Source organism: Mesorhizobium australicum (genome assembly GCF_900177325.1).
Classification (GTDB): domain Bacteria; phylum Pseudomonadota; class Alphaproteobacteria; order Rhizobiales; family Rhizobiaceae; genus Mesorhizobium_A; species Mesorhizobium_A australicum_A.
Map to the genome: position 1 here is coordinate 2,891,457 of NZ_FXBL01000004.1, position 111,675 is coordinate 3,003,131.

A 111,675-nucleotide genomic window follows, 5' to 3' on the forward strand; every position below is an offset into this window, starting at 1 on the left:
GCCAAGTGCGCGCTTCACAAGGAAACAAACGCCGCAAGAACGAGTCTATTCCGGCTCAGTTGAACAAATCGCAATCGTTGGCGAGTCCAGCGAACCTGCGGTTCGCGTACCCGGGTCCCGACCTTAGCCGCGGCTCGCAGTCACCGCACCTCGTACCCGACCTCCTCCGCCGCATGGCCCAGCGTCGTCCAGAACGACCGTGCGAAGGAGCGGAAGACGTAGAGGTCGAAGCTGTCGGCGCCGGTGCGCTGGATCTGGGTGAAGACGTCGTGATGCGTGGTCGAGCGGCCGGCGTGGAGCGGGAAGGCGGGGAGCGCGAAGTCGATCGGGTAGAGTTTCGCCAGCACCCATTCGGCCTTCGGGCCGGCGACGCGCAGAGCGGTGCGGCCGTGCGAGAGGCCGGTGACCGTGCCGAACGTGACCGGGATGGCCTTCAGCAGCTCTGCCTCGATGCCTTCGATCTGCGTCACGACCAGGAACTTGCCAGGAGCAAAGCCGAAGGCGGCCTTGTGCTCGGTGGCGATGCCACCCCCGGCGCCGTCCGGCAGCTTCAGGCCAGTGACGGAGCGGATGGCGTCGATCACCGACTTTTCCTCGCCCGGCCAGGCGGCAACCTGCACGATCGAGCCGGGCTTCGTTTCGGAAAGCGTCACGCCCGGCGCGGCCGCCACGACGTTGTGCCGGCCGGGCTTCCAGGCGGACCCGAGAGGGGAAAGCTGCTCAACCATGCATGCGTTTCCCTTCCGGATCGAACATGTGATGGCTCACGATCTCGACCGGGCCGAAGCGGTTGCGGAGCGGATCGGAGACATAGGCGCGGGTGCCGTGGCGGGACTTGCCGCCTTTCACCAGCGCCAGGCCGATATATTTGCCGAGCGAGGGCGAGAAGCAGACGGCCGTGATATGGCCGATCGAGTCGCGCAGGACGGTGGGATCGTTGTACTCGACCAGATGCGCGCCGCCGGCGAGCGGCCGGCCGTCGAGCGAGACGAGGCCGACGAGACGGATGCGGTTTTCGTCCAAAAGGCCTTCGCGGTCCATCATCGCGGAGCCGATGAACGGCTTCTTCTTCGACAGCATCCAGTCGAGATAGAGGTCGCGCGCGGTGGTACGGCCGTCGATCTCTGCGCCGGTGACATGGCCCTTCTCGATGCGCATGGCGCCGAGCGCTTCCAGCCCGTAGGGCACCATGCCGAACGGCTTTCCGGCCTCGATCAGCGCCTCCCATACCTCCCGGCCGTGACCGGCGCCGGAATAGACCTCGTAGGCCAGTTCGCCGGAGAAGGAGAGGCGGCAGATCATGACCGGGATACCCGCGACCTCGCCGCGGACGATGCCCATGAAGGGCAGGGTTTCGTTGTCGACTTCGGTGCCGGTGACGACGGAAGCGAGAATGTCGCGGGCGCGTGGGCCGGCGATCGAGGCGCCCGCCCATTCATCGGTCACGGAGGTCAGCGTCACCTTCAGGTCTGGCCAGTAGACGTCGAGGAAATATTCGAGGTTCTGCATGACCTTGCCGGCGTTGGCGGTCGTCGTGGTCATGAGAAAATCGTGTTCGGAGAGCCGCCAGGTCGTGCCATCGTCATAGGCGATACCGTCCTCGCGCAGCATCAGGCCGTAGCGGGCCTTGTTCACCGGCAGGGTGGAGAACAGGTTGGTGTAGACGCGGTCAAGGAATTCGGTGGCGTCGGGTCCCTGCACCATGATCTTGCCCAGCGTCGACACGTCGACGATGCCGGCGGCGGAGCGCGTGGCTTTGGTCTCGCGAATGTAAGCCTGCTCGACCGTTTCGCCGGGTGCGCCATAGACCGCGGGGCGGTGCCAGAGGCCGGCTGGATACATTTTCGCATCGTGCTCGACATGCCAGTCATGCATGGGCGTCAGCCGGTCGGGCTTCAAGTCGCCGATGCGCTCCGCGCCGATCGCGCCGATGGAAACCGGCGAGAACGGGGCGCGGAAGCGTGTCGTGCCCACCTCCGGGATCGGCTTGCCGCTGGCTTCGGCCATGATGGCGAGGCCGGGCACGTTGGAGGTCTTTCCCTGGTCGGTTGCCATGCCGAGCGTGGTGTAGCGCTTCAGGTGCTCGACGGCGACGAAGCCCTCGCGGTGGGCCAGCCTTACGTCGTCGGCGGTAACGTCGTGCTGGAGGTCGACGAAGGCCTTGCCGCTCGCCCGGATCTCGAAGACGGGAGCAGGTGCTATGTCGAGGCCGAAGCCGCCCGAGAAGTCGCCGGCCGCAGTGCCGACGGCGGTCCAGTCCTGAGCCGGCTTCGGCGGCAGGAAGGCCTGCAGCGCCGCGTCCCATTCGGCCTTGCCGGCGCCGGCCTGGCTGGCGAGATGGATCGCCGGCGACCAGCCGCCGGAGACCGCTAGAAGATCGGCGGAGATCACGCGCGGATCGCCGGAGAGCGTGCCGCTTGCCGCATCGAAGCGCTGGACCTTGAAGCCCGAAAGCGTCTTGCCACCTTCGGTGCCCACAACAGCGTGACCGATGAGCAGTTCGCCGCCGCACTCCGCGGCGAGACGGCGCGCCTCGTCCGAGATCGCCGCGCGCACGTCGACGATCGCGACGATCGCTGCACCCGCCTCGCGCAGCAGCGCGGCGTTGGCATAGGCGCTGTCATTGTTGGCGAAGACCGCAATCCGCTCACCGGGCAGCACGCCGAAATCGGCGGCGAAGCGCGCGGCGGCGGAGGCGAGCATGACACCCGGCCGGTCGTTGCCGGGAAACACGATCGGCCGTTCGAAGGCGCCGGTCGCGAGCACGACCGTCTTCGCGCGGATCACCCAATGGCGCTGGCGCGGTTCGCCCGTCGCCGTATCGCGCTTGTGGTCGGTGACGCGTTCGGTCGCCGCGATCGTGTTGCCGTCGTAATAGCCCCAGGCGGTGGTGCGCGGCAGGAGCCTGACGTTCGGCAGTTCGCTGAGGCCCGATATGGTCTCCTCGACCCATCCGGCGGCCTCCGTGCCTTCGATCCGGCGGCCCGACCAGCGTGCCGAGCCGCCCAGCAGCGCATCCGTCTCGATCAGGATCACGCGGCCGCCATCGCCCGCAGCGTCGCGCGCGGCCTTCAGGCCCGCAGGCCCCGAGCCGACGACGAGCACGTCGCAGAAGGCGTTCATGCGCTCGTAGCGGGCTGTATCCTTCGCTGTCCCGGCGCGACCGAGGCCCGCGGCGCGGCGGATGAAGTGCTCGCAGAACATCCAGAAGCGGGTGCCCTTGAGCGGGCCGATCACCGGACCCATGAAGGTCTTGTAATAGAAGCCCGCGCCCAGCAGCCTGCCGCCAAGCTGGTTGATCGCGCCGATGTCGAAGGAGAGCGACGGGAAGCGGTTCTGTGAGACGGCTTCGAGGCCGTCGTAAATCTCGACCTGTGTTGCCGGCAGGTTCGGCTCGCGGACGTCGCCGCGGATCAGTGTCACCAGCGCATTGGGCTCGTCGACGCCGGCGGTGAGCAGGCCGCGCGGACGGTGATATTTGAACGAGCGGCCGAAGACGGTCACGCCATCGGCCATCAACGCCGAGGCGAGCGTGTCGCCGGGATGCCCGGTGTGGATGCGGCCGTCGAAGGAGAAGCGGATCGAGCGCGAACGATCGATGCGGCCAGACGCATTGGCGCGGCGCGGGCTCATTTCGCGCCTCCCGGTTTGCGGCGGCCGACGGATTTCTTTTCGCCGTGGTCGCGGGCGAAGGTCACGGACGATATCGCGTGGGTGAGGGTGGAGCGCACAACCTTCAGATGCGCGCGGCAGCCGCCGGAGTGCTGCCAGAACTCCTGATGGTCGCCCAGCGTGTTGACGCGGTCATAGGTGTAGGCGTTCCACGCCGCCTGGTCGGTCGAGCCGAGATCGGGGCGCGTGCGGTTGGCATCACCCTGGTAGGTGAACTCGGAAAGGTCGCGCGGGCCGCAATAGGGGCAGGTGATCAGCATGGCAGCGACATCTCAATGCAGCCTTGGCGTGGAGCCCTGGCCCTTCTCGTCGATGACGAGGCCGCGGTGGAAGCGGTCAAGGGTATAGGCTGCGTTGTAGGGATGCGGCTCGTCGCGGGCGATGGTCCAGGCAAAGCACCAGCCCGATGCCGGCGTCGCCTTGAAGCCGCCGTAGCACCAGCCGGTGTTGAGATACATGCCGGGCAGCGGGCCGGCGGTGATGATCGGCGAGCCGTCCATCGACATGTCCATGATGCCGCCCCAGGAGCGCAGCAGGCGCACGCGGGACAGGCCCGGGAACATCGCGGCAAGCTCGCTCATCACGTCTTCGACGATCGGCAGATTGCCGCGCTGGGCGTAGGTGTTGTAGCCGTCGATGTCGCCGCCGAAGACCATTCCGCCCTTGTCGGACTGGGTGACGTAGAGATGGCCGGCACCGAAAGTGACGACCGTGTCCATGAACGGCTTCAGCCCTTCCGAGACAAAGGCCTGCAGCACGTGGCTCTCGATCGGCAGCCGGTCGACGCCCGCCATCTTCATCAATTGCCCGGTATGGCCGGCTACCGCGACGGCGACCTTCTTCGCGCGGATCTCGCCGCGCGTCGTCTGCACGCCGATGATCCGGTCGCCGTCGCGCAGGAAGCCGGTGACCTCGCAGTTCTCCAGCATGTCGACGCCGCGCCGATCGGCGCCCCGCGCATAACCCCAGGCGACGGCGTCGTGGCGGGCGGTGCCGGCGCGGCGCTGCATCAGGCCGCCATAGACCGGGAAGCGGCCGCCGAAGTTGAGGTCGAGCGCAGGCACGAGCGACTTGATCTCAAGCGGCGTCATCAATTCGGCGTCGATGCCGACATGGCGCATGGCGTTGCCGCGACGGGCGAAATCGTCGAGCTGTCCCGGCGAGTTGGCGAGGTTGAGGCAGCCGCGCTGCGAGAACATGACGTTGTAGTTGAGCTCGTGAGAGAGGTTCTCCCACAGCTTCATCGAATGTTCGTAGAAATGCTGGTTCTTGGGCAGGAGGTAGTTCGACCGGATCATCGTCGTGTTGCGGCCGATATTGCCCTGACCAAGCCAGCCGCGCTCCACCACCGCGACATTGGTGATGCCGTGCTCCTTGGCGAGATAGTATGCGGTCGAGAGTCCGTGCCCGCCGCCGCCGACGATCACCACGTCATATTCCGGCTTCGGATCCGGCTTGCGCCAGGCGGGCTTCCAGTCGGGCGACGCCGAAAAGGCATTCCGCAGCAGGGAAAAGACCGAATATTCCGCCATGAATGCCGACACCTCGCAGATTCCAGGACACAGTATAGAGCGGTCTTGACGACGAAGGCGAGGAAAGCGCCATCGCTTTTCGAAAGGCCGACGCGACCGCCCTCACGCCTTGCCGCGTCCGGCTGGCCTCACTATTGATGGGCGGACGAATCCGACGGCACGAGCGCGTTGAACACCGATCCCTTCCACAAACTGGCCGCTCTCCTGATTGCGCTGCTGATGGCCGTGGCGCTTGTCGCCCCGTCGTCGGCACAGGGGCCGGTGCCCGAAATCGTCGCGACACAGCAGACGGTGATCCAGGACCTGAGCCGCAAGGCCGAGGAGATCGAGAAGCGAATCGAGGCGAATGCGAATGACGATGCGCGGCTCGCCGATCTTCGGCTGGAGCTCGACGCGCTCAACAAGGATATCCTGAAGGCCGGTGTCGCGTTCCGTCCGCGCCTCAGCGAAATCAACGCCCGCCTCGAATCGCTGGGTTCGCCGCCGGCGGAAGGGCAGCCGCCGGAAGCCGAGATGGTCACCACCGAGCGACAGGCGCTGCTGAGCGAGAAGAGCCAGATCAACGTGCTGATCGGCGACGCGGAAGCGACCTCGCTGCGGGTGAACCGGCTGATGGAACAGGTCTCGCAGATGCGGCGCGACCTCTTCGCCAACACGCTGTCGAAGCGCTACGAGATCGACTACGCGCTGCTGGGCGAGGTGGCCGAGGATTTCTCCGACGAGCTGTCGCGGCTCTACATGACCGTGTCGTCCTGGCTGAAGTTCGTGGTCCAGTATAAGCTGTCCTCGGTGCTGACGGCCGCGTTGTTCGCTCTGGCCGGCGCGCTGGTGCTGAGGATCGGCGGCGGCCGCCTGTTCGGCCGGCTGATCTATGCCGATCCGACCGACCCCGACCCGCCCTATATCAGCCGCCTGTCGGTGGCGTTCTGGTCGACCTTCCTGCGCTCGGCCGCGATCGCGGTGTTCTTCCTGAGCACCTGGTTCTTCTTCGACTATTTCGACGTGCTGCGCGGCGACATCGGCGCGATGCTGCGCGCGCTGTTCATCGTGCTGGCGCTGATCCTGTTTGTGAACCGGCTTTCACATGCCGTCCTGTCGCCGAAGTTGCCGAACTGGCGGCTGCTTGAGATCGAGCCGCGCCCGGCGCGTCTGCTCGTGTGGCTGATCACCGCGATGTCGATCGCCACCGGCGCCGACTATCTTTTCAGCGAGATCTTCCGCATCCGCGGCGCGGCCCTCGCGCTCACGGTGGGAGAATCGCTGCTGGCCACGGTCATCGTCGGCATCCTGCTCATCCTGATCGCGACGGTGAGGCCCTTCGCCGACGCAGAGGGCAGGCCGAAGGCCTGGCCGATGGTGCTGCGCATCGCCTTCTATATCGTCGGCGCGGCGACGGTGCTGGCGGCGCTGCTCGGCTATATCGGAATGGCCAAGTTCGTCTCGCAGCAGATCGTCGTCACCGGTGCGATCCTCGCCATGATGTATATCGGCGTGCTCAGCGGACGCGCACTGTCGGAGGAGGGCGCTTTCGCCGGAACCGCGCTCGGCCGGCGGCTCGGCGAGAGGTGGCGGATCGAGGAGGCGACGTTCGACCAGCTCGGCCTCGCCAGCAGCATCCTCATCAACATCTTCGTCCTGTTCGTCGGCCTGCCGCTGATCCTGCTGCAATGGGGCTTCCAGTGGGGCGACATCCGCGCCTGGGCGTATTCGATCGCCACCGAAATCCGCGTTGGCACGGTGTCGTTCTCGCTGATTGGCATCTTCACCGGCATCCTGATCTTTGCGATCGGCTTCTTTGCCACGCGCTGGTTCCAGGGCTGGCTGGATGATTCCGTCATGACGCGCGGCCGCGTCGATGCGGGCGTGCGTAACTCGATCCGCACGGCCGTCGGCTATGCGGGCGTGGCGCTCGCCGGCTTGATCGGCATCTCCGCCGCCGGCATTGACCTGTCGAACCTCGCGCTCATCGCCGGCGCGCTGTCGCTCGGCATCGGCTTCGGTCTGCAGAACGTCGTCTCGAACTTCGTCTCCGGCCTGATCCTGCTTGCCGAGCGGCCGTTCAAGGTCGGCGACTGGGTGGTTGCGGGCGCGGTCCAGGGAACGGTGAAGAAGATCAGCGTGCGCGCGACCGAGATCGAGACGTTCCAGCGCCAGACGGTGATCATGCCCAATTCGGAGCTGATCAACGCTGCCGTCGGCAACTGGACGCACAGGAACAAGCTTGGCCGTATAGAGATCGGAATCGGCGTCGCCTACGGCTCGGACGCGCGCAAGGTGCACGCGCTCCTGTTGGAGATCGCGTCCGCTCACCCGATGGTCCTCAGGAATCCGGAGCCTTCCGTTGCGTTCCTGCGCTTCGGAGAGTCCTCCCTGGATTTCGAAATAAGAGTGTTCCTGTCGGATGTGACGAACGGCGTGAAGGTGCAAAACGAAATCCGTTTCGCCATTCTCGAGGCGTTTGCGGAACACTCCGTCGAGATTCCGTATCCCCATCGCACGCTGATCATCGGCCAGGACGACCTGGCCCGTGCCACCGTGCCTCCGGACGGGCTGAGTGCACCGGCGGAGGAAGGTCCGCGACCGGCGGAGGTGGCCGCGAAGCCATCCTCGTGGCGGCGGCGCCGACGTTCCCCATCTCCAGACCTCAATGCCGATGTCGACGACGAGACCTGAATGGCCTGTTCAGTTGCCGTTCAGGCTGGATTGCATATAAGCTCATTCGCAAAGGACGAGAACGTCCTCGCATTGGGCAGAAGGCGGTGGAAACACCGGTTCAGGCAATGAAGAAGTTTCTGGTGATGACCGCGGCGCTGGTTGCGCTTACCTCGCAGGGGAATGCCGCGAGCATCGTGAACAATGACAGCGAGGCGCGCACGGTCGTCGTGACCGAAGGCGGCAGCCAGCAGGAGCTTTCGCTGGCCGGCGGCGAGAGCGCCGAGTTCTGCCCGAGCGGCTGCTTCGTCTCGCTTTCGGGCGAGCGTGAGACGCTTCTCGGTACGGAGCAGGTGGAAATCTCCGGCGGCAAGATGCGCGTTCGCTAAGCATCGGCCGATCCGGTTTGGTCTCCCTGGAGGCCGGGCGTTCGCCCGGCCTTTTATGTTTTGCGGCAAGGCTCCGTTAAGAGTAATCTCGAATTCCGATCCGCACGGCCTTTTCACGGCCGGCCCGATTCAGCTTTCCGTAGCGTGCCCCGGCTATGGTCCGGTCAACCGCGCGAAGGACGCACGCGGACAGGGATGCAGGGTAAACCGATCATGGATGCCAGGACGGACAACACGGCGATACCGCTCGCCGTCGACCTTGACGGCACGCTGATTGCGACCGACCTTCTGTGGGAAGGTCTGTTCCTGCTCATCCGCAAGAACCCGCTCTATCTGTTCGCGGCGATCTATTGGGCGCTGTCGGGCGGACCGGCGCGTCTCAAATGCGAGATCGCCGAGCGGATCGATATCGATCCTGCTTCCCTGCCATACCGCCCCGAAGTGCTCGCCCGCCTGCGCGAGGAGCATGCCGCCGGCCGCCGGCTCGTGCTCGCGACCGGTACACCACGCAAGTTCGCCGACGCGATCGCCAACCATCTCGGCCTGTTTGACCTGGTCCTGGCGACAGACCGACTCGGCAACCTCACCTCGAAGCGCAAATGCGCCGCCCTGGAAGATGCCTTCGGTGACGGCGGCTTCGACTATGCCGGCAACAGCAGGCACGACCTCGCCGTATTCGACCGGGCCAGGACCGCCCTGATCGTGGCGCCCGACCGCGCGGCGGCAAGCTGGCACCGCCGCAACGGCGGCGAACTGATCGAGACGCCAAAGGCGTCGGCGAAGACCATCATCAAGATGCTGCGTGCGCATCAGTGGCTGAAGAATGTGCTGATCGCCGTTCCGATGGTGCTGAGCCACGAATACTTCAATCCGAGCATGCTGCTCGCCTGCGCGATCGCCTTCGTGTCGTTCTCGTCGGCGGCGTCGGCGATCTACATCGTCAACGACTTCTTCGACCTCGCGCTCGATCGCCGCCATGCGACGAAGCGCAACCGGCCGTTCGCGAGCGGGCTCCTGTCGATGCCCTTCGGTCTGGCCTGCGCGGCCGTGCTGCTGCTGATCAGCGTTGGCACGGCGCTGTTCCTGCCTTGGGAATTCGGCGCGGTACTCGCCGGCTATCTCGTGGCCACCACGGCCTATTCGCTGTCGCTCAAGCGCATGCTCCTGATCGACGTGATGACGCTTGCCGGCCTCTACACGATGCGCATCCTGGCGGGCGCTGCGGCGACCGGCACCGACGTGTCGTTCTGGCTGCTGGCCTTCTCCATCTTCTTCTTCCTGTCGCTGGCGCTGGTGAAGCGCTATGTCGAGCTGCGCACGACCGTGATCAAGCCGGGCGAGCGCATCGCCGGCCGCGGCTACAGGTCGGAGGATCAGGATATCGTGGCGCAGGCCGGCATGGCGTCGGCTTTCTCGTCCGCGCTCGTTCTCGCGCTCTACATCGACAGCGCGGCCGTCCGCGAACAATACACGGAGCCGGCGCTGATCTGGCCGCTGGCGCCGATCGTGCTCTACATGACGATGCGCATCTGGATCCTCGCGCGCCGCGACGAGATGCACGACGATCCGATCGTCTTCATCATCCGCGACTGGCGAAGCCAGCTCGTCGCCGCCTTCGGCGCCGTGCTGCTCTTCGCCGCGGTCCTGATCAAGTGACCGCGAAGCACCAATCCTTCGGCCGGGTCTTTCCTGCCGCAAGCGCCCTGATGGAGCCGTCGGAGGCCGCTCGCCGGCTGCGGGACGGTCGCCAGAGGGCCGGCGCGATGCTGGCCGTCGGCAATATGCGTTCCTACGGCGATTCCTGCCTCAATTCGTCGGGCACGATCGTCGACATGCGCTCGATGAACCGTCTCGTCACCTTTGACACCGAGACCGGTATCCTGGAGGCCGAGGCGGGCATCCTCTTGCCGGAGATCATCGCAACCGGCGCGCCGCACGGCTTCTTCCCGCCGGTCGTTCCAGGAACCCAGTTCATCACGCTCGGCGGCGCGATCGCCAACGACGTGCACGGCAAGAACCATCACCGCCGCGGCACGTTCGGCCGGCATGTGCTCTGGCTCGACCTGATGCAATCCGACGGCCAGGTGCGCCGGTTGAGCCCGCAGGACAACACGCCGCTGTTCGCCGCCACAGTGGGCGGCATGGGAATGACCGGCATGATCCTGCGCGCAGCGATCCGGCTGATGCCGGTGCCGTCGCTGGACGTCGCCGAGAAGATCGAGCCGTTCGGCAGTCTGGACGAATTCTTCGCCATGGCCGAAGAGGCCGATGCGAAGAACGAATATGCCGTCGCCTGGATCGACCAGCTTGCCGGCGGTCGCGGCGCGGGCAGGGGCTTACTGCTCACCGGCAACCATGCCGAGGGGGGGGTGCGTCAGGCCCTGCCGCCCGGCGGCAAGCTCGCCGTGCCGTTCCAGCCGCCGCTCAACATGCTCAACCGGCCGTTCCTCAAGGCGTTCAACATGGCGTACCGGCTGGCCAAGGGCCGCCGCCGCGACGTCGCGGTGTCGGGATACCAGGGCTTTTTCTTCCCGCTCGACGGCGTGCGCGACTGGAACCGGCTGTACGGGCCAAGCGGCCTGTTCCAGCACCAGAGCGTGGTGCCATTCGCGACGGCGCGCGAGGCGATTCCGGCGCTGTTCGACGCCGCGCGCAAGGCGGGGCAGGGCTCGTTCCTCACCGTCCTGAAGCGGTTCGGCGACCTGCCGTCGCCGGGCATGCTGTCCTTCCCGCGGCCGGGCTACACGCTGACGCTCGATTTCCCGAACCGGGGCAAGTCGACGCGCGCGCTGCTCGACCAGCTCGATCGGATCACAGTCGAGGCGGGCGGCGCGATCAATCCTTACAAGGATGCGCGGATGGGAACAGCGACGTTCGCGGCGTCCTTCCCGCGCTGGCGCGAATTCGAGGCGTTGCGCGATCCGGCGTTCGTCTCGGACTTCTGGCGCCGCACCGCATTGGCTCTCTCCGCGTCTGGCACCAGCCTTGCGTCAGCGGCGGAGTAGGCTCGGGTAGCGCGGATGTCTGTGCCATAACGGGACTTACGTGTTATTCCGGCACATTGGATAAAATTTGAAAGGGTCGTTCACCAGTTCGTTTCCATCTGTGTGGTACGTCTGGCGTAAGGACGAGGAATTCGTATGAAATACATAGGCTTCATCTTGTTCACGGTGATGACCAACGCCGCGGCGCAGCTCATGCTGAAGCAGGGCATGATGTCGCTGGGCGATATTTCATTCGCCGGCACCAACCCGGTGATCAAGATCCTGCAGATCGTGTTCAGCCCCTGGGTCTTCTTCGGCCTGTGCACCTTCGTCATCTCGATGGCGTCGCATCTCTATGTACTGTCGAAGGTCGAGCTGTCGTTCGCCTATCCGTTCCTCAGCCTGGCTTACGTGGCCGTCGCCGTGTTTGCCTACTTCGTCTTCCGCGAGGATCTCAACGGCTTCCGTATCGCCGGCATCGCGGCGATCTGCGTCGGCACGATACTGATCGCCCAGGGCGGCAGTGGCCACGCCGAGACCTCCGATCCGTCGACTCCCAAATCTGTCCAGTCCAGCGAGCTTACCCAATGAGACACATCATCTTCGGCGGCGACGGTTTCGTCGGTCGTCATCTGGCTCCGAAGCTGCAGGCCGATGGCGAAGAGGTCGTCGTCGCCGATATCGTCAAGAGCGATCTGCCGCACTACGCCAAGGTGCGCTTCGTGCGCTGCGACGTGACCAGGCCGGACGAAGTCCGCGCGGTCGGCATCAAGCCGGACGACATGGTCTACAACCTGTCGGCCAAGATGCTCTCGCCGATCCAGGTGCGGGCCAAGCGCCACGAGTTCTTCTGGCCGGTGAACTATCACGGCACAGAGAATATCATCGAAGCGATGGCCGCTGCCGGTGCGCCGAAGCTGGTGCACTTCACCACCGACATGATCTACGGCCATACCGTGTTCCATCCCATGACGGAGGACCATCCGGTCGCCCCGCTCGGTGAATACGGCCTGTCGAAGCTGAAGACCGAGGAACTTGCCGCCGTGTGGCGCGACAAGGGCATGAACATCTCGCTGTTCCGCCCCCGTCTCATCATCGGCCCCGGCCGCCTCGGCATCCTGGAGAAGCTGTTCAAGCTGATCGACCTGAACCTGCCGGTGCCGATGATCGGCTCGGGCAAGAACCCGTACCAGTTCATCTCGGTGTTCGACTGCGCAGAAGCCTGTCGCGCCGCCTGGAAGGCCGGGGTGCCGAACGAGGCCTACAATCTCGGCTCGCTCAATCCGCCTTCGGTGCGCAAGCTGCTCGGCGACCTGATCAAGCATGCCGGCTCGAAGTCGATCCTGATCCCGACGCCGGGCTGGGCGGTCAAGCGCACGCTCGACCTGCTCGACGCCATGAACATGCCGATCATGGACCCGGAACAATATCTGATCGCCGACGAGGACTGCCTGCTCGACGTGTCGAAAGGCAAGCGCGACCTCGGCTGGGTGCCGCAGTTCCGCGACGAGGACATGCTGATCGCAGCCTATCGCGAATACAGGGCCAAGAAGGACGGCAAGGCCGTCGCAGCCGCGCACTCCGTGCCGGCCGAGTGAATTGAATCAAGGGGCGGACAATGACCGTGATGACCAAGCCTGAGACGACGAACACCCGCGCGATTGTCGATGCGCCGACGTTGACGCCGAACGCCACCCGCAAGCCGAAGCTGATCTCGGTGGAGGAAGCAAAGGTCATGGACGTGGCCCGGATGACGGACCTGTTCAAGGCGCACCAGAACCCGGGCCAGCTGCATTTCATGAAGCTGCTGGGCTTCCACAAGATCAAGGTCGAGCGAGCCGAGGGGATGTATTACATCGACCAGAACGGCCGGAAGATCCTCGACTTCTTCGGCGGCTTCGGCTCGCTGGCCTTCGGCCACAACCATCCACGCCTGCTCGAGGCCCGCAAGAAGTTCCAGGACGAGAAGCGGCACGAGATCGCGATCGCCTTCATGTCGCAGTACCAGGCGGCCTTTGCGCACAACCTCGCGGCCTGCTCGCCGGGCGATCTCGACATGGTCTTCCTCGGTTCGTCCGGATCCGAGGCGATGGAGGCGGCGGTGAAGCTCGCCGAGCGCGCCGCCGGGCCGAAGCGTCCCAAGATCGTCTATGCGGAAAATTCCTTCCACGGAAAGACCAAGGGTGTGCTGGCCATCACCGATGGCCAGCTCTACCGCGGCGAATTCAAGCTGACCGGCAATACGGTCAAGGTGCCGTTCGGCGACATCGACGCGATCGAGAACGCGTTCAAGTCCGATCCGGAGATCGGCGTCATCGTGCTGGAGACGATCCAGGGCGGCGGCGGCATCGTCCAGGCGGCGCCCGAGTTCTGGACCAAGCTGCGCGCGCTCTGCGACCAGTATGGCGTGATCTGGGTCGCGGACGAAGTGCAGTGCGGTTATGGCCGCACCGGACGCTTCTACGCCTTCGAGCACTACAATGTCGTGCCGGACATCACGGCGCTGGCAAAGTCGCTGGGCGGCGGCAAGACGGCGATGGGCGCAATGATCGCCAAGCGCGACATCTTCATGAAGGCCTACGGCACGCCCAAGACGGCGATGATCCATGCGCCGGCCACCTTCGGCGGCATGGGCGAGGCCTGCGCCACTTCGATCGAAGCACTGAACGTGCTCTACGACGAGGGCCTGATCGACAATGCGGCGGATGTCGGCGACTACCTGCTCGACCGCCTCAACGCGCTGAAGGCCAAGTATCCGCAGATCATCAAGGACGTGCGCGGCCGTGGTCTGATGGTCGGCCTGGAGTTCCAGGACTTCTCGCAGACGCTGCCGATGGTGCTGCGGCCGGTGGTCGGCATGCTCGACGACAAGCTGAAGGGCTCGCTGTCCGGCTTCGTCGGCGCGCTTCTGCTGCGCGACTATGACTGCCTCGTAGCCTTCACCGAATACAACCGTAACGTCATCAGGCTGGAGCCGCCGCTGATCTGCCAGCGCGAGCATGTCGACATCTTCGTCGATGCGCTCGACAAGCTGCTCGGCCGCGGCATCATCTCGATCGTGAAGGATTTCGTGAAGAGCCAGGTGACCTGATCGGGGGCGATCGGGTCACGGGTAGGGGCAGGGGAGCGAAGGGCATGCAAGGGGCGCAGCAGGGGACGCTGATCGGCTGGGCGTTGCGGACGGGGCTGGGCGAAACCGTTGTGCGGACGGCGTCGCGTCGAGGATTGCTCGACCGGCTCGCCGCGCTCTTCATGGTGCTGTCGGTCGCCGCGATCGCCGCCTATGCGACGTTCAAGCCAGACTACAATTGGGACATGGTCGCCTATGTGGCGACCGCGCTGGAAAACCGCGTCCAGGACGCGCAGGAACTGCACCGGGAAACCTGGGCGCAGATCGACGCCGGCTCGTCGCCAGAGCAGCAGTTCAAGCTAAAGCAGTCCAACCCCTACAACCTGAATCAGTGGGAAAACCCGGCAGACTTCCAGTCGCAGCTGTCGATGTATCGCGTGAAAGTCGCCTATGTCTGGCTGTTGCGCGCTCTGGAGCCTGTGGCCGGCCTCGTCAACGCATCGATCCTGCTGAGCGTGCTGCCCAGCATCGGCTTCGGCCTGATCGGCCTGTGGTGGCTGTGGCGCGAGAACGCGTTGCAGGCGGCCTTCATTCTGGTGCCGATGTTGCTGATCGCGGACTATTCGCGCATGACGACGGCGGTGACGCCCGACATGCTGCTCGCGCTGGTGTCGGCCGCGGCACTCTATTGCCTGTGGCGGGGACGCGACGGGCTGGCCGGGGTGCTCCTGTTCGCTTCTGTATTCGTGCGGCCCGACAACATCATCCTGATCTTCGCGCTGCTGATCGCGGCCGTGCTGTTCTCCTGGCGTTGGCTGCCGATGGCGGTCACCTTCGTCGCGTCGATGATCGCGATCAGCGTGGTCTCGAAATATGGCGAGCATCCTGGCTGGTGGGCGCATTTCTACTTCTCCTGCGTCCAGATCCAGAACTCGATGGCCAACTTCCATCCGGATTTCTCGCTGGTCGCCTTTGCCAAGGGTTATGCGCGGGGCGTGGTCGTGTCGCTGCAGAACAACGACTGGCCGGCGCTGCTGGCGCTGATGACGGCCGCCTGGGCGCTGCTCAACAAATACGGCAGGATGCAGGGCGGTCGTGCCAATGCGCTGGCATTTGCGCTGGCCATCGGCACGCTTGGCAAGTTCGCCTCCTTCCCGCTGCCCGACGACCGGTTCTACTTCGTCTTCATCTCCGGCATGGCGCTGGTGCTCGCCGCCGCGTGGAAGCCGCGGTTCGAGGCGCGCTGACGGGTCTGTAGGCATGTCTTGGATCTTCATGTCGCCATCCGGACAGTGGTCACATGATGACCGGCAGGAGCTTCGCTGATCGCCAGTATTTGCCGGTGGTCGCGCCGCGTTTCGACGATGTCGCAAACAGGCTGCACTCCCGTCCGGCCGCTCTATAGTCTGCCGCGAAAATTCCATTTCGGAGCAGCAATCCCATGGCAGGGTTTCCGACCAAGGCGAAGGTCGTCATCATCGGTCTCGGCGGCATCGTCGGTGCGTCGGTCGCGCATCACCTGATCGAGCGCGGCTGGGACGACATCGTCGGCATCGACAAGTCGGGCATCCCCACCGACATCGGCTCGACCGCGCACGCGTCGGACTTCTGCTACATGACCAGCCACGATTTTCTCTCGTGCTGGACCTCGCTCTATTCGATCGATTTCTACGAGAAGCTTGGCCACTACGAGCGGATCGGCGGACTGGAGGTCGCGCGCGTCGGCGACGATGCGCGCATGGACGAGATCAGGCGCAAGATCGCCTCGGCCAAGGCGTTCGGCACGCGGGCGCGGCTGGTCGAGCCGGCCGAGATCAAGGAAAAGTTCCCGCTTATCGAGGAGAGCGTTGTGCAGGGCGGCCTGTGGGACCCCGACGCCGGCCTTGTCATCCCGCGCTCGCAGACCGTCGCGCACAAGCTGGTCGACATGGGGGAGAAGTCCGGCAAGCTGAAGGCGTTTGCCAATACGCCGGCGAAATCGCTCGTGATCGAGGATGGGCGCATCAAGGGTGTCGTCACCGACCGCGGCATGATCATGGCCGACTATGTCGTCGTCTGCACCGGCTTGTGGGGGCGGCTGATCGCGGAAATGGCGGGCGAGGACCTGCCGGTGATGCCGATCGATCATCCGCTGACCTTCTTCGGTCCGTATACGGAGTTCGCAGGCACCGGCAAGGAGATCGGCTTCCCGCTGCTGCGCGATCAGGGCAACTCCGCCTATATGCGCGATACCGGCGATCCGGTGACCGCCGAGGGCGGCATGATCGAATGGGGCTATTACGAGGAGCACAATCCGCGCCTTGTCCACCCGCGCGAGCTGCTGGAGAAGGACCAGGCGCGGTTGTCGCCCTCGCAGCGCGACCTCGACATGGAGCAGATCATCGCGCCGCTGGAGCGCGCCATCGAACTGACGCCGATCCTGGGCGAACTCGGCTATGACGAGCGCCGCTCGTTCAACGGCCTGCTACAGGTCACGGCCGACGGCGGCCCGTCGATCGGCGAGAGCCAGAAGGTGAGGGGGCTCTGGTATGCGGTGGCCATCTGGGTCAAGGACGCGCCGGGCATGGCCAAGCTCGTCGCCGACTGGATGACGGATGGGCGCACCGAGATCGACCACAACAAGATCGACTATTCGCGCTATTATCCGCATCAGCTGAAGGAGGACTTCATCGCCGGCCGCTGCGGCGAGGCGGCGCAGAAGGTCTACAACCCGGCGGTTCACCCGCGCGAGCCCTATGCGACGGGCCGCAACATCAAGCGCTCGCCCTTCTACGAGCGCGAGAAGGAACTCGGCGGCTATTTCATGGAACTCGGGGGCTGGGAGCGGGCACACGGCTACGCGGCCAACGAGCATCTGCTGGAAAAATACGGCAACCGCGTTCCCGTCCGCGAGAACGAGTGGGACAACCGGCACTTCTGGCGCGTCTCCAACGCCGAGCACCTCGCGATGAGCGAGGATTGCGGCATCGTCAACCTGTCGCATTTCCACATGGTCGACATCGAAGGACCCGACCACGTCGAACTGCTCGAATGGTTGTGCGCGGCAAAGATCGGCGGCGACGCCAACGTCGGCAAGGGCATCTACACGCACTTCCTCGACGACGAGGGCATGGTGCGCGCCGATTTCACCGTCTTCCGAATGGCCGACCGCTGCCGGCTGGTGAACGGCGCCGACGCCGGTCCGCGCGACTTCCACTACATGCGCCGCATCGCCGAGGATCGCGGCCTGGACGTGACGATCACCGACGTGTCGGAGAAATACGTCACCATCGGCATCTGGGGACCCAACGCGCGCGCGACGCTGAAGAAGGTGGTCGAGAACCCGGCCGGCCTCGACCCGGAGAATTTCGCCTTCGCCGCGATCAAGCCGATCCGGATCGGCGGCAAGGACGTCACCGCCTTCCGCATCTCCTATGTCGGCGAGCAGGGCTGGGAACTGCACATGCGCTACGAAGACGGGCTTGCCGTCTGGGACGCGCTGCGCTCGACCGGCGTGATGGCCTTCGGCGTCGAGACCTATGCCAATTCGCGCCGCATGGAGAAGAGCCTGCGCCTGCAGAACGCGGACCTGCTGACCGAATACAACCTGTTGGAAGCTGATCTTCAACGTCCGAAGGTCAAGGAGGCCGATTTCCGCGGCAAGGCGAAGCATCTCGAGCACCGTGCCCGGCCGCACCAGCCGGCAACGCTCTGCACGCTGACGCTCGAGAGCAATGTCGATTCGAAGGGCGTGGCGCGCTATCCGGTCGGCACCAGCCCGATCCTCGATCCGGCGACCGGCGAGACGCTGGTCGATTCGCTGGGCCGCCGCTCCTTCACCACCTCGATGGCCTATGGTCCCACGATCGGCAAGACGATCATGCTGGCCTACCTGCCGCACGACAAGGCGGTGAAAGGCAACGATTTCGAGATCGAGTATTTCGGCGAGCGCTATCCGGTGAAGGTCGCCGGCGTCGGCTACGAGCCGCTCTACGATCCGGAGAACCTGAAGCCGCGGACCTGACCGCCGGAAATCTCTGCCATTCGGTGGGAGTTTTCCACCTTTCCGGGCGGGCGATGACTGCCTCCTTCCATATTCCGCCGCAATCCGTGCTACAAGTCGCCCCACAAGGGACTGAATCCGCCGGATGCGGAAGAGTAAGGAGAGGGAATTCATGAAGACCAGGATCGTCGCGGCCTTCACCGTGGCGCTGTTTGCCAGCGCCTGCACCACCGACCCCTATACGGGCGAGCAAAAGATCTCGAATACGGCGGGCGGAGCGCTTCTCGGCGCCGGCGTCGGCGCGCTCGCGGGCCTCGCAGTCGGCGGTTCGCCGCGCGCGCAGCGCAACGCCGTGCTGATCGGCGCCGGCCTCGGCGCGCTGACCGGCGGCGCGATCGGCAGCTACATGGACCAGCAGGAGGCCGAGCTGCGCCGGACGCTGCAGGGCACGGGCGTCGGCGTCGTGCGCAACGGCAACAACCTGTCGCTGATCATGCCGTCGAACATCACCTTCGCCACCGATCAGGACCAGATCAACGCCGGCTTCTACCCGACGCTGAACGCGGTCTCGCTGGTGCTGAAGAAATACAACCGCACGCTCGTCGACGTGAACGGTCACACCGATTCGACCGGCGACGACAATTACAACTACCGCCTGTCCGAGCGTCGCGCGCTTTCGGTCGCGAACTACCTGACCTCGCAGGGCAACGATCCGCGCCGCTTCTCGGTGCTGGGCTTCGGCGAGACGCAGCCGATCGCGTCCAACTCCACCGAATCCGGCCGCGCGCAGAACCGCCGCGTCGAGATCCAGCTCGCGCCGATCACCTGATCGGCGTGAAGCTCAGGCGGCGAGAGCCTTAGCGATCTTCGCCGCCAGCCGGGCGTTGTTCTCGACCAGCGCGATATTGGTCTTCAGGCTCGCGCCGTCCGAGAGTTCGAGGATCTTCTGCAACAGGAACGGCGTCACGGCCTTGCCGCTGACGCCGTTTTCGTCTGCGGCGTTCTGCGCGGCATCGATATAGCCCCGCATCCGCGCGGCGGGGATCTCGTCCATCTCCGGCACAGGATTGGCGATCAGCATGCCGCCGGGAAAGCCGAGCTCTTCCCGCGTGCGCTGGAAGCGGGCGATCGCCTCGGCGCTGTCGAGCCGCAGCGGGGCGGGAAAGTCGGAATGCCGCGACCAGAAGGCCGGCATCACGTCCGCACCATAGCCGACCACCGGCACGCCGCGCGTCTCCAGCACTTCGAGCGTCTTCGGGATGTCGAGGATTGCCTTGGCGCCGGCCGAGACGACGATGACCGGCGTGCGGGCCAGTTCGTCGAGGTCGGCCGAGACGTCGAAGCTCAGCTCCGCTCCCTTGTGCACGCCGCCGATGCCGCCGGTGGCGAAGACGCGGATGCCGGCGAGATGCGCGGCGATCATGGTGGCCGCGACCGTGGTGCCGCCGGTGCGGCCCTCGGAGATGGCGAAAGGCAGGTCCGCGCGTGACAGTTTCATTGCGCCGGGCGTCGTGGCGAGAGCGGCCCGCTCGCCGTCCGACAGGCCGATCTTGAGACGGCCGCCCATGACGGCAATCGTGGCGGGCACCGCGCCCTCCTCGGCAACGATCGCCTCCACCTTGGCCGCCATGTCGTTGTTGGCGGGATAGGGCATGCCATGGGTGATGATCGTGCTTTCCAGCGCCACCACCGCGCCGCCGCGTCGCAGGGCGTGGCTCACCTCCGGATGAATGTCGATATGGGTGTCGTTCAGCATGGCTGTCTCCTTGTCCGCCTCATGCCACCCTGACGGGCGTGGGCACAAGGGCGAGCGCCTGCGCGAAGGCGGCGGTGTCGAAAGCGGGCACCGCCAGCGGCGATTCGAGCGCCAGCATCGCCGCCGCCAGGCCTTCGCGGGCGGCATCCGCGAGCGCCAGACCACGCGTCAGCGCCGCCACGGTGGCGCCCGCCAGCGCATCTCCCGCGCCGGTGACGTCGGCGATATGGCGCGGCGCGGGCGGGGCGATGGTTGCGCAGCTCTGTGCGTCGAAGATCGTCACCGCCCCTGCGCCGTCGGTGATGACTGCGCCGCGCAGGCCCTGGGCCCGCAGCGGCACGACCGGATCGGCTGCGGCGTCCGCCTCCTGCCCGAGCAGTGCGTTGGCTTCCTTGCGGTTCATGAACAGGCAGTCGACCCTGTCGAGCATGCCCGCAAGCCGCACCACTTTCGCCGGCGAGATGCCTATCGCGTGGAGCGGCTTGTTTGCAGCGGTCTCGGCGACCATCTCCAGCGCCGCCGCGGGCAGATTGGCGTCGCACAGAATGGCGTCCGCGCCCGTGATCGCGTCGCGGCACGCGGAACGACGCAGCTGGCGCGGGAAGAGATCGTAGAGCCCCATGTCGGCGAAGCCCGCGATCAGCTCGCCGTCGCGGTCGATCAGCGCCGTATAGCTCGCCGTTACGCGGTCCAGGAACACCGCGGAACGATCTTCGATGCCGGCCTCCGCGATCTCGCGCGCCACGCGCTCGCCGCCTGTGTCGCCGCCGCGCAGCGAGATGAGCGCGCAGGCCACGCCCCGGCGGCGCGCGGTGCGCAGCGCGTTGAAGACCACGCCGCCGACATCTTCGCGCATCGTTCCCGGATTGGAGGCGCCCGGCACGTAGATTCCGGAGACCTGTCCGCGCCGGTCGATATGCGCGCCGCCGATGCCGAGGAGCAGCGGGTGCCTTGAGTTTGGATTGGTCATGCGAGGCCGAGGAGCGGGTGGTTTTTCAATGCCGAGAGTAGGGCCGGGCCGGTCGCGGTTCAATGCGGCTCGCGCGTTGCCGTCACGGCATATGTCAGCACGACTGCCCAAAAAAAAAGCAAGGCCCGAAGGCCTTGCAGATTAACGCGTCCGATCTGTTTCCGGTGGCCGGCGGCAGCGGAAAATCGCGCCTAGATCGCATCCTCCCAAGACTTTGACCGCGTGAAGGGGCAAATTTGCTTCGCCCATCTGATTATGGCGGGAACCCTAGACCAAATTTCACATGCTTGTCACGAAGAATTTTGCTGTGAAACCGGCATTGATGTGGTGCGCTGCACAATGAAGTCGCATGTGCTGCTGACTAAATGATCAAAAAGGCAGGGGCTGGTTCAGGCCGGATGCGGGCGGGTTTTCATTTCGCCTTGAAATCGCTATGAAGCCCGCGCAAATCCAGCCCGGATGCCGTTCGATTCCGTCCGGGCGTCCTCCCTCACGGAATAGATGATGCGTCTGTCGCGCTACTTCCTGCCGATCCTCAAAGAAAATCCGCGCGAGGCAGAGATCGTCTCGCACCGGCTGATGCTCAGGGCGGGCATGATCCGGCAACAGGGGCAGGGCTCGTTCACCATGCTGCCGCTCGGCAAGCGTGTGCTGGACAAGGTGTGCCGCATCATCCGCGAGGAACAGGACCGCGCCGGTGCGCTCGAAATCCTGATGCCGACGATCCAGTCGGCGGAGCTGTGGAAGGAAAGCGGCCGCTACAACGACTACGGCAAGGAGATGCTGCGCATCAAGGACCGACAGGAGCGCGACCTCCTCTACGGGCCGACCAACGAGGAAATGGTGACGGAGATCTTCCGCGCCTACGTCAAGTCGTACAAGGACCTGCCGCTCAATCTTTATCATATCCAGTGGAAGTTCCGCGACGAGGTGCGCCCGCGCTTCGGCGTGATGCGCGGGCGCGAGTTCCTGATGAAGGACGCCTATTCCTTCGACATTGACTATGAAGGCGCGCGCGCAGCCTACAACCGCATGTTCGTCGCCTATCTGCGCACCTTCACCCGCATGGGCCTGAAGGCGATTCCGATGCGCGCCGACACCGGTCCGATCGGCGGCGATCTTTCGCACGAGTTCATCATCCTTGCCGAGACCGGCGAGAGCCAGGTGTTCTGCCGCAAGGAGTTCCTTGATCTCGCCGTGCCCGGCGAGACTGTCGACTTCGGCAACGACGCCGAGATCGCCGGGATCGTGAAGGACTGGACCACGCCGTACGCCGCCACCGACGAGATGCATGACGAAGCCGCCTGGGATGCGATTCCTGAGGACGAAAGGCTTTCGGCGCGCGGTATCGAGGTCGGCCACATCTTCCATTTCGGCGAGAAGTATTCCAAGCCGATGGGCGCCAAGGTGCAGGGGCCTGACGGCAAGGAACACTTCGTCTCGATGGGCTCCTACGGCATCGGCCCGACGCGCCTGATCGCGGCGATCATCGAGGCGAGCCATGACGAGGCCGGCATCATCTGGCCGGAAAGCGTGGCACCGTTCGAGGTCGTCATCATCAACATGAAGGCCGGCGATGCCGACTGCGACGCGGCCTGCGAGCGGCTCTACGCCGCCTATCAGGCTGCCGGCGTCGACGTGCTCTACGACGACACCGACCAGCGCGCAGGCGGCAAGTTCGCCACCGCCGACCTGATCGGCATCCCGAACCAAGTGATCGTCGGGCCGCGCGGCGCGGCCGCCGGCGAGGTCGAGCTCAAGCGCCGTGCGACGGGCGCGCGCGAGACGACGAAGCTCGACGACCTGCTCGCCTTCATCGGGACGGCCGCATGACGGACGCGGCGGCCGCCTCGCAGCCTGTGCGCGCCGGCAAGGCCACGCCCGCGGGCGCCGGCCCGTTCTCGCTGTTCGAGCGCATGGTCGCCTGGCGCTATCTCCGCTCGAAGCGCAAGGAGACGGTGATCTCGGTCATCGCCTCGATCTCCTTCATCGGCATCATGCTGGGCGTGGCGACGCTGATCATCGTCATGGCGGTGATGAACGGCTTCCGCACCGAACTGCTCACCCGCATCCTCGGCATCAACGGCCACCTGATCCTCCAGCCCATCGACCGGCCGCTCGACGACTATGCCGAGGTGGCCGCCCGCATCGCCGGCGTGCCGGGCGTGAAGTTTGCGATGCCGCTGGTGGAAGGCCAGGTGTTGGCGCAAGGGCGTCAGGGCACCAACGGCACGGGTGCACTGGTGAAGGGTATCCGCGAAGCCGACCTGAAGAACATCCCGCTGGTGGCCGGCAATGTGCGCCAGGGCGAGCTGAACGGCTTTGACGCGAGCGAGGGTGTCGCGATCGGCACACGCATGGCGGAGAATCTCGGCCTCGGCCTCGGCGATTCCATCACACTGGTGTCGCCCGACGGCGATGTGACGCCGCTCGGCGTCAATCCGCGGGTGAAGGCCTATCCGGTGACCGCGATCTACGAGATCGGCATGTCGGAATACGATTCGCTGATCGTCTTCATGCCGCTGGCCGAGGCGCAGCTCTTCTTCAACTCCGAAGGCGTGGCGCAGACGATCGAGATCTTCGTCGACGATCCCGACAAGGTCGACGACCTGAGGGAGCCTGTCGAGGCGGCGGCGCAGCGCCAGCTCTACCTCACCGACTGGCGCTTCCGGAACCAGACCTTCTTCTCGGCCCTGCAGGTCGAGCGCAACGTCATGTTCATGATCCTGACGCTGATCGTCCTGGTCGCCGCGCTGAACATCATCTCCGGTCTCGTGATGCTGGTGAAGGACAAGGGCCGCGACATCGCCATCCTGCGCACCATGGGCGCGACGCGCGGCGCCGTCATGCGCATCTTCATGATGACTGGGGCGGCGATCGGCATGACCGGCACGCTGGCCGGGGTCATCCTCGGGATCATCGTCTGCCTGAACGTCGAATCGATCCGGCAGTTCTTCTCCTGGGTCTCCGGCACGACGATCTTCAACCCGGAACTTTATTTCCTGTCGAAGCTGCCGGCCGAGATCAACATGAGCGAGACGGTGTCGGTGGTGGTGATGGCGCTGGCGCTGTCTTTCCTGGCGACGATCTTCCCCGCCTGGCGCGCCGCCCGCATCGATCCCGTCGAGGCGTTGCGCTACGAATGAGCACGGTTCTCGAACTCAAGGCGGTGCAGCGCCACTACGACCAGGGCGAAGAGCACCTGGCGATTCTGGCCGACGCCGATTTCTCGCTGTCGAGCGGAGAGATGGTCGCGCTGGTCGCCCCGTCCGGCGCTGGCAAGTCGACGCTCCTGCATCTGGCGGGCCTGCTCGAGCGGCCGAATGCGGGAGACGTCGTCCTCAACGGCCGCGCCTGCGGCGCCCTGGGCGATGACGAGCGCACCGCGATCCGCCGCAACGAGGTCGGCTTCGTCTACCAGTTTCATCATCTCCTGCCCGAGTTCACGGCGCTGGAGAACGTGATGATGCCGCAGATGGTGCGCGGCCTGGATCGCACGGAGGCGGCCCGCCGCGCCGCTCAGCTCCTCGACTATATGCGTGTCGGCTCCCGCGCGCAGCATCGGCCATCCGAACTTTCCGGCGGCGAGCAGCAGCGCGTCGCGATCGCGCGCGCGGTCGCCAATGCACCTTCGCTGCTGCTTGCGGACGAGCCGACCGGCAATCTCGATCCCGACACGGCGGTCTATGTCTTCGAGGCGCTGGAGGCGCTGGTGCGACAGTCGGGGCTGGCGGCGCTGATCGCGACACACAATCACGACCTCGCCGCCCGCATGGACCGCCGCGTCACGCTCTCCGGCGGCAAGATCGTCCCGCTCTGATCGGCCGCCTCATCCTCCGACATTAACCATGACGCAACGTCTGCCCGCTCCGGCGGGCTTTTTATCGTTGACGCATGAACAGAAGTGGAACAAAATAAAAACATAAACAGATTTGAGGAGAATCTTCCATGACCGACATGATCCAGGACGTCGTCGCGCTGGTTTCCGTCAGCACCTTTTTGGTCTCGCTCGCCATGTGGATCGGCGCGTTCTGATCCAAGCTTCAAAGCTGCGTGATCGCCGCCGGGGCTGCGCTCCCGCTTAAACGTTTCTTCCACATCTTGCCGTAGCGTCCCGCCGAAACAGGGATGCATTCGATGGCAGGCTGGACGGCCACGGCGCTGATCGTCGTCAATCTCGGGCTGATCTTCCTGCTGATCGCGGCGCCGCTCGGCATCCGCACGGTCAGCCGGAGCGTGCGCATCAAGGCTCCGCCCACGCGGGTGTGGAACGCGGTTTATCCGCTTGGCGATCAGGCCGGCTGGTCCGGCGAGATCGCCTCGGCCGAGGCGGTCGAGGGGCAGCCCGACCAGGTGCGCCTCGTCACCGACTGGGAGGGACGCGACGGCCAGCCGATCCACCGCGTCGAGCAGCTTTCGAACGTGGCTCCGGGCCAGGCCTTCGCGATGCGCGTCGTGGAGGACAGTTCGCTCGACGCCGGCTTCTGGGCGACGTTTTCGCAACGGGTAGTGCTCGAACCGGAAGGCGAGGGTGTTCGCCTGACGATCAGCCAGACCGATTCGTATCGGGGCGCTGCGTTCCTCGTCTTCCGCTCCTTCGCGCTGCGCCGCATGATGGCCAAGCTGAAGCGCTGGGCAGAGACGGGCGAGTATCGCCGCGGCGGCATGTTCGAGCATCCGCTGACGCAGGTCGCGATGGCGGCGGCCTCGGTGATGATCCTGTGGTCGCTGACCGGCTTCACGGTCGGCGGGTTGGCCTTCGCGGTGATGATCACCGTGGTGGTGGCGCTGCATGAACTCGGCCACATGGCCGCCTTCCGCGTCGCCGGCCACCGGCGCACGCGGATGATCTTCATTCCCCTGCTGGGCGGCATCGCGATCGGCGGCCGGCCCTATAACAGTCATTTCGAGGTCGCTTTCGTGGCGCTGATGGGCGCAGGCTTCTCCGCCTTCCTCGTGCCGCCGCTGGTGCAGGCGGGCGTGTTCGCGGCGGCGAGCGGCAATGTCCACGGCGGCAACTTCATGGCCGCGCTCGTCGGCTGCATCGCGCTGTTCAACCTCGCCAACCTCGTGCCGGTCTGGAAGTTCGACGGCGGCCAGGTGCTGCGGCAGATCTGTCCGCAGGGCCTGCCGCTTGCTGCGAGTTCATTCGCGCTGTTCGGGCTGTTTCTCGGCGTCGGCTGGCTGGCGGGGTTCTCGTCGATGATCGTGCTCATCGCGGGCGGGGTCTTCGCCGCGCTCAGCCTGATGACTTCGGGCAATGCGGTGAAGCCCCGCCATGCCCTCGTGCCACTCGACCGAAGAGGACGAGTGGCGCTCGCCGCAGCCCTCGTGGCCGTGGTCTTCATCCACGGATCGGGCGTCATCTGGGCCTTCAGCCACTTCGCCTGAACACTTATCGGTCCTTCACCGTCTCCATCGCGACATAGGTCGAGGTCTGCGCCACATGGGGCAGGGCGGAGATGCGCTCGCCCAGCACGCGCCGGTAAGCGCCGATGTCGCGGGTGCGCACCTTGAGCAGGTAGTCGAAGTTGGCCGCGATCATGTGGCACTGCTCGATCTCCGGCACGAGGCGGACGGCGCGGTTGAAGGCATCGAGCGCGTCTGAGCGGGTGTCCGACAACTTGACCTGCACGAAGGCGACATGGCCCTCGCCCATCTTCTCCCGGTCGACGATCGCTTGGTAGCCTCGGATGTAGCCGTTGTCCTCCAGTTTTCGCACCCGCGCCTGCACCGGCGTCTTCGACAAGCCGACCTTGGCGCCGAGAGCGGCCATCGACAGGCGTCCGTCCGCGGAGAGGGCCGAGATGATGTTGCGGTCGATGCGGTCCAGATGGTCTGTCGTTTCCATGCTTGCGGCTCTTTCATAGCGGGATAGGTCACAAGATCGGTGCGTTCGGCCTGCCACGTCAAGATGTTTGGACCGGCGCCGATTTTGCGCCATGCTATCCTCGCGCGACCATTCCATCCGGGGCCTGACCATCGATGCCGACGCTCGCATCCATCCGCGACACCTTGCGCGAAACCTATCTGGTCGAGGAGGACGCGGCGCTGACGGCGCTGGTGGAGGAGGCGGCACTGAGCCGGGAGCAGCGCGCGGCGATTTCCGCCCGCGCGGTCAAGCTGGTGGAGGCCGTGCGTGCCTCGGCCGACCCGAAGCTGATGGAGGTGTTCCTGTCGGAATACGGCCTCTCCACCAAGGAGGGCGTGGCGCTGATGTGCCTGGCCGAGGCGCTGCTGCGCGTGCCTGACGCCGAGACGATGGATGACCTGATCCAGGACAAGATCGCGCCGCACGACTGGTCGGCGCATTCGGGCGAATCGAGCTCGATCTTCGTCAATGCCTCGACCTGGGCGCTGGCGCTGACCGGCCGGGTGCTGGACGAGGGCGAGGGCGGCATCGAGCGCACCCTGCGCGGCATGGTGCGCCGGCTGGGCGAGCCGGTGATCCGCACCGCCGTGTCGGCGGCGATGCGCGAGATGGGCGAGCAGTTCGTGCTCGGCCGCACCATCGAGGAGGCGGTGCGGCGCGGCAAGTCCTATACAAAGAAGGGCTATCTCTATTCGTTCGACATGCTCGGCGAGGCGGCGCGGACCGAAGCCGACGCGCTGCGCTATCTTCGCGCCTATGCCGATGCGATCTCCTCGCTCAACAGCGGCTCGAGCGGCACCAACATCCGCTACAATTCCGGCATCTCGGTCAAGCTGTCGGCGCTGCATCCGCGCTACGAGCAGGCGCAGCGCCAGACAATGCTGCCGGTGATGACCGAGCGACTTTTGTCGCTGTGCATCGCCGCCCGGCACGCCCGCATGGGCCTCAACATCGACGCCGAGGAGGCGGACCGGCTCGACCTGTCGCTCGATGTCATAGAACGCGTGCTGGCCGATCCGGAGCTGACCGACTGGGACGGCTTCGGCGTCGTGGTGCAGGCTTACGGCCGTCGCGCACCGCATGTCATCGACTGGCTCTACGCGCTGTCGAAGCGGCTCGACCGGCGCATCATGGTCCGGCTGGTCAAAGGCGCCTACTGGGACACCGAGATCAAGCGGGCGCAGACGCTGGGGCTCGCCGGCTATCCGGTGTTCACCCGCAAGGCCAATACCGACGTCTCCTACATCGCCTGCGCCAAGAAGCTGATCGGTATGACCGATCGCATCTATCCGCAGTTCGCCACCCACAACGCGCACACGGTGGCCGCGATCCTGTCGATGGCGCCCGACAGGTCCGCCTTCGAGTTCCAGCGCCTGCACGGCATGGGCGAGGCACTGCACGAGGCGGTGCGCGCGAGCGAAGGCACGCGCTGCCGCATCTATGCCCCAGTCGGCGCGCACCAGGACCTGCTCGCCTATCTGGTGCGCCGCCTGCTGGAGAACGGCGCGAACTCGTCCTTCGTGCACCAGATCGTCGACGAGGAGGTGAGCGCCGAGACGATCGCGCGTGATCCGTTCGACATCGTGGAGAACCAGGGCAGGGCGCATAATCCACTCATTCCTTTCCCGTCCGAGATCTTCCTTCCTGGCCGCCGGAACTCCATCGGACACGATCTCAACGACCCGATTGCATTGTCGGCCATCCATGCCGGGCGTGGACAATTTTCCGACAAGAACCGCTGGACGGCGGGCGTGGCGGGACGCGAGCGGCCGATCGTCAACCCCGCGAAGCCGGACGACGTCGTCGGCACGGTGCGCGAGGCGGATGCAGAGGCGGTGAAGGCGGCGATCGGCCGGGCGGTCGGGGTCTTTCCGGCCTGGGCGGCGACGCCGGTGGCGGAACGGTCGGCGGCGCTGCTGCGCGCGGCCAATCTCTACGAGGCCCACGAGGCCGAGTTCCTGGCGCTCTGTGCCCGCGAGGCGGGCAAGACGCTGGCCGACGGCGTGGCTGAATTGCGCGAGGCGGTCGACTTCCTGCGCTACTACGCGGCCGAGGCCGCGAAGGCCGAGGTGGGGACGGCCGCGCGCGGCGTGATCGCCTGCATCTCGCCGTGGAACTTTCCGCTGGCGATCTTCACCGGCCAGGTCGCGGCGGCTCTCGTCACCGGCAATGCGGTGATCGCCAAGCCTGCGGAACAGACGCCGCTGATCGCGGCGCGCGCGGTTGAACTGCTGCACCAGGCGGGCGTGCCGGAAGACGCACTGCAGCTCCTGCCGGGCGATGGCCCGTCCGTCGGCGCGCCCCTGACGGCGGACCCGCGTATTGCCGGCGTCTGCTTCACCGGGTCGACGGATGTCGCCCGGATCATCGAGCGGCAGCTGGCCGAGACGGCCGCGCCCGACGCCATGCTGATCGCCGAGACCGGCGGGTTGAACGCGATGGTGGTCGACTCGACCGCGTTGCCCGAACAGGCGGTGCGCGACATCCTGGCCTCGGCCTTCCAGAGTGCCGGCCAGCGCTGCTCGGCGCTGCGCATTCTCTATGTCCAGTCGGATGTCGAGGACAAGGTGCTGGAGATGCTGACCGGCGCGATGAAGGCGCTGGTGGTCGGCGATCCGTGGCTCTATCCGACCGACGTCGGCCCGGTGATCGACGCCGAGGCGCGCGACAAGATTTCGGCCTATTGCAAGGCGATGGAGGCGAAGGGACGGCTGGTCGCCAAGCTGGAGGCGCCGGGCGAAGGGTTGTTCGTCGCACCGCACATCTTCCGCGTCGACGGCATCGCCGAAATGGAGCGCGAGGTGTTCGGGCCGGTGCTGCATGTCGCGACCTTCGAGCCGGAGGAACTCGACCTCGTGGTGGCGAACATCAACGCCAAGGGCTACGGCCTGACCTTCGGGCTGCACACCCGCATCGAGGCGCGCGTGCAGCGGGTCATCGACCGGATCCATGCCGGCAATGTCTATGTGAACCGCAACCAGATCGGCGCGGTGGTGGGCTCGCAGCCGTTCGGCGGCGAGGGCCTGTCGGGCACCGGCCCGAAGGCCGGCGGACCGCATTACCTGCGCCGCTTCCGCAGCTCGGCGGTGGCGACGGGCGATGTCGGCCAGGCCGGCGCGGTGGCGCTGCCGCGTCGCTTCCCCGATGCGCGGATGGACAACTGGTCGACCAGGGCGGACCGCATCGCGGTGCTGCGCAGGCACCTGCGCGGCAAGGCGGGCGAGGCAATCGCGGCGGCTGCCGCGATCGAGTTCGGTCCGGTCGACCTGCCGGGCCCGACGGGCGAACAGAACACGCTGACGCTGGTGCCGCGCGGAAAGGTGCTGTGCCTGGGACCAGATACCGATTCGCTCCTGGCGCAGACGGTGCAGGCGCTCGCGGCCGGCAATTTGGTGGTGGCCGTGGCGCCGAAGGCGGCGGCAGCGCTCCAGCCGCTGACCGGCAAAGGCCTGCCGCTCGACGTGCTGGACGGAACGCTGATGCAGGGGGAACTTGCGGCGACCACGGTCGACGCGGTGGCCTATTCCCGCGCCGGAGCGACCGCGCGGGAGATCAGGCGCATCCTGGCGGAGAAGCCCGGCCCGATCGTGCCGCTGATCGCCGAAACGATCCACCCGGCCGCCTATGCCCACGAGCGCTCGGTCTGCGTCGACACCACCGCCGCCGGCGGCAATGCGAGCCTGCTCGCGGCGAGCTGAGGCGTTTCCCTTCTCCCCGTTCACGGGGGTCCGAACGACGGGCGAGACAAGCGGCTCGCCCCGGCACAGGTGCTCGAAGGGCGGATGAGGGGCAGCGCGCGGTCCCGGCATGTCACCGCCGTCATTCCGGGTCCGCGCAGCGGAACCCGGAATCCAGCGCGCCAACGCTGGTGTATTAACCCGATCTGCGCTCCGGCATGGGCGCGACGGTCGGTGAACGGCCTGCCTGCCCGGCGCTCTGGGTTCCGGGTTCCGCTGCGCGGCCCCGGAATTGTTTGTCTGAATCGGGCTAGAATACGGGTGGAACTGCGGGCTCTTCGACAGCCCGCAGTTCCGGCGGCAGGCAACCGTCCCGGAATCGGGTTTGCACCCGTCGTCATCAAGGTTCCTGCCGTCTCGCGCCATCGCTTGGAGAGTTGATCGGGCCGCTGATCGCCACGCCCGCAAACAATCTCAAGCCAGCCTGGATGAGGATAGCATCAGCATGGCCCTTCTGCACCACCTTCCCCGCCGCTGCCTGGGCTTCGACGTCGCCAAGGAGACGATCGCCGTCTCCGATGGCCGCACCGTCGAGGTCATCGACAACCGCCGTCCCGCCATCCGCCGGTTTCTGCGGGCCTGCCGCGCCGATTTCGCCGTGTGCGAGCCGACCGGCGGCCACGAGACCGTCCTGCTCGACGAGTGCCTGCGCCTCGACCTGCCGGCACACCGCGCCGACACGCGCAAGCTCAAGGCCTTCATCCGTTCGCGTGGCCGGCTCGGCAAGAGCGACGCCATCGATGCGCGCGAGCTGGCCGCCTATGGCCTGGAGCGCTGGGCGAGCCTCGCCCTGTGGCAGGCCGCCGACCCCCGCCAGGAAAGGCTCAAGGCGCTGGTTCGCCGCCGCGACGACCTCGTGGCTATGAAGGTGGCCGAGCAGAACCGCTCGAAGGCGCCCGGGGCAGCCGAACTGGCCACGACCTTCCGAGCCGTGCTGGCCGTCCTGAAGCGACAGATCGCGCGCGTCGAGCAGGCAATCCGCACGCTCATGCGCAGCGGGGTGCTGAAGCACAGGAGCGCCGTCGTCACCGCCATGGCGGGCATCGGCCAAGTCACCGCCGCCGCCCTTCTCGCCGCGATGCCGGAACTCGGCACCATGGACCGAAGGCAGGCCGCCGCGCTGGCAGGCCTGGCGCCGCATCCCAACGAAAGCGGAAAGAAGGTCGGCTACCGACGCATGCGCGGCGGCCGCCCGGCCGTGCGAACCATACTCTACATGCCCGCCATGCAGGCCGCCTGCGGACGCGGCGAGTTCGCGGACTTCTACAAACGCCTGCTGGCCGCCGGAAAAAAGCCAATCCTCGCCCTCGCCGCTGTCATGCGAAAGATCATCGTGACCCTCAATGCCAGGCTAAGGGACGCTCAAATGCAGCAGAGTTGATGACGGCGCGCGCGATTGTCCTCCCCGTGTGAGGAAGGCCGATCTTATCTGCGATGACGCTGCGATAAGGGCACGACAGGCGCACCTCAGGACGTGTCGCAGAACTCGACCGGCACGGCGGCGGCGATTGCAAGTCTCTCGATGAGCGCGCCCAGGCCATGGATCGCGCCGCCCTCATTCCCGGCCTCGTCCGACGCCTGGCCACGATGCAGGAACGACAGCCGGCACAGATGCGCCGCTACCGCCCGCATGTAGAGCCCGAATGCCCTGAGCGAATCGGCAAGCTCCTCCGCATCTAAGGGATGGCTGCCGAAGGCGGCCGGCATCGGGACGGACGTCCAGGGTCTGCGGGCGAAGCTCCGGAGCGTGCCTTCGACATAGGCGCTCAGCAGCGTATTGGCCTGCCAGGCGGCCCACAGCACGCACCAGCGGACCCAGAACGAGCGGCCGGCGGCCTGTTCGGCCATGTCGGCGATCGAGAACAGGCGCATGACGATCCTCGCCTTTAACGCCTGTTGCCTCCCCGCCTTCGCCCTCCAGCCCATCGCCGGCTCCCCTTTAACCGGGCACAGTGTCGGGCATGCTGGCAGGGTGGGGATGGAAAAATTTCGGGCGCTAACAGGAACAAGGGGTTAGCAGAAAACGGATTGAAAACGATCCATCGGATGGATGGGCCAGAACTGATCGCTCGGGCTCTTCTCAATACAGCGCACACTGTCCGCGATCGTCATCCCGGCGACCGGAGGTCAGCCGGGATCGATTGACCTTGGCGGGCTGGCGCTGACTCTTTCTGCGACCGTGGGGCGTTTTCGGCGTGTAACCGGAGAGAGGAATAGATCCCGGCTGACCTCCGGTCGCCGGGATGACGTCGCGTAGGGTGGGCGTTGCGCGGGGCGGGCGAGACGGATGGCTCGCCCCGGCAAGGGACCACCGAAGGCGGTAGAGGGGCGCCGGGGCCGTGGCTGCTCGACGGGTTCAGACCGCTTACGCGCCTTCGACGATCGAGAAACCCTCGAAGGTCGGGTGGCCGAGATAGCTGGGCTTGGTCGTGCCGGCATTGCGGTGCGAGGCGCGGAACTGTTCGGACTTGGTCCAGGCGCTGAAATCGTCGAAGCTGTCCCACACCGTGTGCGAGGCGTAGAGCGTGTAGCCTTCGGCCTCGTTGACCGGCCCTTTCAGCAGATGGAACTGCTGAAAACCCTTCATCTCGTGCAGGCTGGAATCGCGTCCCTTCCAGACGTTCTCGAAATCCTCCTCGGAGCCGCGAACGACCTTGAAGCGATTCATGGCGATATACATCAACGGGTTCCTTTCAGGCTGCGGGAGTCGCGGTCGGGCAGCTTTTCCTCCGCTGCGCGGCCGACGACGCTTAGAAAGTTGCCGGGGACAAATAGGCCGGAGCGACCGGACGGGGAAGGGCCTGCCTGCTCCGGCACGCCATGGTCGGCGAGGCGCACCACCTGCGGATCGGCGTCGAGGCGCGCCCGCTCCTCGAACAGGCGGAGGAGATCGGGGTGGAGGCCGTCGCCGAAGGCGCTGGCGAGTTCGTGAAGGCACAACAGGTTCATGGTCACCTCAGCCCCAGCGGGAACGAGAAATTCCACGACTTGCGTCCGTCCGGGATCGGCGGGAAGGGCGCGGCGCGGCGCACGGCCTGAAGGGCTGCGTTGTCCAGCGCCGACGAGCCTGAGCTGCGCGTCACGCTGACGCTGGCCAGTGCGCCGCTCGTTGTGACGGTAAAGGCGACATGCACGTCGCGATCGGCGCCGCGCCGCTTGCCAGGCGATATGCTGCGCACCGCGCGCTTCAGCTTGGACACGACCTTGCCCGGATAGTTGGAGACGGCGGCGTTGCCCGCGGTCGAGCCCTTGCCCTTGCCGGCATTGTCGGCGCGGGTTCCGCTCGCCTCGCCGTCGGCGACGCCCCTCTGGCCGTCGGCCTTGTCTTTGCCGCCGCGGCCGGCAGCGACCTTTTTCTCGGCCTTCCTGGCCGGGGCGTCGGCCTTGGCGGGCTTCGTCTCCGTCGGTTTGGCCTCGGCTTTCTTCACCGGCTTTTCCGCCCTTGGCTTCTCGGCCGGCTTGGGCTGCGGCTTCGTTTCGGCCACCTTCGGTGGCGGGGTAGGCTTCTCCGGTTCCGGCGTTTCGCCCACGACCGGCGCCTCCGGCACCTCGACCACTTCGTCGGGCGGGGGAACCGCGGCCGCCTGTGGCACGACGGGGGCGACGGCCTCCTCGTCGGGGACGACCTCGGCCGTATCGACAGCCAACACCTGCTGCACGGGGGAGGGCGCGGCGGTCGCCGCATCCGCCGGCACCGGCTCCGCATGTGGCGTCTCAGCCAGCTCGGCGACCCGTTCGGTGGCGACCTCCTCGACGGGGGTCACCATCTCCTCGACCGGCTGCACCGCCTCGACGGGCCCCACCGCGGAGGCGTCGATAGTCTCGACCGGCTGTGCGGGCGTCATGGTGATGATGGCGACGTTGGCCGCGTCTTCCGGGCCCTCCAGCGTCAGGTTGGCGGCGGAGTTGCCATACATCGCGACACCCGCCTCCTGCGAGCCGGCGATCTGCACGCTCTCGTCGCCGCCGCGCAGCAGAAAGAAGCCGGCGACGGCGGCGTGGAGCGCGACCGAGGCGACGAGCAACGCCAGCCATCTGCGCTGCGCGCGGGGAGCGGCGGGCGTCGCGGCGAGCGGCGCGACCGGCAGCGGCGACAGGTCGGGATTCTCGGTCTCGATCCAGGCGGGGCGCTGAGGCTCGCGCAGGAAGACGTGGTGCGGCGCCTGGAACGTGTTCGGCGGGTCGAGGCGCGCGCGCCGCGCCACCGGCCGGAGCGCGACCGGGCGGCGGGGAAGCGTTGGTGCGGGCTGGACCGACATCGAGCTATCGTCCGAAGGAGACGCCCGAGGTGGACTGGGTTTTCAGCGCGGCGAGGCAGGCGTCGGGCGCGGTGCCGGCGCCGGTGCACTCGGTTGCGTCGTTGATCAGCACGCGGCTGACATTTGCGCAGTCCACGCCCTTGAGATCGAACCGGCTCACCTTGGTCTTGCCGGCGGGCAGCGACCTGAAGTCGAGCACGGTGAGACGGTCGACTACGCCCGCCTTGTCGAACAGCGCCATCTCGAAAGCCGCGCGGTCGACCGGGGTGGCGAGGTTGTTCGCCACCACGAAAGTCAGCCTGCAGCCGCCTTCCGACGGCTGCAGGGCGTTGAGATCAAGGGAGACATGCTGCTCCGGCGAGGCGCCTTGCGCCGCCGCCGGAGCCAGCGGCATCGCGACCAGGGAGGTCAATACGAGGAGGGATGCCGCAAGGCGCATGATCACCAGCCGATTTGCTTGGACAGGGAGAGCTTGAACGTACGACCCTTGGCCGGATCGTTCATGAGGAACTCCTTGTACGGGCGGTTGAAGACGTTATCGATGCCCGCCTGGACCTCCCAACCGCGCGCGGCACCTTCCTTCGGAGTCCAGGAGAGGAAGATGTCGTGGACATCGAAGGCAGAGGAATAGCGAGTGACGGTGGATCCGGGAGGCGGGACCTCGTAGTCGCGTGCCGAATTTAGCGGGCCGGCTACAAAACGTGCATTCCATCCAAAGCGTAGATCGTGCTGCGGGAGCTTTCCGCCGAGGGTGAGTTTCAACTCATGCGGAGCAACAGAGGTCAGATATTCTTCGGTACGATTCGAGGACAAATCGCGACCGACTGTGTATGTATAGGCCGCATTCGCGAATACATAATCAGAGTCATAGGCCGTTTCGATTTCAAATCCGTATATCTCTGCACTGCTTATGTTCTCGTATCCTTGGATATTGTTTGGTCCAGGAACAAGAAACCTATTAAACGCGATCAGGTCTGTAATGTCGTTGTAGAAGCCGGTGAACTTAAGCTGACCGGAATCGCCTGTCTGAAGCATGTCGTAGCCTGACAGGGCGAAACCGGCCTCGTAGTTGGTGGAGAGTTCCTTCTTCAGATCGAGGCTCGGCAAGAACGTTGCACTTGAGCCGCTCGTTGAGAACACCTCGTCAATCGTCGGGAAACGTTCTGTGTGAGCAATCGAACCGAAGACGGCAATCGTGTCGTTGAACTTGTAGTGCGCCGCAAGCTTCGGCGAGATCGCCGTGTCGGTGAACGAATCCGAGCCAGAGATAGCGTCTTCCGGCGTCAGCTCATGCCAGTCGAAACGGACGCCCGGGATGAGCGTGAGGCGGTCATTCCAGATGAACTCGTTCTGCACGAAGAAGCCGGCCTTAAGGTCGGTTCCCTCAGGATGGAAACTCAGGTCGATCGGATCGCCGCTGTTGTCATAGATACTTGCAACGCGGGACTGATGAGCGATCTGTGCACCGTAAGTAAGAAAATTCTCCCAGTTTGCTCCCCGCCATTCCATCGTGTTTTGGGCGTTAAACTGTAGGGTTTTGTAGGCGTAGTCGGAATCGCACAATACATTGAACGATGAGGTAGACCCACAGTAGTCGCGGAGGTCAGCGTCGCGCTGCTTGTTACTGGTGTCCGAGTATGAGAGCGCCACCTTCAGGTCGAGCATATCGTTGTCAGAAAACGGGTTCTCATATGAGGCGATCGCAGTTTGATCAACGACGTGACGGTCCACCAGGCCGAAGAACGTGGCAGTCGACGTCTGCGAGAGCTGCTGGTCGTCGAGATCGGAATCCCAACGCTGGTAGGAGAGGCGGAGCGTTCCCTCGTCGCCCACCTTGAAGGTTCCCTTCGCGAGGCCGGACCAAGCGCGGAAGTTCGTGCCGATGATCTCGCTTCCATTGCCTGATTCGTAGACGTCGGCCTGGCGCCAGTTGCCCATCAGCAGGAATTCGGCATTCTCGCCCATGCGCTGGGCAAGCGTTGCCGAGCCGAGAACGCCCTTGCCGTTGCTCTCCAGCGTGGACTTCAGCTTCAGCGCGCCGCGGTCGCCCTCGGCGATGAAGTCCGACGCATCCTTGGTGGTGAAGTTGACCACGCCGCCGAGCGCGCCGGAGCCGTAGAGCGTCGACGACGCAGGACCGCGCAGCACCTCGACACGCTTGAAGAGCTCCGGGTCGGAGAAGAACGAACCGAGGCGGTACTGCTCGTAGAATTTCTGCACGCCGTCGACATTGACGATGATGCGGCCCTGGTCGCCGGAGTTTTCCGGCGCGCCGACGCCGCGGATATTGAAGGACTGGCCGAGCACGCGGTCCGAACCGGTGACATTGACGCCCGGTATCTTGCGGATCACGTCCGCGACAGTGGACGGCTGCGCGGAGTCGATGTCTTCCTGCTCAAGAACGCTCACCGCCTGCGGCGTATCGATCGCGACCTTTTCCTGGCCGGCGCCCAGCACCAGGCGCTGGAGTTGCGTGACGCGGCCTTTCTTCTGGCTTTCGGCCGTCACCTGTTCCGTCGAGGCGTCTTCCTGCGCCTGAACCATTCCCACATTCGCGAAGATCGCGAGGGCGGTGCCGCATAGCAGCGCCCTGTTTCGTCCCACCAGCCCCATAGTCCGCTCCTGACACATTGTGATTGTGCTGGCTGGCCCTCAGAGGCTGGCTGGCGTCAAATTCGATCCCGAATTTAAACTTGACTCGTTTACTCCGGTATTGCACTCCCTAATAAAGCTGATAAGCAGTGTCAACAATCCATATCACGATGTCGCCGAGCCAGCCAAGCGAGCAAGGCGCGATGAAGGGGCCGCCGCCGTGAACACGAGATTTACCTTCGATCACTCCACAGATGCCGACCGCTCGCTGCTGCGGCGCGAAGGCCTCGCCCGACCGGTCTCTCCCGTCCCGGCGCGTCGCGTCGACAGCGCGGTCCTGTTCCGGGGCGAGCACGAAATCGGCATCGAACACCACGGTGCGCTCTACCGCCTCAAGATCACGCGGCAGGGCAAGCTGATCCTCAACAAGTAGCCACACAGACAGCCAAAGCAGGACCAGGATTATGACTGCAGACCGACCCACGCCCGACGCGATCCGCCGTGCGCGCGCCGAAAACCCCAAAATGCGCGAGCGCGACCTCGCCGGCCAACTCGGCATTTCGGAAGCCGAATTCGTCGCCGCCTGGGTGGGAGAGGGGACCCGACGCATCCGTGCGGACGTCGATGCCTTCCTGACCGGCATGGAGGCGCTGGGCGAGGTGATGGCGCTCACCCGCAACGAGAGCGCCGTGCACGAGAAGATCGGCGTCTACGACAAGGTCGTGCTCGGCGAGCACGCCGCCATGGCGCTCGGCGAGCAGATCGACCTGCGCATCTTCCCGAAGGTGTGGGCGCACGGCTATGCCGTGTCGAAGACCGACGAGGATGGCACCGTGCGGCGCAGCCTGCAGTTCTTCAACGCCAGCGGCGAGGCGGTGCACAAGGTGCATCTGCGCGCGGCCTCGAATGTCGAGGCTTACGAAAAGTTGGTCGCTACCCTGATCCATGCCGAGCAGGAGCAGACGCTGCGTGTCGTCGCGCCGGTGACCTCGATCGCGCCGGCGGTCAATCCGTCCGTCGATGTCGAGGAGCTGCGCGCGCGCTGGTCGTCGATGACCGACGTGCACCAGTTCATGTCGATCCTGCGCGACCTGAAGCTCACCCGCCAGCAGGCGGTGCACCTCGTCGGCGAGGAATATGCATGGCCGGTCGATCACGACTCGGTCGCGGCGATGATGCGGATCTCGGCGAACGAGGAGATCCCGATCATGTGCTTCGTGGGAAATCGCGGCTGCATCCAGATCCACAGCGGGCCGGTGAAGGAGATCAAGCCGATGGGCCCGTGGATCAACGTGCTCGACGAGACCTTCCACCTGCACTTGCGGCTCGACCACATCCGCGAGGTGTGGGCGGTGCGCAAGCCGGCGAGCGAAGGCCATGTCACGTCGCTGGAAGCCTATGACGCGGCGGGCCAGCTGATCATCCAGTTCTTCGGCAAGCGCAAGGAAGGCGCGTTCGAGCGCGACGACTGGCGCGGCCTGGTCGAGAACCTGCCGCGCGGCCCGCGCTCGACCGCAGCCTGAGGAGAGAATGCCCATGACCCTCTTTCTTCCCAATGCGCGGACGCGCCGTGCTGCCATGTGGGCGGCGGCCGTCGCGCTGACGCTCGCGGCGCTCGCGGCACCGACGCCGAAGGCGCATTCGGCCGAGGATGTCGCCGGCGTTGCGAAGGCGAAACGCATCGTCGCGATCGGCGGCTCGGTGACCGAGATCGTCTATGCGCTGGGCGAGGAGGGTCGGCTGATCGCGCGCGATTCGACCGGCCTCTATCCGCCGGCCGCGCTTGCCCTGCCGGACATCGGCTACATGCGGGCGATCTCGCCGGAGAACGTGCTCGGCATCAATCCGGACGGGATCCTCACCATCGAGGGTAGCGGCCCGCCCGAGGCGATTGAGGTGCTGAAGAAGGCGAGCGTTCCCTTCGCCACCGTGCCCGAGAAATTTGACGAGGCCGGTATCCTGGAGAAGATCCGCGTGGTCGGCACCGCGCTCGGCGTCGAGGACAAGGCAGCGAAACTGTCGGCCGAGGTGAAGGCCGACATCGATGCCGCGATCGCGGCGACGGCCGGAATTGTCGAGCGCAAGCGGGTGCTGTTCATCCTGTCGATGCAGGGCGGCAAGGCGCTGGCGTCGGGAACCGACACCGCGGCCGACGGCATCATCAGGATGGCCGGCGGTGTGAACGTGATCTCGGAGTTCCCGGGCTACAAGGCGCTGACCGACGAGGCGATCGTCACCGCCCAGCCCGACCTGATCCTGATGATGGACAGGGGCGGCGACCACGCGGCGGCGAATGCCGACATGAAGGCGCATCCGGCGCTGTCGCAGACGCCGGCGGTGCAGAACGACGCCATCGTGCGGATGGACGGCGCCTATCTCCTCGGCTTCGGGCCGCGGACGGCGGCCGCGGCGCGCGACCTCGCCAAGGCGCTCTACGGCGACCGCGTCCTGAACTGAGTAGGGCCGGTGCTACAGAAAGTATCAGATGTGCCGGCCGCGGTCCGGAAGCCCTCAGCCGAGGGCGACCGGCGCCAGCGGGCCCGGATCGCCATCGTCATCCTCGCCGTCGCGCTCTGCGCGGCTTTTCTTTTCAGCCTGGCCTCCGGCGCCTCGGATGCATCCGCGCTGTCGGTGCTCGGCGAGCTGCTGGGGATCGGCGCGGAGGGCGCGATGTCGGCGCGCGACCGCATCATCGTCATGGACATCCGCCTGCCGCGCGCCGTGCTCGGCGTGCTGATCGGAGCCGCACTTGCCGTGTCCGGCGCGGTGATGCAGGGCCTGTTCCGCAACCCGCTCGCCGATCCGGGCCTGGTCGGCGTGTCGGCCGGCGCCGGGCTTGGCGCGATCTCGATCATAGTGCTCGGCGGCACCGCGCTTGCGCCGTTGACCGCACTGCTCGGTATCTATTCGTTGCCGCTGGCGGCGTTCTGCGGCGGCCTGCTGACGACGCTGGTGCTCTACCGCGTCGCGACCCGGCGCGGCCAGACGTCGGTCGCGACCATGCTGCTCGCCGGCATCGCGCTCGGCGCCATGGCCGGCGCACTGTCGGGACTGCTGGTCTACATGGCCGACGACCGGCAGCTGCGCGACCTGACGTTCTGGGGGCTCGGCTCGCTCGCCGGCGCAACCTGGATCAAGATCGCGGCCGCCGGCCCGATCATCGCGGCGGCACTCGTCGCGGCGCCCTTCCTGGCGCGCGGGCTGAATGCGCTGTCGCTCGGCGAATCGACTGCCAACCATCTCGGCATCCCCGTGCAGCGGGTGAAGTCGGTGGCGATCGTCACGGTGGCCGGCGCAGTGGGCGCGTCTGTGGCGGTTTCGGGCGGCATCGGCTTCGTCGGCATCGTGGTGCCGCATCTGCTGCGGCTGGTGATCGGCCCGGACAACCGCTACCTGCTTCCGGCCGCGGCCGTGCTGGGCGCCAGCCTGCTGCTTCTGGCGGATTCGGTCAGCCGCACCATCGTGGCACCCGCCGAACTGCCGATCGGCATCGTCACGGCCGCTGTCGGCGCGCCGTTCTTCCTCTGGATCCTGCTGCGCAAGCGCGGCGTCATAGACCTGTGAGAAGCGCCATGATCGAGCTCAGCAAGGTTTCGGTCGACATCGGATCGAAGCGGATCGTCTCCGACGTGTCGTTCGCCGCGCAGGCGGGCGAGGTGACGGCGATCGTCGGGCCGAACGGCTCCGGCAAGACGACGCTCCTGAAGGCGATCTCGGGCGAATGGACCTATCACGGCTCGGTCAAGCTCGCCGGCCGTGAGCTGCGGACGATGAAATTGTGGGAAGCGGCGGGCTTCCGCGCCGTGCTGCCGCAGGCGACCACGCTGTCGTTTCCCTTCACCGTGCTCGAAATCGTCCGGCTCGGCCTGACGAGCGGCCGTTCCGGCGTGAGCGGATCGGCGCTGGAGCTGCTGGCCGAGGAGGCGCTGGAACGTGTCGACCTGGCGGGCTTCGCGGGACGGTTCTACCAGGAACTCTCGGGCGGCGAGCAGCAGCGGGTGCAGCTTGCCCGCGTGCTGTGCCAGGTCTGGCAGCCGGTGCTCGACGGCCAGGCGCGCTTCCTGCTGCTCGACGAGCCGGTGTCGAGCCTCGACATCAAGCACCAGCTGATCATCATGGGCATCGCGCGCGACTTCGCCAAAGCCGGCGGCGGCGTGATCGCCATCCTGCACGACCTCAACCTGACGGCGATGTTCGCCGACAGGATCGTGATGATGCACCGGGGCAGGGCGGAGGCGGTCGGACGGCCGGCGGAAGTGCTCGTGGACGAGCGGATCAGCCGGGTGTTCGAATGCGGCCTGCGCGTCGGCGTCACGCCCGCGGCGGGCGCGCCGTTCGTGCTGCCTCAGTCGGCGACGCTGTAGAAAAGACGTTCGTCATGCCGGAGGCCGAAGGCCATCCGGTATCCATTGGCGTGGGCGACTGGAGCGCGGCTTCTTCGCCGTGAATCCGAAACGATAAGACGTCGCAGGTGGAACCCGACCGGGGCCAGTTCTCGGAGAAGAATGGGTCCCGGATGGCCTGCGGCCTCCGGGATGACGTCTGCGGATTGAATATGCCGCCGGGCTTTTATGCCGCGGCGACGGGCTGCGCGGGCTGCGGGATGCCGAGAAGCAGGCGGACGTCGGTCCGATCCTTGACGAGATCCTCGATGGTGAAGCTCTCCAGAACCTCGAAGAAGGCGCCGAGCGCCTTGCGCAGCGCGCTGTTGAGCGCGCAGGAATCGATCAGCGGGCAGTCGACGGCGTCATTCTCAAAGCACTCCGCCATGGCAAAGTTCTCTTCCGTGACGCGCACGACGTCGAACAGGGTGATCTCGGACGCGGCGCGCGCGAGCCTGACGCCACCGTTGCGGCCACGGACGGTCTCCACCAGGCGCGCTTCGACAAGCGGCTGCAAGATCTTGAAAAGAAACAGTTCCGACACGTTGTATGCCGACGCGATCTCGGGAATCCGGCTCAGCCGACCGCTGTTGGCCGCGCAATACATCATGATGCGGACGGCATAGTTGGTCTGACGGGTAAGGCGCATTGGATCGCTTTCCTTGGACGTTCCGGATTTGCCACCGGTTAACGCCTATATGCGCCCCTTTTTGGAATTATTCCAGACTAGATTGAGATAAGCTGACAAAAAAGTTCAACTTAACCTATCTGCTGGGCGGACGCCGCCGCCTCTGCCGGTGGCCGCCTCGTAGGCGGCAGCCGCGCGCAGGACACTGGCATCGCGGCGGGGCGGGCCGACGAGCTGGAAACCCATCGGCCGACCCTGGCCGTCGAAGCCCGCGGGCAGGCTGATGGCCGGGCAGCCGGCCATGGTGGCGAGCGCCGTGACCTCCATCCAGCGATGGTAGCTGTCCATCTTCCGGCCGCCGACCTCGTCCGGCCAGTGGATGTCGACGCTGAACGGAAACACCTGCGCGGTCGGCAGAGCGAGGAAGTCGTAGCGCTCGAACAGGCGCAGCACCGCCTTGTACCATTCGGAGCGGACGACCGAGGCGGCGTGAATGGCCGGGGCCTTGAGATCGAGCGCGCCCTCGATCTCCCAGACGGCTTCGGGCTTGAGCAGCGGCCGGCGCGCCGGATCGTCATAGTGCACCTTGAGCGCACAGCCGCTGGTGGCGTGGCGCAGCGTGATGAACGCCTGCCAGATCCGCTCGAAATCGACGTCGGGGAGATGCGCCTCGACCGAAAGGCCGATCGGCTCGAAGTCGCCAAGTGCGGCCTCGCAGAGCGCCAGAACGCCGTCCTCGGTGGCGAGATGCCCGCCGAGATCGCCGAGCCAGGCGATGCGGCTGCGCTCGAGCGGGCGCGACAGCTGCGCGGTGAAATCGGTGTCGACACCGCCGAGCGACAGCGGCGCGCCCGGCTCGTAGCCCGCCTGCACGGACAGAAGCAGCGCGAGGTCGGCGACGTTGCGGGCCATCGGGCCTTCGACGCCCATCTGGCTGATGAACAGTTCGCCGCCCGGGCCGCTGGGCACAAGACCCTGCGAGGGGCGGAAGCCGTAGATGTTGTTCCAGGCGGCGGGATTGCGCAGCGAGCCGCCCATGTCGCTGCCATCGGCGAGCGGAACCATGTGCAGCGCGGTGGCCACCGCCGCGCCGCCGCTCGATCCGCCCGATGTGAGGTTCTGGTCGAAGGCGTTGCGGGTCGGGCCGAACACCTCGTTGTAGGTCTGCGAGCCGAAGCCGAATTCCGGCACGTTGGTCTTGCCGATGAAGATGGCGCCGGCGGCGCGCATGCGGGCGACGAAGAAATCGTCTTCCGCAGGCACGAAATCCGCGAAGATGCGCGAGCCGAAGGTGGTCCGCAGCCCCCTGGTGCCGGCGATGTCCTTCACTGCCATCGGCAGGCCGAAGAGCGGGCCCGCCGCGCCGCCTGCCGCCAGGTGCCTGTCGGCCGCATCGGCCTCGGCGAGGATCTCGGCGCGCGGGCGCAGCGACACGATCGCGTTGACCGCCGGATTGACCGCCTCGATGCGGTCGAGGAATGCCTCGGAGACCTGTCGGCACGAAAGGTCGCGGGCGCGGATCTTCCGGGCGAGTTCGACGGCGTCGAGGCTGCAGATCGGGCCGGGCGCGGGGAAGGGCATCGTGGTCATCATGCCGACTGGATGCGCGAACGGCAGGCCGCTTGTCAATTTCCGCTTTCGGCTCGAACCGCGAGGCTTTGTGCGACGTCCTGTTGACGGTGCGTCGCCGCGAGAAATCATGCATGGTATATATACCGACTTGAATTTTATTGTGCGCTGCACAATATCAGCGCCGACGACACGTCGATGACTCGCGGGAGGAACACCACGAGGATCGCGCCCATGATGAAGACCAGGCACTCGCACTCCAAGCTCACAGGACAGATCCGCCAGTTGCGGCCGTCCGACCTTGCGAATTTTCGCGAGCACCTGCTGCGGCTCGACCCGGAAAGCCGGCGCGACCGCTTCAACGGGATGACGGACGATGTCTTCGTCGCCTCCTATGCCGCGCGCTGCTTCTCGCAGGGCGCCACCGTGATCGGCTATGTCGAGAATGGCGAGGTGCATGGCGCTGCCGAACTGCATGAGCGCCCGGACCTCGACCCGCCGACCGGCGAGATCGCCTTCTCGGTGGAGCGGCACCTGCAGCACAAGGGCATCGGCAGCCAGCTGTTCAAGCGCCTGATCGGCCACGCGCTGGCGCTGGGCTATGAGAGCCTGCGCGTCACCACGCATCCGAACAACCAGGCGATGAAGTCGCTGGCGCGCAAGTTCGACGCGAATCTGCACTTCGAGGACGGCGAGACCGTCGGCTCGATCGACCTCACCGGCATGCACATGTCATTCACGACGCACCTGCCCACGGGCAGCGTCATCCGCGCGGTCGTCTGACGACAAGTCGCGCGGGAGCCGGCAGGTCTATCCAAATGCGCCAAAGAGGCGCCTAAAACTGAGGTTGCCTTCCGGACTGAAGCTCACCACGCGGTTGCCGGCGTCGCGGGCCCAGCGGCGCTCGACCATTTTCTCGAGCATTGCCGCTCCCAGTGCGCCGCCGAGATGGTTGCGCCGCTCGCTCCAGTCGAGGCAGGCGCGGCAGACCGGACGCCTGCCGCGCTCGAGCGCGTCCAGGTCGACACCGAACTCCGTGACGAAGGCACGGCCGGGTTCGCTCAGGCGCAGGACATCCTCCCCCTCGATGAAGCCGCGCGCCTCCATTGCCGTGAGCATCGCGACGCCGCGCTCGCCGGCGAGGTGATCGTAGCAGCGGCGCGCCTGGCGCAGCGCCGTGTCCTTCGGGCCGGTGCGCACGCGCGTCGCGCCCATGCGCGCCGCAAGTCCCGTCAGCCCCTCGATCACCTGTGCGACGTCGGCGCCCGAGAGCCGGTAATATCGATGGCGGCCCTGCTTTTCAGCCTTGAGCAGGCCTGCCGCCTCCAGTTTCGTCAGATGGCCGCTGGCGGTCGGCAGCGCGACATGCGCGGCTTCCGCCAGTTCCGACACGGTCAGCGCACGGCCGTCCATCAGCGCCGTGAGCATGTTGGCACGGGCAGGATCGCCGATCAGCGCAGCGATCGTGGAGATCACGGGACCTTCTTTCATAGTTTGATGCTAACCGAAGTATGATCGTGTCGCAACGCGTATTCTCCGGCAATCGAACCGGAGAATACACATGATGAGATCGACAGCGATGGCGGTCGCGACGGCGGCCGGCAGCGCCGGAAGGGCGCTTGCCGACATTGGCGCAAACGCCTTCGCGCTGCTGTGCCTGGCATTTGCCCGGTCACGGCAGCGCCGCGCATTGGCGGAACTGGACGAGCGCCTGCTGCGCGATATCGGCCGCACCGCAGAAGAAGCCCGACGCGAAGCGGCCAAGCCGGCCTGGCGCGGTTGACCCATGCACAAACCCCGCCGGATCGCTCCGGCGGGGTTTTTCTTGATGCGAACTGCTGTTGACGCGGGACGCTACGCTTACGCGGCCTTCTTGGTGTAGAGGGCCGAAATCTCGGACTGGATGGTCTTGGCGCCGTCGACGGCAGCCACGCGGGCGGCCTCGGCGGCTTCGCGGGCGCGCTCGAAGTTCGAGCGGGCGCTGTCGCGGACATAGTCGACCTGGATCTGCGCCGCCTCGTTGAGCGATTTGGCAGTCGCGACTTTCTCGACCGTGGCGAGCGCGTGGCGGACATTGGCGAGCGAGGCTTCGACAAGCCCGCGGGTGAAATCGGCATAGCCGCTGACGAGCGAGGTCGCGAAGGTCTCGGCGCGATGCGTGGCGCTCTTGACGTCCTCGTGCAGGTTTTCCGCGCGCTCCTGAGCGTCGGTTGCCATGCGCTTGACGAAGTCGCGCGCGGCGGCGGGAACTTCCATTTTCGACTGAACGGTTTCGACGGCTTCGGACAGCGCCGACATGGCGTCCTGGGCGACGGAAGCGGGATTGGTGGCCTTGGCCATGATATTCTCCATCCTCATAAAGGGAGCAACGGGGTCGCCTCGTTCACCATGACCCGAGGCTTAGCCGGCATATAGGTCGGCTATTGTGCATTGCAACATAAGATTTGTGTGCACTGCAAAAAATACCGTGATTGCAGCGCCCGGCGAAGGGCAGGGGTGGCGCGCATGGCCGCGGACGCCTAGATCACGACGGACCAGCCGGATCGCATTCCATGCAGGACATCGCCAGCACTTCTGCGCTCTCCGCGCCCGACGCGGCAAAACTGGCCGCGCTGCGGCGGATGAAGGCGCTCGCCACCGGCATGCTCGTGCTGTGCCTGATCGTGTTCCTCCTGGCGCGCAGCTTCGAGGCGTCGGTTCCCGCACTCGCCTTCGTGGCGGCCTTCACGGAGGCGGCGATGATCGGCGGGCTGGCGGACTGGTATGCGGTCGTGGCGCTGTTCCGGCGGCCGCTCGGCCTGCCGATCCCGCACACGGCGATCATCCCCTCGAACCAGGAGCGCATTGCCGACAATCTCGGCCATTTCATCGAGCAGAATTTCCTCGCGCCGGACCCGGTGAGCCGCAAGCTGCGCGAGGTGGATTTCGCCGCGCTGGTGGCGGACTGGCTGGCGGAACCGGAGCGCGCGCAAAGCCTGTCGCGCTTCGTGGCGCGGCTGGTGCCGCAGGCGGTAACGGCGATCGAAGGCTCGGGCCTGAGGGAGTTCGTGGCGCAGCGCGTCACCGAGCAGATCGAGAAGGTGCAGGTGGCGCCGCTGGCGGCGGAGCTTTTGACCGCCTTCGCCGACGAGCGGCGGCACCAGAGGCTGCTCGACGAGATCGTGAAAGTGCTGGCGCGCTTCCTCAACGACCAAGAGGCGCTGGACGCGCTGCGCGACAGGATCCGCGACGAACTGCCCTCGCTGGCGAAGCTGTTCCGGGCGGACGCCTATCTCCTGAAGAAGATCGTACTTGCGGCCGGCGCGCTGCTGGACGAGGTGAAGGCCGATCCGGACCATCCGATGCGGGCCGAGTTCGACCGCTTCGTCGAAGGGTTCGTCGAGAAGCTCAGGACGTCGAAGGCCTATGCGAAGCGGGCGGAGACGCTGAAGCGCGACTTCCTCGCCCGGCCGGAGCTGCGCGACCTGGCTCAGGACATGTGGCAGGGGTTCCGCACGTTCCTCGAGCAGGATGCGCGCTCGGAGACCTCGATGATCCGCACTCACATGGCGTCGCTCTTCGTCGACATCGGCCGCCAGCTCGCGGCGGACCCGGCGATCCGCGCCGACATGAACGCCGGCTTCGTGGTGGCGCTGTCCTCCTTCGTGGAGAGCCAGAAGAGCGGCGTGTCGCGCTTCATCGCCGACCAGGTGAAGGGCTGGGATCTCGGCCAGCTCACCCAACTGATCGAGATCAATGTCGGGCGCGACCTGCAGTTCATCCGCTTCAACGGCATGCTGGTGGGCGGACTGGCGGGGCTGGCGCTGCATGTCGGCGAACTGCTGATCTTCGGCAATTGACCTTCCCCGGCCATGGCCTAATCTGGTCCGGCGCGGCACGGAATGCGAGGCCGCGAGACGGGAGGACGAGATGGCGAAAAAGACCGACAACGGGTCGTTCATCGACATGTTCAAGAGCTTCGGCGAGGAGCTGAAGATGCCGAGCGTCGATGTCGACAAGATCATCGAACATCACCGCAAGAACCTCGAGACGCTGGAGAAGACCGCCAAGGCCGCGACCGCGGGTGCCTCGAGCCTGATGGACAAGCAGCGCCGCATCCTCGAGGAGACGCTGCGCGAGGTGAGCGACATGGCGCAGGATTTCCGCGCCTCCGGCGGTCCGCAGGAGCTGATGAGCAAGCAGGCGGATTTCGCCAGGCGCTCGTTCGAGACCGCGGTCAAGAACGCCAGCGAGATGGCCGACGTGGTGCGCAAATCCTCCACCGAGACGATCGAGATCCTCCGCGACCGCATCAAGGAGGCGATGGAGGAGATCCGCGAGGGGATGGAGCGGAAGAAGTAGGCCGGTCCCGATCAGGGGGAAGCCATGACTTCGCCGTCTCCCGGCCGCCTGCGCCAGATGCAGATCTACGTGCCCGGCGTGGGCGGGGCGAGGCCGCTCGTGCCGGTGGCGCCCGATGCGCTGGAGGCGAAGGCCGCCGCGGCGATGAGCCCGGACGCGGCCGCCTACATCGTCGGCGGCGCGGGCATGGAATCCACGATGCGCGCCAACCGCGCCGCCTTCGAGCGGCACCGCTTCGTGCCGCGGGTGCTGAACGACGTCTCGACGCGCGACCTGTCGGTCGAGCTGTTCGGGCGCAGGCATGCGGCACCCGTGCTGCTCGCGCCGGTCGGCGTGCTGGAAATGGTGCATCCCGAGGCCGATCTCGCCGTGGCACGCGCGGCCGCGGCCGAGGGCATCGGCTACGTCTTCTCCAATCAGGCCTCGGTGGCGATGGAGAAGACGGCGGCCGCGATGGGATCGGCGCCGCGCTGGTTCCAGCTCTACTGGTCGAGCGACGACGCCTTTGTGCAATCGCTCGTCGGCCGAGCGGAAAGCTGCGGCTGCGAGGCGATCGTGGTGACGCTCGACACGACGCTGCTCGGCTGGCGGCCGCGCGACCTCGACAAGGCCTCTCTGCCCTTCCTGAAGGGGCAGGGGCTGGCGCAATATCTCTCCGACCCGGTGTTCCGCGCCGCGATCCCGGCCAAAGCGCCCGAGACCGGCGTGAAGCCGAGGGGGCTGGGGGTGATAGAGGCGCTGCTGAGCCTGCGCCGCAAGGGCAAGGCGTTCGACCTGTCGATCGGCCAGGTGCGCGCGGCGGTCGGGCATTTCGTGGCGACCTATTCGCGACCCGATCTGACCTGGGCCGACATTGCGCGGTTGCGGGCGATGACGAAGCTGCCGATCCTGCTGAAAGGCGTGCGCCATGCCGACGATGCGAGGCTGGCGAAAGAGCACGGCGTCGACGGCCTGGTGGTTTCGAACCATGGCGGCAGGCAGGTGGACGGCGAGATCGCGACGCTCGACGCCCTGCCGGGCGTGGTGGCCGCTGCTGGCGAAATGCCGGTGCTGATGGATTCAGGCATCCGCTCCGGCGCGGACATGGCGAAGGCGCTGGCGCTGGGCGCCCGTGCCGTCCTGCTCGGGCGGCCTTACGTCTACGGCCTCGCGCTGGCGGGGGAGGCGGGCGTGGGCGAGGTGATCCGCAACGTCATTGCCGAGTTCGACCTGACGCTCGCGCTGATCGGCCGGACACGGGCGACGGAGCTTGGGCCGGAGTGTCTCGAATAGGCCGCGTCTCATTCACTGACATGAAAGAACGCCGGCCGCTTTGCAGAAGGGCCCGAGGGGTCTAGATGCCTGCGGGCTGAAAAAGCTTACAGGAGAGTCTGCATGGCGAAGGTGACATTCGACGGCCTCAAGGGCATGGTCGGGCAGGAACTCGGCGTGTCGTCCTGGGTGACGATCGACCAGAAGATGATCGACGCCTTCGCCGATACGACCAATGACCATCAGTGGATCCATGTCGACGTCGATCGCGCCCGGCGGGAGGCCCCGACGAAGTCGACCATCGCGCATGGCTACCTGACGCTGTCGCTGGTCGCCTCGCTGTTCTACGAGATCGACGCCACGCCGGACGGCACGGCGGCGGCCTTCAATTACGGGCTCGACAAGGTGCGCTTCATCAATCCGGTCAGGGCAGGTTCCCGCGTGCGCCTGCGCTCGACGCTTGTCTCCTTCGAGGAGAAGTCGCCGGGCCAGTTCCTGATGAAGGCCAGCAGCACGGTGGAGATCGAGGGCGAGCAGAAGCCGGCGCTGATCGCCGAGACGCTGGTGCTGTTCGTCAGGGACAGCGTGGCCGCAGAGGGGTGACGGGGGCCGTTGGCGGGCCTGGCGGACACACCATCACGCGTCATTCCGGGGCCGCGCAGCGGAACCCGGGATCCAGGTTGCCGCCGCCGGCCAACTTGTCCTAGTCCGACAATCCGCAATCCCCAGGTCTGTCCTCTGGATTCCGGGTTCGCTACGCGCCCCGGAATGACGGCGTAAGGTTTGGCGCCTATCGTTCGTGCTGCCGGATCACCTTCAGGAACGCGTCGCCGTAGCGCTCAAGCTTCGACTGGCCGACGCCGGAAATGCCGAGCAGCGCGTCGCGGTTCGTCGGGCGCTCGGTCGCGAAGGCGACGAGCGTCGTGTCCGGAAAGACGACATAGGGCGGGACCGCAAGTTCCTTCGCGATCGTGAGGCGCGCGGCGCGCAAGGCCTCGAAGAGCTCCATGTCGGCTTCCTCCAGCGCGGACCTCGCCGTGGTCGAGCGCGGCGACGCGCCTCGCGATGCCTTTGCCGTGGTCGGACGGTCCTTGCGGAAGCGCACCTCGCGCTCGCGCCGGAAGACGGGCCGGGCCTCCGGCTCCAGCCTCAGCGCGCCGAAGGCGCCGTGGTCGACGCTGACGAGGCCGGCCGCGAGAAGCTGGCGGTAGACCGACTGCCAGGTCTTGGCGGGAATGTCCTTGCCGGCGCCGAAGACCGGCATCTCGGCATGGCCGAAGCGGATGGTCTTCTCGTTGCGGTTGCCCATGAGAACGTCGATCAGGTGGCCCGCGCCGAAGCGCTCGCCGGTGCGGTAGATCGCGGCCATCGCCTTGATGGCGGCCTCCGTCCCGTCCCAGGTCTCGACCGGCCTGAGGCAGGTGTCGCAATTGCCGCAGCCGCCCCTGTGCGCCTCGCCGAAATGGGCGAGGATCGCCTGCCGGCGGCAGCCGGGCGTCTCGCAGATGGCGAGCAGCGCGTCGAGCTTGGCGCGCTCGACGCGCTTGACGTCGTCGCCGGCGGTTCCCTCGTCGATCATGCGGCGGCGCTGGATGACGTCGGCCATGCCGTAGGTCATCCACGCGTCGGACGGCAGCCCGTCGCGACCGGCGCGGCCGGTTTCCTGATAGTAGGCCTCGACCGAGCCCGGCAGGTCGAGATGGGCGACGTAGCGCACGTTCGGCTTGTCGATGCCCATACCGAAGGCGACGGTGGCGACCAGGCACAGGTCTTCCTGTCGGAGGAAGGCGTCCTGGTTGGCGTCGCGGACGGCGCGGTCCATGCCGGCATGGTAGGGCAGGGTCCGGATGCCCTGCGCGGAAAGCCACTCGGCCGTGTCCTCGACCTTGGCGCGCGACAGGCAGTAGACGATGCCGGAAGAACCCTTGTGGCGCGACAGGAACCGCAGCAACTGCTGGCGCGGCTGGTCGCGCTCGACGATCTCGTAGGCGATGTTCGGCCGGTCGAACGAGGTCGTGAACACCTCGGCGGAGCGCAGCTCCAGCCTGTCGATGATGTCCTCGCGGGTGTGCGGGTCGGCCGTCGCCGTCAGCGCGATGCGCGGCACGCCGGGATATTGCGCGGCGAGCTGGCCGAGTTCGCGATACTCCGGGCGGAAATCGTGCCCCCACTGCGACACGCAATGCGCCTCGTCGATGGCGAAGAGCGCGATCCGGGCGTTGCCGATCAGCTCCTTGAAGGCGGGCGTGACGATGCGCTCCGGCGTGACGTAGAGAAGGTCGAGCTCGCCCCGGGAGATCGAGCGGCGCACCTCGACATATTCGTCGCGCGTCAGCGAGGAGTTGAGCGCCGCGGCGCGGACGCCGAGCTGCTTCAAGGCTTCCACCTGGTCGCGCATCAGCGCGATCAGCGGCGACACGACGATGCCGACGCCGGGCCGGCACAGCGCCGGGATCTGGAAGCAGAGCGACTTTCCCGCGCCAGTGGGGAACAGGACGACCGCATCGCCGCCCGCCACGACGCGCTCGACGACGGCGGCCTGCTTGCCGCGGAACGAGGCATAGCCATAGACCCGCTTCAGCACGCCGAGCGGATTTTCCGTCCCTTCGCTGCCAAACAACGGATCGATACGGCCCTGGACCTGCGGCATGGAATCGCTTTCGTGAGGACCCGCTTATGGCACAGGTCCCGCCACGGTCGCGAGCTTTGGGGCGAGGAGGGCGATACCGGCGACAAGGTCGCCCAGATTCCGCACTGTCCGAAGGACAGGGCCTCGCCGTCCTGTTCCGATTGCTAGCGGCCGGACTGCCGAAGCTCCGCAAGAACGGTCTGCGCCTTGTCGAGGCGAACGTGGCCTTCGTCCTTGAGGCGGGCCACCACCTTTTCGATCTCGTCGCCATCGGCGCCGGCGGCGACGGCGATGTTGCGGGCGTGCAGCGACATGTGGCCCTTCTGAATCCCCTCGGCGGCCAAGGCGCGCAGCGCGCCGGTGTTCTGGGCGAGCCCGACGGCGACGATGATCTCGGCGAGTTCCTGGGCGCCCTTGACGCCCAGCAGCTTGACGGCCGCCTGGGCCACCGGATGGGTCTTGGTGGCGCCGCCGACCAGGCCGACGGCCATCGGAAGCTCCAGCGTGCCGACGAGATTGCCGGCGTCGTCCTTCTCGTAGTGCGACAGGGAGGTGTAGCGGCCGCCCGCCGCGGCATGGGAGTGCGCGCCGGCTTCCACCGCGCGTGTGTCGTTGCCGGTCGCCAGCACGACGGCGGTGATGCCGTTCATGATGCCCTTGTTGTGCGTCGCCGCGCGATAGGGATCGGCCGCCGCGAAGGCGTAGGCGTCGATGATGCCGTCAACGACGTCCGGCCCGCCGAGCGCCTGGCAGTCGTAGGTGGCGCGCACGCGCGCAAGCCGCAGGTCCGCCTTGTTGGACAGGATACGCAGGCGGACGCGGCCGCAGGCGATCTGCGCGACAAGCGGCGCAAGCGCCTCGGCCATGGTGTTCACCGCATTGGCCCCCATGGCGTCGCGGACGTCGACGATCAGGTGCAAAACGACATAGGTCTTGTCGGCAACATTGACGATGCGCACCTCGATGTCCTTCGCGCCGCCGCCGAGCTTCACCAGCAGCGGGTCCTGCTCGTTGGCGAGATCGAGGAGGTCCTGCCGCCGCTCGTAGAGCCTGAGGCGGGCCGCCTGGGGATCCTTCGCGCCGACCACCTGGATCTGCGAGATCATGATCGGCTGGTCGCTCGACGCCCAGAACCCGCCATGCAGGCGCGCGACGGAGGCCATGTTGCTCGCCGCCGCGACGACGGAAGGTTCTTCCGTCGCCATCGGGATCAGGTAGTCGCGTCCGTTGATGGTGAAGTTGGCGGCGACGCCGAGCGGAATCGACAGCGTGCCGACGACGTTCTCGATCATGCGGTCGGCGATCGCCAGCATCTTGCCGTCCGCCGTGACCATGCTCGCGAGCTCGCCTTCGGGCAGGCCGGACCGTTCGACGATGGCCTTGAAGCGTTCCGGCGGCGAGAGCTTGTAGAACCCCGGAATGCGGCTGTTGACGGACATGAAAACGAGTCTCCCAGTGTGCATTTTCCCGGAACCTAAGTGGGTCTCCGCGCCGGGAACAATGTGCAGCGCTTACACCTGGGGTTCGCTTCTTTGTGGCTTCGTCACAGCGACGATGCGCGGTCAGGCGGCCTGACCGAGGATATGAAGACGCAGCGCAATGTGGACCTCGAGGGTCTTCGAGGGATCGGCCCAGTCCGGGTTGATCAGCGAGATCGTGTCGAGCCGCTGGCGCATCGTGTTGACGTGGATGCCCAGCATCTCGGCGGCCTTCTGCGCACTGCGCCCGGCGTCGAGATAGGCAAGCAGGGTGGCTGCGAGCTGGCTCTTGCGCCTTTCGTCATGTTCGATCAGGGAGCCGATCGTGGAGCGCAGGAACAGGTCGACCGCGTTCTCGCCCTTGTTGTGGAACAGGAGCGCGTAGACCGACAGGGTCTTCTCGAACACCACCCGGCCGTGCTGGTTGAGGCCGCGCATCAGGCCGAAGCATCGGCGCAGGCTTTCATACTCGGCCGGCACCTTGTCCAGCGTGGCGATCGGGTCGGAAATGACGATGCTGAGCCTGTGGCCGAACGCTTCTTCCAGCTTTTCCGATATGCGGTTGGCGAGAGCGCCGGGCTCCGGGGCGTTGGTAACGATTGCGAGGTCGCCGTTGAACTCTGCGAAGATCGTGTCGCGTCCGGCGAGCGTCGAGCGCAGCGCGGAGGAGGCCTGGGCCGAGGTGATCGTGGCAAGTTCGACCAGCATCACCGTCACCGGCCACGACAGGCTGATGCCGGAAGGCAGCCGCCGCGCGCTTTCGGGCGAGAACGGATCGGTGGTGCCTCGCAGCAGCGCCGAAACAGTGTCGGCGACGTTCCGGTGCGCGATCTGCGCGATCCTGTCGAGGGAAAGCAGCACGATGCCGGTCACGATCGCGCTGCGCTCCAGCGTGCGCGTCTCGGGCGCCGATAGAGGCCTGTTGCGGGTGAAGACGAGGGCGCCGAGCCGCGCCGAGCCGCCCATGACGGCCGTGACCACCGTGACGCTGCCGTCGGCTGCCGGAAGCGAGACCGCCCGGCCGATGCGGTCGCTCTCGCGCACGGCCTTGGCGAGCGCGTCGTCCGAGAGACGATCCGCCACGGCGCCCGAAATGAGGTTCCGGCTCTCGTCGACGACGCCGGCCTGACCCTTGAGCAGGTTCGAGACCCGGTTCACCAGGTCGTCCAGCGAGCCGCCGCGCGCGATCAGTTCGGTCAGCTGCTCGTGCGCCACCGCGGCCTGCTCGATGTCGTCGGCCTTTGTCCGGAGCGCAGCATTGGCCTCCTTCGCCAGGAGGAGCGCGCGCTGCGCCTCTTCGAGCAGCCGCGCATTCTCGATCGCAAGCGCGGCGAAGGTGCCGAGGGAGGAAAGAACCGCCATTTCCTGCGGCGTGTAGGACCGGACATAGCGGTCTCCCACGAAGAGGACGCCCATGACATAGGCTTCCAGTTCGAGCGGAATGCCCAGGATGGAGACGATGCCTTCGCCGCGGATGGCCCGGTCGATTCCCGCGTCATGGTCGAAATTGTGATCGCCGGAATAGTTGCTGGAATAGAACGGCCGCCTCGTGCGGGCGACGCTGCCGCAGACGCCGATGTTGCGCGGCACGCGGATGCGGGCGAAATCCTGCGAGACGACGCCTTCCGTCGTGCGCACGAAGAAATCGCCGTGCTCCTCGTCCGCCGCCGACAGGTAAGCGATGTCGCTGCCCACGAGTTGCCTTGCCCGCTGCACGATCGCCTGCAGGATCTGGTCCGTGTCGCGCAGCGCCGACAGGTCGCGCGCCGTGGCATAGAGGGCCGAAAGCTCGATCTCGCGCTTGCGCTTCAGTTCGAAATTGTCGCGCAGACGCATGGTGATGGCGATAGCGTCGCCGATCGCTTCGGCCAGCTCTTCGCCCCAGGCGACGTTTCTCGCGTCGGCGGTCAGCTTCTCGAAGCTCGAAAGCGGCGCGTTGCCGTCGAGAAGGTCGAGCAGGCGGCGATAGTAGAGGATGGCCGCCGCGCTTCCGCTCGCCTGGGGGTCGACAGGCATGACGCCAACAGCATCGTTCATCCGCTCCTCCATCACGGCGGCCCGCCTTCTGCCGTGCGGCCTGCCTCTGCACTGACACACCGGACGGCCATAGGGAATGTAGATGTTCGACATAGACAAAGGCAATTTATGTGACAAAAAGATATTCTGCTGCCGCTGCCGTTCGACATAGTGTCGCGCAGGAATATCGGAGGAGCGGCATGCCGGAGAGTGTACGGATCGTCGAGGTCGGCCCGCGAGACGGTCTTCAGAACGAGAAGATCGCCGTTCCGGTTGCGGCAAGGATCGAACTGATCAACCGACTCGCCGCGGCGGGGCTTCGCTCGATCGAGGTCGGCAGCTTCGTCTCTCCGAAGCGCATCCCGCAGATGCTCGGCACCGACGAGGTCGTCAGGCAGCTGCCGGTGGACGGCGAGGTCCGCTATCCGGTGCTGGTACCGAATCAGCAGGGCATGGCCGCAGCACTCGACGCCGGCGCAAGGGAGGTGGCGATCTTCGCCTCGGCGTCCGAGACCTTCTCCGCAAAGAACATAAACTGCTCGATCGCCGAGAGCATCGAGCGGTTCGGCCCGGTCGTCGACATGGCAAAGGCGAATGGCGTCGCAGTACGCGGCTATGTGTCTTGTGTGCTGGGATGTCCTTACGAGGGGGCGGTGGCGACAGGGGCGGTGGTTTCGCTGTCGCGGCGACTCGCCGACCTCGGCTGCTACGAGGTCTCGCTCGGAGACACGATCGGCATCGGCACGCCGCGGCAGGCACGCCAGGTCATCCACGCCGTTGCGCAGGAGATCGGAGCCGGCGCGGTGGCGCTCCACTTCCACGACACGCGCGGCCAGGCGCTGGCCAATATTCTCGCCTGCCTCGAGGAGGGCGTGACCGTTATCGACAGCGCGGTCGCCGGGCTGGGCGGCTGCCCCTACGCGCCCGGCGCGTCCGGAAACGTTTCGACCGAGGATCTCCTGTTCATGCTGCATGGAATGGGCGTGACGACCGGCGTCGACCTCGGTGCCCTCGTCGAGGCGGGCCGCTTCATCTCGGCCGCGCTCGGTCGGGCCACCGGTTCGAAAGTGGCGCAGGCAATGATCGCAGGCGGCGCTTCAGTGCCAGCCATGTGACAAATTCACGTCCATGCCATTGTTCGGTGTGGCGATGAGACATTGTTAGCGTCAGCGTCATCGCGAAGAATTGCTCCCAGGGAGGAATATATGTCGGAAGAATTTGCAGCCGCCGGAGCCGGGATCACCGGGTCCGGTCCCCTGAAGGGCGTCACCGTACTCGACATAACGCGGGTCGTGGCCGGCCCGTTCTGCTCCATGCTTTTGGCCGATCTCGGCGCGACGGTGATCAAGGTCGAGCATCCCGACGATCCCGACTATGCGCGGACGTTCCCGCCCTTCGTCTCCGGGGATGACGAGGAATTCAGCGCCTTCTTCACGCAGTTCAACCGCAACAAGCTCGGCATTACGCTCGACATGAAGTCGGCCGAGGGCAAGACGCTGCTGCGCAAGCTGGTGCGCCGCGCCGACGTGCTGGTCGAGAATTTCCGGCCGGGGACCATGGATCGCCTCGGCCTCGGCTACGAGGTGCTGAAGAAGGAGAACCCGCGCCTGATCTACACGGCGATCAGCGGGTTCGGACGCACCGGCCCGAACGCCTCGCGCCCCTCTTACGACAACACCGGCCAGGCGGCCGGCGGCCTATGGTCGATGAACGGCTATGCCGACCGGCCGCCGGTGCGCGTCGGCACGATCATCGGCGACCTGGCGGCGTCGCTCTACGCCGCGATCGGAACGCTGGCTGCGCTGCGCGAGGCCGAGCGCGGCGGCGAGGGGCAGGTGGTCGACATCTCGCAGCAGGATTCCGTGCTGACGCTGACGGAAAACGCGGTGGTGCGCTACACGACGCAGGGAGACGTCGCGTCGCCGCTCGGCAACGATCATCCATTCGTGCGTCCCTACGGCCAGTTTCCCTGCAAGGACGGCTACGTTTTCTTCGGCGGCTACACCGACAAGTTCTGGAAGATCACCTGCGAGCTGTTCGGCGAGCCGGAGGTCGCCAACGATCCCGAAATCGATACGATGGAAAAGCGCTTCGATCGCGACGTCGCCGAGCGGCGCGTCAAGCCGATCCTGGAGCGCTGGTTCAGCAAATACACCAAGGTCGAGCTGGAGGAGCTGGCGGGCGACCGTGTCCCGCTCAGCGCGATCAAGACCATCGCGGAGGTGGTGGAGGACCCGCACATCGCGGCCCGCGACATGATCGTCAAGGTTCCGGTCGCCGGCAAGCTGGTGCGCATGTTCGGGCTGCCGATCAAGCTTTCCGGCACGCCCGGCAATGCCTGCGCCAAGGCGCCGAACCCCGGCGAGCACAACACGTTCGTCTATTCGCGGCTGGTGGGCCTGACGCCGGAGGAAGTGCGCAAGCTGTCGGACGAGGGGGTCATCTGATGGCGATCGAAGTGCACAGTTCCGGCCATGTCGCGACCATCCGTCTTGCGCGTCCCGAGAAGCTGAACGCCCTCTCGCTGGCGATGTACGAGGATCTGGGCAAGGCCTTCGTGGCTGTGCGGGACGATGACGAGATCCGAGTGGTCGTCCTGGCGGGGGCCGGCGAACGCGCATTCTGTGTCGGCGCCGACCTGACGGAATCGATCCCGGCTTTGGCGAGCGACCGTTTCGACATCAGCGCCTGGGATCCGGCCCATCTCAAGGGGCAGAAGTTCTACAAGCCGATCGTCTGCGCGGTGCGCGGCCTGTGCCTCGGCGGCGGCTTCGAGATCATGCTGGCGACCGACATCCGCATCGCCTCCACCGACGCCGTGTTCCAGCTTCCAGAACCAAGCCACGGCTTCGTGCCCGCCGGCGGCACGCTGGTGAGGCTGGTCCGCCAGATCGGCTACGCCCACGCCATGGAGATCCTGCTCTCGGCGCGGCGCTTCACGGCGGATGAAATGGTGGCGAAGGGCGTCGTCAACCAGGTCGTCGCGCCGGAGCGGGTCGAGCCGCTGGCCCTCGAGATCGCGGCCGGGATCGCCGCCCTCAGCCCGACGGCGATCCAGACCATCAAGGAAGCCGCCCTCACGCTGCAGGACCTGCCCCTGGACGAGGCCTTCGCCGAAGAAGCCAGGCTTGGGCAGCGCACTTTCACCAGCGAAGACGCCAAGCGCGGGCTGCGCGCCTTCGCCGAACGCGCGGCGGGCTCGGGCGGGAGGCAGGGATGATCGGACAGCAGACCAACACGGCGGTGTGGCCGTCGCCCGCGAGCCTTCTCCAGGGGCCGCGGTCCGCTAGCCGCTGTGTCGCTCCTCCGGTGCGGCCGAGGCACCCGTGGTCTTCCACGCCGTCGCAGCGTGGGGGCCTGTCGCCGGTCGACACATATGATCCCCGCAGATGTGTTGCCGAGACATTGAACGCCATGCGCGGCATTCCCTAGAGTGTCGAAAATACCGCGTCGCGAGGCGTGCTCGTTGTCAGTGAAACAAGCGGTTGGGGAACCGCAGCGCCGGGTGCCGCAGGCATCGCATCGGCAGCTGTTCGATCGAAGAAGGAGAAATGAAATGAATCGGCGGGAATTCAATCTGATGCTGGCGGCCACCTTCGGCTCGTCCGCCTTTATGGGGCAGGCCTTCAGCCAGGAGGCCGGCGGGACGCTGACGGCGATCATCCAGCCCGAGCCGCCGATCCTGAACCTGGGGCTGAACCAGCAGACGCCCACCGGCGTCGTGGGCGGCAAACTCTATGAGGGGCTGCTGTCCTATGCCAAGGATCTCACGCCGCAGCCGCTGCTCGCCGATTCCTGGGAAATTTCCGAGGACGGCCTGACTTACACCTTCAAGCTGGTCCAGAACGCGAAGTGGCACGACGGCCAGCCCTTTACCTCGGCGGACGTGCTCTTCTCCTGCAAGTCGCTGCTGCCCGAGACGCATCCGCGCGCGCGGGCGGTTTTCGACCGTTGCGAGAGCATCGAGGCGCCCGACGACTTCACGGTCGTCTTCAAGCTGAAGAAGCCTTTCCCGGCCTTCATCATGGCCTTCGAGACGGCGTCGGCGCCGATGCTGCCGCGCCATCTGCTGGAGGGGAAGGACTATCGCAAGGACGGCGCCGAACAGCCGCCGATCGGCACCGGCCCGTTCCGCCTCAACGAATGGGTGAAGGGGTCGCACATCCATCTGACGGCGGTCGACGACTACTACCGCCCGGACCAGCCGAAGCTGAAGGAGATCTTCTACCGCGTCATTCCCGACGCCGCCTCCCGCGCCGTGTCGCTGGAGCAGGGCGAGACGCAGCTGGCGCAATGGCAGGACATCGAGCCGTTCGACGCCGAGCGCCTGTCGGCACTCGAGCATCTCGACATGACGACCGACGGCTACGAATATTTCTCGCCCATGGTGTGGATCGAGCTCAACTGCCGCCGCCCGCCGATGGACGACAAGCGCTTCCGCCAGGCGCTGATGCACCTGATCGATCGTGAGTTCGTGCGCGACCGCATCCTGTTCGGCCTCGCCAACGCGGCCACCGGGCCGATCTCGTCGTCGATGCGCTTCTACGATGCGGACGTGAAGACCTATGAGCCGTCGGTCGAGAAAGCGGTGGCGCTGCTCGACGAGATGGGGCTGAAGCCGGGTGCCGATGGCGTGCGCGCCACGCTGAAGTTCACCATGGTGCCGGCGGGCGAAGTCTGGACGCGTATCGCCGAATATGTCCGCCAGGCGCTGGGCGCGGCCGGTATCAATGTCGAACTGCAGAGCAACGATCTTGCCGGCTGGGTCGCCGCCGTCAGCAATGGCGACTTCGATATCAGCGGCAACCAGCTCTACCAGAACGGCGACCCGGCCCTGGGCGTGGCTCGCACCTATGTCTCGTCCAACATCCGCAAGGGCGTCATGTTCTCCAACACCGCCGGCTATTCGAATCCGAAGGTGGACGAGCTGTTCGAAGCGGCGGCCATCGAGCTCGACGAGAGCAAGCGGCAGGCCTACTACACGGAAGTGCAGCAGCTGCTCGTGGAGGAAATGCCGGTGCTGTGGCTGTGCGAGCAGAGGTATCCGACGATCTACGACAACAGGCTCAGGGACGTCGTGACCTCGTCGACGGGGGTCAACGCCAACTTCGCCACGACCCACTTCGCGGCCTGATCGCCAGAAGAAGATGTCGCCGGCGCCCGCCCGGGCGCCGGCACATTGTCTTGCAGCGCGCTCGCGTCTGCGCTTCATCCGTGTAACGCGGCCGGCGGCCGCGCCGAAGGAGACTTCAAGCCGACATGATTTCGTATTTCGACGACGCGGAAATTGCCGTCCTGCAGACGTGGCGGCACAAACTGCACCAGTTTCCGGAGATTTCGGGCGAAGAGGTCGAGACCGCCCGCGAAGTGGTCTCCTTCCTGGCCGACACCGGACCCGACAAAGTCGTCACGGAACTCGGCGGTCACGGCGTCGCGCTGGTCTATGAAGGCGCGGCGGAAGGGCCGACGGTGCTGCTGCGCTGCGAGCTCGACGCGCTGCAGATCCACGAGATCTCTGACCTTCCCTATCGCTCGCGCAACGACGGCAAGGCGCATATGTGCGGCCATGACGGGCACATGACCATGATGGCCGCCGTCGCCCGCCATCTCGCCCGGCACAGGCCCGCGCGGGGGAGGGCGGTCCTGCTGTTCCAGCCGGCCGAGGAGACGGCGCACGGCGCAGAGGCCGTGCTCGCCGATCCGAAATTCGCCGAGATCACGCCGGACCACTCCTTTGCGATCCACAACATGCCCGGCCTGCCGCTCGCCCATGTCGCCGTCGCCGCCGGCCAGATCACCTGCGCCTCGATGGGGCTGCGCATCGAGCTCGTCGGCAAGACCGCGCATGCGTCCATGCCCGAATCCGGTATCTCGCCGGCGACGGCGGTCGCCCGCATCATCACGGGGCTGAAGACGCTGGAGGCGGGCGACACCGTCGCGCAGGGCTTCCGCCGGGTGACGCTGACGAACGTGCAGATGGGCAAACCCGTCTTCGGCATTACGCCTGGCTCGGCCGAGCTGCGCATGACCCTGCGCAGGCCGGAAAGCGACGGGATGCCGGCGCTGGTGGAGGAGGTGCTGGAGATGGTGCGCAGGGTCGCCGCCGACGAGCGGCTCACCGTCACTCATTCGACGCACAATTTCTTCCGGGCCTGCGTGAACGATCCAGAGGCCGCGGCGGCCTTCGAGCACGCGGCTGCGCGGATGAACCTGTCACATGTCACCGACTACGTGCCGATCAGGGGCGCGGAGGACTTCGGCCTCTTCGGATCCTGCTCGAAGTCGGCGCTTCTGTTCATCGGCTCGGGCATGGACCGGCCGATGGTGCACAACCCCGACTACGACTTTCCGGACGAGCTGATCCCCGTCGGGGCCGGCCTGTTCCTTGGCGTCCTCGACCAGCTGCTCGGATTCGAGCGGCCGGGCGAACGGTAGATTCGAAGGTCGCAGCACGTCCGATGTCGGTCATTTCCCGCCTGTTGGCCAAGCTCATCGGGATCGTCTTCACGATCCTCGTCATCGCCACGATCAACTTCGTCCTGATCCATTCGACGCCGGGCGATCCGGCGCTCGTCATCGCAGGCCAGTCGGGCGCGGCGGACGCCAAGTTCATCGCCGAAATCCGCGCCCAGTACGGCCTGGACCAGCCGTTCCTGGTGCAGCTCGGCACCTATATCGGCAAGGTGCTGCAGTTCGATCTCGGCTATTCCTACCGGCAGCGCGCCGATGTCAGCCAGCTGATCCTCGAACGACTGGGACCCACACTGCTGCTGACGCTGTCCGCCTTCTTCCTCTCCCTGATCGGCGGCGTACTGTTCGGCGCCTTCGCGGGCCAGCGCCAGGGCAAGTGGTCTGACCTCGCCATCTCGCTGCTGTCGCTGCTGCTCTATGCGACGCCCGTGTTCTGGCTCGGCCTGATGCTGGTGCTGATCTTCTCGATCCAGCTCGAATGGCTGCCGGCCTTCGGCTATGCCAGCATCCGCTCGTCGAGCTTCGGCCCGCTGGAATATGCGCTCGACGTGGCGCGCCACCTGATCCTGCCGGTCGTCACGCTGGCGGCCATTTATATGGCCGTCTACACGCGGCTGATGCGTTCCTCGCTGATCGAGGTGTCGCACGAGGACCATGTGCGCACCGCGCGCGCCAAGGGGCTGAGCGAACCGCAGATCCTATCGCGCCACATGCTGCGCAACGCCGCCGTGCCGGTGGTGACCTTCGCCGGCATGCAGGCGGGCGCGCTGATCGGCGGCGCCGTGGTCGTCGAGACCGTGTTCTCCTGGCCGGGGCTCGGCCGGCTAACCTACGACGCCGTCACGGCGCGGGACTATCCCGTGCTTCTCGGCCTCTTCCTCATCATGTCCGTGCTGGTGATCGCCACCAACCTGCTGAGCGACTTCCTGCACCGGCTCATCGATCCGCGCATCAAAGGCCGATAGGAGAAACGCAATGCGGGATTTCATGCGCACGTTTCTGCTCCGCCCGGCCGGGATGGTGGGGATGCTGCTCCTGGCTCTCATCTGCCTGCTCGCGATCCTGGCGCCGCTGATCTATCCGGCCTCGCCCTGGGAAATGAGCGGCGCGCCGTTCAGCCAGCCCGGCGAGAACGGCATGCTCCTGGGCTCCGACACGCTTGGGCGCGACATCGCGGCCGGCATCGCACACGGGGCGCGCGTCTCCATCCTGATCGGCCTTGCCTCGACGCTGACAGCGCTCTGCATCGGCGTGCTGCTCGGGTGCATCGCGGGCTATGCCGGCGGCATGGTCGACAGCGCGATCGTGCGCTTCACCGAGATCTTCCAGACCATCCCGAGCTTCGTGCTGGCGATCCTCTTCGTCGCCATCCTGACGCCTTCGATCGGCACGATCATCCTGGCGATCGGGCTGGTGAGCTGGCCGCCCCTGTCGCGCCTCACACGCGCCCAAGTGAAAACGGTCTCGCAGCGCGAATTCGTCCAGGCGGCGCGCTGCCAGGGGCAGTCCACAATCTCGATCGTGGTGCGCCACGTCCTGCCCAACGCCATCTCGCCGATCATCGTGGCCGGCTCGCTGACGGTCGCGGCTGCGATCCTGATCGAGGCAGCACTCTCCTTCATGGGTCTCGGCGATCCCAACTTCATGAGCTGGGGCTACATGGTCGGCGCCGGACGCACCGTGATCCGCCAGGCGTGGTGGATGAGCGTCTTTCCGGGGCTCGCGATCCTGTTGACCGTGGTCGCGATCAACCTCGTCGGCGAGGCCCTGAACGACACGCTCAACCCGAGGATTTCCCGAGCATGACCGCGCCTTTGCTTGCCATCGAGAACCTGGTTCTCGGCCTGCCGCAGGGCGCCGACCGCAGCCGCGCCGTCGACGGGATCAGCCTGACGGTCGACCGCAACGAGATCGTCTGCCTCGTGGGCGAAAGCGGCTCGGGCAAATCGATGACGGCGCATGCGATCCTGGGCCTGCTCCCCGCCAAGGTGAAAGCGCTTCAGGGCGAGATCCGCTTCGGTGGCAAGGACCTGCTGTCGCTGCCGCCGCGCGAGATGCGGGCCCTGCGCGGCAGCCGGATCGCGATGATCTTCCAGGAGCCGCTCACCGCACTGAACCCGCTGGCGCGCGTCGGCCACCAGGTCGGCGAGGCGATCAGCATTCATGGCCGCGCCAGCGACGGCGACGTGGAGGCCCGCGTCGTCGAGCTGTTCGGCCAGGTCGGCCTGCCCGATCCGGCCTCGATCGTCTCGGCCTATCCGTTCCAGCTTTCGGGCGGGCAGCGCCAGCGCGTGATGATCGCCATGGCGCTCGCCAACGATCCGGAACTCCTGATCGCGGACGAGCCGACCACCGCGCTCGACGTCACGACCCAGCGCCAGATCCTCGACCTGATCCTCAGCCTGCAGCAGAAGCGCGATATGGGCGTGTTGTTCATCACCCATGACATCGGCGTCGTCGCCGACATCGCCGACCGCGTCGTCGTGCTGCGCCACGGCAAGGTGGTGGAGCAGGGGGCCGCGGCCGCGGTGCTCGACACGCCGCAGACCGACTACACCCGTGACCTGCTCGACGCCGTGCCCGGCCGGGGCGCCATTCGCCTGGCCGGGAACGAGAGCGCGCCGCTGCTGGAGATCAAGCAGCTGCACAAGGTGTTCGTGACGCGGCAGAACCTGTTCGCCAAGCCGCGCCGCGTCGTCGCGGCCGAGGGCATCGATCTGGTCCTCAAGCGCGGCGACACGCTGGCGGTGGTGGGGGAGAGCGGTTCCGGCAAATCGACGCTCGCGCGGATGGTCCTGCGGCTGATCGAACCCGACGACGGCGCAATCAGCTTCGACGGCGCCCCGGTCCGCGCAATGAGGGGCGAGGCGCTGCGGCAGTTCCGCCGCAGGGTGCAGATCGTCTTCCAGGATCCCTACGCCTCGCTCGATCCGCGGCTGAAGATCGGCGAGAGCATCGTCCGCGGGCCGATGGCGTTCGGCGCGTCGCGCGCCGAAGCGACGGCGACCGCGACCCGCTGGCTGAAGAAGGTCGGCCTCGGCGCCCAGGCGCTGAACCGCTTCCCGCACGAATTCTCCGGCGGTCAGCGGCAACGCATCTGCATCGCCCGTGCGCTCGCGCTCGACCCGATCTGCCTGATCGCCGACGAGGCTGTGTCGGCGCTCGACGTGTCGGTCCAGGCGCAGGTGCTGAAACTTCTGTCGGACCTGAAGGCCGAGATGGGCCTCAGCATGCTCTTCATCACCCACGACCTGCGGGTGGCACGCGAGATCGCCGACCGCATCGTCGTGATGCAGAACGGCCGCATCGTCGAGCAGGCTCCCGCAGCCGAACTCTTCGAGACGCCCCGGGCCGACTATACGCGCCGCTTGCTGGACGCGGTTCCCGGCCGTGACTTCTTCGAACGAAGGGCTCTGGCCGCTGCCAACGTATAGCTCGCGTCAAGCGGCGGCGTGGTGTGTCGCGCGAGCTAAGTAGATGGAGCGACCCGCTCTTACGGAGTGATCGGTCGCTTCATTCTTCCGCCGATGGTATCCGGCAAAAGATGCGGTCGGTGTCACCATTGACAACCCACGGCCGTTTCACGTCGCCGAGATTTTCGGCAACCGCCAGGCCGGCCTGGATCGCGTCCTCATGAAAGCCCGATCCAAAGTAGGAGCCGCAGAACCAGGTGTTTCTCACACCCTGCAGCGACCAGAGCCGGCTTTGTGCCGCGAGTGTCCCTGCGTTGAACAGCGGGTGCTCGTACACGCCACGCCACAGAACCTTGTCGGCTAGAGGCTCAACGAGCGGACTAAGTGTAACGAAGAACGGCGCCTTGTCTTCGATACCTTGAAGCCGATTCATCCAGTAGGTCACGCATGGCTTACGCAGTGCTTCATTTTGATCGGCGGAGTGTGAGAGGTAATTCCAACTCGACCAGATGTTTCGTCGCCGTGGCATGAGGCCGGGATCGGTATGCAACAGCGTCTCGTTGCGCCCGTAAGAGAACGCCCCCAGCAATCGGGATTCTTGTTCGGAAGGGTCGGCCAGCATTCTCAACGCCTGATCGGCATGCGCGCCGATGACGACGTGGTCGAACCATTCGGGCTCCGCGCCGGAAACCGAGATTTCGACGGCGCCGTTCACGCGTCGTATCGCAGTGACTCCGGCACCTGTGCGCACGCGATGGCGAAAAGGCGAGACGAGTTTTTCCACGTAGGCGCGGCTGCCCTCTTCTACCGTGCGCCAGACCGGCCGCCGGAAGAACTGCAGCAGGCCGTGATTTTCACAGAAGCGGATGAAGGCGACCGCCGGATAGTTGCCGATTTCGACGGCAGGGGTGGACCAGATTGCCGCCGCCATCGGGTAGAGATGATCTTCGCGAAACGCGGTACCGAAGCCGGCTGCATCGAGATACTCATCCAGGCTCGCGGATGGCCCGATGCGGCGCACGTCCCCCGGCGCGTCGCGATAGAAGCGCACGAGATCGCGCAGCATCGACCAGAATCTCGGACGTGCAATGTTGCGCCGCTGCGCAAACAAGCCGGCGAGGCTGCCGCCCGAATATTCGAGCTTGCCGCCATCCATGGAAACCGCAAAGGACATGGTGGAGGCCTTTGTCGGAACGTTCAGGTGGGAAAACAGCGCCGACAGGTTAGGGTAGGTCAGGTCATTGTAGACGATGAAGCCGGTATCGACGCGCGCCGCGCCCGTATCGATCGTGTGGCAGTGTCCACCTATGCGCCGCTCCGCCTCGAAGACGGTCACCTCATGCTGCTGGTCGAGCAGCCAGGCTGCTGAAAGTCCGGCAATGCCTGTTCCGACGACTGCGATCTTCAGCGGACGGTCGGAACTCGGAAAATGGCGCATTGCTATCCTGGGCCCGGCGCGGGCAGCTGTCGATCTGGATCTCTAGTTCCGCTAGGTTCTACGCGCGGTGGAGCAGGATGGATCACCGGGGGTGGCCTCGCTCGCTGGGGAGATCTATCTGTGCCGCGTGATCCGCTTCCAGGTGCGAAGCGTAGAAGGGGCGATGCATGAGGCGACGGACCATACTTATGAACCCAGACGCCGGGCGGTTCCGCTCCGGCGAAGGTTGGGCGTTGTGAGCGAGGAATCTCAGCTGCCTCCAGCGGCTGACGAGCTTGCCGGTTTCATTGCCGCAGTTGCGGCGCGCGGCGATCGCGAGGCGTTCGCCGCGCTCTTCAAGCATTTCGGCCCCCGCCTGAAGACGTTCTTCATGCGTGGGGGCATGTCGTCGGCGGTGGCAGAGGACATCGTGCAGGAGGCGATGCTCGCGGTCTGGCGCAAGGCGTCGTATTTTGATCCGGCGCGTGCCGGGGCGGCGACCTGGGTTTTCACCATCGCGCGCAATCTGCGGATCGATTACCTTCGCCGCCAACGCAGCCCGAACGAGCTGCCTTCCGAGCCAGAAGAGCTTCCACCGTCACTGGAGGAAGCGCTGATGGGGGCCGAGCGCGAGAGCCGCGTCCGCGAGGCGCTAGCGCTGCTCTCGACCGAGCAGCAGACGATCATTCGGCTCTCTTATTACAGCGAGAGATCGCAAAGCGAGATCGCGGAAGAACTGAAGATTCCGCTTGGCACGGTAAAATCAAGGACACGGCTGGCGATGAATCGCCTGCGCGCGATTCTGGAAGATGACGCATGACAATTTCCCATCACGCCACAGACGAGACGCTGCTTCGCTACGCTGCAGGCACGCTCGCAACCGGACCGAGGATCGTGGTGGAAGCCCATCTGTCGGGATGCCCTGTTTGCCGAGCGCGCGTGCGCGAGTTCGAGGCATTGGGCGGCGCGGTTTTGGAAGAGACCGAACCGTCGCGGCTTCCTGCCAATGCGCTTGCGAACGTTCTGTCCCGCATCGATGCAGGTGAAATGTCCGAGCCTGTTCGCTCGGATATGCCGGTTCATATAGACGGCGTGCGCCTCCCTGACTCGCTGCGCGGCTGCGACATCGGCCGCTGGCGATGGATCGGACCGGGAATGCGCATGAGTAGGGTCGGTGTCCCGGGCGATCCGGACGCCAACCTAATTCTTCTCAAGGTCGGACCGGGGCGTGCGCTGCCGGACCACGGCCATGTCGGCGCGGAGTTCACCCATATCGTCTCTGGCTCTTATACCGATCGGTTGGGGCAGTTCGGACCAGGTGACCTTGCCGAAGTCGACGAAGACATCGAGCACCAGCCGATCGTCGACCCGGAGGAGGACTGCATATGCCTCGCGGCCATGGAGGGGCGAATGCGCTTTAACGGTTTCATCGGACGGCTGCTCCAGCCCATCTTCGGGATATGACGATGACGCCGGCGACGCTTTTCATAGGCATCGCCGTCCTGCTCAGCCTCGCCATGGCGGTGGCTTGGCTTGTCGTGGCGCGCGGCGCCAGGTCCGGCTGGATCGACGCGTCCTGGTCTTTCTTCGTGGGCATCGCCGGAGTAGCTGCCGCGCTCATGCCAGTGGAAGGCTGGGAGGGGGATTGGCCGCGCCGCATAGGCGTCGCGGGAGTAGCCGCCGCCTGGTCCCTGCGACTGGGTCTTCATATTGCGAGCCGCACGATGAGAGGTGGAGACGATCCGCGCTACGCTGCGCTCAGACAAGAGTGGGGAGACGACTGGAATGGCCGGCTTTTTGTTTTCCTCCAGATCCAGGCGGCGGCCGCGTTCCTGCTTGCGACGACCATTTTCCTCGCAGCACGCAATCCCGTGCCGGTCGTGCAGTGGAGTGACCTGGCCGGACTGGTCGTCCTCGCGGCGGCCATCGCCGGGGAGGGGGTAGCCGACGCGCAACTTGCCCGCTTCGCTCGCAATCCCGCGAACAGGGGAAGGGTCTGCGATGTTGGGCTCTGGGGTCTTTCGCGTCATCCCAACTACTTTTTCCAATGGCTCGGATGGACGGGCTACGCGATCGTGGCCATCTGCCCTTTCGGCGTGTGGCCCTGGGGTTGGGCGGCGCTGGCGGGCCCCGCCATGATGTACTGGCTGCTCACGCGCGCCTCCGGCATTCCCCCGCTGGAGGCCCATATGCTGCGCTCGCGCGGCCCAGCTTATGCCGACTATCAGGACCGGGTGAACGCCTTTTGGCCGGGCCCGCAGAACTGAGGAGACGCCAAGATGAGCCTCGCCACAACTGCCATCGCCGCCGCTGAACGCCTTCCTCTTCCAGATGCGGCTCTGCGTTTCGGGGTGAACCGGCTCGTCGCCCGCACAAGTCGAGAGCTCGCGGCGGGCGGCGGAGCGCAGGCGCGCGATTTCGCCCGGGCCATGGAGGATTGGCCGATTGCAGTGCATGTCGAGCAGGCGAACGAGCAACATTACGAGCTTCCACCTGCCTTTTTTCAGATCGCGCTCGGGCCGCGCAGGAAGTATTCCTGCTGCCTCTATGCGACGGCAGAAACAACGTTGGCCGACGCCGAGATCGCGGCATTGGAAGAAACCTGCGCCCATGCGGCGCTGGAGGACGGGCAGGACGTGCTGGAGCTGGGCTGCGGGTGGGGCTCCCTGTCACTGTTCATGGCCGAGCGGTTTCCAGCCTCGCGTATCGTCGCGGTCTCGAACTCCACGCCGCAGCGTCTTTACATCGAGTCAGAAGTCGAGCGTCGACGCTTGAAGAACCTGACTGTGCTGACCGCCGACATGAACGCCTTCACCACGGACGCAACGTTCGACCGTATCGTATCGGTCGAGATGTTTGAGCATATGGCCAACTGGCGCGCGCTGTTTGCACGCGCGCGGTCGTGGATCAGGCTGGATGGATACATGTTTCTCCATGTCTTCACGCACCGTGACAGCCCCTACCGCTTCGACCATGCCGACAAGGCTGACTGGATCGCCCAGCATTTCTTCACAGGCGGCATCATGCCGAGCCACGACCTGGCGGATCAGTTCGGCGAGGTGTTCGCAGTCGTACAGGACTGGCGCTGGAGCGGGCAACATTACGAGCGCACAGCCTTGGACTGGCTACGCAACTTCGATAGCAATCGGGCGGCAATCGAGGCGATTTTCAGGAACGTCTACGGCACCGAAGCCTCTCTCTGGATGCGGCGCTGGAGGCTGTTTTTCCTGGCAACGGCCGGCCTCTTCGGCCATGCCGGCGGCGAGGAATGGGGCGTCAGCCATTACCTGCTGAGGCCAGCCTCGCCGAAGGCAGTGCGGTGACAGCGAGGTCGAGCTTCCGCCACGCGGCTGCGGCCATGCGCATCTATGCGGATCATCCTGATCCGCGAGTGGCGGCCGCCAACTACATCTCATTGCTCGTCGCGTCGAACCAACCGTTCTATCCGATCTACGTATGGTGGCTGGTCGGAGATGTGGGGCCGGCCCTCTACACCTTCCTGTCTACGCCGTTCTTCCTGGCGGTGCCGGCACTGGCACGAAGAAGCGCGATCGCGGGACGGGCGCTCCTTCCGCTGGCCGGGATCGGCAACACGCTGCTTTGCGCGAAGCTGTTCGGCGTACAATCCGCCGTTGAAGTGTTTCTCATCCCGTGCGCGGTTCTTGCTGCGCTGCTGTTCCGGCCGACGGAGAGAATGGTTGGATTGCCCATCGTGGGCCTGGCCTTCCTCTCCTTCCTTGTCCTGCACGGTCGCTACGGCATTCCCGTGGTTGCCTATGGCGCGCTGGAATACGAGGCGCTGATGCGGCTCAACGCGGTGAGCGCGTCGGCACTGACCGTCCTGGCCGCGATTGTTTTCTCGAACATGCTTGCGAAGGCGGAAGGTTCAGCCGAAACGGGAGGCGGCCAGAAATCCCGCTGACGCGCCGATGGCGGTGACAAACGTTCCCCACATCATGTCCGCCAAGGTGATCGTCAGCGGCCAGTCTCGCAAGGTTGCGTGATTGGTGAGATCGTAGGTCGCGTAGGCCACAAACCCCAGCACGGCGCCATTTACGACCGCTTTCGCGAGTCCCCCTTCCGTGAGCGCCGGCATGACCGCGAAGAACACGATTCCGGCGACGTAGATCAGGTAGAAGGCCACAGCCGGAGCGAGAACGAACCGTGGCTCCAGCTTGTCGCCAAGAAGGGGGCGGTAAAGCGTGTCGGCCATGATCGTCAGCCAGACGGCGTCGATGACAAGGAAGGCCGCGCCGGCGGCGACATAGGCAATGATTGCGCTTTTCATGGCTGTCCTCATATGGCCGCCGCTTCAACACATCTTTTTACGGTTCCGTCGGCAATTGGATCACCCGGGAGTGAACCGACCGACGCATCTGCGCGTATGAACAGCGCAACAGGACGAATGGTCATGAAGAACCTGGCTCTCGCGACAATCTCCCTGACTGTGCTGGCAGGCGCATCCCTTGCCGCGGGCGAAGGGACGGATCCCGCTGGCGTATGGCTGCGCGACGACGGCAACGCTCGTGTCAAGATAGCGTCCTGCGGTGAGGCCCTGTGTGCCACCAATCTGTGGATCGGCGACAGCAGCGGCGGCGAAGAGGTCGGCGACATGCTTGTCATGACCGTCAAGCCGGAATCGAACGGTGAGCTCGTCGGGACCGCGTATGACCGCAAGCGCGACCGCACCTATTCGATCACCATCGAGAAGAAGAATGGCCGGCTCGTCACCCGCGGCTGCCTGCTCGGCCGGTTGCTGTGCCGGGATGTGAGCTGGACGCCTGCACAGTGAATTCTCGCACTGAGACGCACGCCAAGCCGGCACTCGTGCTGTTTCGCAACGACCTGCGTGTGGGCGACAATGGTGCGCTCTCGGCCGCGGCCGCGACGCACAAGCCGCTGATTGCCGTCTATATCCTTGACGAGGAAAGCGAAGGGGTGCGGCAGCCCGGCGCCGCTTCGCGATGGTGGCTCCGCAACTCTTTGGAAACGCTCGTTCAGCGGCTCGACAAACTTGGGGCGCGGATGGTGCTGCGGCGCGATCGGATGCGGTCCGCGGTCACCGATCTACTGGATGAGAGCGGCGCAGACGCCGTATTCTGGAACAGGCGCTACGACCAAGGCGGCAGTGCAGGCGACGCCAGGTTGAAACAGGAGTTGCGCGAGCGCGGCCTGCGCGTCGAGAGCTTCGACGGCCACCTGCTGCACGAGCCATCTCGCCTCGTTACCCGTGCCGGCGGTTTCTACAAGGTATTTACGCCCTTTTGGCAGGCGCTTTCAGGAGGGACGGAACCGCGCGATCCGGTAGACGCACCCGAAAAACTGAACGGCTACAGCGGCAAGATTGCGTCGCAGCACATCAACGAGTTGCTTCCGCTTCCGACTTCGCCCGATTGGGCCGGCGGACTAAGGGAAAGCTGGACACCCGGCGAAGAGGGTGCGCATGCCTGTCTCGAGAACTTCCTTTCAGGTGGGCTGGATGCTTATGCGGACGGGCGCGATTTCCCTGGACGCGAGACCACCTCGCGCCTCTCGCCGCACCTCGCACACGGCGAGATAACCCCCCATCAGATACTCGCCGCCCTCCGGGAGCGTGCCAGGAAAGCGTCCAGCTCCGATATCGCCAAGTTCAGGAAGGAGATCGGCTGGCGCGAGTTCTGCTACCATCTGTTGTTCCACAATCGGCGGCTTCACGAGAAGAACTTCCAGCCGACCTTTGATAATTTCCCATGGGTGACCGATCAAAGTGCCCTGCGCGCATGGCAGCGCGGCCAGACGGGCTACCCGATTGTCGACGCGGGAATGCGCGAACTGTGGCGGACAGGCACGATGCACAACCGCGTGCGCATGATCGCCGCCTCCTTCCTGACGAAGCACTTGCTGATTGACTGGCGCGAGGGCGAACGCTGGTTCTGGGACACGCTGGTGGATGCAGATCCGGCCAGCAATCCCGCGAACTGGCAGTGGGTCGCGGGTAGCGGCGCGGACGCGGCGCCCTACTTCCGGATCTTCAACCCGGTGCTGCAGGGCGAGAAGTTTGACCCCGACGGGCAGTATGTTCGCCGCTGGATCCCCGAACTCGCAGGGCTGCCGAACCGTGTGCTGCATAGGCCATGGGAAGCCGCGGCCTCGGTGCTGGATACGGCGGGCGTGACGCTGGGCAAGACCTATCCGTGGCCTGTCGTCGACCACGCGAAGGCGCGACAGCGCGCCCTGGCGGCATACAGCAGGATGCGAGGCGAAGGATGACCGCGTCACCCGTCTCGACCGTGGCGGCGAATGGTGCGCCGCCGGCAAACGCCGGGACACTTTACGTTGGCGAAGTCATGCACCAGCGGCTGAAGCCGTTCGGTCACCGCTTTACCTATTCGGTGTTCTCGCTGCTTGTGGATCTGGACAGACTTGACGAACTCGACGGCGCGTCGCGGCTGTTGTCGGTGAACCGGCCGGGGGTGGTCTCCTTCAAGGAAAGCGATCATGCCGAGCGGCCGGGCGAGACGCTTCGGCAACTCGCGGACCGCCTGCTGACGCAGGCAGGGTTTGAGCGACCGGCCGAGCGTGTGCTCCTGCTCTCCTATCCGCGGATCCTGGGCTATGTGTTCAACCCGATCTCCGTCTACTTTGCCTATGATGAGAACGGCAGTCTGCTGGCACTGATCTATGCAGTGCGGAACACGTTCGGCGAACGCCACGCCTATGTGGCTCCGGTGCGGCCGGGTGATGCGGGGCCCGCCGGAATTCGCCAGACATGCTCCAAGGTGCTGCACGTCTCGCCTTTTGTGGGCATGGATGCTCGATACAATTTTCGGGTGCTGCCCCCAGGCCGGGTCGTTCGGATCAGAATTCACGAGTCGGAGGGCGAGACCCCGCTGCTGGCGGCGACCTTCGTCGGCAAAGCGCGGCCGTTCAACGACTCGACCCTTCTTGGCTGTCTGGCTCGCTTCCCTTTGATGACGCTGAAGGTGACAGCCGCCATCCACTGGCAGGCGCTGAAGCTGTGGGTGAAGGGCGCGCGCTTTCATAAAAGCCCGCCGCCACCTCCGCCCTCGAGCTTCTGGAACCGGGGAGGCTCAGTGGGCGACAGTCCCCATTCCGTCCGCGATGCGGACCGAAGATGATCCTCGATCTGAAGACGAAACAGATCGCATAGAACCTTACGACTTGGCAGACGGCGCGCGTCCGAACAGGGGCCCGCGAAACCGGCGGCAGGCGAGGTTCCAGCCAAACGCTCGATGCCATTTTCCGGACGTGACCGCTTGGAAGGCCTGGCTGGCCGGAAGGTAGAGCAGGGCGGGCCTCACGCACGAACTCGTCGATCGCTCGCACGCAGGAACCGAAACGAGCATCGCAGCATTGTGGGAGAACTGCCAAGCCGCACATCCTCCGGAGGAAACAAGAATGGCCAAGAGGTCTAGACAGTCGACGGACAGGTCCGCGACCATCCATGATCAGAAGCTCGTGCGAGGAAACGGAGGGGAACTTCACCAGATCGCCGGCGGCGACACCGAGGTCCTGACCACCGCCCAGGGAGGCCCGGTGGCCGACGACCAGAATACACTGAAGGTCGGTCAGCGCGGGCCGACGCTGATCGAGGATTTTCATTTCCGCGAGAAGATCTTCCATTTCGATCACGAGCGGATTCCCGAGCGTGTCGTCCACGCCCGCGGCTATGGCGCCCATGGGTTTTTCGAGACCTATGAATCCCTCGCCGCCTATACGCGCGCCGATATCTTCCAGCGGGCCGGCGAGAGGACGCCTGTCTTCGTGCGCTTCTCCACGGTGGCAGGCTCGAAGGGCTCGTTCGACCTGGCGCGCGACGTGCGCGGCTTCGCCGTCAAGTTCTACACGAAGGAAGGCAATTGGGACCTTGTCGGCAACAATATCCCGGTGTTCTTCATCCAGGATGCCATCAAGTTTCCGGACGTCATCCATTCCGTGAAGCCGGAGCCCGATCGCGCCTTTCCTCAGGCCCAGTCCGCGCACGACAATTTCTGGGACTTCATCAGCCTGACGCCTGAATCGATGCATATGGTCATGTGGGTCATGTCCGACCGGGCCATTCCGCGCTCGTTCCGGTTCATGCAGGGCTTCGGCGTGCATACGTTCCGGCTGGTGAACGCCAAGAACGAATCCACTTTCGTCAAGTTCATCTGGAAGCCGAAGCTCGGCATGCAGTCTGTGGTCTGGAACGAGGCCGTGAAGATCAATGGCGCCGACCCGGATTTTCATCGCCGCGACCTCTGGAATGCCATTTCCTCAGGAGACTTCCCTGAATGGGAGCTCAACCTGCAGCTCTTCGACCAGGACTTTGCCGACAGCTTCGACTTCGATGTTCTGGACCCGACCAAACTCATCCCGGAAGAGGTCCTCCCGCCCGTGCCGGTCGGGCGTCTGGTGCTCGATCGGATGCCGGACAACTTCTTCGCCGAGACCGAGCAGGTCGCGTTCATGACGCAGAACGTGCCGCCCGGTATCGACTTCTCCAACGACCCGCTGCTCCAGGGCCGCAACTTCTCCTATCTCGACACCCAGCTGAAGCGGCTCGGCAGCCCCAACTTCACACACATCCCGATCAACGCGCCGAAATGCCCGTTCCACCATTTCCAGCAGGACGGGCACATGGCCATGCGCAACCCGGTCGGACGGGTGAACTATCAGCCGAACTCGTGGGGCGACGGGCCGAGGGAAAGCCCGGTGAAAGGCTTTCCGACTTTCGCCAACCCCGAGGAGGGTCAGAAGGTCCGGCTGCGTCCGGAAAGCTTTGCCGACCACTACAGCCAGGCGAGGCAGTTCTTCATCAGCCAGACGGCGACCGAGCAGCGGCACATCGTGATGGCGCTGACCTTCGAATTGAGCAAGTGCGAGAACCCTGTCATCCGCGAGCGGATGATCGCGCATCTGCTCAATATCGACGAGACGCTGGGCAGCGCGGTGGCCGACAAGCTGGGTATCACGAAGCTGCCCAAGCCGGCCGATGCGGCGGTTCCGCCGCGCGACGATCTCCTGCCCTCGCCAGCCTTGAGCATCATCGAGAATGGACCGGAGAGTTTCGCAGGCAGGAAGGTCGGCGTGCTCGTGAGCCCCGGCGCCGACGCGGCGTTGCTGAAGAGGTTGCAGTCGGCGATCGAGAAGGAGGGCGCAGTGATGGAAGTCGTTGCGCCGAAGGTCGGCGGCGTCGAGGCGGCGGACGGCAGCTGGATCGAAGCCAAGCACATGATCGACGGTGGGCCGTCCGTCCTGTTTGATGCCGTAGGGCTGATCCTCTCCGAGGAAGGTGCCGAACGCCTGGCCGGCGAGGCCGCAGCGCGTGATTTCGTCGCCGATGCCTTCGCGCATTGCAAATTCATCGGCTTCTCCGACGGGGCCCTCCCGTTGCTGGAACGGGCCGGCGTCGATCCGAAAGTGGACGAGGGCTTCATCGGTCTCGACAGTCCGAAATCCGTGGCCAAGTTCATCGAATCCTGCCGGAGGCTCCGTCTCTGGAGCCGGGAGATGGCGGTCCAACTGTAGCCGGAGAGGCATCCCGGGAGGCTCTCATGCAGATCATTCGCACCGACGTCGAACGTGCCACCACGTCGACTGGGGAACCCGTCCTGCGCGTCTTCTTCCGAGGGGAGGACGGGGACTGCGTCACCGTCGACATGGCGCAGGCCGAGGCCGGCAACGACGCGGCGGTACTCGACCGCGCACGGGCGATCCTGGTTCAGACCGCCACATTCGATCTCGCGGCAAACGATTACGACATCCAGAGCAACGGCAATTTCGACGAGGTCGCCGTCACTGCCGCGAACGACGAGAACGGCGGTGTCTACATTTTCGAGTATCGTGACGGGGAGGGTAGCCGACAGGTTCCTCCGTCCAGTATGCCAAGCTTCGAAGCCGCGCGCGAGGAGGCGGTTCGCTGCGCGATCGATCTCCTGGCCGACCTGGAGCCGGGCACGGATGCGCTCTCCGGCTGGCTGGTGCGGGTGCGCAGCCCGACCGGCGATCTACTCTGCTCGATCGACGTGCAGGAGGCAGAGGCCATCCGCCAGTCGAGGGAATGACCGGCAGGACACTCGAGAAGGCTGACAGTGTCGATCAGTCGCCTGATCTGGATCACCTCGTCGTACTTGCCGAGTCCGTTTCAGGCTCTCGAGGCTAAACAGCTGCAGCTCGTCCAACGGCCTTCATGTTGTCGACGCGAAGGTCTATAAGATCGCCAAGATTGTTGATCCCTGGACGCGCTTTGGTGCCGGTGCTTTGCCTTGGTGGATATCGCTTTCGGTGTCGCTCTCATATCAGGCATCGGAGCGCACAAAGGCGTAGTCGCTCATGATTACTGCTTAAAAAAACATGACATATCAATCACATAGATTTGCCATCGCACCGATGATGGACTGGACGGACCGGCATTGCCGGTTGCTGCATCGACAGCTGTCGCGGCATGCGTTGCTCTACACCGAGATGGTGGTGGCCGATGCGGTGATCCATGGCGACCGTCAGCGGCTGCTTGGCTTTGATGCGGTCGAGCACCCGGTCGCCTTGCAGCTTGGCGGGTCGGATCCGCAGAAGCTGGCGGAGGCAGCGCGGGTCGGGGCGGACTTCGGCTATGACGAGATCAACGTCAATTGCGGCTGTCCGTCGGACCGGGTCCAGTCGGGCACGTTCGGCGCCTGCCTGATGCGCACGCCGGGGCTGGTCGCCGAAGGTGTCGCCGCGATGAAGCGGGCGGTCGACGTGCCGGTGACGGTGAAATGCCGTATCGGCGTCGACGAGCAGGACACGGAAGTCGCGCTCGACGCGATGGCGGAAGCGGTGTTCGCCGCCGGGGCCGACGCACTGTGGGTGCATGCGCGCAAGGCCTGGCTGGAAGGCCTGAGCCCGAAGGAGAACCGCGACATCCCGCCGCTCGACTATGGCCGGGTCTATCGGCTGAAGCAGAAATATCCGAACCGGTTCATCGGCATAAACGGTGGAATTCACTCGCTGGATGAGGCTGAGGCGCATCTTGCCCATGTCGACGGCGTGATGCTCGGGCGGGCCGCCTATCATACGCCGGACATCCTTGCGGAGGTGGATGCGCGCTTCTACGGCGCGCCGGCGCGCGCCTTCGATCCGGAGGCTCTGATCGAGGCGATGGCGGAATATGCCGGGCGGCACATCGCGGCCGGGGGCAAGCTGGGACAGGTGACGCGGCACATGGTGGGGCTCTTCCATGGCCGAAAGGGCGCGCGCCGCTTCCGCCAGATCCTGTCGACCGAGGCGACGCGGCCGGGCGCAGGGCCGGACGTTATCCGCCGCGCCTATGCGGCCGTCGAAGGCGAAGCGGGCCGCGAGGCGGCCTGACGAAGAGCGTCAGTCGATCAGCACCATGCGGTCGCCGCGCACGTCGTAACCCGACAGCGAGTTGAGGAAGCTCATCCCGAGCAGGCTGGTGTCCAGCACGCCGGGCTGGGCCACGAGCACGACCTGCCTTTGCCTCACGATGTTGCCGACGCGGATTTCATCGGCGGTAACGCGGGCGGCGCGCGTCATCCCGTTGGCCGTCGAGATCGGGATGTCGAAGGACAGCGCGCCGATGTCGAAGCCGGCGCTGGCCGCGTCGGCGCTGGTGAGCACCGTGGTCGTGGCGCCGGTGTCGACGAGGAAACGCACGCTCCTGCCGTCGACCTCGGCGCGCGCCTGGAAATGGCCGTCGCCCTGCTTGTCGAGGAGCACGGTCCGGCTGCCGTCCGAGGCCGTCATCGAGATCGGGCTGCCGGGAATGAGGCCCGCGGTCAGCCGACTACCGATGTCCTGCAACTCGTAGCGGAACTGGTAGACGGCGATGAAGGCGACGATGATGACCAGCCACATCGCAAGGCTGCGCCCAACCGTGCCGATCGGAATGCCCGAGCCGAGGATGCCGGACGCCACCACCGCGCCGAAGATGCCGAGATAGAGCAGGCGGCCGAAATCCTGGTCGGCCATGTTCAGAGCCTGCCCGGACCCGCCGAAGACGAGGAAGACGAGGCCGGCGGCCATGACGGCTGCGACGAACCACCAGACGCGGTCCATGTCAGAGGCCTTCCGCCCGTTCGCGCGCTAGGCGGCTGCGCCGGGTTTCGCGCCGGGGGCGCCGCTCGACCGTCTCGAGCCGCGCGGGGAGCTCGGCCATCACGGCGCGGCGCGTCTCCGGCGTCATGGAGAGCCACGCACCGATCTCGTCGCGCGTGCGGCCGCATCCGAAACAGTAGCCGGTCTTCATGTCGATCGAGCAGACCAGGATGCAGGGGGATTCGATGGCAGCCAAGGCGTCGTCCTGTGCGGTTGACAAGGATGTGGGCCAATCGACCGGTCGATGCAAGGCCCCGCGCTTATGCCGTTGGCCTCATTGTGCTGCGGCGGTCGACGCGTTAGAGCGCGCCATTCGAACAAGTTGGGTCCGCTCATGTCCACCGAACATCCGCTCGACGATTTCCGCGCGCTGCTGCAGCGCATGCCGGCGCTGGACGCGCAGGCGGGGGGCGCAGCGCGCCAATTGTTCGAGACGCAAGGGGCGGGCGAGAGCCGCCTCGCCGACGTCGCGGCGCTGATCGCCGCCGTCACCGGCGGGCGGCCGTCGATGAGCCGGCCGTCGCTGGCGCTGTTCGCAGGCGCGCACGGGATTGCCCGCCACGGCATCTCGTCGCGGCGGATGGATGCGACGCTCGCGACCGTCGCCGCCTGCGGCTCGGGCGACGCGCCGGTGAGCCATCTCTGCGCGGCGAACATGATCGGGCTCAAGGTCTACGACCTGGCGCTGCACCTGCCGACTGGCGATATCTCGACAGCGCCGGCGATGGACGAGCGCAACGCGGCCGCTACCATGGCCTTCGGCATGGAGGCGATCGCCGGCGGGGCCGACTGCGTGCTGGCCGGATCGATCGCCTCGACCGGCGACGAGACGGTCGCGACGGCACTGTTCTGCGCCTTCCACGGCGGCGATCCGGCCGAATGGCTGCCGGAGGGCGATCATGCCCTGCGCCGCGCCGAACTGGTGTCGGCCGCACTCGGGACCCATCGCGCGGTGCTCGGCGATCCGCTGGCGGCGCTTGCGGCGCTCGGCGGACGCGAGTTCGCCGCCATGGCGGGTGCCATCCTGGCGGCGCGTGTCGAGAAGGTGCCTGTGATCCTGGACGGGGTGACGGCGCTCGCGGCCGCCTCTGCCCTGTGGGCCGCCGATCCTGCAGCCATTGCGCATTGCATGCTGGCGGATGCGCCCGCGGGCGCCGGGCAGCGTGCGGCGGAACGGCTGGGACTGGTGCCGCTGCTGGGCGAAGGGCTGGCGGGGGGCGAGGGCACGGCGGCGGCGCTGGCGACGGCCACCGTCCGCGATGCGCTCGCGCTGCATGCGGGGTTCGCGGCGCAGGCGCGCGCGGCAACTCATCACCATCACTGAGAGAAATCAGGCGGCGCGGGAATCCCGGCGTCCGCCCTGCGCCGTCGGCACGGCCGGCAGGCTTTCCATCACGCGCGAGCGCGGGAAGATGGCGATCGCCTCGGTGCCTTCGCGGATCTTCGAGCGCAGGTCGAACTCGCCGCCATGCATGGCGACGAGGCCCTGGACGATCGGCAGGCCGAGCCCGGTTCCCTGCTCGGCGCTCTTGATGGCGATCGCGCCCTGGCCGAAGGCCGCGAGCACGACCGGGATCTCGTCGGGCGGAATGCCGGGACCATTGTCCCTGACCGAGAGATACTGGCCGCCGCCTGCGGTCCAGCCCACCTTGACCTGGATCTCGCCGCCGGTCGGCGTGAACTTGACCGCGTTGGAGAGCAGGTTGAGCGCGACCTGGCGCACGGCTCGCTCATCGGCAAACAGCCGCGGCAGGCCCTGCTCGAACTGCTGGACGATGCGGATGTCCTTGGCGCGGGCCCTCAGCTCCATCATGTGGCAGCACTCCTCGGCCGTCTCGGCGAGATAGAGCGGCTCCTCGTGCAGCCGGTAGCGCCCGGCCTCGATGCGCGAGAGATCGAGGATCTCGTTGATCAGGTTGAGCAGATGTTGTCCCGACGCATGGATGTCGTTGGCGTAGTCCCGGTAGGTGGCGTTGCCGATGGGGCCGAGCACCTCGCTTCCCATCACCTCCGAGAAGCCGAGGATGGCGTTGAGCGGCGTGCGCAACTCGTGGCTCATCGAGGCGAGGAAGCGCGACTTGGCGAGGTTGGCGTCCTCGGCGCGCCGCCGCGCCTCGTCGGACATGGATTTCGCCGTCTCCAGCTCGGCGATCAGGTAGTCCTTCTCGGTGCGGAAGGACAGGAATGCCAAAGCCGACTGGTTGAGATGGGTGGAGACGTACATGAAGAAGGGCAGCGCGGCGAAGACGAGTCCGGCCATCAGCACCTCGACCGGCTCGCGGTAGTCGATGGCGAACGCGGCGAAGACGAGCACCGGAAACGTGAATGTGGCCACAAGCGCGCCGCGCAGCGCATAGGCGAGGATCGCCGTCGCCGACAGAGCGAGCAGCAGCACTACCGCCTTGACCACCGGCAGCGGCTGGATCTGGCAGGCATCGCAGTGCAGCGTGGCGAAATAGGCCCAGCCGAGGCCGGAGACGACATGCGCGGCGAGGAACAGGCGGCGGGTCTTCTCGGCATCGATCGCCTGCGCCTCGCTGCGGTCGGTCCGGCGGGCGACGACCGCGAGCGCGGCGTAGCAGGACACGGTGATCAGCGCCCAGACGAGGATGTCGACGCCCAGCCCGATGAAGATGCCCGCCAGCGCGATCGCCATGACCAGGATGGGGATCGCAGTCGCTCCGTTCAGCGTCGCGCGGGCATGGTGCTTGAGCAACTCACGGTCGAAGACGGGATTGCCGGACTTCTGCGCGAGCTGGTCGCGCGTCTTGCGCACCGCGCGCGCGACCTCGCTGTTGCGGTGCGCCTTCGTGCGGTCCACAATATTCTTGTCTGCCGTCGTCGAACGGTTGAGCGCCATAAGGTGCCGGAATTTCAGGTCTCTGATGCCAAAGGGAAAATTACTTCCGAATGATTAAGAGACCCTTCCCGAAATGAGACGCATGCAAGGCGGCGGGCGTTATCGGCCGCGCAGGGCAACCTACAGGCGAAGTGCCGGCCGCCGCTATGCCGAATACGCGCTGACATTCGTCCTGTTCATGGCGCTTGCACTGGTCGCGGCCCGCCTTGACCGGACGCAGACCGTGCGTCCGGAGGGCAGGGCGGTCGTCAATGACGGCGACACGATCACGCTGGCCGGCGAGAGGATCAGGCTGCGCGGTATCGACGCGCCGGAATACGACCAGACCTGCACCCGGGCCGGCGCGTCCTATCCATGCGGGCGCCAGTCGCGGCGCGAACTCGAACGACTGGTCGCCGGGCGCTCGGTCGCCTGCGAGGGCTGGGAACGGGACAAATACGACCGCCTGCTCGCGGTCTGCCGCGCCGGCGACATCGACCTCAACCGCAGGCTTGTCGAAGAGGGGTGGGCGATCGCCTATGGCGACTATGCCGACGCCGAGCGGGCCGCGCGCGCGGCGGCCAAGGGCATCTGGGCCGGCGAATTCGACCGGCCGCGCGCCTGGCGCGAGCTGAAGGGCGGTGTCGCCGAGGCCGAGCACAGCGCCATGCAGACGATTTTCAACTGGATCAGGCAGGTGCTCGGCTGGTAAGTCGAACGGGTATCGACGAACGGGAGGAAGGACATGAAGCTCTATGACGGCGGACGCGCGCCCAATCCGCGCCGCGTGCGCATCTATCTGACGGAAAAGGGACTTTCCGTGCCGCTGGTGCCGATCGACATGGGTGCGCTCGGCCACAAGTCGGAGCCCGTCGCTTCGCTCAACCCGCTGAAGCGCCTGCCGGTGCTGGAGCTGGACGACGGCACTATCCTGACCGAAACGATCGCGATCTGCCGCTATTTCGAGGAACTGCATCCCGAACCGCCGCTGTTTGGCGTCGGGGCGCTCGGCAAGGCGCGCGTCGAGATGTGGCAGCGGCGGATAGAGCTGAACTTCTTCGCCGTGGTCGCCAACGCCTTCCGCCACATCCATCCGGCGATGAAGGAATGGGAGATCCCGCAGATCCCCGAATGGGGCGAGGCAAACAAGCCGAAGGCGCTGGAATTCATGCATCTTCTCGACCGGGAGCTCGCGTCGCGCGAATTCGCCGCCGGCGACGAATATACGGTGGCCGACATCACCGGCCTCGTCTCGATGGACTTCCTGAAGCCGGCGCGCATCACCGTGCCGGATGAGCTCACCCATCTGAAGCGCTGGTATGCGGCGATCGCGGCGCGGCCGAGCGCCGGGGCGTGACGTGGAGCAGAGGCTGCGGGCGCTGGCGAATGACGCCCGCGCATGCCGCATCTGCCGCGACGCGCCGCTCGGCAAGCCTCTGCCGCACGAGCCGCGGCCGGTGCTTTGGCCGTCCTCGACGGCGCGCATCCTGATCGCGGGCCAGGCGCCTGGCACGAAGGTCCATGCCAGCGGCATTCCCTTCGACGACCGCTCCGGCGACAGGCTGCGCGACTGGCTCGGCGTGACGCGGGCGGAGTTCTACGACAACGACCGGTTTGCGATCCTGCCGATGGGCTTCTGCTTTCCGGGGCAGGATGCCAAGGGCGGCGACCTGCCGCCACGCCGCGAATGCGCGCCCGCCTGGCGCAGGCCATTGATGGACCTGATGCCGCAGATCGATCTCGTGCTGGCAATCGGCATCTATGCGCAGGCCTGGCACATGGGGAAACAGCGCGGCGTCAGCCTGACCGAGACGGTCGCGCGCTGGCGTGAGATTTTCGAGGCGAGTGCCGCCCCCCATGTCCTGCCGCTGCCGCATCCGTCATGGCGCAACACCGGCTGGCTCAGGCGCAACCCGTGGTTCGAAGCCGACCTCGTGCCACTTTTGAGGACGGAAGTGAGGGCGCGGTTCTGAGCCGTTGGAATTTCATCCTCCAATGGGTGCTCTTCGAAGTGTGATTTTGCCTTGAAATGACATTCCTGAATCTGGCATTTGAAAGAAAAAACTTGCCGGAGAATCCCGATGGACCGCCTCGACCGGAAAATACTTCGCCTCCTCCAGGAGGATTCGACGCTCGCCGTCGCCGACGTGGCGAAGAAGGTCGGCCTGTCCACCACGCCCTGCTGGCGCCGCATCCAGAAATTGGAGGAGGAAGGCGTGATCCGCCGCCGGGTCGCTATCCTCGATCCGGTCAAGGTGAATGCGCGGGTGACGGTGTTCATCTCGATCCGCACCTCATCGCACAGCCTCGAATGGCTGAAGCGCTTCTCGGAAGTGGTGCAGGAGTTTCCGGAAGTGGTCGAGTTCTATCGCATGAGCGGCGATGTCGACTACCTGATCCGGGTCGTGGTGCCCGACATCGCGGCCTATGACGCGTTCTATAAGCGGCTGATCGCCAGGATCGAGATCCGCGACGTGTCGTCGTCCTTCGCGATGGAGCAGATCAAATATACGACGGAGCTTCCGCTCGACTACATGGTGCTCGACAAGGATTCGGCGAACGCCTGATCGACGGCTATTTGGCGAGCCTTCGCCAGGGATTTCCAATTCCCGCCGGCGGCGGAGCGCCCGCCGTGTGGACAACCGTTGCGCGGGCGATGGCGTAAGCGCTGTCGAGCTGCTTCACACCGTCGATCATCAGCACCTGCTGGCGCTCTTCGGCGGCGATCAGCCTGCCCGAAACCGTGACAGCCTCGTAGATCTCCTCCAGCCGGAAAGGCTCGGCCAGGGAGACGCGCACGAGCTGGTTGGGCGGGGGCGCCGCGGTGTGGATGCAGGCGCCCGCCCAGGGCACGAGGAGGAACTCGTAGACGAGGTCGTTCTCGCGATCGACGGGAAGCAGATAGCCGTCGAGGCGCACGTCCAGCCCCGCCGCCGAGGGCGCGACGGCAAGTTGCTTCCAGGAGACGGGCCGTGGCCCCTCCTCAGCCGCGGCGAGCCCCTGCGGCATCATGGCAAGACATGCGAGCGCGAATGCGCGCAGCAGGTTTTCCATTCGGGAAAGCCCTTTCGACACGTCGATTGAAGCGCCGCGCGAAGCGCGCGTCAATGGCCTGGAAGAGGGCGCTGCCTGGCCTTCCTGCTTTCTTCCCGCCTGGCGATGCCGGCGAGCGTCTTCTCGGCGGTAAGTTCGCGGATGGCGTCTTTGCCGTTCCAGCGCGCCGTCTTATCGGGCGATTCGGCCAGCCGGCGTGCGGTTTCGAGGGCGGCCGCGTTGAGCAGCATGGAGCGCTTGCCGATCGAGCGCAGCGCCCAATTCACCGCCTTCCTGACGAAATTGCGCGGGTCGGTGGCATGGCATTCGATGAGCGGGAGATAAGAGAGGAAGGTCTCGTCCGGCTCCTTCTTCCGGTGCACCACCGACCAGGCCATCATCGCAAAGGCGGTGCGGCGGACGAATTCGCGCTCGTCCGCGGCGAATTCGTCAATCAGCTCCCGCCAGGCGTCGCTGTCGACGAACAGGTCCGAGACCCCGTCGACGATGTCCCAGGAATCGAAATCCGCTGCCCAGGCCCGCGCGTCGGCGGCGGTGAAGCGCTTCGGGTCGGCGGTGATCGAGGCGATGAAGCGCGCCTCGACAATGCCGCTCGCCCAGAGTTCGAAGGCGCGTTCGTGATTCTTGCCGATCAGCTTGCCGATGCGGCGCTGCTCGCCATGCGAAATGCCGAGTGCCCGATCGATCCTGATGCCATAGCGCTTCATGCCCTGCCGGTTCTCTTCCGAGCCGAGGGTCCCGAGATGCGCGATGACCTCCTGCGCGGTCGAGCCTTTCGACAGGTCGGCCATCAGCGCTCCAGGCGCGCGAGCAGCGAAGACGTATCCCAGCGGCGTCCGCCCATCTGCTGCACATCCTTGTAGAACTGGTCTACCAGCGCGGTGACGGGCAGTTTCGCGCCGTTGCGGTCGGCCTCGTCCAGCACGATGCCGAGATCCTTGCGCATCCAGTCGACGGCGAAGCCGAAATCGTATTTGCCGGCATTCATGGTCTTGTGACGATTCTCCATCTGCCACGAGCCCGCGGCCCCCTTGGAGATGACGTCCACCACCTTCTCGATATCGAGCCCGGCCTTGCGGCCGAAATGGATGCCTTCCGCCAGACCCTGGACAAGGCCGGCGATGCAGATCTGGTTGATCATCTTGGTGAGCTGGCCCGCGCCCGCCGGCCCCATCAGGCCAACCATCTTGGCATAGGACGAGATCATCGGCTTCGCCGTCTCGAAGACCGCCGGATCGCCACCCACCATGACGGTGAGCTGACCGTTTTCCGCGCCCGCCTGGCCGCCGGAGACCGGGGCGTCGAGGGCCGCGAAGCCACGCGCCCTGGCCTCGGCGTCGAGCACGCGCGCGATCTCGGCCGAAGCGGTCGTGTTGTCGACGAAGATCGCGCCCTTCTTCATCGTGTCGAACGCGCCGTCTGCGCCGAGCGTCACCTGCCTGAGGTCATCGTCATTGCCGACGCAGGCGAAGACGAAGTCCTTGCCTTCGGCAGCCGCCGCCGGGGTCGGCGCGAAGGCGCCGCCATGTTCGGCCACCCACTTCTGCGCCTTGGCCGTTGTGCGGTTGTAGACGGTGACATCATGGCCGCCGCGGTTTTTCAGATGCGCCGCCATGGGATAGCCCATGACGCCAAGTCCCAGAAACGCGATGCTGGCCATGTCAAATTCTCCTGAAGTCGATGGTGTCGCGCGTCAGCGCCTCAAGTGGCGCGTGATGCGCCTTTCGATCAGCTCGACGACATTGCGCAGCAGCTCGACGATCGCAAGATAGATGATCGCCGCCCAGATGTAGGTCTGGAAATCGAAGCTGCGCGAATAGGCGAGCCGGGTGACGCCCATCAGGTCGTAGACCGTGATGATGGCGACGATGGCTGATCCCTTGATCATCAGGATCAGCTCGTTGCCGTAGGGTCGCAGCGCGACGATGAGCGCTTGCGGCAGGATCACCATCCTCAGCGTCTGCCATTTCGACAGGCCAAGCGATGCGGCACCTTCCCATTGGCCCTTGCCGACGCTCTCGATCGCGCCGCGCAGAATCTCCGCCTGATAGGCCGCGGTGTTGAGCGTGAAGGCGAACACGGCGCAGTACCAGGCCTCGCGGAAGAAGGTCCAGAGCCCGACCATCTCGAGCTGCGGCCGGAATGTGCCGAGGCCGTAATAGATCAGAAAGGTCTGGGCGAGCAGCGGCGTGCCGCGGAAGAAATAGACGTAGGCGTAGGCGATCGCCGACAGGACGCGGTTTTTCGACATCCGCATCGCCGTTACCGGGATCGACAGGAGTACGCCGAGCACTGTGGAGACGCCGACGAGAAGCAGTGTGACGCCGAGGCCGGAGACGTAGTTGGCCGAATAGCGCTCGAACAGCGCCGGATCCCAGGCGGTGACCAGATAGGCGACGAGGGCGAGCCCCAGCAGGATCCAGACCCCGACCAGCATATAGCCGGCGATGCGCTTGCCCGGCCAACCGCGCTCTACGGGCGGCGGCAGATCCAGCGCTTCGGCGTCCGACACGGCGCTCATCGGCGCGCTCCAGACTGGCTGACGGAACGCTCGACCGCGTTGATGCCGAAGGAGGAGATGATGGCCAGCACGAGATAGATGAGGCAGGCGACGCCGAAGAACAGGAACGGCTCGCGGGTGACGCGGGCGGCGACACCGCTCTGCCGCAGGATGTCGGACAGGCCGATCGCGGACACCAGCGCGGTGTCCTTAAGGAGGATGAGCCAGAGATTGGCGAGGCCGGGCAGGGCGATCCGCACCAGTTGCGGCAGGATCACCAGCCGCATGGTCTGGTAGCCGGTCAGACCGATGGCGAAGCCGCCCTCGTACTGGCCGCGCGGGATGGCGCGGAAGGCGGAGAGGAAGACCTCGCTCGCGTAGGAGGAGAAGACTACGCCGAGCGCCACCATGCCGGAAACGAAGCTGTTGACCTCGATCGTCGCCGTCGGGTCGATCATGTGCACGAGGCTCTGCAACAGCGTCTGCACGCCGTAATAGACGAGGAAGAGCGTCAGGAGCTCGGGCAAGCCGCGGAAGATCGTGGTGTAGACGTTGCCGGCGAGCCTGAGCGAGGGTTCGTTCGACTGCTTGGCGAGCGCCACGACGAAGCCGATGGCGAGCCCGACGGGAAGCGTCGCGAGCGCGAGCGAGACGGTGATGAAGACGCCATAGGCGATGTCGTCGAGCCAGCCCTCCGGCCCCCAGCTCAGCAGCGTCCAGACACTCTGCATCAGCGCGTTTGCTTCATCCGTTGGCGGGACAGCAGGATGGGAGGCGACGGCGGAAAGTGCCCGCCGCCGCACCCGGACTCATGCGGCTCAGCCGCCGTAGACGTCGAAGGTGAAGTACTTGTCGTTGATTTCCTTGTACTTCCCGTTCTTGCGGATCGCATCGATCGCGGCGTTGAACTTGTCGGCCAGCGCCGTCTCGCCCTTGCGGACGGCGATACCGGCGCCCTCGCCATGGATCTCCGGCACCGGCGTGATCATGCCGGCGATCTTGCAGCAGGCGCCGTCGGCGGTCTTCAGCCACTCGTCCAGCACGACAACGTCGTCGGTAACGGCGTCGAGGCGGCCGTTGGCGATGTCGAGGAAGAATTCCTGGCTGGTCGGATAGCCCTTCAGCGTCGAGTCCGTATAGGTCTTCTCGGCATAGTTGAAATGGGTCGTGGAGGTCGCCGCGCCGATCGTCTTGCCGGCCAGATCCTCCTTGGATGCGCCCTTCACGTCGCTGTCCTTGGGCACGACGATCGCCGAGGGCGTGTGATAGTATTTGTGCGTGAAGTCGACTTTCTGCTTGCGCTCGTCGGTGATCGACATCGAGGCGATGATCGCGTCGAACTTGCCGGCCTGCAGCGCCGGGATGATGCCGTCCCAGTCCTGCGTGACGAATTCGCACTTGACCTTCATCTCCTCGCAGAGCGCGTTGGCGATGTCGATGTCGAAGCCCTCGAGCTTGCCGTCGGAGGTCAGGTTGTTGAAGGGGGGATAGGCGCCTTCGGTGCCGATCTTCAGGGTCTCCTGCGCGTTGGCCGCTCCCAGGCCAAACGCAAACGCGGCGGCGGTCAGACCGAGCGCCAGACGCTTCGTAATACGCATGTTCATCCTCTTTCTTTGTAGTTGCCGCCCCGCATGCGAGGCGGTGTCGTGCGGGTCGCTTTGCCCGCAAACTGGCCGATATTCCCACTATTATCGCGCGGATTGCAATCGCAAAACCGCCCTGCAGCATGCCGTGTGCGGCATCGGATCAGGCCGCGGGCGGAGGGTGCAGTTCCATGCGGGCGGCGATGAAATCGGCGATGGCCGGGACATCGTCGATGCCGAAGACCGGAAGCGGTTCGCCCGGCTGCGGCACGTCGGCGGCGACGGCGACGATCGCCGGGTCGCCTGGAGACAGCGAAGCGGTGTCCTTCGCGCCCAGCCGGCGCGTCTCTATCTTGAGATGCGCCTCGCGCTTGTAGCCTTCGACCAGGACAAGGTCGCAAGGGGCGAGCCGTGCGAGGATTTGTGCGAGCGGCGGCTCGTCCTCGTCGCGCAGTTCGTGCATCAGCGCCCAGCGCCCGTGCGAGACGATCGCCACCTCATGCGCGCCGGCTGTTCGGTGGCGGAAGGAATCGGTGCCTTCCTTGTCGATGTCGAAGGAATGGTGGGCGTGCTTGACCGTCGAGATGCGGTAGCCGCGCCGGGTGAACTCGGCGACGAGCCGCTCGGTGAGCGTCGTCTTGCCGGAGTTCTTCCAGCCGGTGATGCCGAACACCTTCGCGTTCATTCCGCCGATTCCAGCAAGCTTTCTGCCCTTGCGAGCTCTTCCGGCGTGTTGACGTTGAAGAACGGATCGAACGGGACGGCCGGAAAGTCGACCGCGACATAGCCGGCCGCCTCGGCGAAATCCAGCACTCTGCGCGAGGTTCCTGACTGAAGAACCGCCTCCAGGGCGGCCCGCAAGGACACCGGCCACAGCGCACAGGTGGGATGAAGCCTGCCCTCCGAGCGCGCGATGGCGACGCCTGCGCCGACTTCATTCAGCCTGCTCACGAAATCGGCCGGCAGGAAGGGCGTATCGACCGAGACCGTGGCGACATGGGTGACACCTGCGATGCCTTCGGCCCAGCACAGGCCGGCGTGAAGGCCGGCGAGGGGACCGGGAAAGCCTGCGAAGCGATCGCGGAGCACCGGGCTTGCGCCCGCGACTTCGTCCAGCTCGGCATTCGAATTGATCGCCAGCGCGTTGACCTGCGGCGCAAGGCGCGCGGTCAGCCGGGCGAGCAGCGTCTGTCCGCCGAGCTCGACCAGCGCCTTGTTGCGCCCGCCCATGCGTGACGACAACCCGCCGGCGAGGATGACGCCCGCGATCATGGCCGTGAGGCGCCGCCGGCGCGCGATACCACCATGATGAACGAGCTCGCCGCGATCGCGGCGATCGCCGAGAAGAGCATGATCGCGAGCAGCGGATAGACGCCTGTTTCCGGCGACAGGAACAGGCCCGGCAGGGCGGAGAGCGCCGCGCCGCCGCCGATCTGCATCGCGCCACCGAGGCCTGAGGCCGATCCGGCAAGGCTCGGCTTGACGCTGACAACGCCCGAATTGGCGCTCGGCAGCGTGAAGCCATTGCCCGCGGTCGCAATGGCCGCCGGTACGAAAAGCGCCAGCGGATCCGCGACGCCGGACGTGAACAGCGCGATGGCGATGAGCACCGCGACGCCCGAGATGATGTTTCCGGCGAGCATCATCCTGTTGATCCCGACGCGGGCCGTGTAGCGGCCCGCGATGAAATTGCCGACCATGTATCCGAGGCCGAGGCAAGCGAAATAGAAGCCGTAGGTGGACGGCGACATTCCGAACAGGACCGATGAGACGTAGGGCGCGCCGCCAAGGAAGGTGAAGAACGAGCCCGAGGTGAAGGCGGCGGTCAGCGCATAGCCCCAGAACAGCCGCGAGCGCAGCAGTTCGGGATAGGCGCGGAACTGCGCGCCGAGGCTCGCGGAGGGATTGCGGTTGGTCTCGCCGAGATCGAAAAAGATGATGGCGAAGGACAGGATGCCGAAGGCGAGAGTCAGCCCGAAGGTCGCCTGCCAGCCGTAGAGCTCGTCGAGCACGCCGCCGATGGCAGGCCCTATCATCGGCACCAGCGTCATGCCCATGGTGATGTAGCCGATGCGGCTGGCGGCAAGGTTGGCGCTGACCGTGTCGCGCACGATCGCGCGCGACAGCACCATGCCCGCCGCTGCGAAGGCCTGGAAGACCCTGCACGCCAGGAGGAACTCGATCGTCGGCGCAAAGATCGCCGCGAGCGTCGCCACGATGAAGATCGCGAAGGAGGCGAGCATCACCGGCCGCCGGCCAAATCGGTCGGAGGCGGGGCCTACCAGAAGCTGCAGCACTGCTGTGGAGGCGAGGTGCAGCGAGACGGTGAGCTGGACCAGCCCGTAATCCGCCTCGAAATAGCGCGCCATGGCCGGCAGCGAGGGCAGGAAGACATTGAGCGCCAGCGCGCCAGCCGACGTCGCGACGACGAGAGTTGTGACGTGCGGCGCCGTGCGGCGGTTGAGATAGGCTCGCGACACTAGAGGCCGTCCGGCGCCATGGCGGGGGAAGTGCTCTCCGCGCCCGGACGACGACCTACGACACGCTCGCGGTAGAGCATGTAGATGCCCGAGCCGACGATGATGGTAGAGCCGATGATCATGGCGAGATCAGGGATATCGGCGAAGATCAGATAGCCGAGCAGGATCGCCCAGATGAGGGCCGTGTAGCGGAACGGCGCTACGAAGGAGATGTCGCCGACCCGCAGGGACAGGATGATGAACTGGTAGCCGACGACCAAAAGCACCGCGGCAAGCGCGAGCATCGCAACGGCGCTGTATGGCACCGGTGCCCAGCCGCCCATCGGAACGACGAGAATGCCGCCTGTCAACGTGACCACGACCGCCGTCGCGGTGGAGACGAGGAAGGATGATATCTCCTGCGGGATGCGCTTGGTGGCGATGTCGCGGATGGCGCAGAAGAATACGCAGGCCAGCGCCCACAGCGAATAGACGCTGAACCCTTCGAGGCCGGGCCGGACGATGATCAGCACGCCGCCGAAGCCGGCTGCGATCGAAAGCCAGCGACGCCAGCCGACCGGCTCGCCGAGAACCATCGCAGCACCCATCGTTACGGCAAGCGGCAGAGCCTGAAGGACGGCCGAGACATTGGCGATCGGCAGGTGGCTCAGCGCCAACAGGAAGCAGGAGGTGGCCAGCGCTTCGCCCATGACACGAACGGCGACCATCGGATGGAACGCCTGTCCGATCCGCCGCAGCGCGCCACGATGCCAGGCGATCAGGCCGATCATACTGCAGGCGAAAAGGCCGCGGATCAGCATGATCTGGCCCGGATTGATCGACTCTGAGGAGAGCTTGGTCAATGCGTCGTTCAACGTAAAGCCGACCATCGAAATCGCCATGAACACGGCGCCGCGCAGATTGGGCGAGAGGGGCAATGGACGTTTCCGAATTTCTGGCCAGCGAAGCAGCCTGTTTTCGGATCGGTGTAGCAGTCGGACCGCAAATCGCAACCGATATGCGATGGTCCAGAGCACAGGCCCCGGAACGTTGCCCCGGGGCCGTTGGGCGGGTAGTCCGACCGTCAGTTGGCCGGCGTCAGCTTCTCCGTGCCGGTTCCGCCTTCACCCTGGATGGTCCAAAGTCCTTCCATCGAGCCGTCGGCATTGATCTTGTAGATGACAAGGCCGATTGAATCCTCGAGCACATAGGCGGCGGCGAACGCATTGTCGTTGCGGCTGCAGATGCCGTGCGATTCGGTCGAGCCGGTGACCCAGTGGATCTCGCAGGTCGTATCGCTGGTCAGGGTGATGTCGGCGGTGCCCTCATAGGTGCTGCCGTTATGGTTGGTGCCTTCGACGGTGTACGAGCCGCCGATGTTTTGCGCCTGCGCCACGCTTGCCAGTCCGGCGAGGGCCAGACCGAGTGCGAATGTCCTGAACATGTCGGAAAACTCCCCCGCGGACGACATTGTCCGCGGGCAAGAACAGTACGTAGGTGCGAAATGGCTGTAAATGCCGTTACGGAAATTTCGAACGGGGCCGGGGGCGCATATTGGCTTAGCCGCCGGTGACGCTCATGTGGCGCGAGACTGCCGGACGGCGGGTGGTGCGATCGATGACAAAGTCGTGGCCCTTGGGCTTGCGCCCGATCGCCTCGTCGATCGCGTCGGAAAGGAGTTCGTTGCCTTCCGACGCGCGCAAAGGTGCGCGAAGGTCGGCCGCGTCCTCCTGGCCGAGGCACATGTACAGCGTGCCGGTGCAGGTGATGCGGACGCGGTTGCAGCTCTCGCAGAAATTATGAGTCATCGGCGTGATGAAGCCGAGCTTTCCGCCGGTCTCGGCCACCTGGACGTAGCGCGCCGGTCCGCCGGTCTTAAACGGGATGTCCGTCAGCGTGAACTCGCGTTCGAGATTGGCACGCAGCAGCGACAGCGGCAGATACTGGTCCGTACGGTCGGCGTCGATCTCGCCCATCGGCATGGTCTCGATGACGGTCAGGTCCATGCCGCGGCCATGCGCCCAGCGCATCAGTTCCGGCAGTTCGCGGTCGTTGAAATCCTTAAGCGCCACGGCATTGAGCTTGACATGGATGCCGGCCGCCTGCGCGGCGTCGATGCCTTCCAGCACCCGGTCGAGATTGCCCCAGCGGGTCACGGCGCGGAATTTCGCGGGATCGAGCGTGTCGACCGAGACGTTGATGCGCCTGACGCCGCAATCCGCGAGTTCGGCGGCATGTTTCGCGAGCTGCGAGCCGTTGGTCGTCAGCGTCAGCTCTTCCAGCGCCCCGGAGGCCAGGTGGCGCGACAGCTGGCGCACGAGATACATGATGTTCTTGCGCACCAGCGGCTCGCCGCCGGTGAGCCTGAGCTTCTTAACGCCCTTGTCGATGAAGACCGTGCAGAGCCGGTCGAGTTCCTCGAGGCTCAGTAGGTCCTTCTTGGGCAGGAAGGCCATGTCCTCGGCCATGCAGTAGGTGCAGCGGAAATCGCAGCGATCCGTCACGGAGACGCGCAGATAGGTGATCGAGCGCCCGAACGGGTCGATCATCGGCGAGGTGTGGGGGTGAAGATGCATCGTTCCTGCCAGGTCGCCTCTCGATGCCGCACATTACATCAGCATCCTATGAAAGAATGTCGGCTTTTTAGTGCGCGTGTTCAAGTCCAGACGGTTGTCGTGCTATGCTGTGCGTAGTATCCTATATCAATGATACAGTCGTGGGGGAACTCCGCGACGCGTCGGTTCGCCGAGGATGGGAAGTCGAAATTCTCCGGCCTCGATGCGGATCGCGCAATTGAACTTTTGGCGACATTGGACGCGGCGACTTCTCTTGGCGACCTCAGCCCTCTGGCTTCAGTCGCTTTGCATAAGCTGTCGCGGGATCGCAAAGGACAGTGGGCGATGACCGTAAACGGTCCCTGGCGAATTTGCTTTCGGTTTGACGCCGGACATGCGTTCGACGTCGAAATCGTCGACTATCATTGAGAGGAACAGGACATGGTAGCGGTTCATCCCGGACGGATATTGAAGCGGGAGCTCGAAGCTCGGGCAATGTCGGCCAACCGGTTGGCGATCGCATTGCGGCTGCCGTCCGGCCGTATCACCGACATCCTCAACGGCAAGCGGGGCATCTCGCCGGAAACGGCGCTGAGACTTGGTCGCTATTTCGGCAATGAGCCGCGATTTTGGATGAATCTTCAGAGCACGTATGAATTAGCCGTGGCGGAGCGAGAGATCGGGGAGAAGATCATCGCCGAAATCACGCCCGACGCAGCATGAAACCCTCCGACAAGAAACCGGAAATTGAGCGGGCATCGCTGTTTCTCGACCGCCGGCGTGGAAATGCGACCGGCTGCGGAATGGTTGATATCCTCTCCAGGGTTCGCGATCAGCAGCCGGCACCGGCGATGAACAGGCAGGATTAGAACGCACATGACCGCCCCGACCGAACTGCGTGTGTCGAAGGACCGACGGCTGATGACGGTGAGCTTTCCCGGGCATCAGGCCTTCGAGCTTCCGGCCGAGATGCTGCGGGTGCTGTCGCCGTCGGCCGAGGTGCAGGGCCATTCGCCGGAACAGCGCGTGACTGTGCCGCGAAAGCGCAACGTCGCCATCTCGAAGATCGAGCCGACGGGCAATTATGCCGTTCGAATCACCTTCGACGACGGCCACGACACCGGCATCTTCACCTGGGATTACCTGCATACGCTGGGGCATGAAAAGGCGGAGCGCTGGCAGGCTTATCTGGACGAACTCGCCGCCAAGGGGTTGACGCGCGACTAAGGCGCGGAGCGGTCACACGCCTGTCATGCAGCCGGCGAAGAAAGCAGGCCGGATGCAGGGCGAAGGAGGCAGGAACATGCGCAGGATCGAGACCGTCGCGGAACTGGAGGCTCTCTACGGCTTTCCGGGCGAGACGTCGCTGGTCAAGGAACTCGACCATATCATTCCCGAATACGCCGCCTTCATCGAAGCCTCGCCCTTCGTAGCGCTTGCGAGCGCGGGGCCGGAGGGGCTGGACTGCTCGCCGCGCGGCGACCTGGCAGGCTTCGTCCGCATCCACGATCCGCGGACGTTGCTGATGCCGGACCGGCGCGGCAACAACCGTGCGGATTCGTTGAGGAACATCATCAGAGACGGTCGCGTGGGCCTGCTGTTCCTCGTTCCTGGCTCCGGCACGACGCTCAGGGTCAATGGCGAGGCATATGTCACCGACGATGCGGAACTCTGCGAAAGCTTCACGATGGAGGGCAGGGCAGCCCGCACCGTCACCGTGATCGAGGTTCGCTCGGTCTATTTCCAGTGCGCGCGGGCGATTCATCGCTCGGAGCTGTGGAACCCGGCAAAACATGTCGATCCGAAATCGCTGCCGACGCCGGGGAAAATCCTGGAGGTGACAAGCCGCGCGGCGATCGACGGCGCGGCCTATGACGCCGAGTGGCCCGAGCGCGCGAAGAAATCGATGTGGTGAGGCGGGTTTCGCGCACGCATGCGGTGCGCTAACCAGTCCTCATGAAGACACCGATCATCTACGCGCTTGCCGCCTTTGCCGAGATCGCCGGCTGCTATGCCTTCTGGGCCTGGCTGAGGCTGGACAAGTCTCCGCTGTGGCTGGCGCCGGGCCTCGTATCGCTCGCCGCGTTCGCCTGGCTTTTGACCTTCGTGCCGTCCGAGGCGGCGGGGAGGGCGTTCGCGGCCTATGGCGGCGTCTATATTGCCGCGTCGCTCGCCTGGCTGTGGGCGGTGGAGAGAACGACGCCGGACCGCTACGACCTCGCAGGCGCAGCGCTGTGCATCGCAGGCGCCGCGGTGATCATCGGCGGACCGCGCTGATCATCGGCGGACCGCGCTGATCATTCGTCCTTCAGCATCTCGGAGATCTTGCGCATCTGGTCGCCCATCGCATCGCATTGCGCGGGCGTCGAACTCGCCATGACGCGGTCGATCAGCGCGGTGTAGGCCTTCAGCGCCTTGAGCAGGACATCCTCGCCCTTCTCGGTCAGGTAGAGCCGCAGCACGCGCTTGTCCCTAGCGTCGCCTTCGCGGCGGATGAGACCCTGCTTCTCCATCTGCGGCATCAGCATCGTCACGTTCGACCGTCCAACTAGCAGCTTGCGCGCGATGTCGTGCTGGGAGGTGCCGGGATGACGGTAGAGATTCATCAGCAGGTCGAGCTGGGCGATCTTGAGGTCGAAGGGCTGCAGCGCCTTGGTGAGTGCGCGCACGATCGCCTTCTCGGCCTGCACCACGGCGATCCAGTTGCGGAATCGCGGATTGTCCCAGGGGAGGTCTTGCATTTTGTTCATGCTTGAACGATTATGTTCATGTTTGAACGAATCCAATGGAGAGCCATTGTGGCATCATTCGGGTTGAGAATCATCCGCACCCTGTTTGGCATGGTCGATCCGATCGCGCCACGGCTTGCGGGCCGCGTCGCGTTCGAGGTGTTCTGCCGCACGGCCGATCCTCGCAAACCCTCGGCCGCGGAAAAGCGGGCGCTGGAGCGCAGCCGCGATTTCATGCAGGAGGCGCGTCTGCACCGGCTGACTATCGATGGCGGCTGCGTGGCGGCGCACGAATTCCGGCCGGCTTCGGGCCGCTGGTCCGCCACGGTCCTCGTCATCCACGGCTGGAAATCGCGCACCGAACACATGCGTGCGGTGATCGACGGCTTCAGGAATGCCGGGGTAAGGGCGATCGCCCTCGACCTTCCCGGCCACGGCGCCTCGTCCGGGCGCCGGCTCAACATGGCGATCGCTGTGTCGGCGGTGCAGGCGGCCGATCTGTGGTTCGGGCCGTTCGACGCGATGGTCGGCCATTCCTTCGGCGGCGCGGTCGCGGTCAACGCGGCAGTGGGATCGGTCACCGGCGTGGAGAAGGTCCGCACGGACCGCCTCGTGCTGATCGCCGCGCCAAGCTCGCTGCCGATGATCTTTGCCGACTTCGGACGCTTCCTCAATCTCGGCCCGCGCACGCAGACGGCGATCGCCGACATCGTCGAACGGATCGCCGGCCAGCCGCTGGAGGCCTATGCCGGACAGTACCAGCTCGCCGAGCACCCGATCGACACGCTGGTGATGCACGCCGCCGACGACAAGGAGGTGGCTCCGGTCCATGCGGAAGGATATGCCAAGGCGGGTCCGCATGTCCGGCTCGCCTGGGTAAACGGGCTTGGCCACAGGCGCATCGTCTCCGACCCGTCGGTCGTGGTGCAGGCCGTTGATTTTGGCCTTGGGGAGGCCGTCGATGTGCCGGCGCCACAGAGGGCTGCGACTCGCCACAAGGGCTGACGTCAGGTTTCCTCTCGCCCGTCTCGACGGGCAGGCCCGCTGCCCATCTCTCCACCGTTCCGACCGTAGATACTGTCGCTCTCGCGATTGAGCGTCGGGCGGCTGCCGTAGCGAGGCGGGCAGGTCAGGTTCGGCCGCGAAAGTCATTGTACGTCAACGATTTGGTGCGAAAAGGCCGGCCGGCGGGCGGCAACGTTTCGCCGTATTCCGCGTTCAATGTGGGTAACATTCGTGGACATGATGGGAGTTGAGGACATGGCTCACGAGATCCAGCCCGACGATGCAAAGCCGGCGAACGAGCGGAAGCCTCAGGGCTCCGAAGTCGGCCCGCCCATGACGCGGCGTTTTCTGGCGAGGCCACCCCGGCAGGACCAGCTGTACCAGCTCATTCCGATCTGGAAGCAGTGCACGGAACGAACAACCGAAACACCGCCGCGAAGCGACGCCTAGGTAAGCCTGCGCATACCCGCTCGACTGTGTGATCCGCATCACGTTTCATTGAGATCGTCACGCGGTAGGTTTTTTGCCGTCGTGTCGGCGGCGGTTACGGCTATACTGACGGGGTGATTGCTTCGGCAGGCGGACGGGGCCCCGCCGACCGGAGCGTTCCTGATGCACGGCGGAGCAGGGAGAACGATTTTGAGGGGACGAAACGGATCGATGCGCGCCCTGGCGGCAGGCGCCGCCATGGGCATGTTCGTCGTGGCGAATGTGCAGCCGGCCGAGGCGCAGAACTTTTTCGATCGTCTGTTCGGCGGCGGCGCCCAGCGCCGCAGCGATTTCCCGCCACCGCCTCCGCCTCCCGAAAAGCGCGCCGCGAAGCCGATCGCGAAGATTTCGGCGCCCTCCTACTACACCTACAAGGTCGACTCTCTGGCCAAGGTGAAGGTTCCACAGGCCTCGGCATCTGCTGCCGTTCCCGAGCTGACTTTGGTGGTCGCGTCCGGCGTTCGTTTCTCGGAAGCCATGCCGCTGCTGGGCGAGCTTGATCTCGTCGCCGAGAAGGAGGTCGCCGACGCGATCGCAGCGCATTATGCGGCGCATCCCGAATTCGTCTGGATTTCCGGATACGGCCTCAACAGCCGCGCCCAGCAGGCGCTGCGCGTGCTCGCGGACGCGTCCAGCCATGGCCTCGACCCCGCCGACTATTCGGTCGAGGTGCCGCGCGCCTCGTTCTCGATTGACGACATGGCGTCGCGCCAGCGCGAGCTCGCCCGTTTCGAGCTCACGCTCTCGGCCAAAGTGCTGCGCTATGTCCGCGACGCCGCGCGCGGCCGCATCGATCCGAACCGACTGTCGGGCTATCACGACTTCGCGCCCAAGCAGCTCGATCTCGCGGGGACCTTGGATAAGCTCTCGCGCACCTTCGACACGGCGGTGCTGCTGGAATCCTACCATCCGCAGAACGAGGAATACCGCCAGCTGCGGGCAGAGCTCGAATCGCTGTCCGCGCAGGAGGAGAACGACATCGTCGTTGATCCGAACCTGCTTCTGAGGCCCGGCGGCAAGAGCGCCGAACTGCCGAAGCTGATCGCCCTCATCGAGCGCAAGGCGACGCCGGACTTCGCCACGCGGCACTCCGTGCTGCTGGCGCTCTCGCGCGAGAAAGAAGACTACACGCCTGACCTCGTGCCGCTGATCAAGGACGCGCAGGAGGAGCACGGGCTCAAGGGTGACGGCGTCATCGGGCCGCGCACGGTGCAGGCGCTCGCCGGCGTGTCGCGGACGGACCGGATCGCCAAGGTCAAGGTCGCGCTCGAGCAGCTGCGCTGGCTGCCCTCAGATCTCGGTGCGCGCCGGGTCTTCATCAACCAGCCGGCGTTCACGGCGACCTATTTCGAGGACAATGCCGAGAAGCTGTCGATGCGCGTCGTCATCGGCCGGCCGTCGAACCAGACCAGCTTCTTCCAGGACGTGATCGAGCAGATCGACTACAACCCTTACTGGGGCGTGCCGCAGTCGATCATCGTCAACGAGATGCTGCCGCGCCTGCGCGGCGATCCGGGCTATCTCGACCGGGCCGGGTACGAGGTCACCGACGCCAAGGGCAAACGCATCCCGTCCGCCGCGATCAACTGGGGGCAGTTCGGCGGCAAGGTGCCGTACAGCGTGCGGCAGAGCCCGAGCGAGGCGAACGCGCTCGGGGAACTCAAGATTCTGTTCCCGAACAAGCACGCGATCTACATGCACGACACGCCGCAGAAGGCATTGTTCGACCGCGAGTCGCGCGCCTTCAGCCATGGCTGCGTGCGCTTGCACCAGCCGCGCGAGATGGCCGCCGCGCTGCTCGGCAAGGATATCGATTACGTCAAGACCAAGCTGGCCGCCGGTCATTCCTCGGAGAAGATCCCGGGCGACATTCCGGTCTATGTCGCCTATTTCACCGCGTGGCCGAACAAGGACGGCGTGGTCGAATATTTCCCCGACGTCTACGGTCGCGACGAGAAGGTGCTGACCGCAATCGAGAAGACCGAGGCAGTGCGGGTGCCGGCGAGCTGAGGATCAGGTCTCCGAGAGGATCTTGTCGGCCGCAGCCTTCAGAATCTGAAGCGCTTCCGGGCGCGGCTCGCCGTAGACGAGATGCGGCCGGGTCGCGCGCCGGAACTCCTTGCCGCGAACCGTACGGTATTCGGCGAGATAGTCGCGCATCTCGTCCGGCATCTGCTCCTCCGGCCGATTGGTCATGATGCCGCCGTGAAACTGATGGAACGTCGCCTCACCGAACAGGCAGACGATGCGCAGGTCGGTCAATTCGCAGACGCGATTGTAGAAATCGAGATTGGCGAGGCCGCCGCCGCGGATCACGAAGCCCGGATCCATGCCGCCCAGCCTGTCCCACACCTCGCGCGGCATCGAGATGAGGTTGCTTTCGGCCAGCGGCTCCAGCCAGCCGCCGCCGCTCGACGGCGCCAGCGCGCCGATCTCGAACAGCCGGTAGCCGTCCTTGGGCCAGTCGATCGATGCGAGCAGACCGTCCTCGACGACGCGGTCGTAGCCGCGCGTCATGGTGCGGAACTGCACGTCCGGGCCGAGATGCAGCGCGATGGTCGTCACCGCAGCGGGGTGGAACGCGTCGAGCGCCTCCAACGTCCGCGCGACGATGCCGGGCGTCGCCATGCGCGCCCCGTCGATCATGACGCTGATGTTGGGCGCGATTGACAGCGAGGCGCCGTGGTTCACGGCGCCGACGGGCGAGGGCGCCGCATTGGCGATGTAGGTGTAGCGGAAGTTCGGACCAATAGCGGCCACGGTGGCCGGGTCAAGCGGCTCAGTCGATCCGTTCTCGACCACGATCACTTCATAGTCATCGGCGGACACGCCTTGCTGGTAGGCCGCCGACAGCGAATGAAGCGTGCGCGGCGCCTCGCGCCGCATATTGTAGACGACCACGACGATCGACAGGCGGGGCGAAGCTGATGCAGGCGTCGTCATCGGGCCAACTCCTGCAGCTGCGCATAGGTGCCGGCGAGATGAGGGGGAAGGGGACGCGCCTCCTCCACGGTCTGATGTCGCAGATTGTTGTCGTAGAAGCGGGCGGCGGCCTCGGGATCGGGCAGTTCGAGCGCGGCGGCGATCCGAGTGACGGCATTCAGATACGCATCGCCGTGCCGGTCATAACTGATGAGACGGACCGGGAAGCGGGCTGCCACCCGCACCAGCCGCTCATTGTAGGCGCGCCACAGTTCGAGGCCCTCGTCGATGGAGAGACTCGGATCGCGGCTGTTGAGCGACTGCGCCACAGCGAGTGGATGGCGGAAGCTGGCGGCGATCTCGACCGGCCCGAGCACGTCGAGCCATCCGTCGAGCGTAAGCAGCGTGCGCGGATCCTTGAAACCCCAGGCGCCCCGGCCGGCGATCGCGGCGGCGACCTCGGCGCCTTTCCGCATCTGCTCGGCGGACCAGACGACGACCTGCGGCGGCTTGCGCCACGATCCGCCGTTCGCCGCCAGCACCTCGTCGTTCATATGCATCACGGCGAGGTTCTCGCGATTTCCCTTCGCGTTGTACATCGCCTGGGTGTTGACCTCGCCGGAAATCAGCCCCGCGGCCTGCAGGCAGCCGGCCAGACAACTGGTGCCGGATCGGTGCATGCCGAGGATCAGCATCGGCCTGCCGGGCAAGGGTTCGGTCATGATCTGCTTCTCAATTCGGATCGCGGCGGAAGGCAGTGTGCGAGGACCACGAATGGTCCGACCTAACAAAGCTCATAGTGCCCGCCGATCTGTCAGCCAAGCTAGGATCTGCGCGAGAATGGCCTGCTGCCGATCGTTGAGGGGCACGATGCCGTGCGCAACAGCCAGGTTCGCATCGTTCCTCAGCAGGGCGGCATCGTGCTGTCTTGCGTAAAGGCGAAGACCGTTATGTTCGGTATGAAGCACGTTCTGGATCACGGCCAGGAACTGCGAACGCTGCTGTTCCGTGAGACTCTTGCCGTTCACCTGTCTCACGATTTCAACAACATCGTCCGAAACTGAGACATGAACTTTCTGAAGCGACGCGAATGTCGGCGAAGTGGTAATTCCAGCCACTTTGGTGAGGTCGCTCAGCCAGTCGCCCTCGTATTTCGAAACGACGACATTCGCAGCGCCGTATTTAACCGACAGATCGCTGGCCAGCCTGTCATAGTCTGCAAGCCGTCTTGTCCTCTCAAGTGCCGAAAATTCGTCCAAACTCAAAGACGTTGCGTAGTTGAACCGCAGGATTGGCGGATTTATTACGGCCTGCTTGTAGTATGATTTGAGAAAGAATTCCTTGTCGCGCACGACCAGGAAAATCTGAACGCCGAAGCCGCGGAGGGCCGCCCTGAATTCCTCGAGAGCTCCGTCCGAGAAATCGTAGAGATGGTTCGTAAGACCTTCGGTCGTGAGAATGACGGTCCGCTCTGTGGTGCTCTGAAGCGCTTCCCGCATCCGGTTCGCATGCCCCGAGAACAGATCCTCGACGATATATTGATGTTTGGGAGATACCGAACGCGAATCGGGAGGCGGGTAGGCGATGTCGTCGGCAAGGAAGTTCTCCCTGTTGCGATAGCACCAGTCCTGGAGTGCTGACGTACCGGTTTTCGGAAGACCGACGTGAATAACGGCTTTTCGTGTCATTTGCCGTTCGATCTCATCTAATCCAGCGCGGATTGAGGAATTTGTCGTAGTGCGGCGCCACTGAGTCCAGCCGTCTGATGACCGCTTTGGCCTCCTCTATCGAGGCGTTGAGATTTTTGACCGCGTCCGTCATCGAAGGATGTAGGTCGCTGGTCGTCAAATTCCTGTTCTCATCGAACGACTCGGGGAAGGAAGGTATGTGTCCGGTCGTCAGATGAAATGCGATCGGGCTCTGGAACTCCTTCATCGAATAAAGTGTCATGTTCAACTGTGGGGGAAAGAACTCCACGTCTTCGCCAAGCTGTTCCATGGCAAGCGCAAAGCCTACCTGATCCACATGAACATGCCATCGTTCGAGGAGATCACGGTTCTCGATCAGCCATTTGGCCCACCGCCTCCAAGTCAAGGCAAGACTCAGAGACCTGCCGGATGGCGCGGCGACGATACCGGCCGAGATGTTGTTGATGTGCGTCTCTCGCTCGTTCCCGGCACCGGGGAAAAGGGATGATCCGGGCCGGTATTCGCCAACGCCGGATCTGCTCAGTATCGACTTGAAGATTTTCGAGGGCGGGTTGCAGTGATTGTTGGGTGCTGCGCGGAATCGCAAGGCACTCAAGAACACCGATACATCCGACACAAAATACAGATCACAATCAGACACAATCACCCAGTCGGATTCGTGCTGATCGAAAAATGGTCCGATCTTGTTGCAATGCGGCGAGCCGTCAACGATTGGGGCGCTGGGTATGGTCGCGACGCCTTGCGTCCGGATCCATTCTATCAGATCAGCCGGCAAATCGCCGAACGTGTAGACCTTGATCTGGTCTCCGGCTTTCACTGCGTATTTCTTTACACAGATGAGCCACAGAATGACCTCGACATACAGCCGCGGCTGCTGGTCAAGGGCGCAACAAAACGTGACGCTCTTCGAGTGCGAGGTCCTCATGGATACCAACTATCTACGATCGGCCAATATGGTCGACGTAGACAGTTATTGCGGCTTCCTCAACCGATCTATCTCGGCCGTCAGCTGGTCCTGGGTCGACTTAAGCTGAGAGATGTAGATGTGAGCCTTCTCGAGTTCGTGCAAGATCCCCTCGACCTTGCGCGTCAGATCCATCGGTTCACCCTCCGGCGTCGATCCGACGGCGGGGAGATACTTCCGGGAGAACATGAACTCTTTCTGCTCCTCGATCGACGGAATTTCGAAATCCGGCTCGAAGACACGATCGCAGCCGACGCTACAGCTTCCGCTGGTCGTGATCGAGCCTGGAATGATCAGGTTGCCTGCGCTTGTGAGACGCAACTGATTGATTCCGAGGCCGTCATAGGTAATTCGAAACTCATTGGTATTTGTATTGAAATTCAGTCGGATCGGATTGGGCTGAGAACCCGAATCGAGGCGAATTGCGACTGGTCCCGTAGTCCGCCTGATGTGGAGCACGTCCGCCGGGCTGCCGGTGCCTAGGCCCACGTTTCCGGTCGCAGCGATGTCGATCGAACTCGTCGGCGCGTTGGGACGGATACGGAACGGCAGCTTGCTGCCCGTGGTTACGTCGCGAATGAAGAAATTCGCCTCGTTGCCGGCGATGTCCCAGGTCTGCGCGGTGAAGCCGCCAGCATTGGACTGCTCTAGGCGCATGGCAGGCGTGTTGCTGGTTGCCACGTGAAGATCGAGCACGGGCGTGGCCGTCCGGAAGCCGACGCGGCCCGTCGAGTCGACGAAGATGGAGTTCGACGGCGCGCCGTTCGTCAGGGTGAGGATCGGCGTGCCGCCCTCGCTGCCGGCCGACGCATCGCCCATGCTGCGGAACGACAGGGCCTCGGCTCCGCCGCTTGCGCTGTCATTTGCCTGAATGCGCCAGTCGTTGGTGGTGAAACCCGCTGTCGTCGACGTGTCCACGAAATCGATCCGCGTATTGTTCTCCTTCAGCCGTATCGTCGCGAAGCCGAAGTTTTCGTTGTTCACGCAGTCGAGACCGGCGCAGATGCTGCCCTGGACGATCAGGTCGTCCGGGATCACCTGGTCCGCGCGCGCGGCGGAACCTGCTACGAGCGTGATGGCCAGAGCGGCGGTGCAGGCTGCAAGATCATATCTCTTCATGATGGTTCTCCCCCGGCCCGGTTTACCGTGCCGCCCCTTCCGTCATGTTGGACGTGTCGACGATCCGGCCGCCCTTGACCAGGAACGATCCAGACATCGCGGCCGGGACATGAACCGACATCTCGCCGCGCATGTTGACCTGGCTCGCCGCAATGTCGCGCCCGTCGGCGCCACCGGCCTTGACGGCTTTGGTCTTCGGCGAAGCCGCCGTGATCTGGTAGGTGTAGACGCCGTCGCCCATCGCATTCTGGCCGGAGATGTCGATCACCGGCGAGCCCTGCTTGGCGGACACGGTGAGAACTCTGCCGTCAGGCCCCGCCACCGACAGGGTCGCATTGAAATAACCTGAGGGCAGGACAAAGCTGACCTTGGTTCCGGCCGAGGCGCTACGTGCGCTCATGACCTCGTCCGCAAGCGCCGGCATGGCAAAATACGCCGCCGTGGCCGCCAAAGCTGCAACCCGAATGGAATGTCTCATGACCTCCCCCATCTTCGGAAATGCCACTCACAAGCAGCACCGAATCCCGATCCAAACCTAACCCAGCGTTAGTCTAGCATCGCACGGATATGCCGTTCAAGCGCCGGGGGCCGATTTCTCGGGGCAAACACACGTCCCGAAAGCATATTTAGGCGTCTGGAACAACCCCGCGACCGTTGTGTCGCTGCGTAAGCTTGGATAGCATTTGTACGCAGGAAGATCATGCCAGGGGGGCAGGATGGGCTCGTTCGTTATCCGGCCATATGAGAAGCGCTTCGTGCTGAGCCTGATCTTGGTCGCCCTGCTCGCGATCCAGTTCTGGACCCAGTCGCGCTATCCCTCGCTGAACGAGAAGGCGATGATGAGCGGCGCGATTCAGCTCGAGGATCCTTTGAGCTTCGAAGCGAAATACCCGCTGAAGCCCGAATACACCACCATGCAGCGGATCGGCTACTCGACGCTGAACTGGATCGAGACCAATCGCAAGGGAATGACCTTCGGCATCCTGTTCGGCGCCGCGTTCCTCACGCTGATGGGCTATGTGCGCCAGCATTCTTTCAAGGGGCGCTTCGCCAACTCGCTGCTCGGCATGGGGGTGGGCGCGCCGCTCGGCGTGTGCGTCAACTGCGCGGCGCCCATCGCCAAGGCGCTCTATTCCGGCGGCGCGCGCGCAGAGGCCACACTGTCGGCCATGATCGCATCGCCGACGCTGAATGTCGTCGTGCTGACCATGGTCTTCTCGCTGATGCCCTTCTATGTCGGCGTTCTGAAGGTCATCCTCAGCGTTTTCGTGATCCTGATCGCGGTGCCCGTCATCTGCCGCTTTCTGCCGGAGAACCAGCTCAAGGTGTCGTCCACGCCGGAGAAATTCCTGCGCATGCCGAAGCCTGCTCAAGCGGGAACGAGCGAGAACCTGTTCCAGTCCGTCTGGCGTTTCGCCTGGGATTTCGCCAAGAGCCTGTGGTTCATCGTCTCCCGCACGCTGCCGCTGATGCTGCTCGCCGGCTTCCTCGGCGCGGTGGTGGCGACCCTCGTGCCGCCGGAAACCTTCTCCGGCCTCAGCTTTGGCTTCGTCACCGTCTTCCTCGCCGCGCTGTTGGGCACCTTCCTGCCGGTGCCGATCGGCTTCGACGTGGTCGTGTCGGGCGCGCTGCTCGGCGGCGGCATGGATGTCGGCCTGGTGACGACGCTGCTGTTCACGCTCGGCATTTTCTCGGTCTACTCCTTCTTCATCGTCGCCGGCGCGATCTCGCTGCGGGCCGCTTCACTGCTGGCTGGCGCGATCGTCGTCATCGGCACGCTGGCCGGAATAGGTGTTCACTACTACCATCATTATCTCCAGAGCCGGGCGCTTGAGATCCTCACCTCCTTCGAGTTCCGCCTCGTCTCTTCGGCGCAGGCCGCGGAGCCAGAACAGGTGCGCAGCCTCGCGGACGGCCCGAACACGGTCACCATCTCGCGCCGCGCCTTCGAGCCGCGCTCGGCCGCGGGCGAAAAGCGTTTCGCCAAGATGGAAGCCTGGAAGCTCGGTATCGACCAGCCGATCGAGTTCTCCTTCGGCGACATGTGGCCGCCGTTCTGGGAGGGACGGGGCATCGCCGCAGGCGACTGGGACAATGACGGCTGGCAGGACATCGCCATCGCGTCGACCGTCGCGGGCGTCCATTTCTACCGGAATGTCGGCGGCAGGTTCGAGAAGGCGGCTTTCGACATGGGCGAGATCGCGAAAATGCCCGTATTCAACATCGCGCTCGTCGACCTGGACAATGACGGCTGGCTCGACCTGTTCTTCACGACGTTCCGGCAGGGCAACTATGTGCTGCGCAACACGGGCGGGTCATTCGCAGCGGCGAACCTGTCGCAGGTCGCCAACCGCGACGACGCCGTCCTGACGCTCGCGGCGAGCTTCGGCGACGTCGACCGCGACGGCTATCTCGACGTCGCCCTCGGCAACTGGGCCGCCGGCTGGTATCGCCGCATCCCCGGTCCCGAGGCGACGAACCGGATCGTCTTCAACAAGGGTGGCGTGATGGACGGCTCCGCCTTCACCGAGCTTGGCGGACCGCCAGGCGAGACGCTGTCGATCCTGCTCACCGACCTGAACCTCGACGGCAAGCTCGATCTTCTCGAAGGCAACGACTTCGAGATGCCCGATATCTTCTCCCTCGGCGACGGCATCGGCGCGTTCAGGCCGATCCGCCGCCAGGACAACGTCATCCCGATGACGACGCAGACGACCATGGCGTTCAAGACCGCCGACCTCGCCAACACCGGCCGGCAGGACATCTATGTTGGCCAGATCGCGGGCCGGTCGTCGGGCATCGCCACCAAGCTGAGGACGCAGCCGCTCGAATTCTACTGCGACGACATCGGGCGCGAGAGCGACAAGGCGATCTGCCGGAAGAACATGGCGATCAAGGAGTGGTACAAGTCCGGCCACAGCTTCGACCCGTCCAACGCCTCGCGCTGCGCGCAGCTCACAGAGCCCGACCTTTCGGAATGCCGCGCGATGCTGGTGAAGGACCTTGCCATCCAGAGCAAGGATCCCTCGATATGCGACCTTATTGCCGTAGCGCAGGTGAGGGCGCGTCAGCTTTGCGAAATCCATTTCCGGCCGATCCGGCAGCCGGTGCAGGCCGAACTCGACGAGGCGATCCCGCAGATCCAGCGCCGCAACGTGCTCCTGTCGCCGAAGGCCGACGGCACTTACGAGGAACATGCCGTGCCAGCTGGCGTCGACATCGGCGGCTGGACCTGGGACGTGAAGGTCGAGGACGTGAACAATGATGGCTGGAAGGACATCTATGTGCTGAACGGCACGTGGATCCCCAACGAGATCAGCCCGTCCAAGATCCTTTTAGTCAATGACGGCACCGGCAAGTTCAAGGAGGAGACGGTCGCGGCCGGCATGGAGGACTACCTGATCACCGCCGCCGCCACGGCGATCGACCTCGACAATGACGGCGACCAGGACTTCATCACAGTGCCGGTGAACGGTCCGCCAATGGCCTATGTCAACGGTTCGGCTGAAGGCCATTCGATCGCCTTCGAGTTCCGCGACGGCGTCGGCAATCGCTACGGCATCGGCAACCGAATCGAGATCCGCACGGCCGACGGCCTGACCCAGATGCGCGAGTTGCAGTGCGGCGGGGGCTTCATGTCGTTCGACGCGCCGGTGCTGCATTTCGGAACAGGCACCGCGGAGCGCGTCGAGAGCGCGACCGTCCATTGGTCGACGGGCGAGACGACGGTCCTCGACGGAGGTCTCGACACGGGCGCGCACTATCGCATCGCCCGCGAACCGACGGCGACGCGCTGAGAGCCTCGATCTTGAAACAGTTTGCGATGCCGCTATGGATCGCCTAGCCGTGAGCGGAATAGCCCGTAAGGCGGGCCGCCGCCCGGCTTGAGAGGAATCGAATGAAGTCCGCCCGAAGCGCCGCTGGCGTCGTATTGCTCGTCCTGGCAGCCGTCGCGCTGCCGCACCCGACGCTGGCGCAGCAGGCTGCCGTATCCGAGGCCGCGCCGACCATGGCGGAGTCGGAGGCAGCTTACAGGGCTGGCGACTACGCCAAGGCGATAGGTATCGTGCGCGTGCTCGCCGAGGCCGGCGATGCGTTTGCCCAGTATCGGCTGGGCTACATGACCGCGCTGGGGCAGGGCACCGAAAAGGACCTGAAGGCGGCGGCCGGCTGGTTCCGCAAGGCCGCCGATCAGGGCGAAACGTCGGCGCTGCTGCAGCTCGGCGTCTTTCATGTCCAGGGAACCGGCGTCGAGCGCAGCGAGACCGAAGCAGCGCGGCTGTTCAAGCTCGCAGCGGAAAAGGGCAATGCGCTGGCTCAGCTCTATGTCGGCCAGATGTATCTCGCCGGCGCGGGTATCGAGAAGAACGAGGTCGCGGGGCTGACATGGATCATGTCGGCCGCTCGCGCGGGCAGCGCCGAGGCCCAGTTCAAGCTCGGCTCGATCTACGCGACCGGCGAGGGCGCCACGAAAGACCCGAAGGAGGCGCGCAAATGGTTCGAACTCGCCGCGGAGAACGGGCTCGCCAGCGCCCAGTACACGCTGGCGAGCAACCTGATGGCAGGCACCGGCATCGAGAAGGATGAGGCGAAGGCGCTCGAATGGTATCGCAAGGCCGCGGACCAGGGCATGCCGGCGGCACAGCGCGACCTCGGCGGGATCTACCTCGCCGGCATCGACGGCAAGCCTGACTACGCGCTCGCCTATGACTGGACCAGGAAGGCGGCGGATGCCGGCGATGCGGGCGCGCTGAGCAATCTCGGCTACATGTACTATTCCGGAAAGGGCGTTCCGCAGGACGACCAGCGCGCGGCGGAGGCCTACGGCAAGGCAGCCGAAAAGGGGCTGGCGCGATCCGCAGCCGCTCTCGGCGTGCTTTACCAAGCGGGCCGCGGCGTGGAGCAGAGCGATGAGAAGGCGGCAGAATGGTACCGCAAGGGCGCGCTCGGCGGCGACCGTAACGCGCTCTCCGCGCTGGTCGTGCTGATCGCCGACGGGCGGGCCGGACTCCAGGATGCGGACGCCGCGCTCTGGGTCGCGCTGGCGGCGAAGGGTGGGGATGCGGCGGCACGTTCATGGCTGGAGGCCAAGGCAGGCGAAGGCTCGGCCGCGGCGCAATCGAGGCTGGCTGAACTCATCGACTCGGAGACCCATGACGCCGCCGCCGACGCACGAGCGGTCGCGCTCTATCTCGAGGCAGCCGGCGCCGGAGACGGACTGGCGCAACTGGCCCTCGCCAGGAAATATGCGGCCGGCGAGGGGGTCGATCAGGACTATGTCGCCGCGCACCAGTGGGCCAACATCGCCGCGACAGACGGCAATGAGGACGCCGTCAAGCTGCGCGACAACCTGTCGAAGCTGATGACGCGCGAGCAGATCGCGGATGCGCAAAAGAAGGCAAGGGAATGGACCGCCAAGGCGCGCGACGGCGGCTGAGGCCGGCAGGGCCGTCCACGGCGGCAGCGCTCCTGCTTGCCCTGGTGATGGCACTTCCCGCCCGCGCGGAAACGGTCGAGCGCGCGTCGGCCCTCCTCGACGCCGGCGAGATCGTTGCGGCGGTGCGTATCCTCGAACCGCTCGCGAAAGACGGCGATGCCTCCGCCGAATATCTCCTCGGCAAGACCCATCTCGACGGGATCGGGTTGCCGCAGGACTTTACCGCGGCGGCCCGCTGGATCGAGAAAGCCGCCGAGAAGGACGACGCCCGGGCCCAGAACCTGCTCGGGCGTCTTTATGCGCAGGGCCTTGGCGTGGAGCGGGACGCCGGAGCCGCAATGCGCTGGATGAGGCGCGCGGCGGAGAAGGGCGATCCGGTCCATCAATACGATCTCGGTATCCTTCTCGACGATGCGGGCATGGGGGCGCAGGACAGGCAGGAGGCCGCGCGCTGGTTCGAAGCGGCTGCCGCGCAAGGTCACGCGGCCGCGAAAACCAGCCTCGGCCTCGCCTATCAGCAAGGCGCAGGCGTGTCGAAGGATCTGGCGCGGGCAGCACGGCTCTTTGGCGAGGCTACCGATGCCGGCGACGCGCGTGCCCAAAACAATCTTGGCTTGATGCTCGCCCGCGGGGAGGGGATGCCGCAGGATTATGAGAGAGCCGTCGAGCTCTTCCGCAAGGCCGCGACGCAGGGCCAGTCGCAGGCGATGTACAATCTCGGTGTCATGTACGAGAACGGTTTCGGCATCGACCGCGACGAGGCGAAGGCAAGGGAGCTCTATGCGCAGGCCGGGCGTACTGGCGGCGACAGCGCTACCGACGCCGTATCGGATAGTGGACTGCTCTACGATCCGCGCCTCCAGCCGCTCGACATGACGAAAGCGCGCAGCGAGGATTTCGCCGCCGCGGCCGGGAACGGCGATCCGCTCGCAATGTTCCTGCTCGGCTATGTCGAGGCGTCGGACGAGACGCGGCCAGGCGGTGCGTCCCGGGCGGCGGCGTGGTTCGAAAAGGCCGCCGGACTGGGTCTGCCGGCTGCGATGGCCAATCTCGGCCTTCTCCACATTCGCGGCCGCGGCGTGCCGCAGGACTACGTGGTCGGATATATGTGGCTCAACCTCGCAGCCGCGGCAGGGCTTTCCGAAGCGGCCACACTGCGCGACCGCGTCGG

Annotated in this window: 106 protein-coding genes (1 of these 106 cut by a window edge); 62 read left to right on the forward strand and 44 right to left on the reverse strand. The window is 65.5% G+C overall.

What is annotated here, in order from left to right:
• Nucleotides 1-140 precede the first annotated feature (140 nt).
• The 4 genes from soxG to B9Z03_RS16765 are packed head-to-tail and all read right to left on the reverse strand — an operon-like array spanning nt 141 to nt 5,204.
• Nucleotides 141-728 (reverse strand): sarcosine oxidase subunit gamma family protein, encoded by a 588-nt coding sequence (gene soxG / locus B9Z03_RS16750; protein ID WP_085465250.1) that lies wholly within the window; start codon nt 726-728, stop codon nt 141-143.
• Entirely contained in the window at nt 721-3,633 is a 2,913-nt protein-coding gene (locus tag B9Z03_RS16755) for a 2Fe-2S iron-sulfur cluster-binding protein (RefSeq protein WP_085465251.1), read from the reverse strand. Before B9Z03_RS16755 ends, soxG begins: the two co-directional genes overlap by 8 nt.
• Entirely contained in the window at nt 3,630-3,932 is a 303-nt protein-coding gene (locus B9Z03_RS16760; RefSeq protein ID WP_085465252.1) for a sarcosine oxidase subunit delta, read from the reverse strand. The genes B9Z03_RS16755 and B9Z03_RS16760 overlap by 4 nt, the downstream gene beginning before the upstream one ends.
• Before the next feature lie 12 nt (nt 3,933-3,944).
• Nucleotides 3,945-5,204, reverse strand: a complete 1,260-nt coding sequence (locus B9Z03_RS16765) for a sarcosine oxidase subunit beta family protein (protein WP_085465253.1) — start codon at nt 5,202-5,204, stop codon at nt 3,945-3,947.
• A 168-nt stretch (nt 5,205-5,372) separates the two neighbouring features.
• Between B9Z03_RS16765 and B9Z03_RS16770 the strand changes: the two genes are divergently transcribed.
• The 10 genes from B9Z03_RS16770 to B9Z03_RS16815 all read left to right on the forward strand — a co-directional run bounded on the left by B9Z03_RS16770 (nt 5,373) and on the right by B9Z03_RS16815 (nt 19,110).
• Nucleotides 5,373-7,877: a mechanosensitive ion channel family protein gene (locus tag B9Z03_RS16770; protein WP_244561768.1), complete on the forward strand. Its 2,505-nt coding sequence runs from the start codon at nt 5,373-5,375 to the stop codon at nt 7,875-7,877.
• A gap of 107 nt (nt 7,878-7,984) precedes the next feature.
• The gene (locus B9Z03_RS16775; protein WP_085465254.1) at nt 7,985-8,245 is read left to right on the forward strand and encodes a hypothetical protein; all 261 of its coding nucleotides are present in this window, start codon (nt 7,985-7,987) and stop codon (nt 8,243-8,245) included.
• A 213-nt stretch (nt 8,246-8,458) separates the two neighbouring features.
• Entirely contained in the window at nt 8,459-9,901 is a 1,443-nt protein-coding gene (locus tag B9Z03_RS16780) for a UbiA family prenyltransferase (RefSeq protein WP_085467710.1), read from the forward strand.
• Nucleotides 9,898-11,250, forward strand: a complete 1,353-nt coding sequence (locus B9Z03_RS16785) for an FAD-binding oxidoreductase (protein WP_432417005.1) — start codon at nt 9,898-9,900, stop codon at nt 11,248-11,250. Before B9Z03_RS16780 ends, B9Z03_RS16785 begins: the two co-directional genes overlap by 4 nt.
• Nucleotides 11,251-11,385: 135 nt before the next feature.
• Nucleotides 11,386-11,820 (forward strand): EamA family transporter, encoded by a 435-nt coding sequence (locus tag B9Z03_RS16790; RefSeq protein WP_085465255.1) that lies wholly within the window; start codon nt 11,386-11,388, stop codon nt 11,818-11,820.
• On the forward strand, nt 11,817-12,827 hold the full coding sequence (locus B9Z03_RS16795; RefSeq protein ID WP_085465256.1) for an NAD-dependent epimerase/dehydratase family protein: 1,011 nt from the start codon (nt 11,817-11,819) through the stop codon (nt 12,825-12,827). The genes B9Z03_RS16790 and B9Z03_RS16795 overlap by 4 nt, the downstream gene beginning before the upstream one ends.
• 29 nt (nt 12,828-12,856) lie before the next feature.
• Nucleotides 12,857-14,320, forward strand: coding sequence for an aspartate aminotransferase family protein (locus B9Z03_RS16800; protein WP_432417038.1), 1,464 nt, complete (start codon nt 12,857-12,859; stop codon nt 14,318-14,320).
• 44 nt (nt 14,321-14,364) lie between these two features.
• Nucleotides 14,365-15,546, forward strand: a complete 1,182-nt coding sequence (locus B9Z03_RS16805) for a hypothetical protein (RefSeq protein ID WP_085465258.1) — start codon at nt 14,365-14,367, stop codon at nt 15,544-15,546.
• 194 nt (nt 15,547-15,740) lie between these two features.
• Nucleotides 15,741-18,302, forward strand: a complete 2,562-nt coding sequence (locus B9Z03_RS16810) for a GcvT family protein (protein WP_085465259.1) — start codon at nt 15,741-15,743, stop codon at nt 18,300-18,302.
• Between the two features lie 151 nt (nt 18,303-18,453).
• Nucleotides 18,454-19,110 (forward strand): YiaD family glycine zipper/OmpA-like lipoprotein, encoded by a 657-nt coding sequence (locus B9Z03_RS16815; protein WP_085465260.1) that lies wholly within the window; start codon nt 18,454-18,456, stop codon nt 19,108-19,110.
• A 12-nt stretch (nt 19,111-19,122) separates the two neighbouring features.
• On the opposite strand, the gene B9Z03_RS16820 is transcribed toward B9Z03_RS16815, so the two are convergent.
• Nucleotides 19,123-20,037 carry a pseudouridine-5'-phosphate glycosidase gene (locus B9Z03_RS16820; RefSeq protein WP_085465261.1) on the reverse strand — a complete coding sequence of 305 codons (915 nt, stop codon included), beginning with the start codon at nt 20,035-20,037 and terminating at the stop codon, nt 19,123-19,125.
• Nucleotides 20,038-20,056: 19 nt separating this feature from the next.
• Entirely contained in the window at nt 20,057-21,007 is a 951-nt protein-coding gene (locus B9Z03_RS16825; RefSeq protein WP_085465262.1) for a carbohydrate kinase family protein, read from the reverse strand.
• Between the two features lie 504 nt (nt 21,008-21,511).
• On the opposite strand from B9Z03_RS16825, the gene proS reads away from it, so the two are divergent.
• The 4 genes from proS (at nt 21,512) to B9Z03_RS16845 (ending at nt 26,398) form a co-directional block, all read left to right on the forward strand.
• Nucleotides 21,512-22,840: a proline--tRNA ligase gene (gene proS / locus B9Z03_RS16830; RefSeq protein WP_085465263.1), complete on the forward strand. Its 1,329-nt coding sequence runs from the start codon at nt 21,512-21,514 to the stop codon at nt 22,838-22,840.
• Complete coding sequence (locus B9Z03_RS16835; protein WP_085465264.1) at nt 22,837-24,153, forward strand: lipoprotein-releasing ABC transporter permease subunit; 1,317 nt, start codon at nt 22,837-22,839, stop codon at nt 24,151-24,153. Before proS ends, B9Z03_RS16835 begins: the two co-directional genes overlap by 4 nt.
• Nucleotides 24,150-24,827, forward strand: coding sequence for an ABC transporter ATP-binding protein (locus tag B9Z03_RS16840; protein ID WP_085465265.1), 678 nt, complete (start codon nt 24,150-24,152; stop codon nt 24,825-24,827). Before B9Z03_RS16835 ends, B9Z03_RS16840 begins: the two co-directional genes overlap by 4 nt.
• Before the next feature lie 317 nt (nt 24,828-25,144).
• Nucleotides 25,145-26,398: an SRPBCC family protein gene (locus tag B9Z03_RS16845; protein WP_085467712.1), complete on the forward strand. Its 1,254-nt coding sequence runs from the start codon at nt 25,145-25,147 to the stop codon at nt 26,396-26,398.
• A 4-nt stretch (nt 26,399-26,402) separates the two neighbouring features.
• Here B9Z03_RS16845 and B9Z03_RS16850 read toward each other — a convergent pair whose 3' ends face one another.
• Nucleotides 26,403-26,858 carry an Lrp/AsnC family transcriptional regulator gene (locus B9Z03_RS16850; protein ID WP_085465266.1) on the reverse strand — a complete coding sequence of 152 codons (456 nt, stop codon included), beginning with the start codon at nt 26,856-26,858 and terminating at the stop codon, nt 26,403-26,405.
• 134 nt (nt 26,859-26,992) lie between these two features.
• Between B9Z03_RS16850 and putA the strand changes: the two genes are divergently transcribed.
• Nucleotides 26,993-30,577 (forward strand): bifunctional proline dehydrogenase/L-glutamate gamma-semialdehyde dehydrogenase PutA, encoded by a 3,585-nt coding sequence (gene putA / locus B9Z03_RS16855; RefSeq protein ID WP_085465267.1) that lies wholly within the window; start codon nt 26,993-26,995, stop codon nt 30,575-30,577.
• Between the two features lie 484 nt (nt 30,578-31,061).
• On the forward strand, nt 31,062-31,997 hold the full coding sequence (locus B9Z03_RS16860) for a transposase (RefSeq protein WP_085463671.1): 936 nt from the start codon (nt 31,062-31,064) through the stop codon (nt 31,995-31,997).
• An 86-nt stretch (nt 31,998-32,083) separates the two neighbouring features.
• On the opposite strand, the gene B9Z03_RS16865 is transcribed toward B9Z03_RS16860, so the two are convergent.
• The 6 genes from B9Z03_RS16865 to B9Z03_RS16890 all read right to left on the reverse strand — a co-directional run bounded on the left by B9Z03_RS16865 (nt 32,084) and on the right by B9Z03_RS16890 (nt 37,488).
• On the reverse strand, nt 32,084-32,542 hold the full coding sequence (locus tag B9Z03_RS16865; protein WP_139832295.1) for a hypothetical protein: 459 nt from the start codon (nt 32,540-32,542) through the stop codon (nt 32,084-32,086).
• A gap of 439 nt (nt 32,543-32,981) precedes the next feature.
• Nucleotides 32,982-33,296: an antibiotic biosynthesis monooxygenase family protein gene (locus B9Z03_RS16870; RefSeq protein ID WP_085465269.1), complete on the reverse strand. Its 315-nt coding sequence runs from the start codon at nt 33,294-33,296 to the stop codon at nt 32,982-32,984.
• A complete protein-coding gene (locus B9Z03_RS16875) occupies nt 33,296-33,565 on the reverse strand; it encodes a hypothetical protein (RefSeq protein WP_085465270.1) in 270 nt (89 codons plus the stop codon). The genes B9Z03_RS16870 and B9Z03_RS16875 overlap by 1 nt, the downstream gene beginning before the upstream one ends.
• A gap of 2 nt (nt 33,566-33,567) precedes the next feature.
• Entirely contained in the window at nt 33,568-34,875 is a 1,308-nt protein-coding gene (locus B9Z03_RS16880; RefSeq protein ID WP_085465271.1) for an energy transducer TonB family protein, read from the reverse strand.
• 4 nt (nt 34,876-34,879) lie between these two features.
• A complete protein-coding gene (locus B9Z03_RS16885) occupies nt 34,880-35,314 on the reverse strand; it encodes a hypothetical protein (RefSeq protein ID WP_085467713.1) in 435 nt (144 codons plus the stop codon).
• 2 nt (nt 35,315-35,316) lie between these two features.
• On the reverse strand, nt 35,317-37,488 hold the full coding sequence (locus B9Z03_RS16890; RefSeq protein ID WP_085465272.1) for a TonB-dependent hemoglobin/transferrin/lactoferrin family receptor: 2,172 nt from the start codon (nt 37,486-37,488) through the stop codon (nt 35,317-35,319).
• A 247-nt stretch (nt 37,489-37,735) separates the two neighbouring features.
• Here B9Z03_RS16890 and hemP point away from each other — a divergent pair, with 247 nt between their 5' ends.
• From hemP to B9Z03_RS16915, 5 genes are read left to right on the forward strand one after another with little or no spacing between them, the layout of a single operon-like run.
• Nucleotides 37,736-37,900, forward strand: coding sequence for a hemin uptake protein HemP (gene hemP / locus B9Z03_RS16895; RefSeq protein WP_085467714.1), 165 nt, complete (start codon nt 37,736-37,738; stop codon nt 37,898-37,900).
• A 31-nt stretch (nt 37,901-37,931) separates the two neighbouring features.
• Nucleotides 37,932-38,990 (forward strand): hemin-degrading factor, encoded by a 1,059-nt coding sequence (locus tag B9Z03_RS16900; RefSeq protein ID WP_085465273.1) that lies wholly within the window; start codon nt 37,932-37,934, stop codon nt 38,988-38,990.
• Nucleotides 38,991-38,997: 7 nt separating this feature from the next.
• Nucleotides 38,998-39,924, forward strand: a complete 927-nt coding sequence (locus B9Z03_RS16905; protein WP_432417006.1) for a heme/hemin ABC transporter substrate-binding protein — start codon at nt 38,998-39,000, stop codon at nt 39,922-39,924.
• A gap of 30 nt (nt 39,925-39,954) precedes the next feature.
• Nucleotides 39,955-41,031 (forward strand): FecCD family ABC transporter permease, encoded by a 1,077-nt coding sequence (locus tag B9Z03_RS16910; protein WP_139832296.1) that lies wholly within the window; start codon nt 39,955-39,957, stop codon nt 41,029-41,031.
• An 8-nt stretch (nt 41,032-41,039) separates the two neighbouring features.
• Nucleotides 41,040-41,831 (forward strand): heme ABC transporter ATP-binding protein, encoded by a 792-nt coding sequence (locus tag B9Z03_RS16915; protein WP_085465276.1) that lies wholly within the window; start codon nt 41,040-41,042, stop codon nt 41,829-41,831.
• 205 nt (nt 41,832-42,036) lie between these two features.
• Here B9Z03_RS16915 and rirA read toward each other — a convergent pair whose 3' ends face one another.
• Nucleotides 42,037-42,498 (reverse strand): iron-responsive transcriptional regulator RirA, encoded by a 462-nt coding sequence (gene rirA, locus B9Z03_RS16920; RefSeq protein WP_085465277.1) that lies wholly within the window; start codon nt 42,496-42,498, stop codon nt 42,037-42,039.
• Nucleotides 42,499-42,603: 105 nt separating this feature from the next.
• Nucleotides 42,604-44,070: an amidase gene (locus tag B9Z03_RS16925; protein WP_085467715.1), complete on the reverse strand. Its 1,467-nt coding sequence runs from the start codon at nt 44,068-44,070 to the stop codon at nt 42,604-42,606.
• 210 nt (nt 44,071-44,280) lie between these two features.
• On the opposite strand from B9Z03_RS16925, the gene B9Z03_RS16930 reads away from it, so the two are divergent.
• On the forward strand, nt 44,281-44,829 hold the full coding sequence (locus B9Z03_RS16930) for a GNAT family N-acetyltransferase (protein WP_085465278.1): 549 nt from the start codon (nt 44,281-44,283) through the stop codon (nt 44,827-44,829).
• A 27-nt stretch (nt 44,830-44,856) separates the two neighbouring features.
• On the opposite strand, the gene B9Z03_RS16935 is transcribed toward B9Z03_RS16930, so the two are convergent.
• Nucleotides 44,857-45,537, reverse strand: a complete 681-nt coding sequence (locus B9Z03_RS16935; RefSeq protein ID WP_085465279.1) for an ArsR/SmtB family transcription factor — start codon at nt 45,535-45,537, stop codon at nt 44,857-44,859.
• 70 nt (nt 45,538-45,607) lie between these two features.
• Here B9Z03_RS16935 and B9Z03_RS16940 point away from each other — a divergent pair, with 70 nt between their 5' ends.
• Nucleotides 45,608-45,829 carry a DUF1127 domain-containing protein gene (locus tag B9Z03_RS16940; RefSeq protein WP_085465280.1) on the forward strand — a complete coding sequence of 74 codons (222 nt, stop codon included), beginning with the start codon at nt 45,608-45,610 and terminating at the stop codon, nt 45,827-45,829.
• A gap of 77 nt (nt 45,830-45,906) precedes the next feature.
• Here B9Z03_RS16940 and B9Z03_RS16945 read toward each other — a convergent pair whose 3' ends face one another.
• Nucleotides 45,907-46,386, reverse strand: a complete 480-nt coding sequence (locus B9Z03_RS16945; protein WP_176247546.1) for a phasin family protein — start codon at nt 46,384-46,386, stop codon at nt 45,907-45,909.
• 212 nt (nt 46,387-46,598) lie between these two features.
• On the opposite strand from B9Z03_RS16945, the gene B9Z03_RS16950 reads away from it, so the two are divergent.
• From B9Z03_RS16950 to B9Z03_RS16965, 4 genes are all read left to right on the forward strand, one after another.
• A complete protein-coding gene (locus B9Z03_RS16950) occupies nt 46,599-47,885 on the forward strand; it encodes a DUF445 domain-containing protein (RefSeq protein WP_085465282.1) in 1,287 nt (428 codons plus the stop codon).
• Between the two features lie 70 nt (nt 47,886-47,955).
• The gene (locus tag B9Z03_RS16955) at nt 47,956-48,387 is read left to right on the forward strand and encodes a phasin family protein (protein WP_085465283.1); all 432 of its coding nucleotides are present in this window, start codon (nt 47,956-47,958) and stop codon (nt 48,385-48,387) included.
• A gap of 24 nt (nt 48,388-48,411) precedes the next feature.
• A complete protein-coding gene (locus tag B9Z03_RS16960) occupies nt 48,412-49,659 on the forward strand; it encodes an alpha-hydroxy-acid oxidizing protein (protein WP_085465284.1) in 1,248 nt (415 codons plus the stop codon).
• Nucleotides 49,660-49,761: 102 nt separating this feature from the next.
• The gene (locus B9Z03_RS16965; protein WP_085465285.1) at nt 49,762-50,241 is read left to right on the forward strand and encodes a MaoC family dehydratase; all 480 of its coding nucleotides are present in this window, start codon (nt 49,762-49,764) and stop codon (nt 50,239-50,241) included.
• Between the two features lie 187 nt (nt 50,242-50,428).
• Here the strand turns inward: B9Z03_RS16965 and recQ are convergent, their stop codons facing one another.
• The 3 genes from recQ to B9Z03_RS16980 form a co-directional block, all read right to left on the reverse strand.
• Nucleotides 50,429-52,288 carry a DNA helicase RecQ gene (gene recQ, locus B9Z03_RS16970; RefSeq protein ID WP_085465286.1) on the reverse strand — a complete coding sequence of 620 codons (1,860 nt, stop codon included), beginning with the start codon at nt 52,286-52,288 and terminating at the stop codon, nt 50,429-50,431.
• Between the two features lie 143 nt (nt 52,289-52,431).
• Nucleotides 52,432-53,706, reverse strand: coding sequence for a hydroxymethylglutaryl-CoA reductase, degradative (locus B9Z03_RS16975; RefSeq protein ID WP_085465287.1), 1,275 nt, complete (start codon nt 53,704-53,706; stop codon nt 52,432-52,434).
• Between the two features lie 123 nt (nt 53,707-53,829).
• Nucleotides 53,830-55,782: a helix-turn-helix domain-containing protein gene (locus tag B9Z03_RS16980; protein WP_176247547.1), complete on the reverse strand. Its 1,953-nt coding sequence runs from the start codon at nt 55,780-55,782 to the stop codon at nt 53,830-53,832.
• A 179-nt stretch (nt 55,783-55,961) separates the two neighbouring features.
• On the opposite strand from B9Z03_RS16980, the gene B9Z03_RS16985 reads away from it, so the two are divergent.
• The 8 genes from B9Z03_RS16985 (at nt 55,962) to B9Z03_RS17020 (ending at nt 65,666) form a co-directional block, all read left to right on the forward strand.
• On the forward strand, nt 55,962-56,876 hold the full coding sequence (locus B9Z03_RS16985) for a hydroxymethylglutaryl-CoA lyase (RefSeq protein WP_085465289.1): 915 nt from the start codon (nt 55,962-55,964) through the stop codon (nt 56,874-56,876).
• Nucleotides 56,877-56,966: 90 nt separating this feature from the next.
• The gene (locus tag B9Z03_RS16990; RefSeq protein WP_085465290.1) at nt 56,967-58,208 is read left to right on the forward strand and encodes a CaiB/BaiF CoA transferase family protein; all 1,242 of its coding nucleotides are present in this window, start codon (nt 56,967-56,969) and stop codon (nt 58,206-58,208) included.
• A complete protein-coding gene (locus tag B9Z03_RS16995; RefSeq protein WP_085465291.1) occupies nt 58,208-58,981 on the forward strand; it encodes an enoyl-CoA hydratase/isomerase family protein in 774 nt (257 codons plus the stop codon). The genes B9Z03_RS16990 and B9Z03_RS16995 overlap by 1 nt, the downstream gene beginning before the upstream one ends.
• 336 nt (nt 58,982-59,317) lie before the next feature.
• Complete coding sequence (locus B9Z03_RS17000; RefSeq protein ID WP_085465292.1) at nt 59,318-60,895, forward strand: ABC transporter substrate-binding protein; 1,578 nt, start codon at nt 59,318-59,320, stop codon at nt 60,893-60,895.
• 125 nt (nt 60,896-61,020) lie between these two features.
• A complete protein-coding gene (locus B9Z03_RS17005; RefSeq protein WP_085465293.1) occupies nt 61,021-62,196 on the forward strand; it encodes an amidohydrolase in 1,176 nt (391 codons plus the stop codon).
• A gap of 23 nt (nt 62,197-62,219) precedes the next feature.
• Nucleotides 62,220-63,197, forward strand: coding sequence for an ABC transporter permease (locus tag B9Z03_RS17010; RefSeq protein WP_085465294.1), 978 nt, complete (start codon nt 62,220-62,222; stop codon nt 63,195-63,197).
• 10 nt (nt 63,198-63,207) lie between these two features.
• Entirely contained in the window at nt 63,208-64,038 is an 831-nt protein-coding gene (locus tag B9Z03_RS17015; protein ID WP_085465295.1) for an ABC transporter permease, read from the forward strand.
• Nucleotides 64,035-65,666, forward strand: a complete 1,632-nt coding sequence (locus B9Z03_RS17020; RefSeq protein WP_085465296.1) for an ABC transporter ATP-binding protein — start codon at nt 64,035-64,037, stop codon at nt 65,664-65,666. Before B9Z03_RS17015 ends, B9Z03_RS17020 begins: the two co-directional genes overlap by 4 nt.
• A 79-nt stretch (nt 65,667-65,745) precedes the next feature.
• Here B9Z03_RS17020 and B9Z03_RS17025 read toward each other — a convergent pair whose 3' ends face one another.
• Nucleotides 65,746-67,083: an NAD(P)/FAD-dependent oxidoreductase gene (locus B9Z03_RS17025; RefSeq protein ID WP_085465297.1), complete on the reverse strand. Its 1,338-nt coding sequence runs from the start codon at nt 67,081-67,083 to the stop codon at nt 65,746-65,748.
• A gap of 91 nt (nt 67,084-67,174) precedes the next feature.
• Between B9Z03_RS17025 and B9Z03_RS17030 the strand changes: the two genes are divergently transcribed.
• From B9Z03_RS17030 to B9Z03_RS17050, 5 genes are read left to right on the forward strand one after another with little or no spacing between them, the layout of a single operon-like run.
• On the forward strand, nt 67,175-67,882 hold the full coding sequence (locus B9Z03_RS17030) for a sigma-70 family RNA polymerase sigma factor (RefSeq protein ID WP_244561769.1): 708 nt from the start codon (nt 67,175-67,177) through the stop codon (nt 67,880-67,882).
• Nucleotides 67,879-68,526: a ChrR family anti-sigma-E factor gene (locus B9Z03_RS17035; protein WP_085465298.1), complete on the forward strand. Its 648-nt coding sequence runs from the start codon at nt 67,879-67,881 to the stop codon at nt 68,524-68,526. The genes B9Z03_RS17030 and B9Z03_RS17035 overlap by 4 nt, the downstream gene beginning before the upstream one ends.
• Before the next feature lie 2 nt (nt 68,527-68,528).
• Entirely contained in the window at nt 68,529-69,329 is an 801-nt protein-coding gene (locus B9Z03_RS17040; RefSeq protein ID WP_085465299.1) for a DUF1295 domain-containing protein, read from the forward strand.
• Between the two features lie 12 nt (nt 69,330-69,341).
• Entirely contained in the window at nt 69,342-70,385 is a 1,044-nt protein-coding gene (locus B9Z03_RS17045) for an SAM-dependent methyltransferase (RefSeq protein ID WP_085465300.1), read from the forward strand.
• Nucleotides 70,386-70,420: 35 nt separating this feature from the next.
• Entirely contained in the window at nt 70,421-70,984 is a 564-nt protein-coding gene (locus B9Z03_RS17050) for a hypothetical protein (protein ID WP_085465301.1), read from the forward strand.
• Here B9Z03_RS17050 and B9Z03_RS17055 read toward each other — a convergent pair.
• Entirely contained in the window at nt 70,949-71,350 is a 402-nt protein-coding gene (locus B9Z03_RS17055; protein WP_085465302.1) for a DUF2177 family protein, read from the reverse strand. The genes B9Z03_RS17050 and B9Z03_RS17055 overlap by 36 nt on opposite strands.
• 123 nt (nt 71,351-71,473) lie before the next feature.
• Here B9Z03_RS17055 and B9Z03_RS17060 point away from each other — a divergent pair, with 123 nt between their 5' ends.
• The 6 genes from B9Z03_RS17060 to dusA all read left to right on the forward strand — a co-directional run bounded on the left by B9Z03_RS17060 (nt 71,474) and on the right by dusA (nt 78,390).
• On the forward strand, nt 71,474-71,854 hold the full coding sequence (locus B9Z03_RS17060; RefSeq protein ID WP_139832297.1) for a DUF2147 domain-containing protein: 381 nt from the start codon (nt 71,474-71,476) through the stop codon (nt 71,852-71,854).
• A complete protein-coding gene (locus B9Z03_RS17065; protein WP_085465304.1) occupies nt 71,851-73,311 on the forward strand; it encodes a cryptochrome/photolyase family protein in 1,461 nt (486 codons plus the stop codon). Before B9Z03_RS17060 ends, B9Z03_RS17065 begins: the two co-directional genes overlap by 4 nt.
• Nucleotides 73,308-74,180: a DUF1365 domain-containing protein gene (locus tag B9Z03_RS17070; RefSeq protein WP_085465305.1), complete on the forward strand. Its 873-nt coding sequence runs from the start codon at nt 73,308-73,310 to the stop codon at nt 74,178-74,180. Before B9Z03_RS17065 ends, B9Z03_RS17070 begins: the two co-directional genes overlap by 4 nt.
• 280 nt (nt 74,181-74,460) lie before the next feature.
• The gene (locus tag B9Z03_RS17075) at nt 74,461-76,572 is read left to right on the forward strand and encodes a catalase (RefSeq protein ID WP_085465306.1); all 2,112 of its coding nucleotides are present in this window, start codon (nt 74,461-74,463) and stop codon (nt 76,570-76,572) included.
• Nucleotides 76,573-76,598: 26 nt separating this feature from the next.
• Nucleotides 76,599-77,108 (forward strand): DUF6894 family protein, encoded by a 510-nt coding sequence (locus B9Z03_RS17080; protein ID WP_085465307.1) that lies wholly within the window; start codon nt 76,599-76,601, stop codon nt 77,106-77,108.
• A gap of 289 nt (nt 77,109-77,397) precedes the next feature.
• Nucleotides 77,398-78,390 (forward strand): tRNA dihydrouridine(20/20a) synthase DusA, encoded by a 993-nt coding sequence (dusA, locus tag B9Z03_RS17085; protein WP_085465308.1) that lies wholly within the window; start codon nt 77,398-77,400, stop codon nt 78,388-78,390.
• A 9-nt stretch (nt 78,391-78,399) separates the two neighbouring features.
• Here dusA and B9Z03_RS17090 read toward each other — a convergent pair whose 3' ends face one another.
• Nucleotides 78,400-79,101, reverse strand: coding sequence for a TIGR02281 family clan AA aspartic protease (locus B9Z03_RS17090; RefSeq protein ID WP_085465309.1), 702 nt, complete (start codon nt 79,099-79,101; stop codon nt 78,400-78,402).
• Between the two features lies 1 nt (nt 79,102).
• Nucleotides 79,103-79,336: a DUF1289 domain-containing protein gene (locus tag B9Z03_RS17095; protein WP_085465310.1), complete on the reverse strand. Its 234-nt coding sequence runs from the start codon at nt 79,334-79,336 to the stop codon at nt 79,103-79,105.
• Between the two features lie 138 nt (nt 79,337-79,474).
• Here B9Z03_RS17095 and B9Z03_RS17100 point away from each other — a divergent pair, with 138 nt between their 5' ends.
• Nucleotides 79,475-80,464, forward strand: a complete 990-nt coding sequence (locus B9Z03_RS17100; protein WP_085465311.1) for a nicotinate-nucleotide--dimethylbenzimidazole phosphoribosyltransferase — start codon at nt 79,475-79,477, stop codon at nt 80,462-80,464.
• A 6-nt stretch (nt 80,465-80,470) separates the two neighbouring features.
• On the opposite strand, the gene B9Z03_RS17105 is transcribed toward B9Z03_RS17100, so the two are convergent.
• Nucleotides 80,471-82,000, reverse strand: coding sequence for a sensor histidine kinase (locus B9Z03_RS17105; protein ID WP_085465312.1), 1,530 nt, complete (start codon nt 81,998-82,000; stop codon nt 80,471-80,473).
• A gap of 73 nt (nt 82,001-82,073) precedes the next feature.
• Between B9Z03_RS17105 and B9Z03_RS17110 the strand changes: the two genes are divergently transcribed.
• The 4 genes from B9Z03_RS17110 to B9Z03_RS17125 all read left to right on the forward strand — a co-directional run bounded on the left by B9Z03_RS17110 (nt 82,074) and on the right by B9Z03_RS17125 (nt 84,546).
• Nucleotides 82,074-82,691 carry a thermonuclease family protein gene (locus tag B9Z03_RS17110; protein WP_085465313.1) on the forward strand — a complete coding sequence of 206 codons (618 nt, stop codon included), beginning with the start codon at nt 82,074-82,076 and terminating at the stop codon, nt 82,689-82,691.
• Between the two features lie 33 nt (nt 82,692-82,724).
• Complete coding sequence (locus B9Z03_RS17115; protein WP_085465314.1) at nt 82,725-83,336, forward strand: glutathione S-transferase; 612 nt, start codon at nt 82,725-82,727, stop codon at nt 83,334-83,336.
• Between the two features lies 1 nt (nt 83,337).
• Complete coding sequence (locus B9Z03_RS17120; RefSeq protein WP_244561770.1) at nt 83,338-83,952, forward strand: uracil-DNA glycosylase family protein; 615 nt, start codon at nt 83,338-83,340, stop codon at nt 83,950-83,952.
• Nucleotides 83,953-84,060: 108 nt separating this feature from the next.
• On the forward strand, nt 84,061-84,546 hold the full coding sequence (locus B9Z03_RS17125) for an Lrp/AsnC family transcriptional regulator (RefSeq protein WP_085465316.1): 486 nt from the start codon (nt 84,061-84,063) through the stop codon (nt 84,544-84,546).
• Nucleotides 84,547-84,553: 7 nt separating this feature from the next.
• Here the strand turns inward: B9Z03_RS17125 and B9Z03_RS17130 are convergent, their stop codons facing one another.
• The 12 genes from B9Z03_RS17130 to moaA form a co-directional block, all read right to left on the reverse strand.
• Nucleotides 84,554-85,033, reverse strand: a complete 480-nt coding sequence (locus B9Z03_RS17130) for a DUF3299 domain-containing protein (RefSeq protein WP_085465317.1) — start codon at nt 85,031-85,033, stop codon at nt 84,554-84,556.
• 50 nt (nt 85,034-85,083) lie between these two features.
• Nucleotides 85,084-85,824, reverse strand: a complete 741-nt coding sequence (locus B9Z03_RS17135; protein WP_085465318.1) for a DNA alkylation repair protein — start codon at nt 85,822-85,824, stop codon at nt 85,084-85,086.
• A complete protein-coding gene (locus B9Z03_RS17140; protein WP_085465319.1) occupies nt 85,824-86,693 on the reverse strand; it encodes an NAD(P)-dependent oxidoreductase in 870 nt (289 codons plus the stop codon). The genes B9Z03_RS17135 and B9Z03_RS17140 overlap by 1 nt, the downstream gene beginning before the upstream one ends.
• 33 nt (nt 86,694-86,726) lie before the next feature.
• Complete coding sequence (locus tag B9Z03_RS17145) at nt 86,727-87,554, reverse strand: ABC transporter permease (RefSeq protein ID WP_085465320.1); 828 nt, start codon at nt 87,552-87,554, stop codon at nt 86,727-86,729.
• Nucleotides 87,551-88,264 carry an ABC transporter permease gene (locus B9Z03_RS17150; RefSeq protein ID WP_085465321.1) on the reverse strand — a complete coding sequence of 238 codons (714 nt, stop codon included), beginning with the start codon at nt 88,262-88,264 and terminating at the stop codon, nt 87,551-87,553. The genes B9Z03_RS17145 and B9Z03_RS17150 overlap by 4 nt, the downstream gene beginning before the upstream one ends.
• Before the next feature lie 87 nt (nt 88,265-88,351).
• A complete protein-coding gene (locus B9Z03_RS17155) occupies nt 88,352-89,131 on the reverse strand; it encodes an ABC transporter substrate-binding protein (protein WP_085467717.1) in 780 nt (259 codons plus the stop codon).
• Nucleotides 89,132-89,279: 148 nt separating this feature from the next.
• Entirely contained in the window at nt 89,280-89,801 is a 522-nt protein-coding gene (gene mobB, locus B9Z03_RS17160; RefSeq protein ID WP_085465322.1) for a molybdopterin-guanine dinucleotide biosynthesis protein B, read from the reverse strand.
• Entirely contained in the window at nt 89,798-90,388 is a 591-nt protein-coding gene (gene mobA, locus B9Z03_RS17165; RefSeq protein ID WP_085465323.1) for a molybdenum cofactor guanylyltransferase MobA, read from the reverse strand. The genes mobB and mobA overlap by 4 nt, the downstream gene beginning before the upstream one ends.
• On the reverse strand, nt 90,385-91,596 hold the full coding sequence (locus B9Z03_RS17170; RefSeq protein WP_085465324.1) for a multidrug effflux MFS transporter: 1,212 nt from the start codon (nt 91,594-91,596) through the stop codon (nt 90,385-90,387). Before B9Z03_RS17170 ends, mobA begins: the two co-directional genes overlap by 4 nt.
• Nucleotides 91,596-92,513, reverse strand: a complete 918-nt coding sequence (locus B9Z03_RS17175) for a DMT family transporter (protein WP_085465325.1) — start codon at nt 92,511-92,513, stop codon at nt 91,596-91,598. The genes B9Z03_RS17170 and B9Z03_RS17175 overlap by 1 nt, the downstream gene beginning before the upstream one ends.
• A gap of 146 nt (nt 92,514-92,659) precedes the next feature.
• Nucleotides 92,660-93,019 carry a hypothetical protein gene (locus B9Z03_RS17180; protein WP_085465326.1) on the reverse strand — a complete coding sequence of 120 codons (360 nt, stop codon included), beginning with the start codon at nt 93,017-93,019 and terminating at the stop codon, nt 92,660-92,662.
• A gap of 115 nt (nt 93,020-93,134) precedes the next feature.
• A complete protein-coding gene (gene moaA, locus B9Z03_RS17185; RefSeq protein WP_085465327.1) occupies nt 93,135-94,151 on the reverse strand; it encodes a GTP 3',8-cyclase MoaA in 1,017 nt (338 codons plus the stop codon).
• Nucleotides 94,152-94,280: 129 nt separating this feature from the next.
• Here moaA and B9Z03_RS17190 point away from each other — a divergent pair, with 129 nt between their 5' ends.
• The 6 genes from B9Z03_RS17190 to B9Z03_RS17210 all read left to right on the forward strand — a co-directional run bounded on the left by B9Z03_RS17190 (nt 94,281) and on the right by B9Z03_RS17210 (nt 96,407).
• The gene (locus tag B9Z03_RS17190; RefSeq protein WP_085465328.1) at nt 94,281-94,559 is read left to right on the forward strand and encodes a type II toxin-antitoxin system RelE/ParE family toxin; all 279 of its coding nucleotides are present in this window, start codon (nt 94,281-94,283) and stop codon (nt 94,557-94,559) included.
• Nucleotides 94,560-94,571: 12 nt separating this feature from the next.
• Nucleotides 94,572-94,853: a HigA family addiction module antitoxin gene (locus tag B9Z03_RS17195; RefSeq protein ID WP_085465329.1), complete on the forward strand. Its 282-nt coding sequence runs from the start codon at nt 94,572-94,574 to the stop codon at nt 94,851-94,853.
• Entirely contained in the window at nt 94,850-94,999 is a 150-nt protein-coding gene (locus B9Z03_RS30040; protein WP_210191376.1) for a hypothetical protein, read from the forward strand. Before B9Z03_RS17195 ends, B9Z03_RS30040 begins: the two co-directional genes overlap by 4 nt.
• 7 nt (nt 95,000-95,006) lie before the next feature.
• The gene (locus tag B9Z03_RS17200; protein WP_085465330.1) at nt 95,007-95,357 is read left to right on the forward strand and encodes a gamma-butyrobetaine hydroxylase family protein; all 351 of its coding nucleotides are present in this window, start codon (nt 95,007-95,009) and stop codon (nt 95,355-95,357) included.
• 76 nt (nt 95,358-95,433) lie between these two features.
• Nucleotides 95,434-96,045, forward strand: coding sequence for a pyridoxamine 5'-phosphate oxidase family protein (locus B9Z03_RS17205; RefSeq protein WP_085467718.1), 612 nt, complete (start codon nt 95,434-95,436; stop codon nt 96,043-96,045).
• A gap of 41 nt (nt 96,046-96,086) precedes the next feature.
• Complete coding sequence (locus B9Z03_RS17210) at nt 96,087-96,407, forward strand: YnfA family protein (RefSeq protein WP_085465331.1); 321 nt, start codon at nt 96,087-96,089, stop codon at nt 96,405-96,407.
• Nucleotides 96,408-96,427: 20 nt separating this feature from the next.
• Here B9Z03_RS17210 and B9Z03_RS17215 read toward each other — a convergent pair whose 3' ends face one another.
• Nucleotides 96,428-96,880: a MarR family winged helix-turn-helix transcriptional regulator gene (locus B9Z03_RS17215; protein WP_085465332.1), complete on the reverse strand. Its 453-nt coding sequence runs from the start codon at nt 96,878-96,880 to the stop codon at nt 96,428-96,430.
• 48 nt (nt 96,881-96,928) lie between these two features.
• Between B9Z03_RS17215 and B9Z03_RS17220 the strand changes: the two genes are divergently transcribed.
• Together B9Z03_RS17220 and B9Z03_RS17230 are read left to right on the forward strand one after the other, a co-directional pair.
• Nucleotides 96,929-97,864 (forward strand): alpha/beta fold hydrolase, encoded by a 936-nt coding sequence (locus tag B9Z03_RS17220; protein WP_085465333.1) that lies wholly within the window; start codon nt 96,929-96,931, stop codon nt 97,862-97,864.
• 660 nt (nt 97,865-98,524) lie between these two features.
• Nucleotides 98,525-100,363 carry a L,D-transpeptidase family protein gene (locus tag B9Z03_RS17230; protein WP_085465335.1) on the forward strand — a complete coding sequence of 613 codons (1,839 nt, stop codon included), beginning with the start codon at nt 98,525-98,527 and terminating at the stop codon, nt 100,361-100,363.
• A 3-nt stretch (nt 100,364-100,366) separates the two neighbouring features.
• On the opposite strand, the gene B9Z03_RS17235 is transcribed toward B9Z03_RS17230, so the two are convergent.
• The 6 genes from B9Z03_RS17235 to B9Z03_RS17260 form a co-directional block, all read right to left on the reverse strand.
• Nucleotides 100,367-101,296: a glycosyltransferase family 2 protein gene (locus B9Z03_RS17235; RefSeq protein WP_085465336.1), complete on the reverse strand. Its 930-nt coding sequence runs from the start codon at nt 101,294-101,296 to the stop codon at nt 100,367-100,369.
• Complete coding sequence (locus B9Z03_RS17240) at nt 101,293-101,997, reverse strand: hypothetical protein (RefSeq protein WP_085465337.1); 705 nt, start codon at nt 101,995-101,997, stop codon at nt 101,293-101,295. The genes B9Z03_RS17235 and B9Z03_RS17240 overlap by 4 nt, the downstream gene beginning before the upstream one ends.
• A gap of 72 nt (nt 101,998-102,069) precedes the next feature.
• Nucleotides 102,070-102,963, reverse strand: coding sequence for a hypothetical protein (locus tag B9Z03_RS17245; RefSeq protein ID WP_139832298.1), 894 nt, complete (start codon nt 102,961-102,963; stop codon nt 102,070-102,072).
• 13 nt (nt 102,964-102,976) lie between these two features.
• On the reverse strand, nt 102,977-103,801 hold the full coding sequence (locus B9Z03_RS17250) for a hypothetical protein (RefSeq protein ID WP_176247548.1): 825 nt from the start codon (nt 103,799-103,801) through the stop codon (nt 102,977-102,979).
• 153 nt (nt 103,802-103,954) lie between these two features.
• On the reverse strand, nt 103,955-104,986 hold the full coding sequence (locus tag B9Z03_RS17255; protein ID WP_139832299.1) for a hypothetical protein: 1,032 nt from the start codon (nt 104,984-104,986) through the stop codon (nt 103,955-103,957).
• 103 nt (nt 104,987-105,089) lie between these two features.
• Nucleotides 105,090-105,467 (reverse strand): hypothetical protein, encoded by a 378-nt coding sequence (locus tag B9Z03_RS17260; protein ID WP_139832300.1) that lies wholly within the window; start codon nt 105,465-105,467, stop codon nt 105,090-105,092.
• A 316-nt stretch (nt 105,468-105,783) separates the two neighbouring features.
• On the opposite strand from B9Z03_RS17260, the gene B9Z03_RS17265 reads away from it, so the two are divergent.
• The 3 genes from B9Z03_RS17265 to B9Z03_RS17275 form a co-directional block, all read left to right on the forward strand.
• Complete coding sequence (locus B9Z03_RS17265) at nt 105,784-108,864, forward strand: FG-GAP-like repeat-containing protein (RefSeq protein WP_085465342.1); 3,081 nt, start codon at nt 105,784-105,786, stop codon at nt 108,862-108,864.
• 101 nt (nt 108,865-108,965) lie between these two features.
• Nucleotides 108,966-110,504: a tetratricopeptide repeat protein gene (locus B9Z03_RS17270; protein WP_085465343.1), complete on the forward strand. Its 1,539-nt coding sequence runs from the start codon at nt 108,966-108,968 to the stop codon at nt 110,502-110,504.
• On the forward strand, nt 110,474-111,675 hold the 5' portion of the coding sequence (locus B9Z03_RS17275; protein ID WP_085465344.1) for a tetratricopeptide repeat protein. 76 nt of this gene lie beyond the right edge of the window; the window shows 1,202 of its 1,278 coding nt (coding positions 1-1,202); its start codon is at nt 110,474-110,476; the stop codon falls past the right edge of the window. The genes B9Z03_RS17270 and B9Z03_RS17275 overlap by 31 nt, the downstream gene beginning before the upstream one ends.

What these genes read in the sequence shown, in the direction of transcription:
- soxG (WP_085465250.1), bottom strand. Translation starts at nt 728, where the DNA reads ATGGTTGAGCAGCTTTCCCCTCTCGGGTCCGCCTGGAAGCCCGGCCGG.
- B9Z03_RS16755 (WP_085465251.1), bottom strand. Translation starts at nt 3,633, where the DNA reads ATGAGCCCGCGCCGCGCCAATGCGTCTGGCCGCATCGATCGTTCGCGC.
- B9Z03_RS16760 (WP_085465252.1), bottom strand. Translation starts at nt 3,932, where the DNA reads ATGCTGATCACCTGCCCCTATTGCGGCCCGCGCGACCTTTCCGAGTTC.
- B9Z03_RS16765 (WP_085465253.1), bottom strand. Translation starts at nt 5,204, where the DNA reads ATGGCGGAATATTCGGTCTTTTCCCTGCTGCGGAATGCCTTTTCGGCG.
- B9Z03_RS16775 (WP_085465254.1), top strand. Translation starts at nt 7,985, where the DNA reads ATGAAGAAGTTTCTGGTGATGACCGCGGCGCTGGTTGCGCTTACCTCG.
- B9Z03_RS16780 (WP_085467710.1), top strand. Translation starts at nt 8,459, where the DNA reads ATGGATGCCAGGACGGACAACACGGCGATACCGCTCGCCGTCGACCTT.
- B9Z03_RS16790 (WP_085465255.1), top strand. Translation starts at nt 11,386, where the DNA reads ATGAAATACATAGGCTTCATCTTGTTCACGGTGATGACCAACGCCGCG.
- B9Z03_RS16795 (WP_085465256.1), top strand. Translation starts at nt 11,817, where the DNA reads ATGAGACACATCATCTTCGGCGGCGACGGTTTCGTCGGTCGTCATCTG.
- B9Z03_RS16800 (WP_432417038.1), top strand. Translation starts at nt 12,857, where the DNA reads ATGACCAAGCCTGAGACGACGAACACCCGCGCGATTGTCGATGCGCCG.
- B9Z03_RS16805 (WP_085465258.1), top strand. Translation starts at nt 14,365, where the DNA reads ATGCAAGGGGCGCAGCAGGGGACGCTGATCGGCTGGGCGTTGCGGACG.
- B9Z03_RS16810 (WP_085465259.1), top strand. Translation starts at nt 15,741, where the DNA reads ATGGCAGGGTTTCCGACCAAGGCGAAGGTCGTCATCATCGGTCTCGGC.
- B9Z03_RS16815 (WP_085465260.1), top strand. Translation starts at nt 18,454, where the DNA reads ATGAAGACCAGGATCGTCGCGGCCTTCACCGTGGCGCTGTTTGCCAGC.
- B9Z03_RS16820 (WP_085465261.1), bottom strand. Translation starts at nt 20,037, where the DNA reads ATGCTGAACGACACCCATATCGACATTCATCCGGAGGTGAGCCACGCC.
- B9Z03_RS16825 (WP_085465262.1), bottom strand. Translation starts at nt 21,007, where the DNA reads ATGACCAATCCAAACTCAAGGCACCCGCTGCTCCTCGGCATCGGCGGC.
- proS (WP_085465263.1), top strand. Translation starts at nt 21,512, where the DNA reads ATGCGTCTGTCGCGCTACTTCCTGCCGATCCTCAAAGAAAATCCGCGC.
- B9Z03_RS16835 (WP_085465264.1), top strand. Translation starts at nt 22,837, where the DNA reads ATGACGGACGCGGCGGCCGCCTCGCAGCCTGTGCGCGCCGGCAAGGCC.
- B9Z03_RS16840 (WP_085465265.1), top strand. Translation starts at nt 24,150, where the DNA reads ATGAGCACGGTTCTCGAACTCAAGGCGGTGCAGCGCCACTACGACCAG.
- B9Z03_RS16845 (WP_085467712.1), top strand. Translation starts at nt 25,145, where the DNA reads ATGGCAGGCTGGACGGCCACGGCGCTGATCGTCGTCAATCTCGGGCTG.
- B9Z03_RS16850 (WP_085465266.1), bottom strand. Translation starts at nt 26,858, where the DNA reads ATGGAAACGACAGACCATCTGGACCGCATCGACCGCAACATCATCTCG.
- putA (WP_085465267.1), top strand. Translation starts at nt 26,993, where the DNA reads ATGCCGACGCTCGCATCCATCCGCGACACCTTGCGCGAAACCTATCTG.
- B9Z03_RS16860 (WP_085463671.1), top strand. Translation starts at nt 31,062, where the DNA reads ATGGCCCTTCTGCACCACCTTCCCCGCCGCTGCCTGGGCTTCGACGTC.
- B9Z03_RS16865 (WP_139832295.1), bottom strand. Translation starts at nt 32,542, where the DNA reads ATGGGCTGGAGGGCGAAGGCGGGGAGGCAACAGGCGTTAAAGGCGAGG.
- B9Z03_RS16870 (WP_085465269.1), bottom strand. Translation starts at nt 33,296, where the DNA reads ATGTATATCGCCATGAATCGCTTCAAGGTCGTTCGCGGCTCCGAGGAG.
- B9Z03_RS16875 (WP_085465270.1), bottom strand. Translation starts at nt 33,565, where the DNA reads ATGAACCTGTTGTGCCTTCACGAACTCGCCAGCGCCTTCGGCGACGGC.
- B9Z03_RS16880 (WP_085465271.1), bottom strand. Translation starts at nt 34,875, where the DNA reads ATGTCGGTCCAGCCCGCACCAACGCTTCCCCGCCGCCCGGTCGCGCTC.
- B9Z03_RS16885 (WP_085467713.1), bottom strand. Translation starts at nt 35,314, where the DNA reads ATGCGCCTTGCGGCATCCCTCCTCGTATTGACCTCCCTGGTCGCGATG.
- B9Z03_RS16890 (WP_085465272.1), bottom strand. Translation starts at nt 37,488, where the DNA reads ATGGGGCTGGTGGGACGAAACAGGGCGCTGCTATGCGGCACCGCCCTC.
- B9Z03_RS16900 (WP_085465273.1), top strand. Translation starts at nt 37,932, where the DNA reads ATGACTGCAGACCGACCCACGCCCGACGCGATCCGCCGTGCGCGCGCC.
- B9Z03_RS16905 (WP_432417006.1), top strand. Translation starts at nt 38,998, where the DNA reads ATGCCCATGACCCTCTTTCTTCCCAATGCGCGGACGCGCCGTGCTGCC.
- B9Z03_RS16915 (WP_085465276.1), top strand. Translation starts at nt 41,040, where the DNA reads ATGATCGAGCTCAGCAAGGTTTCGGTCGACATCGGATCGAAGCGGATC.
- rirA (WP_085465277.1), bottom strand. Translation starts at nt 42,498, where the DNA reads ATGCGCCTTACCCGTCAGACCAACTATGCCGTCCGCATCATGATGTAT.
- B9Z03_RS16925 (WP_085467715.1), bottom strand. Translation starts at nt 44,070, where the DNA reads ATGATGACCACGATGCCCTTCCCCGCGCCCGGCCCGATCTGCAGCCTC.
- B9Z03_RS16930 (WP_085465278.1), top strand. Translation starts at nt 44,281, where the DNA reads ATGATGAAGACCAGGCACTCGCACTCCAAGCTCACAGGACAGATCCGC.
- B9Z03_RS16935 (WP_085465279.1), bottom strand. Translation starts at nt 45,537, where the DNA reads ATGAAAGAAGGTCCCGTGATCTCCACGATCGCTGCGCTGATCGGCGAT.
- B9Z03_RS16940 (WP_085465280.1), top strand. Translation starts at nt 45,608, where the DNA reads ATGATGAGATCGACAGCGATGGCGGTCGCGACGGCGGCCGGCAGCGCC.
- B9Z03_RS16945 (WP_176247546.1), bottom strand. Translation starts at nt 46,386, where the DNA reads ATGGCCAAGGCCACCAATCCCGCTTCCGTCGCCCAGGACGCCATGTCG.
- B9Z03_RS16950 (WP_085465282.1), top strand. Translation starts at nt 46,599, where the DNA reads ATGCAGGACATCGCCAGCACTTCTGCGCTCTCCGCGCCCGACGCGGCA.
- B9Z03_RS16955 (WP_085465283.1), top strand. Translation starts at nt 47,956, where the DNA reads ATGGCGAAAAAGACCGACAACGGGTCGTTCATCGACATGTTCAAGAGC.
- B9Z03_RS16960 (WP_085465284.1), top strand. Translation starts at nt 48,412, where the DNA reads ATGACTTCGCCGTCTCCCGGCCGCCTGCGCCAGATGCAGATCTACGTG.
- B9Z03_RS16965 (WP_085465285.1), top strand. Translation starts at nt 49,762, where the DNA reads ATGGCGAAGGTGACATTCGACGGCCTCAAGGGCATGGTCGGGCAGGAA.
- recQ (WP_085465286.1), bottom strand. Translation starts at nt 52,288, where the DNA reads ATGCCGCAGGTCCAGGGCCGTATCGATCCGTTGTTTGGCAGCGAAGGG.
- B9Z03_RS16975 (WP_085465287.1), bottom strand. Translation starts at nt 53,706, where the DNA reads ATGTCCGTCAACAGCCGCATTCCGGGGTTCTACAAGCTCTCGCCGCCG.
- B9Z03_RS16980 (WP_176247547.1), bottom strand. Translation starts at nt 55,782, where the DNA reads ATGAACGATGCTGTTGGCGTCATGCCTGTCGACCCCCAGGCGAGCGGA.
- B9Z03_RS16985 (WP_085465289.1), top strand. Translation starts at nt 55,962, where the DNA reads ATGCCGGAGAGTGTACGGATCGTCGAGGTCGGCCCGCGAGACGGTCTT.
- B9Z03_RS16990 (WP_085465290.1), top strand. Translation starts at nt 56,967, where the DNA reads ATGTCGGAAGAATTTGCAGCCGCCGGAGCCGGGATCACCGGGTCCGGT.
- B9Z03_RS16995 (WP_085465291.1), top strand. Translation starts at nt 58,208, where the DNA reads ATGGCGATCGAAGTGCACAGTTCCGGCCATGTCGCGACCATCCGTCTT.
- B9Z03_RS17000 (WP_085465292.1), top strand. Translation starts at nt 59,318, where the DNA reads ATGAATCGGCGGGAATTCAATCTGATGCTGGCGGCCACCTTCGGCTCG.
- B9Z03_RS17005 (WP_085465293.1), top strand. Translation starts at nt 61,021, where the DNA reads ATGATTTCGTATTTCGACGACGCGGAAATTGCCGTCCTGCAGACGTGG.
- B9Z03_RS17010 (WP_085465294.1), top strand. Translation starts at nt 62,220, where the DNA reads ATGTCGGTCATTTCCCGCCTGTTGGCCAAGCTCATCGGGATCGTCTTC.
- B9Z03_RS17015 (WP_085465295.1), top strand. Translation starts at nt 63,208, where the DNA reads ATGCGGGATTTCATGCGCACGTTTCTGCTCCGCCCGGCCGGGATGGTG.
- B9Z03_RS17020 (WP_085465296.1), top strand. Translation starts at nt 64,035, where the DNA reads ATGACCGCGCCTTTGCTTGCCATCGAGAACCTGGTTCTCGGCCTGCCG.
- B9Z03_RS17025 (WP_085465297.1), bottom strand. Translation starts at nt 67,083, where the DNA reads ATGCGCCATTTTCCGAGTTCCGACCGTCCGCTGAAGATCGCAGTCGTC.
- B9Z03_RS17035 (WP_085465298.1), top strand. Translation starts at nt 67,879, where the DNA reads ATGACAATTTCCCATCACGCCACAGACGAGACGCTGCTTCGCTACGCT.
- B9Z03_RS17040 (WP_085465299.1), top strand. Translation starts at nt 68,529, where the DNA reads ATGACGCCGGCGACGCTTTTCATAGGCATCGCCGTCCTGCTCAGCCTC.
- B9Z03_RS17045 (WP_085465300.1), top strand. Translation starts at nt 69,342, where the DNA reads ATGAGCCTCGCCACAACTGCCATCGCCGCCGCTGAACGCCTTCCTCTT.
- B9Z03_RS17050 (WP_085465301.1), top strand. Translation starts at nt 70,421, where the DNA reads ATGCGCATCTATGCGGATCATCCTGATCCGCGAGTGGCGGCCGCCAAC.
- B9Z03_RS17055 (WP_085465302.1), bottom strand. Translation starts at nt 71,350, where the DNA reads ATGAAAAGCGCAATCATTGCCTATGTCGCCGCCGGCGCGGCCTTCCTT.
- B9Z03_RS17060 (WP_139832297.1), top strand. Translation starts at nt 71,474, where the DNA reads ATGAAGAACCTGGCTCTCGCGACAATCTCCCTGACTGTGCTGGCAGGC.
- B9Z03_RS17070 (WP_085465305.1), top strand. Translation starts at nt 73,308, where the DNA reads ATGACCGCGTCACCCGTCTCGACCGTGGCGGCGAATGGTGCGCCGCCG.
- B9Z03_RS17075 (WP_085465306.1), top strand. Translation starts at nt 74,461, where the DNA reads ATGGCCAAGAGGTCTAGACAGTCGACGGACAGGTCCGCGACCATCCAT.
- B9Z03_RS17080 (WP_085465307.1), top strand. Translation starts at nt 76,599, where the DNA reads ATGCAGATCATTCGCACCGACGTCGAACGTGCCACCACGTCGACTGGG.
- dusA (WP_085465308.1), top strand. Translation starts at nt 77,398, where the DNA reads ATGACATATCAATCACATAGATTTGCCATCGCACCGATGATGGACTGG.
- B9Z03_RS17090 (WP_085465309.1), bottom strand. Translation starts at nt 79,101, where the DNA reads ATGGACCGCGTCTGGTGGTTCGTCGCAGCCGTCATGGCCGCCGGCCTC.
- B9Z03_RS17100 (WP_085465311.1), top strand. Translation starts at nt 79,475, where the DNA reads ATGTCCACCGAACATCCGCTCGACGATTTCCGCGCGCTGCTGCAGCGC.
- B9Z03_RS17105 (WP_085465312.1), bottom strand. Translation starts at nt 82,000, where the DNA reads ATGGCGCTCAACCGTTCGACGACGGCAGACAAGAATATTGTGGACCGC.
- B9Z03_RS17110 (WP_085465313.1), top strand. Translation starts at nt 82,074, where the DNA reads ATGAGACGCATGCAAGGCGGCGGGCGTTATCGGCCGCGCAGGGCAACC.
- B9Z03_RS17115 (WP_085465314.1), top strand. Translation starts at nt 82,725, where the DNA reads ATGAAGCTCTATGACGGCGGACGCGCGCCCAATCCGCGCCGCGTGCGC.
- B9Z03_RS17125 (WP_085465316.1), top strand. Translation starts at nt 84,061, where the DNA reads ATGGACCGCCTCGACCGGAAAATACTTCGCCTCCTCCAGGAGGATTCG.
- B9Z03_RS17130 (WP_085465317.1), bottom strand. Translation starts at nt 85,033, where the DNA reads ATGGAAAACCTGCTGCGCGCATTCGCGCTCGCATGTCTTGCCATGATG.
- B9Z03_RS17135 (WP_085465318.1), bottom strand. Translation starts at nt 85,824, where the DNA reads ATGGCCGACCTGTCGAAAGGCTCGACCGCGCAGGAGGTCATCGCGCAT.
- B9Z03_RS17140 (WP_085465319.1), bottom strand. Translation starts at nt 86,693, where the DNA reads ATGGCCAGCATCGCGTTTCTGGGACTTGGCGTCATGGGCTATCCCATG.
- B9Z03_RS17145 (WP_085465320.1), bottom strand. Translation starts at nt 87,554, where the DNA reads ATGAGCGCCGTGTCGGACGCCGAAGCGCTGGATCTGCCGCCGCCCGTA.
- B9Z03_RS17150 (WP_085465321.1), bottom strand. Translation starts at nt 88,264, where the DNA reads ATGCAGAGTGTCTGGACGCTGCTGAGCTGGGGGCCGGAGGGCTGGCTC.
- B9Z03_RS17155 (WP_085467717.1), bottom strand. Translation starts at nt 89,131, where the DNA reads ATGCGTATTACGAAGCGTCTGGCGCTCGGTCTGACCGCCGCCGCGTTT.
- mobB (WP_085465322.1), bottom strand. Translation starts at nt 89,801, where the DNA reads ATGAACGCGAAGGTGTTCGGCATCACCGGCTGGAAGAACTCCGGCAAG.
- mobA (WP_085465323.1), bottom strand. Translation starts at nt 90,388, where the DNA reads ATGATCGCGGGCGTCATCCTCGCCGGCGGGTTGTCGTCACGCATGGGC.
- B9Z03_RS17180 (WP_085465326.1), bottom strand. Translation starts at nt 93,019, where the DNA reads ATGTTCAGGACATTCGCACTCGGTCTGGCCCTCGCCGGACTGGCAAGC.
- moaA (WP_085465327.1), bottom strand. Translation starts at nt 94,151, where the DNA reads ATGCATCTTCACCCCCACACCTCGCCGATGATCGACCCGTTCGGGCGC.
- B9Z03_RS17190 (WP_085465328.1), top strand. Translation starts at nt 94,281, where the DNA reads ATGATACAGTCGTGGGGGAACTCCGCGACGCGTCGGTTCGCCGAGGAT.
- B9Z03_RS17195 (WP_085465329.1), top strand. Translation starts at nt 94,572, where the DNA reads ATGGTAGCGGTTCATCCCGGACGGATATTGAAGCGGGAGCTCGAAGCT.
- B9Z03_RS30040 (WP_210191376.1), top strand. Translation starts at nt 94,850, where the DNA reads ATGAAACCCTCCGACAAGAAACCGGAAATTGAGCGGGCATCGCTGTTT.
- B9Z03_RS17200 (WP_085465330.1), top strand. Translation starts at nt 95,007, where the DNA reads ATGACCGCCCCGACCGAACTGCGTGTGTCGAAGGACCGACGGCTGATG.
- B9Z03_RS17205 (WP_085467718.1), top strand. Translation starts at nt 95,434, where the DNA reads ATGCGCAGGATCGAGACCGTCGCGGAACTGGAGGCTCTCTACGGCTTT.
- B9Z03_RS17210 (WP_085465331.1), top strand. Translation starts at nt 96,087, where the DNA reads ATGAAGACACCGATCATCTACGCGCTTGCCGCCTTTGCCGAGATCGCC.
- B9Z03_RS17215 (WP_085465332.1), bottom strand. Translation starts at nt 96,880, where the DNA reads ATGAACAAAATGCAAGACCTCCCCTGGGACAATCCGCGATTCCGCAAC.
- B9Z03_RS17230 (WP_085465335.1), top strand. Translation starts at nt 98,525, where the DNA reads ATGCGCGCCCTGGCGGCAGGCGCCGCCATGGGCATGTTCGTCGTGGCG.
- B9Z03_RS17235 (WP_085465336.1), bottom strand. Translation starts at nt 101,296, where the DNA reads ATGACGACGCCTGCATCAGCTTCGCCCCGCCTGTCGATCGTCGTGGTC.
- B9Z03_RS17240 (WP_085465337.1), bottom strand. Translation starts at nt 101,997, where the DNA reads ATGACCGAACCCTTGCCCGGCAGGCCGATGCTGATCCTCGGCATGCAC.
- B9Z03_RS17245 (WP_139832298.1), bottom strand. Translation starts at nt 102,963, where the DNA reads ATGACACGAAAAGCCGTTATTCACGTCGGTCTTCCGAAAACCGGTACG.
- B9Z03_RS17260 (WP_139832300.1), bottom strand. Translation starts at nt 105,467, where the DNA reads ATGAGCGCACGTAGCGCCTCGGCCGGAACCAAGGTCAGCTTTGTCCTG.
- B9Z03_RS17265 (WP_085465342.1), top strand. Translation starts at nt 105,784, where the DNA reads ATGGGCTCGTTCGTTATCCGGCCATATGAGAAGCGCTTCGTGCTGAGC.
- B9Z03_RS17270 (WP_085465343.1), top strand. Translation starts at nt 108,966, where the DNA reads ATGAAGTCCGCCCGAAGCGCCGCTGGCGTCGTATTGCTCGTCCTGGCA.